Raw genomic sequence first — 112,516 nt, forward strand, 5'->3', positions numbered from 1 at the left:
AGGTAATCCACGGTGACCAGTGGCAGCCAGTGCTCGGCGGTACCGGGCACTGCAGTCAACTTTCCCTGCACAAGGTTGCGTATCAGCTCCACCAGCGGCTGACCGTCAAGGATATGCCCCGTGCGGCTGTGACCACAGACAGTCGCAGGGTGGACAACGGTAATCTCCCCGCCCTTGGCGGACATGACCTCCAGGGTCGCAAAATGCGCCTCCAGCTTACTTCCCTCGTAACCACCGACATGTCGGTAGACGGCAGGCCAATTCGTCAACTCCGGATGACGAGGATCAATTCCGATGCGTTGCAGATGTTCATGATTTTTCAGCATGTAGCCGCCGATCATCACTAAACGGCTTTTTTGCTCAGCCGCCAACAGCGCCACGCGCTTTGCCCCTTCCACATTCACCGCACGAGAATGCTCCACTGAAAGTCCCCATGCGAAGTGGGCGCCTAGGTGGAATATGACTCTGGCGTGCCTTAGCACTTCTCGGTCAGCAAGACTCAGCCCGAGGTTGTCCCGTTCCAGATCGCCAGCTACGGCAAATACCCGGGTTGCGCACCCTCCCAAATTATCGACTTGCTCCCGCAGTACAGCTAGTCGCTCTGGGCGACGCATTAACACCCGAATGGTGTGACCTTTTGCACTCAGGTACGCCACCAAATGTTGACCGACGAAGCCGGTACCCCCCGTGACAAAGCACTCCACGCTCATTTCCCTGCTCCTTGTTTAAGGTGAGAAATCAAGCGTAAACTATCGACCCAGCTCTATAGTCAAGCGGTGTTTTCATGAAAATCGGCGAACTCGAGGCCCGCAGCGGCGCCAGCCGCCATACGCTGCGTTACTACGAGCAAATCGGCCTGATCTCACCGCTGCGGCAAACTAACAACTATCGCGTTTACACAGTGCAAACTCTGCAGGATCTGGACTTTATCCAGCGCGCGCAAAGCATGGGGTTTTCCCTGGGGGAAATAGGCGAGATTCTGGATGCGCAGCGGAACAAGCTGATCGATTGTGCTGACGGCGCGAAGCTAATTGAAAAGAAGATGGCAGAAATCAAACAGAAAATCGCCAACCTCCAAAGCATTTATCGGTATCTGGATGAAGAGCGTGCAACCCTCGAAGCCAGTGCTGCCAAGCAACTTGAGCTTCAGCAGTTGAGCAACTCTTCTAACTGAACTGTCAGCACCTGGGAAACGGAAGCTGCAGCCTGCCTCCAGTTTCAAGCCCATCGCTTACGCATTTTCTAAAACCTTGTAGCCAAGCCCTGGACGGTAAGCGTCCGCCCAAAAGACCTTGCGTGGTTAAACGGGCGGCAGTAGTGGTGATGCGGATTCTGTTTTCTATAATGATTGACCGGCCATGTTTAGGGTGCTTGTTATGCCAGCCTCCGCTGATCAAAACTCCGCTGTCGTTTTATGCGCAGCTTCCAATAACGACCTGGAAGATCTGGTAGCCATCAGGATTGAGGCCATGCGCGAGAGCCTTGAACGGCTTGGACGATTTAACCCGGATCGTGCGCGCGAACGATTTCTTGGTGGGTTCGACGCTAACAGCACACGCCGCATAGAAGTATCAGGTGTTCTGGTCGGTTTTGTCGTTATCAAAGACCATCAGAGCGAGCTTCTGCTTGACCACTTGTATGTGATACCCAGTGCTCAAGGAGCAGGAATCGGTTCTGAAGTTCTTACTCAGATTTTCAGAGAGGCTGATGAGATCGGGCGTCCCATCAAGGTTGGTGCTCTCAAGGAAAGCGCTTCAAATCGTTTTTACACTCGCCATGGCTTTGTGTTCGTCGAAAGCGGTGAATTCGATAATTATTATGTCCGGATTAACGGTAATGCCGTTAATTTGGGCGACTAGGCAAATCTTGATACAGATTTGATTTTCACATCAGTGAATTGCTCCGGATTTGCTAGACACATGATGTCTGCTTTGGGTTTTCGGCCAGTCGCAACAGGCAGAAAACGGCCAGAATCGGTCGATCGACAGCCGCACACTCATCGTCGAGAATGAGCCGGGCACTCAGCGCCCAATGGCGATCAGCAATACTAAGGGATGGTTCCGTCCACAGGACTCGCGAGGAAGCACATGATCGATGGTTCCGCCGTTTTGACAGTTTTTTTGGTCTACTTGGCCGGTGTCGTTATCCCTGGACCAAATTTCGTCGCAGTGGTCCATAAAGCGGTGGCTGCTACACGGTCAGAAGCTCTGGCCTTGGTAGCGGGTATCGTACTGGTCAACTTGTTCTGGTCCACCTGTGCAATTGCAGGTCTCGGGGTTGTATTTGCTGCGCTCCCTTGGGCTGCGCTTGCTGTAAAGGTTCTAGGGGCCGCCTACCTGATGTGGTTCGGATTCCGACTGTTGATCAATGCGGGGAAGAATGCGCTTGGGCCGCTAAATGATGCCGTCGCCGGTAGTTGCAGGCAGTCTTTTATTCAGGGGGTGATTACCAACATTGGCAACCCCAAGTCCATGGCCTTCTATGCCGCTGTTTTTTCAGCCGCAGCCCCCTCCCACGTTTCATTAGGCACGTTTTCATCGATGCTGGCAGTTGTAGTGGTGGTTTCAATGACCTGGTATGGAATGGTCGCAATCGCTCTATCGCAGCCTAAGATTGCTTCCGCGTATCAAGGTCGGAAAAAAGCAATCGATCGACTGTGCGGTGGTTTGATTTTGTCTCTGGGGATCCGCCAGCTGGTTTAGAACTTGTTCTGTGATACAAGAACTGCCCTTATGGACAGGGAGCAATCGGCCAACAGCAGTCCTTCAAATATGCCGAGGCGCGCGTTGCTGACCGCGGCACCTCGCATCAACCGGGTTAATCGACGACTTTTATCTGCGTCAGCCCTACCCGCTCAGCCTGCTCTAAAATCTCCGCCGGCGTCGCGTCCGCAGTGGGCATGATCAGGCTGTTCTCACCATCCCCATAGTGCAGCTGTAGCAGGTGCATCGCCGCCTCATGGACAGGCAGTTGAAGCTGCTCGAATTCGAACATGTGTGTGCGAGGTTCGCCGTTGAACAGGTATTCCAGGGTGTAGTTGCGCATGGTGGGATCCTCGTAGAAGGTGGTGGCCGTTTTTACACACTCTGGGCCAAAAGCAGACTTCAACTCTACCGCACGGCTATGATCCGGATAACGAGGCCCATTGGACCCATGTTTATGCCAGCATCCCAAATTCGACCCTCACCCCCGCCGTTGCTCAAGCAAGGCGAGACGGTGCTCTTGTTCGACGGCGTATGTAAGCTGTGCAATGGCTGGGCGAGGTTCTTGATCCGCCATGACCGCCACCGGCGCGTCCGGTTGGCGGCAGTACAGTCGCCCGAGGGGCAGGCGCTGCTTGCTTGGGCAGGTTTGCCCTTGCATCAATTCGACACCATGGCCGTGATCCGCGACCGACACTACTGGGTGCGTTCGGATGCATTTTTCGAAGTCATCACCCAGTTGCCCGCCCCTTGGCGTCCAGTGAACCTTTTGCGCAGCCTCCCACGCAAGTTTCGAGATTGGGCATACGATCGCATTGCGTTGAATCGCTATTGGCTCTTCGGAAAATACGACACGTGCCTTTTGCCTGATCCTGATCATGAGCAACGTTTTTTGAAAGCGCCACTGTGAACGCCTTGGTACGCATCAACTGGATCGCCCGAGCCCCATCCAGAACCATTTTTTGACTTTTTTGTGGTTCAGTGCCCCGCCACCGCAGGCCTGCCAGCCGCACGCGGGCCCGATTTGAAGCCGTGGGCCTGAGCGCCCCAGACAATCACAAACCCCACCGCAACCAACACCACCATTGCCCACGGAAAAGAGGCGACGCCCCACCTGTCCAGCAACACCCCACCCACCACTCCACTCCCCGCAATCGCACTATTCCAAGCCACCACATTCAACGACAACGCCACGTCCGCCCCATCTCCCGCCGCATCCGCCAGCGCCGTTTGCAGCAACGTCGCAGCCCCGCCGAAGCTCAACCCCCAAACCAGCATGCCGATGTAGATCACCTCAGGCACGCTACTCAAAAAGCCAAACACCACGGAAACCGCCGCAAACGCCGCCAAGCTCACCAACACAGTCTTGCGCAACAACGGCTCAACCAGTTTGGCAGTCACCCAAATCCCCACCAACGCCGCAATGCCAAACACCAACAACACCAAATCCACCCGATCCCCCAACCCCGCCGGTGCCACGAACGGTGCGATGTAGGTGTAGAGAACGTTGTGTGCAAGCATCCAGCTGATCACCACCGCCAGCACAGGGCGCACGCCCGGCGTGGTCAGCACTGTGCGCAGCGACTTGCGCTGGTGCGCGGCTTGGGGTGGGTAGTCAGGGACTTTCACCAATACCCAGGCGATCAGCACCAGGGTCAGGGCCGACATGATGCCGAAGGTGGTGCGCCAACCCACCAGGCCGCCCAACCAAGTGCCAAGAGGCACGCCCAGAGACAGGGCAATCGGTGTGCCGACCATGGCCAGCGCCAGCGCCTTGCCCTGTTGATGAGGCGCGACCATGCGTCGGGCGTAACCGGCCAGCAGGCTCCAGGCCAGCCCCGCCGCGACGCCGGCGAAGAAGCGCGCCACCAGGATCACGCCGTAGTGGGATGACAGCGCGGTAATGGAGTTGAACAGCAGGAAACCGATGATGGTCAGTAGCAGCACGTTACGACGGCGCCAGCCGCGGGTGGCGATGGTCATGGGGATGACCGCCAGCACCGAACCCAGGGCGTAGGCGGTGACCATCTGGCCAGCCATGGAGGGGGAAATCTTCAGCCCTTCGCTGATCAGCGGCAACAGGCCCGCGGGCAGGGTTTCGGTGACGATGCAGATAAAACCGGTCATGGCCAAGGCGAGCAAGGCTCCGATGGGAAGGCGGTCCGGCGCTGCCGATAAGGTGATTGAGGGTGTCACGGGAAACTCCTTGAGTGAGGATTTCAGACTTAAATACCGATCGATATAAATGTTGAGGGCTGCCGGCGCTCGTTGTCAACGACTTATGTATCGACTAGTATCTATATCGTCATCCAGAGGAGTTTTGAAATGGCGCAAATGGGCCGCCCTCGCACTTTCGACCGCGACCACGCGGTGGAGCAGGCCTTGCACCTGTTCTGGCAACACGGCTACGACGCGACCTCCCTCGCTCAGTTGAAAGCCAGACTGGGTGGCGGAATTTCCGCACCGAGTTTTTACGCGGCGTTCGGTTCCAAGGAAGCGTTGTTTGATGAGTGTGTGCAACGTTACCTGGCGACGTTCGCCCAAGTCACCGAATGCCTGTGGGACGAGAGCCTGCCGCCCCGCCAAGCCATAGAGACCGCGCTGCGCCAGTCAGCGCGCATGCAGTGTGAAGATGGCCATCCCAAGGGCTGCATGGTGTCCCTCAGCGTAATGAGCGCGCCCAGCCCGGAGAATGCGCGGGTAGTCGATGCCCTGACCCAATCTCGCGCCCACACTCGCGCGGGGATTTTTGCGTGTGTTGAGCGAGGTGTCAGTGCCGGTCAGTTGCCGGGCAATATTCACGCGCCCGCGATGGCTACGATGTTCGACAGTTTCCTGCAGGGCATTTCCATCCTCGCTCGGGATAACACGCCGCATGAGGTCATTGATGCGGCCATCACCCAGATACTGCTGACGTGGGACAATGCGGCCACTACCGTGCTGCCCACAGATCGCAATGACGAAAAGGGACTGATTGATTCAACCAGTGAGTGATGTGCGTAAAGCCCAGGCTTGTGCCGCGAGGCGATTGCGAAACTGCCAAAAACGCTCATTGGTGACTCAGCCTAAGGTCGCCTCACACTGATTGAGGATCAACGTCCAGCCGCCTAAAGCGTCACCGCATACTTTCGCCCAAGGCTGTCGCCAAAGCCACGGATCACTTCCAACAACGACTTCACCCGCAGCGGCAGATTCCCGGCAGGGTACACCGCGTGCATCTGTGGGCTTTCACCGCTGCTGGAGGTGAGCTTGTACTCGGGACAGACCCGCAGCAGGCGCCCCGCTTCCACTTCGGGCTCCGCCATCCAGTCCGCCAGGCGGGCAATCCCGACGCCCGCCAGGGCCGCGTGGAATACCGCTAAACCGGAGCTGAAACGAAACTTTGGATGAACCCGAAAGCTGATGGCCTGCTCTTCACTGCGAAAATTCCACTCCTTGAGAATCCGCGGCGCCGTATGCAGGATCAGCGAGTGCGATTCCAGCGCCTCAATGGAGTCGGGCATCCCGCGCCGCTCCAGATACCCGGGGCTGGCATACAGGTAACGTGAATAATTCCAGAGCGGATAGCCGATCAGGTCACTGGATTGCGCAAACGCGCCGCGAATCGAGAAGTCCAGCTTGCTCTTGGCCGGGTCGATGGTCTCATCGGTGAAAATCACATCGACATTCACGTCTGGATAACGCTCGCTGTACTGCGCGATCAACCGGGGCAATACCCCATGTCCGAGAAACTCGGGGGCGGAAAAGCGGATCCAGCCGTAGGCCAGGCCGCTGAGGCCGGCCAAGTCTTCATCCGCCTCACGTTGCAGATCCAGCATTTTGTAAGCGTGAGGCATCAAGCGCTCGCCCGCCTCGGTCAAACTCACGGCATTGGACGAGCGATTGAACAACTTGACCCCGACACTTTCCTCCAGGGCTTGAACGGCACGGGTCAGCGCGCTGGGGGAGCGCCCCAGAGTACGTGCCGCCGCGACGAAACTGCGCTTGCGAGCCACCGTCGCGAAGGCTTCAAGTTCCCCCAACATATTCAATGCCACTGGCCACCTCATTGCACTTTTCACAACGTAACATTGCAACACAAAAAAGACCCTTCCGTTAACCTTCCCGCTCAACTCACAAGGATGTAGGCAACAGGAGCAGAAGGACGTGTCGAAGCTGGATGAAATAGTCGGGAAATCCGCAGCCCGTATCGGTGAAGAAATTCCTGAATGGCTGGAAAAAAGATCAGCGACTTCGACCCGACAGGAGATACCGCAAATTCATCTGTCGTTCGAAGAACAGCGCACGCTTCAAGCCAGCCTGGCATCCCTGGCCGTGACCGACAGCGCCTCGGGTATCCGCCACATGCCGGCCTTGGGGCAGTTGCTGGAGAGTGTCCTGTGCACCGAGAAAATCCAGCAGTTGCGTAACTTTCCCAAGGCCCGTGAAGTGGCGATGATCGTCAGGGGGCTGCCGCTGGACCCGCAACTGCCCGCCACGCCCTACGACAGGGAGCCGGGTATCGAGAATCTGTCGGTTCTGGCCGGGGCTATCCTGTCCGTGCTGCAAACCCTGCAAACCCGTCCGCTGGCGTACGAGGGTGAAAGCGACAACACGGTGTTCCGCCACGTATCGCCCAAGCGCAAGCGAGAGACCGAAAAGAGCTCCTATGGCTCGCGCGCGGACTTGGACATGCATGTCGACAACCCTCACCTGCCCTTGACCTGCGAACCCGTCTCGCAGTTGTCGGCCTGTCCGGAGTACCTGTCCCTGACTGGCCTGCGCTGCGAGCTCGACGTGCCGACGCGCATCGTCGCCATTGACGAGGTGCTGGCCATGCTGCCGGCCTCCGTCGAAGAAGAATTGTCACAACCGAACTTCGCTATTCGCCGACCAGCCTCCTTCGGCAAGCAGGGTAATGTGTTGGAAAACGCCCCCCTACTGTACAGAAACGCAACCGGTGGTCTGTATTGCCGCTACAACAAGGCGAGTGTCGAAGCGACCTGTGCCAACGCGAAGTTTGCCCTGCAACTGTTCTCCGCCGCCGCCAATCATCCCGATGTCGTGCACCACATACTGCTACAACCGGGGGACATGCTGATTTTCAAGAACCAGCAAACCCTGCATGCCCGGGACGGTTTTACCCCCCGCTACGACGGCCGGGACCGCTGGATGCTGCGCGTCTTCGGGGTCAATGACCCGGCACGTATGGTGCCGCTGAACCCTCACCAACCCTTCATCGTCAGAGCCTGATTTCATGGTCGATATTGTCATCCTTTGCGTGTTCGCCTTCGCCGCCGGCCTGATCGATGCGGCGGTGGGCGGCGGCGGACTGATCCAGATACCCGCGCTATTCAACGTACTGCCCACGGCACAACCGGCGGCGCTGCTGGGTACCAACAAAGTCGCAGCGGCCTGCGGTACCGCATTCGCGGCCCGGTCCTTCGTGCGCAAGGTGGTGATCGACTGGGGTCTGGTCATCCCCGCCGCCTGTGCGGCCTTTGTCATGGCCTTCTTCGGAGCAGCCACGGTGTCGTTCGTACCCCAGTCGATGATCCGGCCGGCGGTGCTGGTGTTGATCGTGCTGATGGCGATCTACACCTTCTGGAAAAAGGACTTCGGCGCCCTGCACAAACCCATGCACATCGGTACCAAGGAAAAACTGCTGGCGATCGTCATCGGCGGTGCCATCGGCTTCTACGACGGACTGTTCGGTCCCGGTACTGGCAGCTTTCTGATCTTCCTGTTTATCCGCTGCTTCGCCTTCGACTTCCTTCATGCCTCGGCGTCGGCCAAGCTGGTGAACATCGCGACCAATGTGGCGGCGCTGATATTCTTCATTCCGACGGGTAACGTGCTCTACCTGATCGCAATCCCCATGGCGGCATTCAACATCCTGGGTGCGCTGACCGGCACCTGGCTGGCGGTTCATAAAGGCGTGCCCTTTGTCCGGGCTCTGTTCCTGGTGTTGCTGGTAATCCTGATCAGCAAACTGTCTTACGACCTGTTCCTGTAAAAACCTGAGGAAAACTACATGCATCCCATGTTCGATCGTCTGGTGGCGCTACTCGATGCCCGCGCAGCCTCTTACCGGGTATTGATGCACGATGCCGAGGGCCAGTCGGCGCGGGTCGCCGAAATCCGTGGCACCGAACCCGGCCAGGGCGCGAAGGCCATGCTCTGCTCGCTCAAGGGTCAGGCCGAACCGTATGCCCTGGTGATACTGCCGGGAGACCAGAAGCTCGACATGAAGAAGGTCGGAGCGGCGCTGGGCGGGAAAAAAGCCGAACTGGTGAAGGCCGAAACCGCCATGGAATTGACCGGGTGCCGGATCGGCGCCATCCCTCCTTTCGTCTTCGATGAACGGATTCAATTGATCGTTGACCCGGCCCTGACCACCGGCTATAGCGAAATAGCCTTCAACGCTGGCCGGCTGGATGCGTCGATGGTGCTCGATACGCAGGATTATCTGGCGATTGCAAAGCCTCGGTTGCTGGATATCAGCCAGACCTGAGTACACCGCTACTGCGTGGGGAGAATGCCGCTCAAGCAAGGGGGCGCTCATGGCGCCGGCCGGTCTCGGCGAGAACGCGGCACTTGCTCACTACCTTTCAACCATTGCTGGCATCGATAGTCACCATCACGTCAATGAAGTTCTCATAAAAAATCCTCGGCGTAACATCCGCTCCATACCCAACCAATAACACCCCGGAGCACACCATCATGAAACGCCAAATCCTCCTCAGCATCGCTTTCTCGGTTTTTGCAGTTAACGCTTTCGCCGCTTCCTCTACTCACCCGGTCGTCGCTGAAGGCGGCTCGGATCGTCTGATCGAAAACCGCGTCGCTGAAGGTGGTTCGGATCGTCTGATCGAGAACCGTGTCGCTGAAGGTGGTTCGGATCGTCTGATCGAGAATCGCGTTGCTGAAGGTGGTTCGGATCGTCTGATCGAGAACCGCGTCGCTGAAGGTGGTTCGGATCGTCTGATCGAGAACCGCGTCGCTGAAGGTGGTTCGGATCGTCTGATCGAGAATCGCGTCGCTGAAGGTGGTTCGGATCGTCTGATTCAGAATCGTGCAGCATGAATGAGTGGCTTTACCGCAATACTCAACCAAAAAACCCGGCCTCATCAGCCGGGTTTTTTCATGCGTTTTTAGTGCCCGACTGGATCGTCAAAGGGATCAGCGGTGATACTCAAGCGTCACTGCCAGATCTTCACAGTGATGATTACAACAACGTTTTGCCAATAACGTGATTGACAGCAGCGGCGTCATTTAGTGTTTGGACATCAAACCATGTAGAACGCCCAACCTTAAACCCGGCTCGGAAGGACTCATGTGCGAGATGCCGAATACCTTGAACGCCGCCAGCATGAGCACCAGGCCACCGGGCAAAATATTCAGGCGATGGGGTGGTAAGCCCGCCAATTTGAGTTGTTTAACATGCCCCACTTCCAGCAGACGCAACGACAAGCGCAACAGACCACCGTAGGTGATACCGCTTTGACCATCGTCATTCAAACCATTGGCCTTGAGCACTTTGGCCAGCATCCGTGCAGTACCTGAAGAGCCAATAGTTTGCTGCCAACCCAGCGCGCGATAACGGCGGGTAACTTTTTCAAACTGCAGAGTGGCCACGCGCTCGGCCTCCAGGAGCGCCTTCGCCGATATACAGCCGCCCTGAAAGTAACGCGCGCCAAAAGTGCCGCTGCCAATGGCAATGCTCTCGGTCAAGAGAGGCTGAGCGCCCTGCCCCAGAATCAATTCAGTAGAGCCGCCGCCGATATCCACGACCAGGCGCATATTTTCTGTACTGGGTATCGCATGGGCAACACCGGCGTACACCAGTTGCGCCTCTTCATGCCCAGAGATGACATCGATACGAAAGCCCAGGTGCCGCTCCGCACTGGCCAGAAACAGTTGGGCATTATCGGCTTCGCGGACCGCACTGGTCGCCACTGCCCGCACGCGACCGGCCTCAAAGCCGCGCAGTTTTTTGCCAAATCGCGCGAGCGCTTGCCACCCCCGATCCAGCGCCAACTCGTCCAGCGCCCCTCCCTGAAACCCCTCCGCCAGACGGACAGGCTCTCGCAAGGTTTTCACTTCCTGGATCATGAACCCCTGATTGCGCCTGACTGACTGGCCGATCATCATGCGAAACGCATTGGACCCCAAGTCAATGGCCGCAAACAGGGAGGCGTCTCCTTTCATAAGGGGGATTCCTGGCAAATTCATCAGCCCGCAGACGGAGTTCCGTCTGAGCGCTCAAGACGGTTTGCGAGGAGCTTGCCATTCGTTCGATGACACCGTGATGACACCCTTTAGCCTTTTCAAAAGAACAGGCACAGGGTAAACCTGCCTGGGTAACCGTGATTTGCCACTCAATTAACACGACAAGGAATGCCCGTTCATGAAATTTGGCTACATGATCATCTACGTCCCGGACGTCGTTGCCTCACTCCAGTTCTTTTCGTCAGCCTTCGGGTTTAGCGTTCGCTTCCTCCATGAGTCCAACACCTACGGCGAACTCGAAACCGGGGAAACCGCGCTGGCATTCGCCGCCGATGAACTGGCCGCGATGAACTTCAGCACGGGCCATGTCTCGGCACATTCCTCCTCCAAACCACTCGGAATCGAAGTAGGCCTGGTGACCGAGGACGTTCCGGCGGCGCACGCCAGAGCGTTGAAGGCGGGAGCCACCGAAATTTCCGCACCAAGCGCCAAGCCCTGGGGACAAATCGTCTCTTACGTTCGATGCCCTGACGGAACGTTGGTAGAACTCTGCACGCCGGTACAGCAGTAATCGGGGATCGGTGAGTCGGCATCGCCTGTATAGGCGATGCTGGCATGTCTCTCTTCGAACGCTCAAAGCCACGTTGCATAAAACTGCTTTCATCACATAACTGCATAACTTCAGCCAACAAGCCCTTCGCCTCGCCGCCGATTCATCAAGAATGACCGTCCGTAACTCTGCCCCGGCAGCCTCTCACCCTTCGCTATTCTTAACCACACACCACCGCTGGCACGGCTGAACGCACGGCTTGCGGCATCATCGTCAGGAGTAAGGATCCGGGTAAGGAGCACGCCACCTCAACAGAGTATCGAATAATGAAAATGCTACTGATGGTCGAGTTTCCCCATGAGCCTTTCAACGCGCATGTCAGGTCCGGGAAAATCGGCGAAATCATGAACCGCGTGCTGGAAACCATTAAGCCAGAGGCGACTTATTTCACTGAGCAGGATGGAATGCGAAGTGGGATTTTTCTGATCGATATTGAGGACCCTTCCGAAATTCCCGGATATGCGGAACCCTTCTTTCTCAACTTCCAGGCCAACTGCAAATTCCGAGTGGTCATGAGTGCGCAGAACCTGCAAGACGCGGGTCTGGAGGAGCTCGGAAAAGCCTGGGGGTGAGGTGCGATCAATGAGTGAACCTGTGGCGAGGGAGCTTGCTCCCGCTTGAATGCGTAGCACTCACAAAATCGGCAATTGCTGTCGGATTTTTGGGGCCGCTACGCAGCCCAGCGCGAGCAAGCTCGCTCGCCACACAGGCAGAGCCTGTCGCTTACTGAACGGTTTTCAGCTTGATCACATCACCGGAGATTGTGGTGGTGTAACCGGTCAGAGCCCAAGCCCAGAACCAGTTTTCCTGCACCTGGGTATTGATCATCGCGTCGCCGCCGCGGGCCTTGATCGCGGCGTTCTGAGCGCGGATGAAACGGTTGTTCTGCTGGATCGGGATGAGGCCAAACAGCAGGAGGCCAGTGGCAGTCGCTTCACTGTGGCCGACAACGGTGTACTGGTTGCTGTCGTACTGCTGAGTCTTCATCGGGGTGCCGGTGCAACCCGCCAGAACCAGACCGAACAGGGCTACGGCAACAACTTTGCTGAGATAATTCACTGAGTCACTCCATTAGAAATACCCGGGATCCGTCTCTCGGGCGGCGCATACTTTAACGGATGAAGTGGCTTATTGATATCACTTGTACAGCCTTTACGCGGCAAACATTTTGATAAGGCAAAGATTATTGCGGCTGAAAGGTCTGAAGGTAGGCCAGCAGGTTTTCGACCTTCTCCGGGTCGCTAAGGCCCCAGAAAATCATCCGGGTTCCGGGAACCACTTCTTTTGGCGCTTCGATGTAGGCGGTAAGTGTTTCGCGAGTCCAGATGAGGCCTGATGATTTCATCGCGCTTGAGTACTGATAGTCCGTCGTGCTTCCCGCAGGGCGCCCGAAGATCGCATTGAGTTGCGGACCAAAAGAACCCCGCGCCAAAGTCCCTACTTGATGGCAGCCGCCGCAGATACGGTTAAATAGTTTCTGACCGGCTTCAGCATCCCCCGCCGCTTCGGCTTGCAGGCTGAATAACCCGGTATTGAGCATCAAGGCGAAGGTAAGGATGGCGGCGTTTTTCATGTGGTGCTCCAAATCAGGTATTGCTGACAGCAAAAACGGGCGGCTATTTCATCATGACTGGCTGCTACACCGAAGCCTTGAAGTTAATCTATAACTCTCTTCGTCTCTTTAACGTCGTTGCAGGAGAGCCAGAATGAAACCCGTCGAACCCTTTTACCGGGACTCAGGCGTGGGACCGGGCGTTGTCTGCTTTCACGCCAATGCGAGTCACTCGGTGCAGTGGCGCGGACTGCAAGATCACCTGGCCGCAAAGTTTCGGGTTCTGGCGCTCGACTCGTTTGGCGCCGGCAAGAGCCCGGCATGGCCCACCGATCGAATCGTCACCCTCAGTGAAGAGGCGCGCTTCGCCGAACCGGTGCTCGCCCGCGCCGGCGAACCACTCATTCTGGTCGGTCACTCTTATGGCGGGGCAGTGGCGTTGATCGCGGCGCTGCAGAACCCCGGCCGGGTGCGCGCCATGGTTTTGTATGAGCCAACATTATTTGCCCTGCTCGACGCTGAATCGCCTCCACCCAATGAGGCGGATGCCATCCGTGAAGTCGTCGCAAACGCCGGGCTCGCGCTTGAGGCGGGCAACCTCGACGCAGCGGCCCAGCATTTCATTGACTACTGGATGGGTGCCGGGGCCTGGGAGCAAACCCCGGAACAACGCAAGCCCTCCATCGCCGCCGCGGTGGCCAATGTGCAGGGCTGGGCTCACGCATTGTTGAACGAGCCGACGCCATTACAGGCGTTCCGCTCGCTCAACCTGCCGGTACTTTTCATGGTCGGCAAGGACTCACCGGCATCGTCACGGGCAGTGGCGCGGCTGCTAACCGGCGCACTGCCGAACGTTGAAGTGGTGGAACTCGAGGGGCTCGGTCATATGGGGCCGATTACGCATCCTGAGGTCGTCAATCAGGTCATCGTGCAATTTATTGAGCGCAGTTGACCTGACTTCACACCGCTACAGCGCAGGACGCTGCAATTTGACCCACTCCTGCACCGTTGGCCGCTGCCATTGACGCTGCGCATACTTCACCAGTGCAAGTGGCACGGCGTCACCGTTGAGTATCAGCCGGTTGAGCATCAAGGCCAAATCCACATCGGCGATCGACCATTGCCCGAACAAGTTCTCGCGGCCGTCAGCCAGCAGCGCTTGTGCGGCACCGATCAGCTTGCGCGCGGCCGACTCGGCAGCGGGCGACAAGGGCGCTGATTTGAGGCCATAAAACACCACCAGTGTGGATCGCTCCTGCCGAATGGGCAGCAGATCACTGCGCAGCCACGCCTGGACTTGTCGTGCCTTCGCGCGTTGCATCAGCTCTTGCGGGTAGACCGGCGTTTGGGGGAACACATCTTCCAGGTATTCAGTGATCGCCGAGGATTCAGACAAGGCAAAGTCGCCATGCACGAGCGTCGGTACGCGCTGGGTCAGCGAGAGGCTGGCATAGTCTTCTGACTGGTTTTCGAATGCGTCGAGGTCCAGCGGGCTCAGTTCGAATTCGATGCCCTTTTCGCGAAGGACCACGAAAGCCGACATGGCATAGGGGCTGGTGAATTGAGCATCAACGTACAGGCGCAGGCGGGAATCATTCACGGGGTCATCTCCATATGGTGAGCAGACACGCTACGAGATCCAATGCCATAAAGAAAATTCATGATTTTTATGGGGGCATTCCTCTGCGGAATACCTGCGATTGACAGCCGCTCAGCTCGCACTCGGTTGAAACTTCTTCCGGTAGGCCGCTGGAAGCAGGCCCACTCGCTGCCGAAAAAGCCTGCGAAAGGAGTTGCCATCCTCGTACCCGACTTTATAGGTGATGCTGTCCAGCGTCATTCGTGTCGATTCAAGAAGCTGCTTTGCCCTCTCCACGCGTAGCGCTTGCAGATAGGTCAGCGGCGTATAACCAGTGGCTTCCTTGAAACGCCTTTTGAAGTTCCTGACGCCGAACCCGAATCGCTGGGCCACGTCATTGATCAACAGCGGCTGATGAAAGTGATCCTCCAGCCAATCTTGAACACGCAGGATATCGCCATCCCCATGGTTCTTCGGCAATGACCACATGACATAGACCGATTGCTCGCTGCGCACGTTGTCGACCAACAAATATTTACCACACTTCTGCGCCAGCTCCAGTGAAGCGAACCGGCGGATGAGGTGCAGCAAAAGATCCATAGCAGCACTCGCCCCCCCGCAGGTGATAACGCGATTGTCCTCGCAAAGGATTTGTTCCTCCTCCAGACAGACCGCGGAATACCGACGGCGAAAGAGGTCGGCAAAGGCCCAGTGCGTGGTGGCACGAATACCGTCCAGCATTCTCGCTTCGGCCAGCATGAACGTCGCTGTACACATTGAAGCCACAACAGCACCTTGCGCATGCTGTTGACGCAACCACGGCCCATAACCCGCAAATGCAGGCAAGGCGTCCTTCAGCGTGAAGAGGAATCCCGGGATCACCACCAGATCGGTTCGGCAGACTTCGTCGATGGATCGGTCCACGCGTAGCGTCTGCCCGCCCCACCCGGCGACGTCACCGCCATCCAATGAGGCGACGACCACATCAAACGGCGCGCTGGCAGTATCGGCGAACAAGTTGGCGGCACTGAGCACCTCCAGCGCCAAGGTGGCGCTGGCGGCGGAACATTGATCAGCCAGTAGCAGAGTAACGTGCATGAATGAATGATCCAGATTGCGCTTTTCGCATGAAAAAAGTCATTTGTGCACCTACCTTATCCGATTTCTCCGCCCTAAAGTGCACCGATCTACTCAACCCTCGGCATCCTTATGAATCTCTGGTTTCGACTGTTCCTCATGCTGTTTCGTCGCCCATGGCGCAAGCCGGTTGATGGGCTGGCCACTACCGTCATCCGCATGCGCGTCTGGCCGCTTGATCTTGACCTCAACCGGCACGTCACCAATGGCCGTTATTTCACTATGGCCGACATAGGCCGCATGGACTTCGTCCTGCGCAGCGGTGCCTATCGAGTGGCCCTGCGCCATAGAGCCGTGCCGATTGTTGGGGATACCTGGGGCAAGTTTCGGCGGGAGCTGAAGTTGTTCGAATCGTTCGAGATTCATACCCGCATACTCGGCTGGGACGATAAGTGGAGCTTTATGGAACACCGCTTCGTGAGCAAAGGACGGGTAATTGGCGTCGTCATCATGCGGGGCCTGTTCCGTGCGGCCAAAGGTACGGTCTCACCTGCCGAATTTGTCCGGGAACTGGGATTGGCGGAACAGTCACCCGAGATGTCGCCGTGGCTGACAACCTGGTCGCAGAGCTGCGACGACATGAGCCGCCAGCTCCGAGAGGAAGAAGGCCTGGCGCCTCAGCGTCATACTGTCTGCGAACCCTAACAGGCGGCCAAATAGAAGCTAATATTCCTCTGAATCCCCCTGCCAAGGACTGCAACCATGAGCCGGCTCGAGCTACTGACCAAATGGAATCGCATGATCGTTCGGTTGCAGATTGAACACGAAATCAGTGCCCGGGATTTCGAGAAGTTCAGCTGGAAACTGGGTATCCCCTGCGTTGTTCTGTCGGCGATCGTCAGCGCCAGCGTCTTTGGCTCAATCAGTGACTCCTCACCCGTATGGCTCCAATACGTAGCCGGCGTGCTGTCACTCCTGACCCTGGTGTTGAGTTCGGTTCAGACCTTCCTGAACTTTGACACCCGGGCTGCCGGGCACAAAGACACCGCCGAGAAACTCGGGGCGATATCTCGTGAGATTCAGGACGAAATCGCCAGCGGCAAGGACGAGGCTATCCTGGGCCCAATCGTTTTTGACATCCGCAAGCGCATTGATTCGATTCTTCTTGATGCGCCGACCTTGCCTAAGTCGACGATAAGAAAACTGGGTGAAGTTCGCGTCTACACAGAGACACCGCCAGCAGAGCAAGACACCGTCCCGGCTTGATTAGAGGCCAGACTCTGGTTCGCAGCATCGTGAAAGGAGGCGTTTGAAATGCAACTCATCACGTTGAAAATCGACAAGCCGGAAGCAACGAATTTCATTTTGGGCCAGACGCACTTCATCAAGTCCGTCGAGGACATCCACGAAGCGTTGGTCAACGCCGTGCCAGGCATCCAGTTTGGCGTGGCCTTTTGTGAAGCCTCCGGCAAATGCCTGGTGCGATGGTCCGGCACCGATACCGCCATGATCGAACTTGCACAGAAAAATGCGCAAACCATTGCCGCGGGCCATAGCTTCATCATTTTCCTGGGCGACGGTTTCTATCCGCTGAACGTGTTGAACGCCGTCAAAACGGTTCCAGAGGTGTGCCGTATTTTTTGTGCAACGGCCAATCCAACTGAGGTGATTGTTGCTGAGACGGAACAGGGGCGCGGGATTCTGGGCGTGGTGGATGGCTTCTGTGCCAAAGACATAGAAGGTGATGAAGATATTTTGTGGCGCAAGAACCTGTTGCGGCAGATCGGCTACAAGTTGTGATTTGAGTCTGTGTAAACGGAAAAGCCCGCACAAGGCAGGCTTTGCGCCTCACCTGCCCGAATTCTGCACAAGTTGCTCAACAAAAAACTCCACATGCCCTCTCGGATGAGTCGGCAATGGCCAGGAGTCCACGTTGTGAGCCAGGGCCTGGAAGGCTTGAGCGCATTTGGAGCGGGGAAAGGCTTCAAACACCGCACGCCCCTTCTGCACGGCTTTGTGCGCACATTCGTCGTTGGGTATCGCGCCGACGTATTGCAGCGAGACATCCAGGAACATGTCGGTAATCTTTTCCAGCTTGGCAAACAGATTGCGGCCTTCTGCCGGACTTCCCGTCATGTTGACCAATATGCGAAAACGATGCAGACCGTAGTTCAGGTTGAGCAGTTTGATCAGCCCATAGGCGCCGCTGATTGAGGTGGGTTCATCGCACACGACCACCATCACTTCCTGCGCCGCGCGGATGAAGTTGACCACTGAGCCACCGATACCGGCGGCCGTATCGATTACCAGCACATCCAGCTTATCGCCAATATCGCTAAAGGACTGGATCAGCGCACGGTATTGCGCCGGCTCCAGATGAATCATGCTCTGCAAGCCCGAAGAGGCCGGGACAACACGAATGCCTCCAGGCCCAGGCAATAGCGCGTCAGACAGCTCGCAGCGCCCTTCGATGACATCGGCCAGTGTGTAGCGCGGCGTCAGCCCCAAGAGAATATCGATATTCGCCAGGCCCAGATCGGCGTCCAGCAATACGACGCGCCGCCCCATTTTTGCCAGCGCCAACGAAAGGTTAACCGCCACCGTTGTCTTGCCCACGCCACCTTTACCGCCAGTTACAGCGATAACTTGCACGCAATGCACATCATCCATTTTGTTTTCCCTTCCTTGCGCATCGTGTGCCAGTACGTCATGGCCACCGTCCAGATGCCGCAAGAATAGCTGAAAAGCGCGAAATAGCCGCGTTGTCTTCCGACGAGAGGCACTTCGCCACCTGTCATCGACCTTTTTCAACGAAAACGCTGCTGATTCGTTGATTCAGAGAATGACACTGCGTTCCTGAATGCTTGCTGGCAGATGTACCGATAGAGTCTCAAAGCCCTCATACAAAAATGGAGAAAACACTGAAGCGTCTAAATCCAGACGTCATTGATTGCGGTTCTTTCCCCCTCCTGATCGCCGGTATTCAGCACGCCACGCGGCTCGATCAGTAACATCTTCACCTCTCGCTCAGCGTAAGGCTTGTGTTCGACGCCCTTGGGGACGACGTACATTTCTCCCTGCCTGACCACGACGGCGCCCTCTCGAAGATCAATGCGAAGCTCGCCTTCGAGGACGATGAAGGTTTCATCGGTGTCGGCGTGGGAATGCCAGACAAAGTCGCCTTCGATTTTCACCACCTTGAACTGGTAGTCGTTCATTTCGGCAACGACCTTGGGCGCCCATTGCTCGCTGAACAAAGCAAACTTTTCGGCAAAGTTAATCGCGGTGCAGGTTGTCACGCCGGGTTGGGAATGCATTTGAGTCGCCCTCACTAGCCAAGTTATCGAGGTCTGACTTTAGGAGAGGATCAGCACTGCGTATTGCATGATTGTGCAAGTCGAACGCCCTTAAACAAGGCCCAGCCTTTTCATCCATCGACCGGGTGAGACGCCGTAGGTCTGGACGAATTGACGCGTCATGTGGCTTTGATCGAAAAAGCCTGCGGAGACGGCCGCCTCCGCCATCGAGTAGCCCCCGAACATCAACGCTCTTGCCAGATCGAGGCGTCGTTGAGTCATGTATCGATAGGGGCTCGTGCCGTACAGCGCACGAAAATCACGGCTCAGGCTCCAGCGGTCTCGACCACTCGCCTGAGCTAACTCCTCCAGGGTAATGACTCGATCCAGCGACTCATGAATCAGCGCACGCGCGCGTTCGGCCGCTACAAAGTCAAACGACTTGCGCCGCCCGCGTTGCCCCGAGCTCACATCCAGCGCCTGCGCGAGATCGTAAATGGCATCGTCTTCTTCCAGGGGCTCGATGCAAGCGTCGAGGTTTTGCAGCAGCACCTGGGTCGCGGCATAAAGCCGTGGGTCGCTGGATATACCACCCTCGATGAAGGGCAAGGGTTTGCCGCCTAATACTTGCTGAATCAAAGCGGGCTCGATGTAGATCATCCGATAATGAAAACCCGCTTCGGTACCGGCTTCACCGTCATGTACCTCGTCCGGATGCAAAACGATGGTTTTCCCGGGCAGGCTGTGACGCTTGGTGTTGCGGTACTGGAAGCTTTGTACACCCGACAGCGTTCGCCCGATGGCGTACGTGTCGTGGCGATGCGGTGTAAACCCGTGGCCGCCAAAAAAAGCTTCGATGCGCTCCATCTTCAACGGCTGAGCCGAGCGCTTTACCCAGTCCTTGTCACCCCTGGCTTTCGTCATGTCCCTGTACCACCTGAATGATGTCAGTACGGTACCAGTCAGCGTGTCCGATGTCCCCGGCGGACTGACCAGTGCATGCCTGAATCGGCCCCCACGGCGGCGCCGCTAAATTTGTCTCTTCCCCTCGTGAACCAGTCTTCAGACCCGCAGTCTTAGCCGTGCCGTAAAAGAAGCTCACCCAACGAAGCGCTCCTACGGTCATTGCTCGTTCCTGTCCCCCTTTCGTCGTCATCTCATCAGAGCTGTCCGTTCATGCGCCCAACCGTCCGCTGCTGTCGCTTTATCTCTCTGTGCCTGATGCCTTTGCTCCCGCTACTCGCCAGCCCCGCCCATGCCAGTGGAGAGCGACAACTGGTGGAGGTCATCAACGACTATCGCGCCGATCCCGATCGCTGTGCGGGGCGTACGGTCAAGCCGTTGCGGCCGCTGTCGCTGAAATCGAACCTGGCGTTGCCGGTCGGCTATGGCGGCGGTTTGCGGAGCGCCTTGAAAGCTAAGGGCTATCAAGCGGTGACGGTGCGGACCATTCGCGTGGTCGGCGCGCAAGATGCCGATGAGGCGTTTGACATGCTTGAGAGCGACCATTGCGGGGCGCTGCTCGATACTCAGTTCGCCGACATCGGCGTCACTCGCTCCCGCAGCGAATGGCAGGTGGTGCTGGCGCAACCAGTGCTCGACGGACGTGTCGGCGATTCGCGAGAAGCGGGCAAGGCGTTGCTGGCACAGGTCAATGCGGCGCGGGCCAGGCCCCGCCTGTGCGGGCGCCAACGCTTTGCCGCCGCACGACCGTTGACCTGGAATGCCGCTCTGGGGGCCGCCGCGCAAGGGCACAGCAAGGCAATGGCCTACGGCAATTACTTCGCCCACCGCGATCCCGACGGTGATATGCCATTGGATCGGGCCAAAGCCGCCGGCTATCGAGGCCGTCAGATCGGCGAGAACATCGCCGCCGGGCAAAGCTCACCGAACAAAGCAATGGCCGGCTGGCTGGCCAGCCCCGGGCATTGCGCCAACTTGATGAACCCGATGTTTACCCAGGTCGGCGCAGCCTATGCCGCCGATTCGCGCAGCGATGAGGGTGTTTATTGGACGATGCTGTTTGGCGCGCCTTGAGTGAAGCGCACTCCATAACCCCAAAATCCCAGTCAATTAATCGCAAACTCTGTGGGAGCGGGCTTGCCCGCGATGAGGCCATATCAGCCGCCATCGCAGGCAAGCCCACTTCCACAAAGGGATTGGCGACGTACACCAATTTTGCAAACAACACCGACCACTGTGGGAGCGGGCTTGCCCGCGATGGCGGCGGCACAGTCGACATTGATGTCGCCTGACACACCGCTTTCGCGAGCAAGCCCGCTCCCACAGGTTGTGCACCTTAACTGACGGGTGTTTTTCAGACTCGGGTCATGATTCAAATACTCGACGGCGCTGCCACGCGTTGCCGCCCTTTGAAGGCCAGCGAAAAACAGAAAAATATCGCCAACGCAAACCCTGCCGGGAACAGCCAGATGTTTTTCCAGTCATGGCTCTCAGCCGACGCATAGTGATCGGTTACCTGCCCGGCCACCCAAAAGCCAATCAGCATGCCCAAACCGTACGTCGCGAGCGTGATCAACCCTTGCGCGGAGCTCCTGAAACGCTCCGACGCTTTGGCATCGGTGTAGATCTGCCCCGAAACAAAGAAGAAGTCGTAGCAGATGCCGTGTAAGGCGATGCCGGTGAACAACATGAAGGCGAGATCTCCGTTGTTGCCGTAGGCGAACAACAGGTAGCGCAACGCCCACGCCAGCATCCCCACCAACAACGCGATCTTGATGCCAAAACGCTGAATAAACAGCGGCAGGAGCAACATAAACAGCACTTCCGAGACTTGCCCGATCGCCATCTTGGCGGTTGGATTGGTCACGCCGATTTCCGCCAGAAACGGGTTGGCATTCTGGTAATAAAACGCCAATGGAATGCAGATCAAAATAGAGGCAATGAAGAACACTAGGTAACTGCGGTCCTTCAACAAACCCAAGGCGTCCAGCCCCAGCATTTGCTTTAAGCCGACACTGCCCGGCTCAGGTTTGAGTGGCGCGGTACGCGGCAGGCTGAAGCTGTAGATTCCGAGCACAAATGAGGCAATGGCCGACATCAGAAACGTGTTGCGCAAGCCACCGGATGAGATCGCTTGTTGCGAATCCCAGGCAAATACAAAGCTGATTACCACGCCCGCCACGATCCAGCCGATGGTGCCCCATACTCTGATCCGTGAGAACTCCAGGGCCGGGTCGCGCATCTGCCGGAACGCCACCGAATTCACCAATGCCAGCGTCGGCATGTAGATCATCATGTAGGCCAGCACGAACGGGTAAAACGCGCTGAAGTCAGGCGCTCGATAGAGTTGCAACAGCAGCACCGCGCCGATCAGATGCAACACCGCGAGGATGCGCTCGGCATTGAAGTAGCGGTCGGCAATCAGACCGATCACAAAAGGCGCGATGATCGCGCCCCAGGACTGCGTCGAGAACGCCATGCCGATCTGCCCGCCACTGGCCCCCAGATTACTGGAGAGGAAGGTGCCGAGGGTCACGAACCACCCGCCCCAGATAAAGAATTGCAAGAACATCATTACGCTTAATCGCGCAGTCATCGTGGTCATATCAGTCACCGTCTTATTGTTTTTTTTGGAGAGAGGGGCAAACAGATTTTTCAGGCGTCGGGCAAACCCAATAGCCGTCGATTGAAACGCTCGTCGGAGGTCACGCTGGCGAAATCGTCAAACGCCTTTCGGGTTTTGCTGATCATGTGCTGCTGGATAAAGGCCGCTCCTTCTGCGGCGCCCTGCTCCGAATCCTTCAGACAACACTCCCATTCCAGAACCGCCCAGCCGGCAAAGTCGTACTGCGTCAATTTGCTGAAAATCGATTTGAAATCGATCTGCCCATCACCCAAAGAACGGAAGCGGCCAGGCCGATCGACCCAACCTTGATAACCGCCGTAGACACCCGAGCGAGCATCGGGCCGGAACTCGGCGTCCTTGACGTGGAACATGCGGATGCGCTCGTGGTAGCGATCGATGAAGCCCAGATAGTCCATTTGCTGAAGCAGCAGATGACTCGGGTCGTAGAGAATCGCGGCGCGCGGATGGTGATCGACGGCCTCAAGGAAACGCTCGAACGAGGCGCCGTCGTGCAAGTCTTCGCCGGGATGGATCTCGTAGCAGAGGTCCACACCGGCTTGCTCGAAACAATCAAGGATCGGCAACCAGCGCCTGGCCAGTTCGGCAAACCCCTGCTCGACCAGACCGCTCGGGCGTTGCGGCCATGGGTAAACATACGGCCACAGCAGCGCACCGGAAAACGTCGCGTGCGCCTTCAGCCCCAAGCGTTGGCTGGCGCGCGCGGCGAGCTTCAACTGATCGATGGCCCACTCGGTTCGAGCCTGAGGCTGACCGCGCAAATGCGCGGGGGCAAAGTCATCGAACAACGTATCGAACGCCGGATGCACCGCCACCAGTTGGCCCTGCAGATGCGTCGACAGCTCGCTGATTTCGACACCTGCCTGGGCGCAAACGGCTTTCAATTCATCACAATAATCCTGACTGTCGGCGGCGCGCGCCAAGTCGATATATTGCGTGCCCAGGGTCGGCAATTGAATGGCTTTGTAACCCTGCGCTGCAGCCCAATGAGCAATGTTGGCGAGCGTGTCGAAGGGCGCTTCGGCGGACATGAACTGCGCGAGGAAGATACCCGGGCCGCGCAGGCCTGTCGGTGTTGGGGAGGTGTGGTTCACGGGAGGGTTCTCCGGATTCATGGGTTGCAGACCAGTTCGGTCCACTTCGCGTCGCCGCGATGATTGGCGACCACCGCTTCGATGAACGCCATGCCACGCAACCCGACGTCGATGCCCGGCACGCCGGGGGCATCGTTGCCTTCGACGTTGCTGCGGATCGCGGTGGCAAAATCACCATAGAGATTGGCCATGGCCTCGAGATAACCTTCGGGATGCCCGGCAGGCAAACGCATGCGCTGGCTGGCGGCCTCGCATAACCAGGGCTGACCGACACCGGAACGAAGGATGCTCAACGGTTGATCGAGGGAACGATGGATCAGGCTCGCGGGCTCTTCCTGACGCCACTCCAGCCCGCCCTTGTCGCCATAGACGCGAATCTTCAACGGGTTCTCTTCGCCGGCGCAGACCTGGCTGGCGATCAACACCCCGCTGGCCCCGGCGGCCATCTTGAACAGCATCGCCGCGTCATCGTCCAGTTGCCGCCCTGCAATGTGCGAACCCAAGGTTGCGCACACCTGTTCGATGGGTTGGTCCGCGACGAATTCGGCCAGTGAAAAGGCATGGGTGCCGATGTCGCCGATGCAGCCGCCCAGCCCGGACTGCTCGGGCTGATCGCGCCAACTCGCCTGCTTGTTGCCCTGCCCGGCCACATCCCGGCTCAGCCAGCCTTGCGGGTATTCGACGATGACCTTGCGCACAGCGCCGATCACGCCGGTACGCACCATCTTGCGCGCCTGCCAGACCATCGGATAACCCAGATACGTGTGGGCCAGTCCATAGAGGCGGTCGCTGCTTTTCACCACTGCCTTGAGCGCCAGCAGTTCGGAAAGATTCAGTGCCGCAGGCTTTTCGCTGAACACATGAAAACCCGCGCTCAGTGCCTGGCTAGCGATCGGCGCGTGCAAGTGATTGGGAGTGACGATGACCAACAGCTCCATGCGCTGGTCGGCAGGCAGTGCGTGCTCGCTGTCCAGCATCTGCTGCCAGTCGCTGTAGCAGCGTGAGGCGGACAATCCCAGCGCGGCGCCGGTGTCTTGATTGTTGCGGGCGTCTCGGCTGAATGCACCGCACACCAGTTCAAAACGACCATCGAGGCCGGCGGCCTGGCGGTGGGCTTTGCCGATGAAGGCGCCCTCGCCGCCCCCGACAAACCCCATTCTTATTTTTGCCGTTGCAACATTCATCGCGAATTTTCTCTTGTTCGGGGCGGATTAGCGCTCAGGTTTGACTATGATGTAACCGGTTACATCATGCCGGAAATTTAGGCTCAGTTACTTCAGGTGTCAAACCTTGGATTAAAAATGAAGGTCATTTCAGCGCACGGCCGGACTGCGGTAAGCTCGCCGGCCATGTTTACATCTGCCGGTTCGATAACGAGGTCGTCTTGTCCAATATCCGTGAAGTAGCCCGGCTGGCCGGCGTCTCGGTGGCCACCGTGTCCAGAACGCTGAAGTCGCCCGAGCGCGTACTCCCCGACACCCGGGACAAGGTCAACGCAGCCGTGGAACAGGCCGGCTACCGGCCGAACCTCATGGCCGTGCAGTTTCGTTCGCGCAGAACCGGCAACCTGGTGATTCTGGTCCCGGCCATCGCCAACACGTTTTTCGCCCGGGTGATCAGCGGTGCCCAACAGGCCGCGCAGGCGGCCGGATATCGACTGCTGCTGTGCGACACCCAGGGCCGCGAGGAAATCGAACGGGAATTTGCCGCGCTGGTATACGCCCACCAGGCCGACGGCGTGATTCAGTTGCGCGCCTACGACCCTTTTGAATCGCCCTCCCCCCACGGTGAGTCACTGCCCTTGGTCAACGCCTGCGAGGTGATTCAAGGTGGGCGGCATCCGACGATCAGCCTCGACAATCGGGCAGCGGCCAAGGCCATGACGGAGCATCTGATCGATCTGGGCCATCGCCGGATCGGCCTGATCAAAGGCCCGAAAAGCAGCCCGCTCACACGCGACCGTGTGGCCGGTTATCAAGATGCATTGCATCAGGCCGGTATCGAGTCGGATCCGCAATTGGTCTGCCACGGAGACTTCACGTTGCAGGCCGGTTTTGATGGCGCGGGAATACTTCTGGATTTGGCCGACCGTCCGACCGCGTTCTTTTGCGAAAACGATGAAATGGCAATCGGTGCATTGAAGCGCATCAAACAACAGGGTTTGCGGGTACCCGACGATATTTCGTTGGTCGGTTTCGATGACATTCCGTTCGCGGCCTACTGTGATCCAGCGTTGACGACCATTGCGCAACCCGCCGAAACCTTCGGCCAAAAGGCTGTTGAAATGCTGATCGCCCTCATTGAGAAAAGGCCCATCCCGGAGCGCCATGTGGTGCTGCCATTCACATTAACCGTGCGTAACAGTACGACCACCCGAAAGGGATGAGGGAGAAATCATGGACATCAAAACCGACCTGCAACGCATCGCGTTCCAGGAAGAAACCCTGAAGTTTGAGCGCTTCGACAAAGCGACGGCCTGGGACTTGGGCACCCGTTTGAAAACCGCCTGCGAAGAGCAAGGCGTGTCTGCCACGATTGAGGTCAGGCTGGCGCGGGACACCGTGTTTTTCTACTCGATGCCGGGAACCTCCGCCAGCAATGCCGACTGGGCACGACGCAAGCGAAATGTCGTGGAACTGATGGAACTCAGCTCATACCGCGTAGGCCTGTCCTTTAAGCTTCAGGGCGATTCACTCGAAGGTTTGATGGGGTTGCCGTTGCGTGATTACGCCGATCATGGCGGCAGCTTCCCGGTGTCGGTCAAGGGCGTGGGGTGCATTGGCGCCGTCACCGTTTCAGGGCTGCCCCAGCGTGAGGATCATGCCCTGGTGGTTCAGGTGTTGGCACAGATGTGTGGGGTCGACCTGAGCGAACTCGCGCTTGAGGGCGAGTAGCCTGCAGTCGCCACCGAGTCTTGCCCATCAATGCCCGCGCCGCAGGCGGGCATTGGGGTCTCCCAACGAATGGATTACTTCGGTTGCGCCACCGTGCGCAAATAAGGTTTCACCGTTTTGAAGCCATCCGGATATTTCTTCCTGGCGTCCTCATCCGAGACGGAAGTGGGAATGATCACGTCCTCGCCCGGACGCCAGTTCACCGGGGTGGCGACTGTGTGCTTGGCATTCAACTGCAAAGAATCGAGCAGACGCAGCACTTCATCGAAGTTGCGCCCCGCACTCATCGGGTAGATCAGCATCGCCTTGACCTTTTTGTCCGGGCCGATGATAAACACTGAACGCACCGTAGCGTTGTCCACGGCAGTCCGCGCGCCGCCACTGGCATTCGGATGGATCATGTCGTAGAGCTTCGCCACCACCAGGTTCTCGTCCCCGATCATCGGATAGTTGACCGCATGCCCCTGGGTCTCTTCGATGTCTTTAGCCCAGGTCTGATGGTTACTGACAGGGTCGACGCTGAGCCCGACGATCTTGGTGTTGCGCTTATCGAACTCTGGCTTGAGCCCCGCCATGTAGCCGAGCTCAGTGGTGCACACCGGGGTGAAGTCCTTGGGGTGCGAAAACAGGATCGCCCACTTGTCGCCGATCCACTCGTGGAAATGCAGCGGGCCTTCGGTGCTTTCGACGGTAAAGTCCGGTGCTTCGTCGCCAATACGGATTGCCATGTTCGTTCTCCTTACTGTTGAGTCGTAGGGAAGCCGCTGGCTGCTGCTCCAGCGGCATTCAGGATCTGCGTTGAACCTGTCAACGCGGATCAGTATAGGAGACGCTTGAACACAAGGCAGTTATCGCCGCGCCCACTCTGCAGCCCTTGATCGACGGGGCCTTCAAGCCTTCGAGCTACCTTCGACCGACACGGTAAGCCCGGATGTCCTGGCCACCCAGTAGTAGAGAATGCCCGGCACCACCAGCCCGACGATCCAGGAAATATCGACACCGCCAAGCTGCACGACCATCGGTCCGGAATAGAAGTGAGTGTCGACAAAAGGCAGCTGAACCAGCACACCGAAGACATACACGCTGATTCCCAACACATTCCAGCGGCCATAACGCCCCGCCGGGTCGGACAACGCGGGAATGTCATAACGCTCTTTGTTGATGAAGTAATAATCCACCAGGTTGATCGCGCTCCACGGCGTGAAGAAGGTCAACAAAAACAGAATGAAGTATTTGAACGTCGTGAGAAACGAGTGCTGCCCCAGCAATGCAAGCGCGGTGGACGCCCCGACAATCGCCAGCACAAACAGCATGCGTTTGCTGGCGGATATCTCGAAGCCACGACGGAAGCCACTGATAATGGTGGCCACGCACATGAAGCTGCCATAAGCGTTGAGGGTCGACACCGTGACCTTGCCGAACACCACGCTCAAATACAGCAGGGAGGCGATCACGCCGGTGCTGCCCAACCCAACGATGGTGGCGACTTCATGCCCGCGAAAACTCGTGCCCGCCAACGCAGCGGCGAACACTCCCAGCACCATGGACGCTTGAGCGCCCAGCACGGTCCCCAGGCCTACGGCGGTGAACGTCTTCCAGGACGAAGTCTTGCTCGGCAGGTAGCGTGAGTAGTCAGCCACATAAGGGCCAAACGCGATCTGCCAGGACGCGGAAAGGGATACCGCCAGCAGGAAAGTACTCCAGCCGAAATGGCGATTTTCCAGCAACAGACCGATGTCGTTGAGCGTCATCAATCGGGTAAACAGGTAGACGAAGGCAATGATGCCCAGCACGCTGGCCACCCGTCCAACCAAGTGGATGACCCGATAACCGAAGATCGTCAGAAACGCGATGCAGGAAGCGAAAATCAGGATGCCGGCGCTGTCGCTGACATCGATCAGCTGGGCAATGGCCTGCCCCGACAGTACCGCGCCGGTAGCGCTGAAGCCGAGGTACATCAGGCACACCAGCACAATCGGGATCGCCGCCCCATAGACGCCGAATTGCACGCGACTGGAGATCATCTGCGGCAATCCAAGCTTCGGTCCTTGTGCCGCATGCAGGGCAACCACCGCACCGCCGAGCAATTGACCGATCAGCAAGCCAATCAGCGACCAGAACACATCGCCACCCAGCACCACGGCCAGAGCGCCGGTGACGATCGCGGTGATCTGCAGGTTGGCGCCGAGCCACAGGGTGAACTGGCTGTAGAGGCTGCCATGGCGCTCGGCCTCGGGAATGTAATCGATCGAACGTGTCTCGATCAGGGGACTTCGCTGCTGACTATCGCTGACCTTGGTCATTGCGGTGTTTTTCCTGTGAAGAACAGTTTGTTGTTTTTATCGTGTGGGCTTGAATGCTTAAAAGGCCTTGCTGGCACTGGCTACCACGGTGGCAGTGCATAGATCGCCATAGCCGTACCAGCTCGCGCATTCGCTTTTCGACAGGTCGGTATCGATGTAGCTGAGGCCCCAGGTCACGCCCACGAAATCACGGGTCAGTTTGGCTTCCCACTCGGTGTAGGCATCACGGCTTTCGCCGCTGGCGGACCAGAACGCCGGGTCTTTGACATCGTTGCGACCCACGCGCAGGTCCAGGCCGATCTCGGCCGGCAATTCGATTTTGTAGCTGAGGTAGGTGTAAAGGGTGTCCTGGTCCTCGCCAAAGAAGTTCGGCGTATCGTTTGAGTAGTTGGCGCCGAGCTTCACGCCATAAACGTCAAGGATGGCGTAGAGCTCACTCATGTTGAATTGGCCTTCCTTTGGATAGTCGTACTTGAGGTACCCCAGATCCAGACTGATTGCCTCGGTCGCCTGCCAGTAGTAGCCCGCGTAGTACTCGAGTTCCTGCCGGGTCTTGTATGGGCCGCCGAAATCGACATTCGAGGTCCAGGCGCCAATGTACAAGCCGCTGCTGTGCACCAGCGTGGCGCCGGCCTGAACCGCCGGATCCCCCAGGGTTTGCGAAATTCCACGCGTGCGGTAGTCACTGACAACGCCCAAGGTCATGTCCAGGCTGAAGTTGTCGTTAAGTGTCAGTGCCTGGCTGGTCAGGGGAGCCAATACAAGGCTGGCAAGGGTTAATGCTGAGCGTACGTTCATACAAGTCTCTTATTTTTATGGATCAGCGGGTAATTTCGGGCATGGCGTTGCCCAGCCCCTCGCAATGCGAGGAGCAGGAGCATTTTTTTCGGTACTGCCGGCGGGTAGTCGTCAGGACGCGGGCGCGTAAACCTGCTTGCCTGCGAAGAAAGTCTTCAGGACCTTGGTGTCGAACAGCTCGTCGTCGCTGACCTTGAACACATCACGGTCGAGGATGATCAAATCGGCCTGTTTGCCGGGCGCCAGCGAGCCAATCTGTTGCTCCAGCCGCAGGACTTTGGCGGCATTGAGCGTGTAGGCGTAGAACATGGTCTGGCGATCAATGCTTTCATTGGCATTCAACACACCCAGCGGCCCTTTGCGAGTGCTGGCCTGAGCGATGGCATTCCACGGGTTGGGACTGGACACCGGCCAGTCACTGCCACCGGCGATGACCGCGCCGGCGTTATGCAGGGACCTGGCGGGATACTGATAACCGTAAGCGAACGCGCTGATATACGGTTTGACCAACTCCACCGTGTAAGACTCGCCGGTAGCCCACAGCAGCTGCATGGAAGCGATTACGCCAAGCTGCTTGAAGCGCGGGAATTCCTTTGGATTGACCAGTTGCAAGTGAGTGATGCTGTGGGCCATCGGTGTCGGGTTGAGCTTGCGCGCGTATTCAATGCCATTGAGTGACTCACGTACGGCACGGTCGCCGACCGCATGCATGTGCACAATCCAGTCACGCTTCTCCGCCGCGACTACCAATTCACCAAAGTGTGCCGGGTCGATCAGCAGCTGACCGTTTTTGTGACTGTTGGTGAACGGAACAATCACCGCTGCCGTCTGCCCCGGAAACTCCAGAACGCCGTCAGCGAAGACCTTGATACCCGGGAAGCTCAGGTTGGGCACGCCCTCGAATTTCTTCATCACCTTGGCCAGCACTTCCAGATCGGCCGGCCGGCTTTTTGGGTTGGCCAGCAGCAGCGCCGCGACGTGGGCGTTGAGCTCGCCCTTCTCTGCCAGTTCGCGGTAAAGCGGTAGAACACCGTAACTCTGCTCGGTGGCCTGGAAATCGAACAACGAATCACCACTTCCGGCATTCGCTGCCGCGTCCATCCAAGCGGTAACGCCATATTGATTATTGACCTTCACCGCCTCGCGGGCAGCCTTGAGCATGATCTCATTGCCGGGCGCGGGAATCTGACTGCGAACCTTGTCCCAGCGCGACTCAGCGAACAAACCATTGGGAGTGAAGTCCGCTGCGTGCCCCACGAAGCTGCGGTCCTGTTCCGACAGACCTTTTACCAATGCCGCGTCGATTTTCAGACGCTTGAGCATCGCGTTGTTGGCCCAGCCGGTATGCCCGTCAATCCCGCTGAGGACTACCGGTTGGTCCGTCCAGCGGCCCTGATTGAAATGCTGACCGAGCTCGCGGCTTTTCTCCCAATAAGCCGAACTCACCCCGGCAATGCTGATCACGTCACCGGCCCGTGCACGCCCCGCTTCATCCTGCTCGATCACCCATTGTTCGAGTTCCGGCAACGGCTTTACTTCATCCAGCAGGTTGGCCCCTTGGCTGTTGAAGGCCGCAACGACCGGGTGACTATGGGTATCAATCATTCCAGGCATCAGAACTTTGCCCGCCAGATCGATTCGTTGCGTCTGGGCATCGGCCAGGGCGTTGATCTCGGCATTGCTGCCCACTTTTAGAATCTTGCCGTCTTGCACCGCCACTGCCTGAACCAGTGCTTGACCGGGTTCGGCGGTAAAGACCTTGCCGTTGAACAGCACAAGATCAGCGGCGGCCATGGCCTGCACCGAGGAAAGGGCCAGGGCTGCGGCCAACAGGTTGGGAATGAATAGTTGCATCGGAACACTCTCTTGTTTTTATTGGGCGATTCGGGATGTGGACGCTTGTGACAACGCCTTCGGATCAAGTCCAACGAACGGCGCCTTGGCCCACACGACCTTGCCGCCGACCACCGTCAGCAGCACGTCGTTTCGGCCCAGCTCATCCTCCGGCACCTGCATGAAATTCTTGTCCAATACGATCAAGTCGGCGAACTTGCCCACTTCGACCGAACCGACAACAGCGTCCAGTTTCAGTTGCTCGGCGGCGTTCATGGTGATGGTGCGCAGCACGTCAGTGCGCGACAGCGCCGGGTCGGCATTCAACCTGCCCGCATACTTGGGGCCATAGCTGTGCGGGTTCAGCGGATCGCCTGAGCGGGTGACACCGATCTTCAACGCCAGGAATTCATCGAGCGGGTCGACAGGCCAGTCGCTGCCATAAGCAACCCGACCGCCAGCGCGGCTGATGCTGCCCGATGGTTCCATGCGGGCAAAACGCGCAGGCCCGAGATGATCGCTGGTGCCGTCAACCGTGGACGGTGCCTGCTGGGCCCACTGGAACGACATGTTGGCAGTCACGTCGAGCGCCTTGAAGCGCGCATAGTCGGCGGGGTCCACCGACTCGGCGTGAGTAATGGCTGGACGAAAACCGTTACCCGGCAATTGCTGGCGCACGTATTCGATACCGTTCAACGAGTCACGCACCGCTCGGTCTCCGGTGGCGTGAAGGTGCGGATCGAGGCCGGCCTGCACCGCTTGCAACAGCAGCGGATTGAGCACTTGCGGCGGGAAATACAGCTCACCGGCATTCTTGCCAGGCGTCCACTTGGGCGCGGCATCCGTGCCGGCATTGCGCAGGTACGGCGCCAACATTGCCCCGGTATCTGCTGGAGCGTTGATGATGCCGTCCATGAACAATTTGACGTGACGCATGCTCACACCCGGCTCGACTTTGGCTTCGCTCTGGTCATAGGTGTTGGCCAATGCTTTGGCCTCGGCAATGGTTTTCGCCGGGTCTGCAGCAGCGGCGGCAGGGTCGAGTTTGATTGCCAGCAAGGCCCGTGCAGTTAGTTCGCCAGACTGTTGCAGGGTGGTAAACGCTTTGCCATTTTCAGGCCCCGACAAGGCATCGAAGAAACTGGTGATGCCTTGCTGGCGCATGGCGTCGAGCGCCGCGCGGGTCTGCGTGAGTTTTTCTGCATCGCTGGCTGGCGGCACCACGGCGGCCATGGCATCGGCGGCACCGTCTTCGCAGATACCGGTCGGGTTGCCGGCACTGTCGCGCACGTACTTGCCATCCCCCGGATTGGCCGTGTGCTTGTTGATACCCGCGACCGACAGACCGCGAGAGTTTGTCAGCACGGTATGGAAGTCGGTGGAACGGACCTGAATCGGGCGAGTGGTCTTGAGTGCATCCAGCGTCGATTTGTCGGGATCGCCGTCGAGCCCGGTCATGCCCATGCGGTCCCAGCTGCCCACTTCAAGCCAGACATCCGGGCCCTTGCCCTTGTCGGCATCCAGACACGCCTGAATGGTTTCCTGGAAAACCTTGCGAGTCATCGTCTGGTATTTCAGGTCGCACAACGTCATGGCGCGACCACCGTCCCCCGGATGCATGTGCGCATCGACGAAGCCGGGCATCAACATGCGCCCCGCCAGATCGATCAGCTGTGTCTGCGTGCCGATGTACGAGGCAACGCCTTCATCGCTACCGACATAGACAATCTTCCCGCCAGTGACGGCGATCGCCTGCTGCACGGAGTTCTTGCCATCGACGGTATAGACATAGCCGTTGCGCATCACCATGTCAGCAGGTGTCGAACCCTGTGTCTGACACCCCACCAGCGCCATGCAGGAAAATGCCGTTGTCGACGCAACGGCGATAAACAGCCTGGAAAATTTCAACTGCCTCACCTCTATTTTTATAGTTTTGGAAGTGGCCCGAACAGACGGCCGCAAGCCTCTGATATGCAGGCATACCCTATAGGGCGCAGGCGTCGGATGGACCTCTACAAATGAGGAGGGGTGAGGCAATTAAATGACAGGGATCCGATCGGGTGTAGCGGCGGAACCTGTGGGAGCGGGCTTGCTCGCGAAGACGGCGGCATAGTCAACATTGATGTGGCCTGACACATCGCTGAACTCGATGACGCCTTGCTCGCCATCGGTCAGCTCGATCGGGCGTAAGCCTTTTACTGAGGGTGGTTGGGCGCCGAGAAGCCGACATGACGCAGGTCGTAGACGCCGAGCATGGGGTTGTTGGCGTGCCTCTAGGAGGTAGAACGAGGCGGAGATTTTTTGTAGTTGCCCTTGGCGACTTGCTCGGCGATGAGGCCTTGAGCGGATGCCGTGATGGATTTGATCCAGCCGGCAGCCGGGGCATCGTGTTGCGGACCCTTCTCGCCTGTACGAATCCCCAGAAACGAAAAAGCCCAGCGGATAGCTGGGCTTTTTAGTCAATGACACATTCGCCTTAGGCAGAAGCCTTCTCGGCTTTTCGCGCCATCTTGATAGCTTCCGCCTTATCCAGCACGTCACGCTGAGAGGCGATCGCCTTAGACATCGCCACTATAAATACGTCCCGCTTGGTCTCGGGGGAAGCCTTGCAGAAAAATTCAGCCAAAGGACTGGATTTTCCGGTCTTAGCTGCACTCATTTTTCTCTGCCTCGGTTAGGAGCTCGATAAGCTCAAGATGGTTCAACCTAACATTTAGATCGCCTCTAGACCATCAGCCTGCCTGTACGACTCGCGCACAAGAGAATTCAACATCGCCAGAGGTTCCTTGTTTAAGCGCCCTCAAAGTTACGTCCTGAAAGCTACAAACCCTTGCGCCATTGCCTACGGCTGCACCAGAATCCGCCGGCTTGTGCGCCAGGAGCCCCACCGGTAACTTGATTCGTGTCACTGCTCATCAGTGATCGGGTTTAGCAGCCCGTCGTGACGAAGCGCATTTGCATCCAGACAGTCAGGTCATTTCATGCCTGCACTTTATGGTAGCTGTGCGCAGGGCGCCCTCGGGCGCGCCGGATTCGTCTCCGCCGGTCTGCTAACCTGCACACAGCTGCCACCTTCGTTTAGCAGCGATTCGGTGATGGCTCCATATTGTTGGAGACGTAAATATGTTCAAGGTAACGCCAAACCCACCAGACACCGATCCGATATCCCCATACGAACCCGATTCAAAAAAGCTCAATGAGGCCGCCGAACGCGCCCTCAACTTCCATTTCCCGTCGAATGCCGACATCAAAGCCACTGCGCGAACACGCAGCACCCTGTTTTCCGTGGCCCCAGAAGCCACGGCCGAAACCCTGGCGGTTTTTTTGGTCGAGACGCTGGCCTCGGTCGATGTGATGGTCCATCAGTTGGTGGATCATCTGGAGGGTGAGTCGCGCTACGCCCTGCTGGGCATTTCAAACAGCATCATGGTGGCGGAGATCACGGCGAATCGGGTGCTGGATAAAATCGATACGCCTTAGAAATGTGAGTTCCATTCCCCTGTAGGAGCGAAGCTTGCCCGCGAAGGCGTCAGGTCTGGCACACCGCGTTATCGTTCTTCGCGGGCAAGCCTCGCTCCTACAAGGGACGTGTCGTTTCCGAGGCCGAGGTCGCGGAACGCAGCACCGATCCCAGTTCCACCTTGCTCTTCACACCCAGTTGCAGGTAGCAGTTGCGCAGATAGGTGCGGACTGTCGCAGGACTCAATTCAAGTATTTTGGCAATCTCCTTGTAGGAATGGCCGGCGGCGAACAGCATGGCTGCCGTCCGCTCGCGTGGCGCAAGCATCGCCCCGCGCGACTGGGCTTCGAGCGACAGGATGACGTGCTCGGCGTTTGGGCTCAGTGTCAGGGCGCAGCGGCCCAGGCGCATGACGCAAGGTGCCTTTTGCAGTTGCGCGATCACCTGCGCGGGAAGCGTTGAACCGTTCCAGCCGGGTAACTCACGTTCAATGGCTGCACACAGCGTTGCCCCCACGTACAGCAAGCTGCCGTCCATTCGCGCGACGCCAAAGTCCGACGCCCCGTTGCCCGTGTCAAAGCGGATCATGTCCTGCACCTGGAATCGCCACAGCTGCAACAGATGGTCGCAGAAGGCCGAAAACAGATCGGCCTCGCTGTCGTTGAAAGCCGAGGCCTCAAGGCCTCGGTAGAGACAGACGAAGAACATCAAACCGCTTTCGGGTAACTCGAAGGTTATGCACATCAGGTAGTAGAGGTCGTGGCGCCGAGCGAAAGCGTTCACTTCTTCATTGGGGTCGGTGAAGCCGCTGTCGCGCACGACCTCACCGGGTCGACTCATGGTGTCATGGGAGAATTTGTCGTTGCGCGCACACGTGTGCCACTCGGCGGCAAACGACTCGGGCAGATTGATTCGCCCATGCATCCAGTTTCTGGGCGAAACATCGACACCTGACCCGGACATCTCCCCCCACCAGGCCGAAGCGAAGGGCACCAGTTGGCTGAATGCCTGCAGACCGTCGGTGATGAACCGGGATGCACCGCGATCTCGGGCAAGACGCCCCAAGTGCAATACGCAAAGATTGAACGCTTGCAGCGTTGCCATCGACGCCCTGGCGCCGACCTCATCACCCTCCTCCATCGTTCTGATCCCGTTCGCTGCATGGCGTATTATTTTTTTGACCATGCCATAGGCGCAGCGATTGCGTCCAGCACCAGGCTCGCTCGCCACGGCGCTGACGGTGTTTTCAGACTTTGATTTCACTGGCCGGCGTAACATCGATCCGCGCCACGGAGCCGGTCAGATGAGCCAGATCCTTGTTGTGTTCGGCGATGATGTCTTCGGCGCTCATCGTGCCGTTGTCGATGGTGGAATGGGCGTCGGCCACCAGCACGACGTCGTAGCCCAATTGATGCGCCTGTCGAACGGTGGCGTTGATGCAGTAGTCGGTTTGCAGACCGCAGATGATCAGGCGGTCAGCGTCCAGTTCTTGCAGCCGTTCATGCAAGTGGGTCTGGTAGAACGAATCCGGGGTGGTTTTGCGCACGCGCAGGTCTTGGGGTGAAGTCTTCAGACCCTCGGCCAGTTGCCAGCCTTCGCTGCCGTATTGCAGCAGGTCGCCCTCTTCTTCGTGCTGGATCAGGATGACCGGGATGTCGGCGGCCCGGGCTTTGGTGCTGAGGTCGTTGATGGTGTCGATGACGCGCTTGATGTCGAAGCATTCATACTCGCCGGTGCACAGCGCGCGTTGGACATCGATGATCAGGAGTGCGGTGCTCATGGCTTCCTTCCTTAGATAGGTCGGTAAAACGATGGATTACAACTCCCTTTCTGTAGCAGCTGTCGAGCCTGCGAGGCCGCGTTCGAGCGCGAAGCGGTCGCGATTTCAGCGAATGCGGCTGCCTGACTGAACGCGGCTAGCCGATTTTACGACTGCTTCGCAGCCGAACGCAGCCTCGCGGGCTCGGCAGCTGCTACGGGGATCGGGGCCACCCGGGGAGTTCAGGTGGCCGGTGATCGCCTGTTTTAGTAACCGAGTGACAACCCGGTATTACGCCGTGGATCGTTCGCTCCATAGAAGCGGTTCTTGCCCACTGGCTTGCCTTCCAGTGAAGGCGCACCTACCAGAATAGCTGCGATATGGTTCGGGTCCTGCGGCCCGGCAAATTTGTGCCCCCAGCTTTCGAGCATCTTCTTGGTGTCCGGGCTGGTGGCGAAGTTCTCCAGGTTGGTTTCTTCCGGCAGCCATTGCTGGTGGAAACGCGGCGCATCCACCGCTTCCTGGATGTTCATGCCGTAGTCGATCACGTTGAGGATGGTCAGCAGGGTTGCAGTGATGATGCGACTGCCACCGGGAGTGCCGACAACCATGACGACTTTGCCGTCCTTGGTGACGATGGTCGGGCTCATGGACGACAGCGGTGCCTTGCCGGGGGCGATGGCGTTGGCTTCACCCTGCACCAGACCGTACATGTTCGGCACGCCGATTTTCGAGGTGAAGTCATCCATTTCATCGTTGAGGATGACCCCGGTTTTGCTCGCCATGACGCCGGCGCCGAACCAGTCGTTGAGGGTGTAGGTCACCGATACCGCGTTGCCCCATTTGTCGACGATCGAGTAATGGGTGGTATTGCTGCCTTCGTGGGGCGCTACGCCGGGTTTGATCTCGCGGGACACGCCGGCCTTCTGCGGGTCGATGACTTCGCGGATTTTGGTCGCGTAGTTTTTATCCAGCAGATGAGCGATCGGATTTTTCACGAAGTCCGGGTCGCCGAGGTAGCTGTTGCGGTCCACATACGCGTGGCGCATCGCTTCGATCTGGTAGTGCATCGCCTGAGCCGAGCGGAAGCCCAGGTCTTTCATCGGGTAGCCGTCGAGGATGTTCATGATCTCGCAGATCACCACGCCACCGGAGCTTGGCGGTGGCGCCGAGACCACATGATAGCCACGGTAATCGCACTCGATCGGCGCCAGTTCGCGGGTCTGGTACTTGTCGAGGTCGGCCTGGGTGATGATGCCCTTGTTGGCCTGACTGGAGGTGACGATGGCATCGGCCACCCAGCCTTTATAGAAACCGTCGGCGCCCTTCTCGGAAATTTCCCGCAGGGTTTTGCTCAAGTCTTTTTGTACCAGTTTCTGGCCAACCTGCATCGGCTCGCCATTGCTCAGGAAGATCGAGCCTGAGTCGCGCATGTCTTTCTTGAAGACGTCGGTGGCGTACTCCAGCAAGTCGACATCGCCCTGCTCCAGCACAAAACCGTCTTCGGCAAGTTTGATCGCGGGGGCGATCACTTCATTGCGGGGTTTGGTACCGTATTTTTTCAGGGCCAGTTCCATGCCCGAAACGGTGCCCGGCACGCCAACGGCAAGATGACCACGGGTGCTCAGGTCCGGGACAACGTTGCCCGCTTTGTCGAGGTACATGTCGGGGGTCGCGGCCAGCGGGGCTTTTTCACGGAAGTCGAGGAAGGTCTTGCGCCCGTCCGCCAATTGAATCGTCATGAAACCACCACCGCCCAGGTTGCCTGCCGCGGGGTACACCACCGCCAGCGCATAACCCACCGCAACGGCGGCATCGACGGCGTTGCCGCCATTCTTGAGCACATCGACGCCGACGTGGCTGGCCAGATGCTGGGCGGTGACAACCATGCCGTTTTCGGCTGCGACCGGGGCGACGGAGGCCGCGTGGGCCGTCAGGCAGCTCAGCGCCAATGCGGTTGCCACGAGCGATTTGGTAAAGGGTTCGAACTTCATGAGTCGGCCTCTTTTTGTTTTTAGGTTCTGTTCAAAAACAGGGGGAACGGTTCAAGAGCAGTAGGCAAGTATGGCTGGGATTGCGTATTGCGCCTCCCCGACGAGGCAGTATGCTGAGTCCCCTGTTCAGCACTTTTACGGAGTCCGCCGGCATGTCCTACACCTTCACCACCCTGGCGTCTCCGGTCGGCGAATTGAAACTGGTGGCGAAAGGCGCGCGACTGGCGGCCATCCTCTGGGAAAACGACAAACCGGGTCGGGTAAGGCTTGGGCCGATGACTGAAGCAGCGGACAACCCGATCCTGGTGCGCACCGCACAGCAACTGCAGGAATACTTCGCCGGCACGCGTAACTGTTTCGAGCTGGAACTGGATTTTGCCGGGACGGAATTTCAGCAGAAGGTGTGGCAGGCGCTACTGACGATTCCGTTTGGCGAGACTCGCAGCTACAGCGAGATTGCCCGGCAAATCGGCAATCCCAGTGCGGTTCGGGCGGTAGGTGCGGCTAATGGCAAGAATCCGATTTCGATTGTCGCGCCGTGTCATCGGGTGATCGGAGCGTCAGGGAAACTGACGGGGTTTGCCGGTGGGCTTGAGGCTAAGGAACGGCTACTGACACTGGAAGGGTACGAGTGCCACGGGGCTGGCAGGATGGATGATTTGTTTATCTAACGGACTCACACAAACTGCCTAAATCGCCGCCCGCAATTCCCGTGGCGACAGGCCATAGTGTGAACGAAAGCGCACTGCAAAACGTGAGGCCGAGGCATAACCGCTGGCACCGGCAATTTCACCGATGGGGCGAGAAGTGGTTTGCAACCATTGCAGCGCCGTAGCCAGACGAACACTTTCCAGAATATTCCTGAAACTGTCCCCTTCTTTGGCCAGTTGGCGACGCAAAGTCGACTCGCCAAGGTTCAAGTGTTGTGCAACGTGCGCAACAGTCCAGTCTCTCTCCGGGCTGCCCATTACCAACTGCTGCACCCGTTCGCACAGTGGATCGTTGCGGTCCATCAGCAGCGGCCCGGCCTGGCCGCCGAGGCACAAGCTGAGGAGAACCGCTTCCCCATAGTGGGTGCGTAATGCATCCGGCGCGTTCGCATTGATGGAGGCCAATAACTGATCCCATGCCTGTGTTGTATACCTGTCCAGAGGGACACATAGATCTGTCTGCGGGGCACGGCGATGGCTCATGATCTGCTGGCCATATCGGCTGCTGAAATTACGCAGTGTCGAACCGGGAAAGGTCACCACATCGGCGATGTAGTGACCGTGAAGGCCGGGAAAATTTGAGATGCCCAGCTCGCGCCCGGCCGGCATCAGAATCAGATGTTGCGGCCCTGCACGCATCTGCCGGTCATCCCATTGCAGCAGTTTTTCTCCCTGCCGCACTCGACACAAGGCCGTAGCGAATATCGGCACCCGTTGCAATGTATGAGGCTGTCGCGCCCGTATGACACACGCATCGATAATATTTTCCCGGTGCTGTATGCCGAAACAAGGGCGCATCGTTCTTAACGTCCGTAAGTTGAAGTAATGGTCGCTTTGGCCAAGGCGTTGGCATTGAGCATATAGCCCACCAAGGCTCCGCTGGCCTGATTGTCGAGTGGCAGCTTATCGACTTTCAATGCCCATACGGTGAATTGATAGCGATGCGGCTTATCCCCTACAGGAGGGCAAGCCCCGCCAAATCCCGGTTGGCCATAATCGGTTCGCCCTTGTACTGCGCCAGCAGGCAGGTTCGAACCGACCCCTCTTGGCAAACTGCTGGTTGAAGCGGGTAAGTTGACCACCGTCCAATGCCACCAGCCGCTGCCGGTCGGCGCATCAGGATCGTAGACGGTGATCGCGTAACTTTTGGTGCCCGCCGGGGCGTTGTGCCAGGAAAGTTCGGGGGAAGTATTCCCCCCTTCGCAACCAAAGCCCTGGAACACCTCGCGACTGGTCAGCGGGCGGTTCTCGGCAATATCCTGGCTCGTCAGCGAGAAGTCGGCAGCGTGTCCCGTGAGGACGACCCCCATGGACAATGCCGATAGGATTATTCTGATGTTCATCGTGACCTCATCTGAGTGTTGACGTGAGGCACGAGTTTAGAGAGAGCAAAGGCTGGTTACTGTGCCGAAATGCTCGACCATTGTGCCTGAACGCTCTTTCGCGTCAGGCGAGCCGGAACTGCAAAACCACCGCACCTGTTCAAACCGCTCCGAAGACATCCTTCATCGCTGCATACTGCAGCAGCATGATGGTCTTGGCATCGCAGATCTCCCCGCGATAGAACGCCGCCAGCGCCTCGTCGAACTTCCACTCCAGCACTTCCAGTTCTTCGGTTTCTTCCTCCAGCCCGCCGCCATCACTGACTTTCGAAGAGGCGTCGTACTCGGCCATGAAGAAATGCAGCTTTTCAGTCACCGAACCGGGGCTCATATAGGCCTCGAAAACCTTCTGCACATGGTGGACGCGATAGCCGGTTTCCTCTTCGGCTTCAGCGCGAATGCGCTCTTCAGGCGCAGCGCCTTCCAGAAGCCCCGCCGCCACTTCAATCAGCAAACCATCATGGCCGTTGACGAACACCGGCAGCCTGAACTGGCGGGTCAATACGACGGTTTTCTTCTCGCGATTGAACAGCAGAATCGCCGCGCCATTACCCCGGTCGTAGACCTCGCGAGTCTGACGCTGCCAGTCGCCGTTGTTGCGCAAGTAATCGAAGGTGATTTTTTTCAGCAGATACCAGTCGTGGGACAGCACCCGGGACTCGATGATGTTGACCCGCTCGGCTGTGTTCGACATGACAATCCATCCTTATGTTCGTCAGAAAGCGTCCATGGTAGGCGAAAACAGAAAAGCCCTGCGACTGCCGCAATGCTGTTCATTAAGAGAATCTTGAGCCAGAGAAACCTGTGGCGAGGGAGCTTGCTCCCGCTGGGCTGCGTAGCGGCCCCAAAAATCTGACAACCATTGCGATTTTTGTGAGCGCTACGCACTCAAGCGGGAGCAAGGTATCCGTCCGGTCAACACACCTTCCTGACCTTCAGCCAATCTGCTCGAACCGTCGCCTGGTCACGAACAGCCCCGCGCCCACCGGCACGGCAAGGACCGACATCAATCCCAAGTCAAAGCCCAGCAACTGGGTCTGGCTCACTGCAACGCAGCCGATTGCGCCTGCCACCACCAGCGTCACCCCTAGCCACTTGCGCAGCGGGTACGGCTTAAGAAACCGATCAAGTAGAAAGGCCAGCGCCACAACGATGACCGTCTGGGTAATTTCGGACATGTGCAGCCCCACTCAGGTCTTGATGATCAGGGATTCGGAAGAGCGCTGTGGGCCAATCCCACCATTGACCTGCGCCTGGATGCTGACGATTACGTCGCCAGCATGGTAGGTGGGCAGAGCGTCATTGACGTACGAGCGCACACCCGCCGTTACAACAGTACCTGCGGCGACACTGCCTGCAGGTCCGGCTAAACCGCCCACAGTACCGGCAGCGCCACCGAAGGCGGAGGCGGCAAGGTTGGCGACCTTGGTGCGTTGGACATTGAGGGCATCGCCCTGTTGCCGGGTCAGCGGCTTGGAGATGCCGATCATCATCACGCACGGCAGGCTCTTGGCCTGCATCTTGTCGTACACCTCGACGACCTTGCTGTTGACCTCATAGTGGGCGCTTTTCGCCTCGCCAAAATGCAGCTCGCGCAGGCGTCCGCGCTCGCTGTCGGTGAGGGTGATCTGCGAGACGTTGAAGACGATCCCGTGAGTGCCCATGTATTGGAAAGTCCCTTCGAACTTCATCGCACGCATCCCTTCGAGGCAAAGATGGCGATTCTCTACAAGGAGCGCATTGGATTCAAATCATTTCACCTTGCCGGCAAGGTGTGTTGGCTCCCTCGCCACAAGTTCTTACTGACTCAAGACTCTCTTGAGTGAACCGCATTGCGGCGCTTTCATCCTCAGGAAAGTTGCGCCTTGTATTCTTTCTGATACTCCCCGGCGAGGGTTTCTTTCTGTTGGTCGTCGAGTAACTTGCCGGCCATCTGAAAGAACTTCTGCTCCTCCTCTTTGAGGTGGTGATGGACCTTCTCCGAGAGTTTTTTCGCCGTTGCCAACCAGGACGGACTGGACATTTCGGTGGCATCCAGCGCTTCCATCATCTCGTCCATTTCGTGGTGTTCGGAGATAGCGTGGCGGCTAAGATCCACACCGTTGTCGAACTCCATCAGCGGCATGTAGAAATGGCGTTCTTCAGCGGTTGCGTGGGCCTGAAGCTCGGATTTGAGCCGTTTGTAAGCCTCGACCCGTTCCGGGGTGTCGCCACTGGTTTGAATCAGTGCATCGGCATAGCGGCGCTGACGGTCGTGGCTTTCGCGCAAGGCTTCAAAAATGTTCACGGGCTGCCCTCAATGACTGCTTTCAACAACGATGCTGTTCACGCTAGACATTCCCGGAGCCCCGGGGGTTCCTTGGGCTTCGGGGGGATAGAACAATCGCCGCAACCGGGATAGGCTCCGTGTTCACTGCCATAAGGATGTGTTGCCTATGACTCTGCGAATCGAATTGTCGAAAAATGCCACTCCGGAGGAGCGCGAGGCGATCCTCACACCGCTGCGCGCCTACAACGCCTCAAAGGCCGGGGCCACGGTGTCGGAGCAGATTGCTTTGCTGGTACGCAATGACAGCGACGAGATTCTCGGCGGGCTTTATGGCCGAGTGTTTTACCAGTGGTTTTTCATTGAGTTGTTGTCGGTGCCGGAGCTGGCCCGGGGACAAGGGATGGGCTCGAAGCTGATGCAGATGGCCGAAGACCTGGCGCGGGAAAAGGAATGCGTGGGGATCTGGCTGGACACCTTCGACTTCCAGGCACCGGAGTTTTACAAGAAGCACGGTTACAGCGAGTTGGGGCACATTGCCGACTACCCGCCGGGCCACAAGCGCTTCTTTTTTCAGAAGCGTTTGGGCTGATTAAAACGCAAAACCTTGTGGGAGCGAGCTTGCTCGCGATAGCGGCGGATCAGTCGATATCAATGTCGAATGACAAACCGCCATCGCGAGCAAGCTCGCTCCCACAGGAACCGCATCTGCCCAACAACCGGTGCACGAAGTGCCTGCTTACAAACAGGTCGCCAACGCCGCCAAACGGCGCTTGGCGACAAAATCGTCATGCTGCGCGTAGTAGCTCAACGCTGTACCGGAGGCATCAGTGGTCACGTCCACAAAGGACTCGGCCGAACGGGTGTAGACCGTCGAGCCACCCTTCTTGCCCGGCTGCAAATACGCGCCCGCATCGACGCCAAATACCGCTTCGTCCTGCCACGCAAACTGCACGCACTGGGCGACGACTTTTTCCGGTTTGTCCGAGGTCAGGGTTTTGTACGGGGTTTTGGTGCGGGCGTCATTCATCGCCGATCCGGCGCAGCCCGCCAGCAAGGTTGCGGCCAGCGCCACCATCAGAATTCGCATTGCGTTCGCTCATCAAGAAAAAGCGGACTGTATCACCGCGGCGCGGCGTATCGTTCTGCTTTACTTCATTTATACCGCGACACCGCGCAACGATTCGCGCACCCTGTCGCGCCATTAACGCCGCATCGCCCATTTTTCCGGGCGCATTTTTCTGGAAAGGTCATGACACCCAACGCCGAATACTACAAACCGACCGCTGAATACGCCGACAAGCTGATCAGCCAGATCGGTCAGACGCCTTCCTGGATCGCCAAGCGAATTGGCGTCACCGACAAGCGGATTCGCTACATTCTCGATGGCGAAAGAACCGTCAAAGGCGAAACCACGCCGATCCAGATGACCTACCCCGAGCAGTTTGCTCTGGAGTGTCTGGCCGCGGCCGCCAAGGCGAGCAAAAAGCAGTCTTCTAAGGAGTGACCATGGCGGCAACCGAACAGCAACACGAGCAGGCGCTGAAAAAGTTTCTCGATGAGCGTCCTGAGCTGCGCATCGAACTGGACAACCTGAATCCACTGTTGGCCCAGGCCAAGGGTGTGACAGTGGCGCAGTACCGCGACGAGCGCTTGCATGAAGCGTTCGAAGCCGAGGCGGAGCGCCTCGGTTTTTTTGCCTGGGAGCTGACGCTGCAACTGACTGCCGCCACGCCTGAGGATTACCAGGCCCAACGCCTGGAGGTGCACAAGGAAGTCGCGGAGATGGCCGGCATGGACTGGCTGGAGTATTGCGAGTTATATGGGTTAACCAAATAATCATCGCTGCTCAAGGAAGTCCTCTTCAATGCTGCCTTCTCCTTCAGGCACCCGGGCCACGCCGGGGCATCTGCATACTCATAAATGGCGCGGACGCATCGGCCTGTCGCTGGTCGCCGGTTTGTCGGTACTCGCGGGCATGACCGATGCCATCGGCTTCATGGCCAGCGGCGACTTCGTGTCCTTCATGAGCGGCAACACCACCCGTCTGGCCGTGGCGATCAGCGATGGCGATCTCGGGCTGACCCTGCGCCTGGTAATCCTCGTGGCCACATTTGTCGCCGGCAACGCCTTGGGTATTGTCGTCAGCCGTTTCGGTGGCCGGCGGGCGTTGCCGTTGCTGCTGTGCATCGCCACCCTGCTCTGCGGCGCTGCAGCCTGGCCCTACGAAACGCAATTGCCGGCGCTGCTGGCGACGATCATCGCCATGGGCATGCTCAATGCCGCCGTGGAAGAAGTGAACGGCCTGCCGGTCGGCCTGACCTACGTCACCGGCGCGTTGTCGCGGTTTGGCCGTGGGCTGGGGCGGTGGATGCTTGGCGAGCGGCGCAATGGCTGGCGGGTGCAATTGATACCGTGGGCCGGGATGTTTGCCGGTGCGGTGCTTGGCGCGCTGCTGGAACATCATCTTGGGCTCAAGGCCCTGTTTGTCAGCGGGCTGCTGGCGGGGGTGCTGGGGTTGCTGTCGTTGAAGATTCCGCGGCGTTGGCAGTTGGGTTATATGCCGCGCTGAATCTTGTATTGACTGTTCGGGCCTCATCGCGGGCAAGCACGCTCCCATAAGGACTTGTGTGATGCCAAAGATTGCAGCTTCGCTACATAACTTGTGGGAGCGGGCTTGCCCGCGATGACGGTCTACGAGTAAACGCCCTTCGCCGCCCCGCCGATAAAGCTTTATCATGGCCGCAGTTTTGCTGATCGAGTCCGTCATGAAGTTTGCCATTGCGCTGTTTTCCGCCGCCCATGCGCCCTCCTCGCGCCGGGCCTTGCTGTTCGCCCAGGCCGCGCTGGCTGGCGGGCATGAGATTGTCCGGCTGTTTTTCTATCAGGATGGCGTCTACAACGCATCCGGCAGCGTGGTCACGCCTCAGGATGAACAGGACTTACCCAAGCAATGGCGCAACTTTGTCACTGAGCATCAACTCGATGGCGTGGTCTGCATCGCCGCCGCCCTGCGCCGTGGGGTGTTGAACGAGGAAGAAGCCCAGCGCTATCAGCGTGAAGCGGTAGCAGTGGGCGCGCCATGGGAATTGTCCGGCCTCGGCCAGTTGCATGACGCGGTGCAGGACGCTGACCGCTTGATCTGTTTCGGAGGCGCGTGAAATGGCTAAATCCTTGCTGATTATCAGCCGTCAGGCACCGTGGTCCGGGCCGAATGCACGGGAAGCGTTGGACATCGTGCTGGCCGGCGGCGCCTTCGATCTGCCGATCGGCCTGCTGTTCCTCGATGACGGCGTGTTCCAGCTAGCCGCGAAACAGGACGCCAAGGCGTTGCAACAGAAAGACCTGAGCGCCAACCTGCAAGCCTTGCCGATGTTTGGTGTCGAAGACCTGTTCGTGTGCGGTGAAAGCGCTGCTGCCCGAGGTCTGGCCCCTAAAGGTCTGTCGCTTGAAGAAGCCCAGGTGCTGGACGCCCAGGAAATCACCGCCCTTATTGACCGTTACGACCAGGTGATCACCCTCTGATGTCGACTTTGCATGTGTTGTCTCATTCCCCTTTCGGCGACGATCGCCTGAGCAGTTGCCTGCGCGTGATCGGCGCGGACGATGCGTTGCTGCTGAGTGGCGATGCGGCTTATGCCTTGCAGCCAGGCACCGCACCATTCAGCACCCTGCATGCTCGCAGCCTGAAACTGTTCGTGCTGGCCGAAGATGCTCAAGCACGGGCTCTGGAAGTCCCGGATTGGGCCAAGGCCATCGATTACCCGGCCTTCGTCGAACTGTCGATTCACTACGACAAGGTCAACAGTTGGCTATGAAATCCCTGACGGTCGGCGCCCGCGCCATTGAACTGGACAAGGACGGTTTCCTGGTCGAACTGAGCGACTGGTCTGCCGAAGTCGCCGCCGCCCTCGCCGCCGCCGAAGACATCGAGTTGAGTCCGGAACACTGGGAGATCCTCGAACTGCTGCGCAGTTTCTACGACGAATTCCAGCTGTCCCCGGCGACTCGCCCGCTGATCAAGTACACCGCATTGAAACTCGGCCCCGACAAGGGCAACAGCCTGCACCTGAACCGACTGTTCAAAGGCACCCCTGCCAAACTCGCCGCGAAACTGGCGGGCCTGCCCAAACCGACGAATTGCTTATGACCGACTCTCCAGCATTGACCCTCGAAACGCCTGCCGAGCACCCGTTCGCCCAGTTCGTGCGGATCCTTGGCAAAGGCAAACGCGGCGCCCGCGACCTGACCCGAGAGGAAGCCCGCGAGGCCATGGGCATGGTGTTCGACGACAAGGTCGAGGACACCCAGCTCGGCGCGTTCCTGATGCTATTGCGGCATAAGGAAGAAAGCGCCGAGGAAATGGCCGGGTTCACCGAAGCCTTGCGTGAACGCCTGAATCCACCGGCGCTGGCGGTCGATCTGGACTGGCCGACGTATGCCGGCAAGAAGCGTCACCTGCCGTGGTATCTGCTGGCGGCCAAGTGCCTGGCCCAGAACGGCGTGCGCATCTTCATGCATGGCGGCGGCGCGCACACGGCCGGTCGGCTGTACAGCGAACAACTGCTCGAGACGCTGAACATTCCGCTGTGCCGCAACTGGCAGCAGGTCGACGCTGCGCTCGATCAGGGCGGCCTGGCGTTCATGCCATTGGTGGACTGGGCCCCGCAACTTCAGCGGATGATCGACCTGCGCAACACCTTGGGCCTGCGCTCGCCGATCCATTCCCTGGCGCGAATTCTCAATCCACTGGGCGCTCGCTGCGGTCTGCAAAGCATTTTCCACCCCGGCTATCAGGCCGTACATCGCGATGCCAGCGGCTTGCTGGGCGATACCGCCATCGTGATCAAGGGCGATGGTGGTGAAATCGAGATCAATCCAGACGCCGACAGCCACCTGTATGGCACCACCGGCGGCGAAAGCTGGGATGAAGAATGGCCACAGCTGTCGACCCAGCGCCACGTCAAACCGGCGAGCCTGGATCCCGAGCATTTGAAAGCCGTGTGGCGTGGCGATGTGGTCGACAGCTACCCGCAAATGGCGTTGATCTCGACCATGGCCCTGGCGTTGCGCGGCCTCGGCCAGACCCGCGAGCAAGCGTTCGAAACCGCCCAGCAATACTGGGACGCCCGGGACCGATCGATTTAACCGATCATAAACGCCCAACCTTTGCGCTTTTTGTTCGAACCTATGCGCATAGACTCCTCTCCAACGCTTATCGCTTGAGGAGTTTTGAACATGGGTTTGTTAGTCGAAGGTCGCTGGCAGGATCAGTGGTACGAAAGCAGCAAGGACGGCACGTTCCAGCGTGAACAGGCACAACGTCGCAACTGGCTGACCGCCGACGGCAAGCCAGGCCCGACCGGTGTCGGTGGTTTTGCCGCCGACGCTGGTCGTTATCACCTCTACGTATCCCTCGCCTGCCCGTGGGCCCATCGCACGTTGATCCTGCGTAAGCTCAAAGGGTTGGAAAACCTGATCGATGTGTCGGTGGTCAGTTGGTTGATGCTGGAAAACGGCTGGACCTTTGACAAGAGCCTGGGCTCGACCGGCGACAAGCTTGATCACTTCAATTTCATGCACCAGCGCTACACCGCCGATACCGCTAACTACACCGGCCGCGTCACTGTGCCGGTGCTCTGGGACAAACAGACAAATCGCATCGTCAACAATGAGTCGGCGGAGATCATCCGCATGTTCAACAGCGCTTTTGATGAATTGACCGGCAACGACCTGGACTTCTACCCGGCGCCATTGCGGGCCGAGATCGATGCGCTGAACGAGCGGATTTATCCAGCGGTGAATAACGGCGTCTATCGCGCCGGGTTTGCTACGTCGCAGCAGGCTTATGAAGAAGCGTTCGACGAACTGTTTGGTGAGCTGGATCGGCTGGAGCAATTGCTGGGCGCGAATCGGTACCTGACGGGTGAATACCTGACGGAAGCGGATATTCGGCTGTTCACTACGATGATTCGCTTCGATGCGGTGTACTTCGGGCACTTCAAGTGCAACCTGCGACGGATTGCCGATTATCCGAATCTGTCGAACTGGCTACGGGAGATTTATCAGTGGCCGGGGATTGCGGAGACGGTGAGTTTTGAGCACATCAAGAATCACTACTACGGTAGCCACAAGACCATCAATCCGACCGGGATCGTGCCTAAAGGGCCTGCGCAGGATTTCACTGCGGCTCATGATCGGGCGCGGTTGAATGGGAAAGGGGTTTGGCGCAAGGCCGAGCTCTGATCTGAAGCAAGGGGCCTCATCGCGGGCAAGCCCGCTCCCACAGGTTATATGGTGAAGCTGCAATCTTTTGCATCACACAAATCCCTGTGGGAGCGGGCTTGCCCGCGATGGAGGCGACTCGGTCTCTAGACCTGCGCCTGAGCCCCCTCAAACCACGCCAATTTCTCGCGCAGTTGCACCACTTCCCCAACAATGACCAGCGTCGGCGCATGCACTTCATGCTCCGCCACCAGCCGTGGAAGGTCGGCCAGGGTGCCGGTAAACACCCGCTGATTGACCGTGGTGCCCTGCTGGATCAACGCCGCCGGGGTATCGGCCGCGCGACCGTGCTTGATCAACTGCTCGCAGATGATCGGCAGGCCCACCAACCCCATGTAAAACACCAGGGTTTGCGCCGGCGCGACCAGGTCGGCCCACGGCAAATCGGTGGAACCGTCCTTGAGATGCCCGGTGACGAACCGCACCGACTGCGCGTAATCACGGTGAGTCAGCGGAATCCCGGCATACGCCGCGCAACCGCTGGCTGCAGTAATGCCCGGCACCACCTGAAACGGAATGCCATGGGCCGCCAGCTCTTCGATCTCTTCACCGCCACGCCCGAAGATAAACGGATCGCCGCCCTTCAAACGCACCACGCGCTTGCCGGCCTTGGCCAGATCCACCAGATGCTGGTTGATCTGTTCCTGAGGCACGGCGTGATCGGCGCGACGCTTGCCAACGTAGACCCGCTCGGCATCGCGACGGCACAAATCCAGAATCGCCGGCGCCACCAGGCGGTCATACAGCACCACGTCGGCTTGCTGCATCAGACGCAAGGCGCGGAAGGTCAACAGGTCGGGGTCACCCGGCCCGGCGCCCACCAGATAAACCTCGCCGGTAGCGACAGGGGCTTCGCCATTGATTTTCGCCAGCATCAAGCGCTCGGCCTCGGCGCCCTGCCCGGCCAGTTGCCGGTCGGCAATCGGGCCCTGGAATACATCCTCCCAGAACGCCCGGCGCTGCTGCACATCCGGAAACAGGCCTTTGACCTGAGTGCGGAAACGCGCTGCCAGACCGGCCAGTTGACCGTAGGTGGAAGGAATCCAGGTTTCCAGCTTGGCGCGAATCAACCGCGCCAGCACCGGCGCATCGCCGCCGCTGGACACCGCAATGATCAATGGGGAACGGTCGACGATCGCCGGGAAGATCACGCTACACAGGGCCGGCGCGTCCACCACGTTGACCGGCACGCAACGCCGATGGGCATCGGCGGAGACTTGCGCGTTCAGCGGTTCGTCGTCGGTGGCGGCGATAATCAGCCCGCAACCGTCCAGATCCGTTTCGGCGTAGCCACGCAACAGGCACTCGCCACCGCTGCCAACCACAAGCTCGCGCAGTTGCGGTTCGATTTCAGGTGCGACCACCCGCAGCAGCGCACCGGCTTCGGCCAGCAGGCGGGATTTGCGCAAGGCAATCTCCCCTCCGCCGACGACCAATACACGACTGCCGCGAAGGTTATGAAACAGCGGCAGATAGTCCATTTAGCCGATGACCTCAAGGCCACCCATGTACGGCTTAAGCACTTCAGGCACACGGATCGAACCGTCGGCCTGCTGGTAGTTCTCAAGCACCGCCACCAGGGTACGACCGACCGCCAGGCCGGAACCGTTCAGGGTGTGAACCAGCTCAGGCTTGCCGGTTTCCGGGTTGCGGAAACGCGCTTGCATGCGGCGGGCCTGGAAGTCGCCACAGTTGGAGCACGACGAAATTTCGCGGTATTTGTCCTGGCTCGGAATCCACACTTCCAGGTCGTAGGTCTTGACCGCGCTGAAGCCCATGTCGCCCGTGCACAGAGCCAGGGTGCGATACGGCAACTCCAGCAGTTGCAGGACTTTTTCGGCGTTGGCAGTCAGGCCTTCCAGCGCTTCCATCGAGGTCGATGGCTCAACGATCTGGACCATCTCGACCTTGTCGAACTGGTGCTGACGGATCATGCCGCGAGTGTCGCGACCCGATGCACCGGCCTCGCTGCGGAAGCACGGCGTGTGCGCCACGAACTTGATCGGCAGCAATTTCGAATCGACGATCTCGCCAGCAACGATGTTGGTCAGCGACACTTCAGCGGTCGGGATCAGGTACAGATCGGCTTCGCCTTCGCGGCTGATCTTGAACAGGTCTTCTTCGAACTTCGGCAACTGACCGGTGCCCTGCAACGCAGGCGCCTGCACCAGGTACGGGGTGTAAGCCTCTTCGTAACCGTGTTCGTTGATGTGCAGGTTGATCATGAACTGTGCCAGCGCACGGTGCAGACGGGCGATCGGGCCGCGCAGCAGGGCGAAACGGGCGCCGGACAACTTGGCGGCGGTTTCGAAGTCCAGCCAGCCGAACTTCTCGCCCAGGGCCACGTGGTCCTGAACCGGGAAATCGAAGGCTTTAGGCGTGCCCCAGCGGCGCACTTCAACGTTGCCTTCTTCGTCATCGCCGACCGGCACCGATTCGTGCGGCAGGTTTGGAATGCCCAGCAGGATCGAATCCAGCTCGGTCTGGATCGCGTCCAGCTCGACTTTACCGGCGCTCAACTCACCCGCCATGCGCTCGACGTCCGCCATCAACGGCGCGATGTCTTCGCCGCGCTGCTTGGCCTGACCGATGGACTTGGAGCGCGCGTTACGTTCAGCCTGCAGTGCCTCGGTACGGGTCTGGACGGTCTTGCGCTGTTCTTCCAGCGCTTCGATGCGCGCAACATCCAGCGTGTAGCCACGGGATGCCAGGCGGTCCGCTACGTCCTGAAGGTTGCTACGTAACAGTTTGGAATCGAGCATGTCGGTTTCTCGTTATCAAAGTTTGGTCAAGGACAGGCCAGCCCAGGTGGCGAGCAGCCCGCCGAATACGCTGATGGCCGCATAGCCCAGGGCCAGCGGCACTTGCCCGGTTTCCAGCAGGCGCACCGTATCCAGTGAAAAGGATGAAAAAGTCGTCAGCCCCCCGAGGAAGCCGATCATCAACCCGGCGCGCACCTCTATCGGTACTTCCGGGCGTGTCAAAAACAGACCGTATAGAACGCCGATCAGCAAACAGCCCACGATATTAACGGCCAGCGTCGCGGTATAGAAGTGCCGCGGCCAATTCGCGTTGATCCAGTTACCGGTGGCGAAGCGCAATAACGTACCGGCGACACCGCCGACAGAAACGGCAACGATCAATGGAATCACTATTTTCTCCGCTGCCGTGGGCTTAGACGATCAAGCTGCGCGAGGTGGTTAAGCTTTTCGCCGATCTTCAGCTCCAGGCCACGGGGCACTGGTTGATAAAACCGTTGCGGTTCGAGCTCGTCCGGGAAGTAGTCTTCGCCCGCAGCATAGGCATCTGGTTCATCGTGGGCATAACGGTACTCGTCACCATAGCCCAATTGCTTCATCAACTTCGTCGGCGCGTTGCGCAAGTGCAGCGGCACTTCGAGCGAACCGTGTTCGGTGGCGCTGCGCATCGCGGCTTTGAAGCCCATGTACACCGCATTGCTTTTCGGCGCGCAGGCCAGATAGGTAATTGCCTGGGCCACCGCCAATTCACCTTCGGGGCTGCCGAGGCGCTCCTGCACTTCCCACGCCGCCAGGCACAGGCTGAGAGCGCGAGGGTCGGCGTTGCCGATGTCTTCGCTGGCCATGCGCACCACGCGCCGGGCCAGGTACAGCGGGTCGCAACCGCCGTCGATCATCCGCGCAAACCAATACAGCGCGCCATCGGGATTGGAGCCGCGCACCGATTTATGCAGCGCGGAGATCTGGTCGTAGAAGGCTTCGCCGCCCTTGTCGAAGCGTCGACGGGTATCCCCGAGCAGACTTTGCAGCAGATCGACGCCGATTTCGCTGTTGTCTTCGGCCAGGTCCGAGGCATTTTCCAGCAGATTGAGCAGACGCCGGCCATCGCCATCGGCGGCGGACAACAGCATCTGGAAACCCTCATCGCTGAGGGTCAGTTGCCGCTTGCCCAATCCACGCTCTTCAGTCAGCGCGCGATGCACCAGCTTGCGCAGGGCTGCTTCGTCGAGGCTTTTGAGCACATAGACGCGCGCCCGGGACAGGAGTGCGTTATTGAGTTCGAACGAGGGGTTTTCGGTGGTCGCGCCGATGAAAATCAGCGTGCCGTCTTCAACGTACGGCAGGAACGCATCCTGCTGGGACTTGTTGAAGCGATGCACTTCATCGACGAACAGGATGGTGCGTTTACCGTACTGCCCGGCCTGTTGCTTGGCGACTTCCACCGCCTGGCGGATTTCCTTTACACCGGCCAGTACCGCCGAAACCGTTTCGAAGTGCGCATCAGAGACTTCCGCGAGCAGCCGCGCCAACGTGGTTTTACCCACCCCCGGCGGCCCCCAGAAAATCATCGAATGCAGGGCACCCTGCTCCAGCGCTTCGCGCAAAGGCTTGCCGCGAGCGAGCACGTGTTCCTGACCGACGTACTCGTCCAGATTGGCCGCACGCAAACGGGCGGCCAAGGGCTGAGCAATCGGGGCGCTGCGAAACAGGTCCATCACTACTTATGAAACCTCACTGGGTCCTGAATTGAACAGCGTAGTTCCTGTGGGAGCGGGCTTGCCCGCGATGGCGTCGGGTCAGTCAACATTGATATTGAATGCAATGCCGCCATCGCGGGCAAGCCCGCTCCCACAGGTTCTATGTTCTGCTCTTTATTCCTGGATCACATCGGCACCCTTGGGGATGTCGAACTTGAACTTGGACGCAGGAATCGGCTCATTGGCCTTCACGCCAGTAAACAGGATATTGGTGCGCTGACCGACGCTGTCAATCAGCTGCATGTCATTGACCAGTCCGTTGCGGAACGACAGACGCAGGCTGTCGAACAGGGTGTCTTTGGTTTTCGGCTTCAGAGTGAAGTCGATCACGCCGCCGGCTTCCTTGGCGCTGATGTCGAAGCTCTGGCTGATCTTGGACACGTCACCGGACAACAGCAGCGCAGGAGTCTGGGTCAGGCGCTGGTCGAGGGTCTTGATGGTCACCTGCTCCAGATCCGGGTCCCACAGGGAAACCTTCTTGCCATCGGACACCATCAGCTGCTCTTGCGGCGCATCGGTGTGCCAGTAGAACAGGCCCGGGCGCTGCAAGGACATTTGACCGGCGGTTTCCTGCAACTGGGTGCCACTGCCGTCGAGGGTCAGCTGGGAGAAACGCGCGGTCAGGGTCTGGGATTTTTCCAGCAGTTGAGTCAGGCGCGCCACGTCCTTGTCATCGGAGTGGGCCGAGAGCGTGGTCAAAGCCAGTACCGGCAGCAACAGCATGCGGATAAGACGCATGGGAGTCCTCATAAACATTCGTGGGAGTGCGGGCGGCATCTCAAGACACCGCCCCTTTCAAAACCGGATCAGTCGCGCACCGGTCCAGGGGCCAGGACTTCACGCGAACCGTTGGTGTTCATGGACGTCACGACCCCAGCCATCTCCATGGCTTCGATCATGCGCGCCGCGCGGTTGTAGCCGATTTTCAGCTTGCGCTGAACCGCGGAGATGGACGCGCGACGGCTTTCCAGTACGAACTGCACCGCTTCGTCGTAGAGCGCATCGGTTTCGGCATCATCGTCACCGCCACCGCCGCCGTTTTCAAAGCCGCTACCGGGCTCTTCGACACCGGCAAGGATGTCATCGTTGTATTCCGGCGCGCCGCGCAGTTTCCAGGCTTCAACCACCCGGTGAACCTCGTCATCGGACACGAACGCGCCGTGAACACGAATCGGCAGACTGGTGCCCGGCGGCATGTACAACATATCACCGTGGCCCAGCAGTTGTTCGGCGCCGCCCTGATCGATGATGGTCCGCGAATCGATCTTGCTCGATACCTGGAACGCCATACGGGTCGGAATGTTCGCCTTGATCAGACCGGTGATCACGTCCACCGACGGACGCTGGGTCGCTAGGATCAAGTGGATGCCCGCCGCACGAGCCTTCTGGGCGATACGGGCGATCAGTTCCTCAACCTTCTTGCCGACGATCATCATCATGTCGGCGAATTCGTCGACGACCACGACAATGGTCGGCAGTTTTTGCAGCAGTGGCGCTTCGTCGTGGATGCTTTCGCGCTTGTACAGCGGATCGCTCAACGGCTCGCCGGCGTCCTGGGCTTCCTTGACCTTGGCGTTGAAGCCCGACAGGTTACGCACGCCCATCTTCGCCATCAGCTTGTAGCGCCGTTCCATCTCGGCGACGCTCCAGCGCAAGGCGTTGGCGGCGTCCTTCATGTCAGTGACCACCGGGCACAGCAGGTGCGGAATGCCTTCGTAGATCGACAGTTCAAGCATTTTCGGGTCGATCATGATCAGTTTGGCGTCTTCCGGGCCAGACTTGAACAGAATCGACAGGATCATCGCGTTCACACCCACCGACTTACCGGAACCGGTCGTACCGGCCACCAGCAAGTGCGGCATTTTCGCCAGGTCGGTGATGACCGGCTTGCCGCCGATATCATGACCCAGGGCCAAGGTGACCGGGGACTTGAAGTTATCGTACTCGGGGGTCGACAAGACCTCGGAGAACCGCACGATCTGCCGGTCTTCGTTAGGGATCTCGATACCAACCGTGGTCTTGCCCGGAATCACTTCCACGACACGCACACTGGTCACGGCCAGGGAACGGGCCAGGTCTTTCGCCAGGTTGGAGATGCGGCTGACTTTGACGCCGGCTGCAGGCTGGATTTCGTAACGGGTAATTACCGGGCCCGGGTGAATCGAATCCACCGAGACTTCGACGCCGAATTCCTTAAGCTTGATTTCCAGCAAGTGGCCGACGGCCGCCAGGGATTCAGGCGAATAATTGAGTTGTTTCTTTTCCGCAGGGTCGAGAATCGAGATCGGCGGCAAGGTGCCTTCCACGGCGCTGTCGACGAACAACGGCGCCTGTTTCTCTTTTTCCACACGCTTGCTGGGCGCGGCAGGTTTGGGCGGAGCCGGGGCAATCACCGGCGGTACCTGTTTCTCGCGCTCGGACATGTGCTTGCTCAGGGCCTGCTCGCGCTCGATCAGGCGCTCCTTGACCTTGGCCTGCTCGCGTTTGTCGGTGACGGTCGGCGCGACCACGTCATGCACGCGATCGTCGACTTCACGCAGTTGGGCGACCAGTTGCTTGCGCTCCATACGGGCCGCCCACCAGCGATTGGCCGCGCCCTGGAACAGTTCGAACAGATCAAGGGTGATCTTGCCGGTGACGTCCATCACCTTGAACCACGACAGGTCGGTGAACACTGTCAGGCCGAACAGGAACAGCGCGATGAACAACAACGTGCTGCCCTGGATGTTCAGCGCGTTCCGGGCCAGATCGCCGAGGCTTTCGCCCAAAGCGCCGCCCGCGCCAGCCGGCAGACCGGTCGCCGCATGGAAATGGATGTGGGCCAGCGCTGCACCCGACAGGACCAGAAATACCAGGCCGATCAGGCGCCAGGAGAACAACCAGCCGCTCCACTGCCACGGCTCGTGGCGCTGGCGGAAGATCTGATACGCCTTGATCGCCAGCAGCAACGGGAAAATGTAGGCGAAGTAACCCAGGACCATGAACAGGATGTCGGCGCTGTAAGAGCCGGCAGGCCCGCCGAAGTTCTGCACATCGTCGATCTTGCTGTTATGGCTCCAGCCAGGATCGTCTTTGCCGTAGGTCAACAAAGCCATCATCAGGAACAGGCACAAGGCGCCGATGGCGATCAATGCACCTTCCTTGAGCCGGTAGTGCAATTGCTGGCGCCAGAGCGGGACGACTGTTTTAGGTGCTGCGGTGGATTTCTTCAAAACGCTTCTTTTCCTGCGCCCATGGCGCGTCCATCTGTTGAATGACTATAAAAACTGCCCAATCCAGGCAGGTAAAAAAGTTAACAGGCGCAACTGGGACTACTTTTAACACTGCGCCCCGGTTTTTCGAAATACGGCACGCACCGCTTTTTTGATACAAACACTGTTACAAGCGAGCATTGTACGGGTTTGTTCACCCGATGCCATGCTTGAGACCCTTGGGTGCAGCATAGCCAACAGCACAGTACGCGCGGTCCAATTTGAGCATGCATTCTCTTTTGTGACAAAGGCTTATGAGGTGTTTTTATGACTGAAGCGAAGCATTCCCGCCTGATCATTCTGGGTTCCGGCCCTGCCGGTTACAGCGCAGCCGTTTATGCCGCTCGCGCCAACCTCAAACCCGTGGTCATCACCGGCATACAGGCAGGTGGCCAGCTGACCACCACCGTCGAAGTCGACAACTGGCCCGGCGACGTCGAAGGCCTGACCGGCCCGGTACTGATGGAACGCATGCAAAAACACGCCGAACGCTTCGACACAGAGATCGTTTACGACCACATCCATACGGCCAAGTTGCAACAGCACCCGTTCGAGCTCATCGGCGACAGCGGCACCTACACCTGCGATGCGCTGATTATCGCCACCGGCGCTTCGGCCCAATACCTGGGGCTGCCATCGGAAGAAGCCTTCGCCGGCAAAGGGGTTTCGGCCTGTGCCACTTGCGATGGCTTCTTTTACCGCAACCAGGTGGTCGCGGTGGTCGGCGGAGGTAACACGGCCGTTGAAGAAGCACTGTACCTGTCGAACATCGCCAAGGAAGTCCACCTGATTCACCGTCGCGACAAACTGCGCTCGGAGAAGATCCTCCAGGACAAACTCTTCGAAAAAGCCGCCAACGGCAATATCCGCCTGCACTGGAACCAGAATCTGGACGAAGTGCTGGGCGACGCCAGCGGTGTGACCGGTGCCCGCCTGCGGCACAGCCATACGGGCGAAACCAATGAATTGCCGCTGGCCGGCGTATTCATCGCCATCGGCCACAAACCCAACACCGATCTGTTTCAGGGCCAGCTGAAAATGCGTGACGGCTACCTGCTGGTCAAGGGCGGTAGCGAAGGTGATGCCACCGCCACCGACATCGAAGGCGTGTTCGCCGCCGGTGATGTGGCCGATCATATTTACCGCCAGGCGGTGACGTCCGCCGGGGCCGGCTGCATGGCCGCGCTGGATGCCGAGAAGTATCTCGATGACATCCCCACCGTTTGACGGTTAACCTCCTACAAGGCGGGTTCAACGGCCCGCTACCGCCCTCCCCTTCTGCAAGCCCGGATGCCATGCTGACTTGGTTACAACGCAACACCCTGACCTTCCCGCCGCTGGAAAAAGCCATGCGCGACCCCAACGGGCTGCTGGCCGCGGGTGGCGATTTGTCCGCCGATCGCCTGATCCAGGCCTATCGTCACGGCTGCTTTCCGTGGTTTTCGGAGGGCCAGCCGATTCTCTGGTGGTCGCCGGATCCGCGCACGGTACTGTTTCCCGACGAACTGCATGTCTCCCGCAGCTTGAACAAACTGCTGCGCCAACAGCGCTATCAAGTGACCTTCGATCGGGATTTTGCCGCGGTCATCCGCGCCTGCGCCGCGCCGCGCGAGTACGCTGACGGCACCTGGATCACCCAAGCGATGCAGGACGCCTATGTCGAACTGCACAGGCGTGGTTACGCCCACTCGGTGGAGGTCTGGGACGATGGCGTGCTGGTCGGCGGGCTCTACGGCCTGGCTATGGGGCAGTTGTTTTTCGGCGAGTCGATGTTCAGCCGCGCCGACAACGCCTCCAAATATGGCTTCGCCACCCTGGTGCGACACCTGAAAGACTCAGGCTTTGTGCTGATCGACTGCCAGATGCCTACCGATCATCTGCACAGTTTGGGTGCTCGAGCGATTCCCCGCCGTGAATTTGCCGGCTACCTTGCGCGGCACCTGGATCACCCCAGCCGTGCCACTTGGGTTTGCTGAGCGACTTTTGCGCGCGTGGCTTACACTTAATGCGGGGAAACGAATTGAGAACGCCCCCTAATCAAAAAGCTTATCCCGAGGGTTGATCATGACCGAGTTGGCGCGTTTGAAGTTCTATGCCACTCAGCCCCACTCTTGCAGTTATCTGCCCGAGGAGCAGGCCACCACGCTGTTCCTCGACCCTAGTCAGCCCATGGATGTGCATGTCTATGCAGACCTGTCGGAAATGGGTTTTCGTCGCAGTGGCGATCATCTCTACCGGCCCCATTGCCAGCATTGCAATGCGTGCGTACCGGCGCGCATTCCTGTGGGGCAATTTACCCCCAACCGTCAGCAGAAACGCATCGTCAAACGCAATGCCGACTTGCAGGTGCGTCCGGCCAGGCCAAAGTTCAGCGAAGAGTACTTCGGCCTCTATCAGCGCTACATCGAACAACGTCACGCCGATGGCGATATGTATCCGCCAAGCCGCGACCAGTTTTCGACCTTCCTGGTGCGTGACCTGCCGTTCTCCCGCTTCTACGAGTTTCGTCTCGAAGGCCGACTGCTGGCAGTGGCCGTTACCGACTTGCTGCCCAACGGTTTATCGGCGGTCTACACCTTCTACGAGCCCGGCGAGGAGCGTCGCAGCCTGGGGCGTTACGCGATTCTCTGGCAGATCGCCGAAGCCCGGCGCCTGGGCCTGGAAGCGGTCTATCTCGGCTACTGGATCAAAAACTGCAAAAAAATGAGCTACAAGACCCAATATCGCCCTATCGAACTGCTGATTAATCAGCGTTGGGTCATCCTGAGCTAGAACCCCTTGGCTTAAACCCCATTTTTCGGGCACAATGCACGCCGCTTTTGCCTGGCGCAGTTGCACCGGGCCATTCATTGGACACCGAGGGCTTTACTGCATGTCGAAAGAAGACAGCTTCGAAATGGAAGGCACTGTCGTCGACACCCTGCCCAACACCATGTTTCGTGTGGAGTTGGAAAATGGGCACGTCGTAACCGCGCATATCTCCGGCAAGATGCGCAAGAACTACATCCGTATTCTTACCGGCGACAAAGTGCGCGTCGAGCTGACGCCCTATGACTTGAGCAAAGGGCGCATCACCTACCGCGCTCGCTAATCAAGTCAATACAAAACGCCCGGCTATGCCGGGCGTTTTTGTTTGTGTGGAAATTAGCTGCCACATTTCGAGCCGTTGCACAGATCCTGTGGGAGCGGGCTTGCCCGCGATAGCGGTGGGTCTGCTTGCCTGGATGCTGAATGTGCCGCCTTCGCGGGCAAGCCTGCTCCCACAGGGTTTTGTGTTTATCGCTTGAAATCGACCAGACAGCAAAAAGGCGCCAATCGGCGCCTTTTTACTTTGTTGCGGTTTAACGTCAGGCCATTTCAGCCGTGGTCTCGAACTCGAAGGTCAGCTCGCCGTCCTTGATGTCGATGTGTACCACACCGCCATGTTCGGCCAGTTCGCCAAAGAGGATCTCTTCGGCCAGTGGACGCTTGATCTTGTCCTGGATCAAACGCGCCATTGGACGAGCGCCCATTGCCGAGTCGTAACCACCGGCCGCCAGCCAGCTGCGAGCAGCGTCGGTGACTTCCAGCAGCACACGCTTGTCTTCCAGCTGCGCCTGAAGTTCGGTGAGGAACTTGTCCACCACGCTTTTGATGACCTCATGACTGAGGCGACCAAACTGGATAATGGTGTCCAGACGGTTGCGGAATTCCGGCGTGAAGCTCTTCTTGATCACTTCCATCGCATCGGACGAGTGGTCCTGATAGGTGAAACCGATCGAAGCACGCGCTGCAGTCTCGGCACCGGCGTTGGTCGTCATGATGACGATTACGTTACGGAAGTCCGCCTTGCGCCCGTTGTTATCGGTCAGCGTACCGTGGTCCATAACCTGCAACAGCAGGTTGAAGACTTCGGGATGCGCCTTCTCGATTTCATCGAGCAGCAGCACGCAATGAGGCTGCTTGGTGATGGCTTCGGTCAGCAGACCGCCCTGATCGAACCCGACATAGCCTGGAGGCGCACCGATCAGACGCGATACGGTGTGGCGCTCCATGTACTCGGACATGTCGAAGCGAACCAGCTCGACCCCCAACGCCTTGGCCAGTTGCCGCGCGGCCTCGGTTTTACCAACACCGGTCGGCCCTGCGAACAGGAACGAACCGACGGGCTTGTCAGGCGACTTGAGGCCGGCACGGGACAGTTTGATCGCGGTCGACAGCGAGTCGATCGCCGCATCCTGGCCAAATACCGTGAGTTTCAGGTCACGCTCAAGGTTACGTAGCAGCTCTTTGTCGGAACTGGTGACGTGCTTAGGCGGAATTCGCGCGATTTTCGCGACGATGTCCTCGACCTGAGCCACTTCGATGCGCTTCACCCGCTTCTCGATCGGTTGCAGACGCTGATAGGCGCCCGCCTCGTCGATAACGTCGATGGCCTTGTCCGGCATGTGCCGGTCATTGATGTAGCGCGAGGCCAGTTCAGCAGCGGCACGCAGGGCTTCATCGCTGTATTCGATGTTGTGGTGCGCTTCGAAACGCCCTTTCAGGCCACGCAGGATGCCAATGGTGTCTTCCACCGAAGGTTCCGACACATCGACCTTCTGGAAGCGCCGAGCCAGAGCACGGTCCTTCTCGAAGATCCCGCGGAACTCCTGGAACGTGGTCGAACCGATGCAGCGAATGTCGCCCGAAGACAACAATGGCTTGAGCAGGTTCGAAGCATCCATGACGCCACCGGACGCAGCGCCCGCACCAATGATGGTGTGGATCTCGTCGATGAACAGGATCGCCTGCGGACGTTTTTTCAGCTCATTGAGCAGCGCCTTGAAGCGCTTCTCGAAATCGCCGCGGTATTTGGTCCCGGCCAGCAAAGCCCCCAGATCGAGGGAATACACCACGCTGTTGGCCAGCAGATCCGGCACCTGGTTGTCGACAATGCGCTTGGCCAGGCCTTCGGCAATCGCGGTTTTACCCACGCCCGCCTCGCCCACCAGCAGCGGATTGTTTTTGCGACGACGCGCGAGGATCTGCGCGACGCGCTCGACTTCCAGCTCACGGCCTACCAACGGATCGATACGACCCTGGCGCGCGAGTTCGTTGAGGTTGCTGGCATAAGCATCCAGAGGATTGCCTGAAGAGGAAGACTCACCGCCCTCGTCGTCCTGCATATCTTGTTCACCTTCAGAGTGATCGCCATGCCCCGGCACTTTGGAAATGCCATGGGCGATGTAGTTGACGACATCGATGCGCGCAACGCTCTGCTGTTTCAGCAGAAACACTGCCTGACTCTCTTGCTCACTGAAGATTGCGACCAGCACGTTAGCGCCAGTCACTTCGCGTTTGCCCGAGCTCTGTACGTGAAAGACAGCACGTTGCAGTACACGCTGGAAGCCCAGGGTTGGCTGGGTTTCACGATCCTCGTCATGAAGAGGGATCAATGGCGTGGTGGAGTCGATGAACTCCTGCAGGTCATGCTTGAGTTTGTCGAGGTTTGCGCCGCAGGCACGCAAAACGGTGGCGGCAGCCTCATTATCCAATAGGGCCAGCAGAAGGTGCTCGACGGTCATGAATTCATGACGCTTCGAACGAGCCTCCTTGAAGGCAAGATTGAGGGTGACTTCGAGCTCGCGGTTTAACATAGCTTCACCTCATACCCAAGTGGTCGGCGATTAACCGTCCTTCTCGATTTCACAGAGTAGCGGATGCTGGCTTTCCCTGGCGTACTGGTTGACCTGCATGGCCTTGGTCTCGGCGATGTCGCGGGTAAACACTCCACATACTGCCCGTCCTTCTGTGTGGACGGCCAGCATGACCTTGGTCGCCAGCTCGCGATTCAGGTTAAAAAACACCTCGAGCACTTCGACGACGAAATCCATCGGTGTGTAGTCATCGTTGAACAAAACCACCTTGTACATCGGTGGCGCCTGTAAAGCAGGCTTAGCCTCCTGAACAGCAATGCCTGCGGAATCGTCGTCGTGTAAATCAGGGCGATCCTGATTGAATGTTAGTCGAATCTGGCTGATTGCATGCATGGAAAGAAAGGTTCGTCAGTTGTGCAAATACAGTGGTGGGGGCGGTTATGAACGTTTTCAACTCCGACTGCCCGGTCACCTTGACTATCGGAAAATCGGTGTTACAACCAATAGAGCCCACAGTGGGTAAAAAAGGTCCGCGGAGTCAATCTTATTTGCAGATTAGACTGCGGATTAACTGGATGATACTCCAGTGATGGAGTCTGTTGCAGAGGGATATGGGTATGGCTGTCGGTAAGGTGAAATGGTTCAACAATGCCAAGGGGTTCGGTTTCATTAACACCGACGCCAGAGAAGGTCGTGACGAGGATGGCAAGGATATCGATTTCTTTGCCCACTATTCGGCTATTGAAATGGATGGATACAAAACCCTCAAGGCTGGGCAAATTGTTAGCTTTGAGATCATCCAGGGCCCCAAAGGGCTGCATGCAGTAAAGATCGCATCTGCCACCTCCCCGAACGAACAGAGCGCCACTGCCACCCGGCAAGAAACAGTGTCGAGCTGACGCAGCTCGTCATCCAGTCATAAAAAAACCGCCCGAAGGCGGTTTTTTTATCAGCTGGTTTACATGTGCGAGATCAGCGCATCACCAAACGCGGAAGAGGACAGCAGTTTCGCGCCCTCCATCAGACGTTCGAAGTCATAGGTCACGGTTTTCGCGGAGATCGCGCCGTTGGTGCCTTTGATGATCAGGTCGGCCGCTTCGGTCCAGCCCATGTGACGCAGCATCATTTCGGCGGACAGGATCAACGAACCCGGGTTGACCTGGTCCTTGCCGGCGTATTTCGGCGCAGTCCCGTGGGTCGCTTCGAACATGGCCACGGTGTCGGACAGGTTGGCACCCGGCGCGATACCGATACCACCCACTTCGGCCGCCAGGGCATCGGAGAGGTAGTCGCCATTGAGGTTCAGGGTCGCAATCACATCGTACTCGGCCGGGCGCAGCAGGATCTGCTGGAGCATGGCGTCGGCGATGGCGTCCTTGACGATGACGTTCTTGCCGGTTTTCGGGTTCTTGAACTGCATCCACGGACCGCCGTCGAGCAGGGTCGCGCCGAATTCTTCAGCAGCCACTTCGTAGGCCCATTCCTTGAAGGCACCTTCGGTGAACTTCATGATGTTGCCTTTGTGCACGATGGTCAGCGAGTCGCGGTCGTTGTCGACCACATACTGCAGAGCCTTGCGCGCCAGACGCTTGGTGCCTTCCAGGGAAACCGGCTTGACGCCGATACCGCAGTTTTCGTCGAAACGGATCTTGGTGACGCCCATTTCTTCTTTAAGGAACTTGATGACCTTGGTCGCTTCCGGCGAACCGGCTTTCCATTCGATACCGGCATAAATGTCTTCCGAGTTTTCACGGAAGATGGTCATGTCGACATCGCCTGGCTTCTTGACCGGGCTAGGTACGCCTTCGAACCAGCGCACCGGGCGCAGGCACACATACAGGTCGAGTTGCTGACGCAGGGCCACGTTCAGCGAACGGATGCCACCGCCGACCGGCGTGGTCAGAGGGCCCTTGATGGAAACCACGTAATCCTTGACCGCGTCCAGGGTTTCCTGAGGCAGCCAGGTGTCCTGATCGTAAACCTGAGTCGCTTTCTCCCCGGCGTAGACTTCCATCCAGGAAATTTTGCGCTCGCCGCCGTAAGCCTTCTTAACAGCAGCATCGACAACCTTGATCATGACCGGGCTGATATCAACGCCAATACCATCGCCTTCAATGAAGGGGATGATCGGGTTGTTAGGAACATTGAGAGAATGGTCCGCGTTGACGGTGATTTTGTCGCCGACGGCTGGAACCTGAATCTTCTTGTATCCCATGCTGTACTCCATTGTTTGGATTGAACATCTGGCTGCGTTCGAGCGTACCCCAGTTAAATCGGCGCGCAAACCCTATGTTCTGACCATCTGCCGCAAAGCTGCGCAGTTCGCGACGTACAAGCCTGAAAGCAAAGGGAAAAGCGCCAAACTCAAGCACGGCGAACGACTCTACGCCCCACACCGGCCTGCGACCTTTAGACCAATGGACGAAAAACGTTGCATATGAACCATCGGCAGATTGCCAGCTACCTATGTATAATGCCGCCGCTGACCACAGAGTCACGACGGCCGACCGCTCTATCACAAGACGTTGGGCCCGAATAAGCCGGATTGCTACCGCAGTCCACCCGCTTGACGCTCGACTGATGCACCCAACATCACCGCGAAGAAACCTCGACATTCGGCTCATGGATGACTTTGAACGAACGCGCTTACCCGGCGCCCCTCGAGTTTCTGCGCACGCTTTAGCAAAGAAGAGAGAGTTAATCCGAATATGCCCACCCGCTCGAAGATCATCTATACCTTCACCGACGAAGCCCCAGCCCTCGCCACCTATTCACTGTTGCCTATCGTAGAGGCTTTCACCGCCTCGGCTGATATCGCCGTTGAAACCCGCGATATCTCTCTTGCAGGGCGCATTCTGGCCAGCTTCCCCGAGCAATTGGGTGACAAAGCCGTAGCCGACCACCTCGCCGAACTGGGCGACCTGGCCGTTACGCCTGAAGCCAACATCATCAAGCTGCCGAACATCAGCGCTTCGGTTCCACAACTGCAGGCCGCGATCAAAGAGCTGCAAGCCCAAGGCTTCGCACTGCCGGACTACCCGGAAACCGTGACCAGCGATGCCGACAAGCTCGCCAAGTCGCGTTACGACAAGATCAAGGGCAGCGCCGTGAACCCGGTTCTGCGCGAAGGTAACTCTGATCGTCGCGCACCGCTGTCGGTCAAGAACTACGCGCGCAAGCACCCGCACAAAATGGGCGCATGGGCCAAAGACTCCAAGTCCCACGTCGCTCACATGAGCACCGGCGATTTCTACGGCAGCGAAAAAGCCGCCCTGATCGACGCCGCTGACGCCGTCAAAATCGAACTGATCGCTCAAGACGGCACCACCACCGTCCTGAAAGAAAAAACCACCGTGCAAGCCGGTGAGATCCTCGATTGCGCCGTTCTGAGCAAAAAAGCGCTGCGCAGCTTCATCGCGGCCGAGATCGAAGACGCCAAAGCCAAAGGCGTGCTGCTGTCGGTTCACCTGAAAGCCACCATGATGAAGGTCTCCGACCCGATCATGTTCGGCCAGATCGTTGCCGAGTTCTATAAAGACGCACTGACCAAGCACGCTGACGTGCTGGCACAGATCGGCTTCAACCTGAACAACGGCATCGGCGACCTGTACGCTCGCATCAAAGCCCTGCCTAGCGATCAGCAAGCGCAGATCGAAGCGGACATCCAGGCGGTCTACGCCGTTCGCCCATCGCTGGCCATGGTCAACTCCGACAAAGGCATCACCAACCTGCACGTGCCGAGCGACGTCATCGTCGACGCCTCGATGCCGGCGATGATCCGTGACTCCGGCAAAATGTGGGGCACTGACGGCCAGCTGCACGACACCAAGGCTGTGATCCCGGATCGCTGCTACGCCACCATCTACCAGGCGGTGATCGAAGACTGCAAGCTGCACGGCGCTTTCGATCCAACCACCATGGGCAGCGTGCCAAACGTTGGCCTGATGGCGAAGAAAGCCGAAGAGTACGGCTCGCACGACAAGACCTTCCAGATCAAGGCAAACGGCGTGGTTCGGGTTTCCGACGGCGCTGGCCGCACTCTGCTGGAACAGTCGGTTGAAGCCGGCGACATCTTCCGCATGTGCCAGACCAAAGACGCGCCGATCCAGGACTGGGTCAAACTGGCCGTCAACCGTGCCCGTGCAAGCGCAACTCCAGCCATTTTCTGGCTGGACCCAATGCGCGCCCACGATGGCGTAGTGATCGAGAAAGTTCAGGCATACCTGAAGGATCACGATACCTCCGGCCTGGACATCCGCATCATGTCGCCTGTCGACGCGATGAAGCTCACCCTGGACCGCACCCGCGAAGGCAAGGACACCATTTCGGTGACCGGCAACGTATTGCGCGACTACCTGACCGACCTGTTCCCGATCATGGAGCTGGGCACCAGCGCCAAGATGCTGTCGATCGTTCCGCTGATGAACGGCGGTGGCCTGTTCGAAACCGGCGCTGGTGGTTCGGCACCGAAGCACGTTCAGCAACTGCTGGAAGAGAACTTCCTGCGCTGGGATTCCCTGGGCGAGTTCCTGGCCCTGGCCGCTTCCCTTGAGCACTTGGGTGTTACCTACAACAACCCTAAAGCACTGGTGCTGGCCAAGACCCTGGATCAGGCCACTGGCCAGTTCCTGGACAACAACAAGTCGCCATCGCGCAAAGTCGGCAACATCGACAACCGCGGCAGCCACTTCTACCTGGCGCTGTACTGGGCTCAAGCCCTGGCCGCCCAGACCGAAGACGCTGCACTGCAAGCGCAGTTCGGCGAACTGGCCAAAACCCTGACCGAGAACGAAGCGACCATCGTTGCCGAGCTCAACGCCGTTCAGGGCAAGCCAGTGGACATCGGCGGTTACTACCACGCCAATGCCGAGCTGATCAGCAAGGCCATGCGCCCGAGCAACACCTTCAACGCCGCGATCGCTGCGCTGGTTTAAGGTTGTAAGGATGCAAAGAAGCCCCGGCCCAGTGCCGGGGTTTCTGTTTCTGGCGTTCACACATATCTATTCTATCTGCCGAAACAAAACCCTGTGGGAGCTGGCTTGCCTGCGATGGCGGTTTATCATTCAACATTGCTTTCGACTGACCCACCGCCATCGCAGGCAAGCCAGCTCCCACAGGATCGGACTTCAACATTCAAAACGAGGAAGCTTCATGGATTGGCTACCCCACATCACCGTCGCCACCATCGTCGAAGACAATGGTCGCTTTCTGATGGTCGAAGAACTCAAGCACGGAAAAACGGTGCTCAACCAACCGGCCGGCCATCTGGACCCGGACGAAACCCTGATCGACGCCGCCGTGCGCGAAACCCTCGAGGAAACCGGCTGGGACGTCGAGCCGACGGGCGTGGTGGGCATTTATCTCTACACCGCCCCGAGCAACGGCGTGACTTACCAGCGGGTCTGCTTCACCGCAAAACCGCTCAAACACCACCCGGATTATCAGCTGGATGACGGTATCGTCGGCGCAAAATGGCTGACGCGTGACGAACTGCTGCAACAGCGCGCAAACTGGCGCAGTGAGCTGATCATCCGCTGTATCGATGATTATCTGGACGGCAAACACTTCGGTCTCGAACTGATCCGCCCTTCTCTTTAGCCTTGCGGGCTTCGGCCTGCTAGAATCGCGTCCTTTTTAAAGACACTCATTGAATCCCTATGCGTGATCCAGCCCCTTCTGACACACAAAAGAAGCGCGTCATTGTCGGTATGTCCGGCGGCGTGGACTCTTCCGTTTCCGCTCTCCTGCTGATCGAGCAGGGCTATGAGGTGGAAGGCCTGTTCATGAAGAACTGGGAAGAAGACGATGGAACGGAATACTGCACCGCCATGGATGACCTGGCGGATGCTCAGGCCGTGTGCGACAAGATTGGCATCAAGCTGCACACCGCCAACTTCGCCGCCGAGTACTGGGACAACGTGTTCGAACACTTCCTGGCCGAATACAAGGCCGGTCGCACGCCGAACCCGGACATCCTCTGCAACCGCGAAATCAAGTTCAAGGCGTTCCTCGACTACGCCATGATGCTCGGCGCCGACCTGATCGCCACCGGCCACTACGTGCGCCGCCGCGACATCGATGGCCGCACCGAACTGCTCAAGGGCCTGGACCCGAACAAGGACCAGAGCTACTTCCTGCACGCCGTCGGCGGTGAACAGATCGCCAAGACTCTGTTCCCGGTCGGCGAACTGGAAAAACCCGAAGTGCGCGCGATTGCCGAGAAACACGACCTGGCCACCGCAAAGAAAAAGGATTCCACAGGGATCTGCTTTATCGGCGAACGCCGCTTCAGCGACTTCCTCAAGCAATACCTGCCGGCCCAGCCAGGCGAGATCAAGACCACCGAAGGCGAAGTGATCGGCCGTCACCACGGCTTGATGTATCACACTATCGGCCAGCGTCAGGGCCTGGGCATCGGCGGCTTGAAAGACGCCGGTGACGAGCCGTGGTACGTGCTGATCAAGGACCTGGAACACAACGAACTGATCGTTGGCCAGGGCAATGATCACCCTTATTTGTTCTCCCGCGCCCTGCTCGCCTCGGACATCTATTGGGTCAATCCGATCGATTTGACCGAGCCGCGCAAGCTGACCGCCAAAGTGCGTTATCGCCAGAGCGACCAGCCTTGCACGCTGGAAAAGACTGCCACCGGCTACCGCGCGACCTTCGATGACCCGCAACGCGCGGTCACCCCAGGCCAATCCGTGGTGTTCTACGACGGCGAAATCTGCCTCGGTGGCGGCGTGATCGAAGTGGCCGAACCCTGGACCAGCAAGGGTCAGCGTTCATGAGCCCGACCCAGGAGCAACTGACGGCCCTGGGCGGCGTGTTTCTCGCCGCCGTACTGGTCGACAAAATCGCCAAAAGTGGCCAGACCAACGAAGCCGGCCTGACCTGCATGCTCGGCAGCCTGTTGATTCGCGACCCCAAGGACACGCTGGAAGTCTATGGCGGTGACGACATCAACTTGCGTGAAGGCTACCGCGCGTTGATCGGTGCCCTGGAGCGCGACCCCAGCACCCTTCAGCGCGAACCGCTGCGCTATGCCCTGTCAATGCTGGGGCTGGAGCGTCAATTGGCCAAGCGCGAAGACATGCTGGAAGTGATCGGCAAGCGTTTGCCACAGATCCAGTCGCAGGTCGAACACTTCGGCCCGGCTCATGAAAACGTAATCGCCGCCTGCGGTGCGCTGTATCAGGACACCCTGAGCACCCTGCGCCAACGGATTCAGGTGCATGGCGACATGCGCAACCTGCAACAACCGAGCAATGCTTCGAAAATTCGCGCGCTGCTGCTGGCCGGGATCCGTTCAGCACGCCTGTGGCGGCAGTTGGGCGGTCATCGCTGGCAGTTGGTGATCAGCCGGCGCAAGTTGCTTAAAGAGCTTTACCCGCTGATGCGCAGCAGCTGAACCGCGCCTGCAATACCGCTTTGTAGTCAGTAACGCGTAATACGCCGGTCAGTTGGCAACGGACCGGCGGATTTTTTCATGTATGATACGCGCCCCATTTCGTTGCCCGACTGTCCGAGAACACCCCATGCAGCTCTCTTCGCTCACTGCGGTTTCCCCTGTTGACGGCCGCTACGCCGGCAAAACCCAGGCCCTTCGCCCAATTTTCAGCGAATACGGTCTGATCCGTGCTCGCGTTCTGGTTGAAGTGCGTTGGCTCCAGCGCCTGGCCGCTCACCCTGCCATCAGCGAAGTGCCGGCGTTCTCCGCCGAAGCCAACGCTGTGTTGAACACCCTGGCGGAAAACTTCTCTCTGGAGCACGCCGAGCGTGTCAAAGAGATCGAGCGCACCACCAACCACGACGTCAAAGCCATTGAGTACCTGCTCAAAGAGCAAGCGGCCAAGCTGCCAGAACTGGCTGCCGTCAGCGAATTCATCCACTTTGCCTGCACCAGCGAGGACATCAACAACCTGTCCCACGCCTTGATGCTGCGCGAAGGCCGTGATGATGTGATGCTGCCGCTGATGCGCCAGACTAGCGACGCCATCCGCGAGCTGGCCATCCGTTTCGCTGACGTGCCGATGCTGTCGCGTACCCACGGTCAACCGGCCTCGCCGACCACCCTGGGCAAAGAGCTGGCGAACGTGGTTTACCGTCTGCAGCGTCAGATCGCTCAAGTCGCCGCCGTTCCGCTGCTGGGCAAAATCAACGGCGCTGTCGGCAACTACAACGCTCACCTGTCGGCCTACCCTGAGATCGACTGGGAAGCCAACGCCCGCGCCTTCATCGAAGACGAGCTGGGCCTGGGCTTCAACCCGTACACCACGCAGATCGAACCGCACGACTACATCGCCGAGCTGTTCGACGCGATCGCGCGCTTCAACACCATCCTGATCGACTTCGACCGCGACATCTGGGGCTACATCTCCCTGGGTTATTTCAAACAGCGCACCATCGCTGGCGAAATCGGTTCGTCGACCATGCCGCACAAGGTCAACCCGATCGACTTCGAAAACTCCGAAGGCAACCTGGGTATCGCCAACGCACTGTTCCAGCACCTGGCGAGCAAGCTGCCGATCTCCCGCTGGCAGCGTGACCTGACCGACTCAACCGTACTGCGCAACCTCGGTGTCGGCTTCGCCCACAGCGTGATCGCGTACGAAGCCAGCCTCAAAGGCATCAGCAAACTGGAGCTCAACGCTCAGAAAATCGCTGCTGACCTGGACGCGTGCTGGGAAGTATTGGCCGAGCCAATCCAGACAGTGATGCGTCGCTACAACATCGAAAACCCGTACGAAAAACTGAAAGAGTTGACCCGTGGCAAGGGCATCAGCCCTGAAGCACTGCAAACTTTCATCGACGGCCTGGACATGCCAGCCGCCGCCAAGGCCGAGCTGAAATTGCTCACCCCGGCGAACTACATCGGTAACGCTGTAGAGCAAGCCAAACGCATCTGATCGACCGCTTTACCCGTTTGAGACGCCCGGCAGCGCCGGGCGTTTTTATTCCCGTCTGAAAAGTGCTTTTTTTCAATAGGTTACACATGAATCCTGACATTCCTCTTCAACTTCTGGGCGGCATCACGGCGCGCGAATTCCTGCGTGACTACTGGCAGAAAAAACCCCTGCTGATCCGTCAGGCGATCCCTGATTTCGAAAGCCCGATCGATCCCGACGAACTGGCCGGACTGGCGCTGGAAGAAGAAGTTGAATCGCGCCTGGTGATCGAGCACGGCGAGCGCCCATGGGAATTGCGCCGCGGCCCGTTCGCTGAAGACGAGTTCAGCAAACTGCCGGAGACCGAGTGGACCCTGCTGGTTCAAGCAGTCGACCAGTTCGTGCCAGAAGTCGGCGAACTGCTGGAGAACTTCCGCTTCCTGCCGAGCTGGCGCGTCGACGACGTGATGATCAGCTTCGCTGCTCCGGGTGGCAGCGTCGGCCCGCACTTCGATAACTACGATGTGTTCCTGCTGCAAGGTCACGGCAAGCGCAACTGGAAAATCGGCCAGATGTGCGATTCCGAGAGCAAGCTGCTGCCCCACGCAGACCTGCGCATCCTCGCCGACTTCGAAGCCACCGAAGAGTGGGTTCTGGAACCGGGCGACATGCTCTACCTGCCGCCGCGCCTGGCCCATTGCGGCGTGGCTGTCGATGACTGCATGACCTATTCGGTTGGTTTCCGCGCCCCGAGCGCCTCTGAAGTGCTGACTCACTTCACCGACTTCCTCAGCCAGTTCCTGACTGACGAAGAGCGCTACACCGACGCCGACGCTCTGCCGGCAGTCGATCCACACCAGATTCAGCACGACGCCCTTGATCGCCTGAAAGCTTTGCTGGCTGAGCACATGAGCGACGAGCGCCTGCTGCTGACCTGGTTCGGCCAGTTCATGACCGAGCCGCGCTACCCGGAGCTGGTGGCTGGTCCGGAAGAGATCGAAGAAGAAGACCTGCTCGCCAGCCTCGAGCAAGGCGCGATCCTGATCCGCAACCCGAGCGCGCGCATGGCCTGGTCTGAAGTCGATGACGATCTTCTGCTGTTCGCCAGCGGCCAGAGCCGTTACCTGCCGGGCAAACTGCGCGAGCTGCTGAAAATGATCTGCGCCGCCGACGCCCTGCATACCGACAACCTTGGTGAGTGGCTGAACGACGAAGACGGTCGCGGTCTGCTGTGCGAGCTGGTCAAGCAAGGCAGCCTGGGGTTTGCTGATGAATAAAATTCACGTACGTGTCGCAGACTGGCAAAAGGACAACGCTGAGATCCGGCGCATTCGTGAGACGGTGTTCATCGCCGAGCAATCCGTTCCGCCTGAGCTGGAATGGGATGCTGATGACGCAACGGCAGTCCACTTTCTGGCCTTTGAAGGCGACTTCCCGATCGGCACCGCTCGACTGCTGCCCGATGGTCACATCGGCCGGGTGTCGGTACTGAAGGACTGGCGCGGCTTGAAAGTCGGCGATGCGCTGATGCAAGCGGTGATCGGTGAAGCCGAGGAACGCGGGTTGAAGCAGCAGATGCTGAGCGCGCAAGTGCAGGCCACGGCGTTCTATGAGCGCTTGGGTTTCAGCATGGTCAGTGAGGAATTCCTGGAAGCCGGGATTCCGCATGTGGACATGGTGCGGCACTCCGCCTGAGACCTGTGGCGAGGGAGCTTGCTCCCGCTGGGTCGCGAAGCGGCCCCAAATTTTCAGGGCCGCTGCGCAGCCCAACGGGAGCAAGCTCCCTCGCCACAAATGCACATCAGGAACACCACAAAACGCCCCGCCATCCTCGGATGCCGGGGCGTTTTGCTGTCTACGATTCAACTTGCCCCACCGCGGGCCGACAAACTGGCAATATCAAGACTTTAAAGGCCGGAGATAACGGATATGTCCCTACGCACCCTGCTCACCACGCTGCTGCTGACCTGCAGTTTTTCGGTCATGGCCGCCACCGAGATCGTGCCCCTGAACTATCGCACCAGCGCCGACCTGCTACCGGTGGCGCAGAATTTCATCGGCAAGGACGGCCAGGTCAGCGCCTATGGCAATCGGCTGATTGTCAACGCAGAACAGCGCAAGATCGACGAACTTAAGGCCTTGATCGGCCAGCTCGATGTGGCCGCCAAGCGCTTGCTGATCACCGTCGACACCAACGAGAACAACTTCCAGGGTGATCAGGGTTACTCGGTGAACGGTGCCAAGCCGAGCCAGACTCGCATCATCAACCGCAGCACCGACAGCCGCGACGGCGGTATCCAGCAGGTTCAGGCCAGCGAAGGCACACCGGCGCTGATCCAGGTCGGCCAGAGCGTGCCGCTCACCAGCACCCAGACCGACAGCTATGGCGACCTGCGCAGCCAGACCGAATACCGCAATGTCACCCAAGGTTTCTACGTCACCGCGAGCGTCACCGGCGACATCGTTCATCTGGCAATCAGTACCAACCGTGACCGGATGAGCCAGGAACGTCCCGATGTAGTGAACGTGCAAAGTACCGACACAACTGTCAGCGGTCGACTGGGCGAGTGGATCACCCTGGCCGGCGTAAATCGCCAGACTCAGGCCGACAAACAGGGTCTTACCCGCAGCTACTCGACTCAGGGCCGGGATGACATGACTCTGCGGGTGAAAGTCGATACGTTGGACTAAAGCACCAAAAACTGACTGATTAGTCGTATTAGACCAAAGATGTAGTGCTTGAAAAAAAGCACTACAAAACGTTTGACGAGCCAAAAAAGCAAAGGCATGATGGCCTCGCTCCCGCTAATCAGAGGCCCTGGCAAGGGCTTTCGAGTCGCTGTTCGCACCTACCCCGCGAGCCGATTCGTGTCTGTACCGCCCACAAGGTGTGTTTGACGAGGTTGCCGACTGGAACGAAGTTGTCCCGAGGGACGGAAGCGTAATAGGTAGCCCGGCTCCACACTGAAGTTCGCACCAAGGCCCACGACGCCCGAATGCGCTCGCCAGTTTCGCCCTTACCTGCTCACTTCCCCTCGAGCCCATCGTTCATCCCGTCGCCATCCCCGCCGAACCCGACTTGACCGCCTAAGCTTCTGGTCAGCGAGCAGCCTTTTACGCCCCTTTGAAATGCGTATTTGGCACGCAGGAATTGTCCACCCAGAACCACTTTCGATTAAAGACGCGACGAGGTTTATCCCCATGGCACTGACACGCGAACAGCAAATTGCAGCCCTCGAAAAAGATTGGGCTGAAAACCCGCGCTGGAAAGGCGTGACACGCAATTACTCCGCTGCTGACGTCGTCCGCCTGCGTGGCTCGGTTCAACCTGAGCACACCTTTGCAAAAATGGGCGCCGACAAGCTTTGGAACCTGGTAACCCAGGGTGCCAAGCCGTCCTTCCGTCCTGAGAAAGATTTCGTCAACTGCATGGGCGCCCTGACCGGCGGCCAGGCTGTGCAACAAGTCAAAGCCGGTATCCAGGCGATCTACCTGTCGGGCTGGCAAGTGGCTGCGGACAACAACTCCGCCGAATCGATGTACCCGGATCAGTCGCTGTACCCGGTGGATTCGGTTCCGACCGTGGTCAAGCGCATCAACAACTCGTTCCGTCGCGCTGACCAGATCCAGTGGAAAGCCGGCAAGAACCCGGGCGACGAAGGTTACATCGACTACTTCGCTCCGATCGTGGCTGACGCTGAAGCCGGTTTCGGTGGCGTACTGAACGCCTACGAGCTGATGAAGAGCATGATCGAAGCAGGCGCCGCCGGCGTTCACTTCGAAGACCAACTGGCTTCCGTGAAAAAATGCGGCCACATGGGCGGCAAGGTACTGGTTCCTACCCAGGAAGCAGTGCAGAAGCTGACCGCTGCTCGTCTGGCAGCTGACGTAGCCGGTACACCGACCATCATCCTGGCCCGTACCGACGCTAACGCAGCCGACTTGTTGACTTCCGATTGCGATCCGTACGACCAGCCATTCGTGACTGGCGAACGTACCCAGGAAGGCTTCTACAAAGTGCGCGCCGGTCTCGACCAGGCCATCGCTCGCGGCCTGGCCTATGCACCGTTCGCCGACCTGATCTGGTGCGAAACCGCCAAGCCGGATCTGGACGAGGCTCGTCGCTTCGCTGAAGCGATCAAAAAGGAATACCCGGACCAACTGCTGTCGTACAACTGCTCGCCTTCCTTCAACTGGAAGAAAAACCTGGACGATGCGACCATCGCCAAGTTCCAGCGCGAACTGTCCGCCATGGGTTACAAGCACCAGTTCATCACCCTGGCCGGCATTCACAACATGTGGCACAGCATGTTCAACCTGGCGCACGACTACGCCCGCAACGACATGACTGCCTACGTGAAGCTGCAAGAGCAAGAGTTCGCTGACGCTGCCAAGGGTTACACCTTCGTGGCTCACCAGCAGGAAGTGGGTACCGGCTACTTCGACGACATGACCACCGTGATTCAAGGTGGTACGTCCTCGGTGACTGCGCTGACCGGTTCGACCGAAGAAGAACAGTTCCACTGATCTGCTTCGCTTAAGCAAACGGCCCTTGCGGACCGAATAAAAAGCTAACCGCAAAGCCGCTCATCTGACGCCCCGACTGGTTCGGGGCGTTTTTTTGCCTGCGATTTTTCGATCACTGCAAAACCCTGTGGGAGCCGGGCTTGCCCGCGATGGCGACCTGTCAGTCAACATCTGCCGTGTCTGACACACTGCCATCGCGGGCAAGCCCGGCTCCCACAGGGAACGTGTTAACCCACAGAATTTTGCGAAACACATTGATCCAGAGCAGTTTCACGGCCCGGAAAATAAGGTAAAACGACCGAGCTCGCTACTTGCAGTAACACGCATATAAGACAACTTCCCAGCCACTCACCCGTTAAACAGTTTGAAAACTGCGTCAAATAATATTGATTATCATTTAGCGGCAAGTATGTTCGTTACATTCCCTACAAAACATATTTGACAAAACCCCCGCTAATGCCCGAGCGGCATGGGCTACAGGGCTTTGGAGGCACGCTATGTCCTTATTCTTGTAAATAATTTCGCTATCTGAATTTTACTTGCTCGGTGTTTAGCCATAAAATCACCGCGATTGATTGCTGCGACATATCGTCACTGCTTTGTTTCTTTTCAAGCTCAGAGACCTTTGCTCTCTGTTAAGGATTACCAGCATGCCCGAAGCGACCGGACTCATGGCCCACAACTGGGGCTTTGCCATTTTCCTTCTGGGTGTCGGCGGCCTTTGCGCCTTCATGCTCGGCGTATCCAGCCTCCTCGGGTCAAAAGCCTGGGGCCGCAGCAAAAACGAACCGTTCGAGTCCGGCATGCTACCTACCGGTGGCGCCCGCTTGCGGCTCTCAGCCAAATTCTATCTGGTCGCGATGCTCTTCGTGATCTTCGATATCGAAGCCCTTTTTCTCTTTGCCTGGTCTGTGTCCGTCCGCGAAAGCGGCTGGACCGGATTCGTCGAAGCTCTCGTTTTCATAGCAATTCTGTTGGCAGGTCTTGTCTACCTATTCCGAGTGGGCGCCCTTGACTGGGCTCCGGAAGCTCGTCGTAAGCGGCAAGCGAAGCTGAAACAATGAGGCTTTGGCAATGCAATACAATCTCACCAGGATCGACCCCGATGCTCCTAACGAGCAGTATCCGATTGGCAAACGGGAAACCGTTTCCGATCCGTTAGAAGATCAAGTCCACAAAAACATTTTCATGGGCAAGCTCGAAGACGTGCTCAACGGCACGATCAACTGGGGGCGCAAGAACTCCCTGTGGCCGTATAACTTCGGTCTTTCGTGCTGCTACGTGGAAATGACCACCGCCTTCACGGCGCCCCACGACATCGCGCGCTTTGGCGCCGAGGTTATCCGGGCATCGCCGCGTCAGGCGGATTTCATGGTTATCGCCGGTACCTGCTTCATCAAGATGGCGCCGATCATTCAGCGTCTCTACGAGCAAATGCTCGAGCCTAAATGGGTCATCTCCATGGGTTCGTGCGCCAACTCCGGTGGCATGTACGACATCTACTCCGTCGTTCAAGGGGTGGACAAGTTCCTGCCCGTGGACGTCTACGTGCCTGGCTGCCCACCCCGCCCTGAAGCTTTTCTGCAAGGCTTGATGCTGTTGCAGGAGTCGATTGGACAGGAGCGTCGTCCGCTTTCCTGGGTCGTTGGTGATCAAGGCGTGTACCGCGCCGAGATGCCTTCCGAGAAGGAAAAGCGCCGCGAACAGCGAATCGCAGTCACCAACCTGCGCAGCCCCGACGAAGTCTGATCCAGATCTACTTCTTTAATAGAACGAGAAACTGGCTTCATTCTTTACGTTGACCGAAAGCGATAAATAACCATGACTACAGGCAGTGCTCTGTACATCCCGCCTTATAAGGCAGACGACCAGGATGTGGTCGTCGAACTGAACAATCGTTTTGGCCCGGAGGCGTTCACCGCCCAGCCGACCCGCACCGGCATGCCGGTGCTTTGGGTTGCCCGCGCCAAACTCGTCGAAGTCCTGACCTTCCTGCGCAACCTGCCCAAGCCGTACGTCATGCTCTATGACCTGCACGGCGTGGACGAGCGTCTGCGCACCAAGCGTCAAGGGCTGCCAAGCGGCGCCGACTTCACTGTGTTCTATCACTTGATGTCGATCGAACGTAATAGTGACGTAATGATCAAGGTCGCCTTGTCCGAGAGCGACCTCAGCGTGCCGACCGTTACCGGTCTCTGGCCGAACGCCAACTGGTACGAGCGTGAAGTGTGGGACATGTACGGCATCAACTTTGCCGGTCACCCGCACCTGACCCGCATCATGATGCCGCCGACCTGGGAAGGTCACCCGCTGCGCAAGGACTTCCCGGCCCGCGCCACCGAGTTCGACCCGTTCAGCCTGACCCTGGCCAAGCAACAGCTTGAGGAAGAAGCCGCGCGCTTCAAGCCTGAAGATTGGGGCATGAAGCGTTCCGGGCCGAACGAGGACTACATGTTCCTCAACCTGGGCCCGAACCACCCTTCGGCGCACGGTGCATTCCGTATCATTTTGCAGCTGGACGGTGAAGAGATCGTCGACTGCGTGCCGGACGTCGGTTACCACCACCGTGGTGCCGAGAAGATGGCCGAGCGTCAGTCCTGGCACAGCTTCATTCCGTACACCGACCGTATCGACTACCTCGGCGGCGTGATGAACAACCTGCCGTACGTGCTCTCGGTCGAGAAGCTGGCCGGCATCAAGGTGCCCGAGAAGGTCGACGTCATCCGCATCATGATGGCCGAGTTCTTCCGGATCACCAGCCACCTGCTGTTCCTGGGGACTTACATCCAGGACGTCGGCGCCATGACCCCGGTGTTCTTCACCTTCACCGACCGCCAGAAGGCGTACACGGTGATCGAAGCCATCACCGGTTTCCGTCTGCACCCGGCCTGGTACCGCATCGGTGGCGTCGCTCACGACCTGCCGCGCGGCTGGGAAAAACTGGTCAAGGATTTCGTCGAGTGGATGCCAAAGCGTCTGGACGAATACCAGAAAGCCGCACTGGACAACAGCATCCTGCGTGGCCGGACCATCGGCGTCGCCGCCTACAACACCAAAGAAGCCCTGGAATGGGGCGTCACCGGTGCCGGCCTGCGTTCGACCGGTTGCGATTTCGACCTGCGTAAGGCTCGCCCTTACTCCGGCTACGAAAACTTCGAATTCGAAATCCCGCTGGCGGCCAATGGCGATGCCTACGACCGTTGCATCGTTCGCGTCGAAGAAATGCGCCAGAGCCTCAAGATCATCGAGCAGTGCATGCGCAACATGCCGGAAGGCCCGTACAAGGCGGATCACCCGCTGACCACGCCGCCACCAAAAGAGCGCACGCTGCAACACATCGAGACCCTGATCACGCACTTCCTGCAAGTTTCGTGGGGCCCGGTCATGCCGGCCAACGAATCCTTCCAGATGATCGAAGCGACCAAGGGCATCAACAGTTATTACCTGACGAGCGATGGCGGCACCATGAGCTACCGCACCCGGATTCGTACTCCAAGCTTCCCGCACCTGCAGCAGATCCCTTCGGTGATCAAAGGCAGCATGGTCGCGGACTTGATCGCGTACCTGGGTAGTATCGATTTCGTTATGGCCGACGTGGACCGCTAAGCATGAACAGCCCGCTTATCCAGACAGACCGTTTCGCCCTGAGCGAAACCGAGCGCTCGGCCATCGAGCATGAGCTGCATCACTACGAAGACCCGCGCGCGGCGTCGATCGAAGCCCTGAAGATCGTCCAGAAGGAACGTGGCTGGGTGCCTGACGGCGCGCTCTACGCCATCGGCGAGATCCTCGGCATCCCGGCCAGCGACGTTGAAGGGGTGGCGACGTTCTATAGCCAGATCTTCCGTCAGCCCGTGGGTCGTCACATCATTCGCGTCTGCGACAGCATGGTCTGCTACATCGGCGGCCACGAGTCGGTGGTCAGCGAAATCCAGAGCAAGCTGGGCATCGGCCTGGGTCAGACCACCGCCGACGGTCGTTTCACCCTGCTGCCAGTCTGCTGCCTCGGCAACTGTGACAAGGCGCCGGCGCTGATGATCGACGACGACACGTTCGGTGATGTGCAGCCTGCCGGCGTTGCCAAATTGCTCGAGGGCTACGTATGACCCTGACTTCCTTCGGTCCAGCCAACCGCATCAAGCGTTCGGCCGAGACTCACCCGCTCACCTGGCGTCTGCGTGACGACGGCGAAGCCGTATGGCTCGACGAATACCAGGCCAAGAACGGTTACGCCGCTGCGCGCAAAGCCTTCGCCGACATGGCCCAGGACGACATCGTCCAGACCGTGAAAGACTCCGGCCTCAAGGGCCGCGGCGGTGCAGGCTTCCCCACGGGCGTGAAGTGGGGCCTGATGCCCAAGGACGAATCCATCAACATCCGCTACCTGCTGTGCAACGCGGATGAGATGGAGCCGAACACCTGGAAAGACCGCATGCTGATGGAGCAACTGCCCCATCTGCTGATCGAAGGCATGCTGATCAGTGCTCGCGCGCTGAAAACCTACCGTGGCTACATCTTCCTGCGTGGCGAATACACCACCGCCGCCAAGCACCTGAACCGTGCCGTGGAAGAAGCCAAGGCAGCGGGCCTTTTGGGTAAAAACATCCTGGGCAGCGGCTTCGATTTCGAGCTGTTCGTCCACACCGGTGCCGGGCGTTACATCTGCGGTGAAGAAACCGCACTGATCAACTCCCTCGAAGGCCGCCGCGCCAACCCGCGCTCCAAGCCGCCCTTCCCTGCCGCCGTGGGCGTGTGGGGCAAGCCGACTTGCGTGAACAACGTTGAAACCCTGTGCAACGTACCGGCGATCATTGCCGACGGCGTGGACTGGTACAAATCGTTGGCCCGCGAAGGCAGTGAAGACATGGGCACCAAGCTCATGGGTTTCTCCGGCAAGGTCAAGAACCCTGGCCTGTGGGAATTGCCGTTCGGCGTCACCGGTCGCGAGTTGTTCGAAGACTACGCCGGCGGCATGCGCGACGGTTACAAGCTCAAGTGCTGGCAGCCAGGCGGCGCCGGTACCGGTTTCCTGTTGCCGGAACACCTGGACGCACAAATGTACGCCGGCGGCATCGCCAAAGTGGGCACCCGTATGGGTACCGGCCTGGCCATGGCGGTGGACGACAGCGTCAACATGGTTTCCCTGTTGCGCAACATGGAAGAGTTCTTCTCCCGCGAATCCTGCGGCTTCTGCACCCCGTGCCGTGACGGTTTGCCGTGGAGCGTCAAGCTGCTGCGCGCGATCGAGAACGGTGAAGGGCAAGCCGGCGATATCGAGACCCTGCTGGGTCTGGTCGGTTTCCTCGGCCCGGGCAAGACCTTCTGTGCACACGCACCGGGTGCCGTGGAGCCGTTGGGCAGCGCCATCAAATACTTCCGCCATGAGTTCGAAGCCGGCATCGCGCCTACCAGCGCCGTCGTCCCGCCTCTGGCAAAGCCGATCGTAGTCGGCGCGTAAACGCTTAAAAAGGCGAAGGGTCCGTGCCCTTCGTCTTCTCGTGTGATGACGCCGTAAACGGCTGTGTTGATCCACGCGAATAACAAGATTCCATTAGCCACGCCCGCTGACACCGGGCCAACGAAGAACTTTGAACCATGGCCACTATCCACGTAGACGGCAAAGAGCTCGAAGTCGATGGGGCAGACAACCTGTTACAGGCGTGTCTGTCGCTAGGCCTCGATATCCCTTATTTCTGCTGGCACCCAGCCCTTGGCAGCGTTGGCGCTTGCCGCCAGTGCGCGGTCAAGCAGTACACCGACGAGAACGACAAGCGTGGTCGGATCGTCATGTCCTGCATGACCCCCGCCACCGACGGCAGCTGGATTTCCATCGACGACGAAGAAGCGAAAGTGTTTCGCGCCAGCGTCGTTGAATGGCTGATGACCAACCACCCTCACGACTGCCCGGTCTGTGAGGAGGGCGGTCACTGCCACCTGCAAGACATGACGGTGATGACCGGCCACAACGAGCGCCGCTATCGCTTCACCAAGCGTACTCACCAGAACCAGCAACTGGGGCCGTTCATTTCCCACGAAATGAACCGCTGCATCGCTTGCTATCGCTGCGTGCGCTTCTATAAAGACTACGCCGGCGGCACCGACCTCGGTGTGTTCGGTGCTCACGACAACGTGTACTTCGGTCGCGTTGAAGACGGCACCCTCGAAAGCGAGTTCTCCGGCAACCTCACCGAGGTCTGCCCGACCGGTGTGTTCACCGACAAGACTCACTCCGAGCGCTACAACCGTAAGTGGGACATGCAGTTCTCGCCGAGCATCTGCCATGGCTGCTCCAGCGGTTGCAACATTTCCCCGGGCGAGCGTTACGGCGAACTGCGTCGCATCGAAAACCGTTTCAACGGTTCGGTGAACCAGTACTTCCTGTGCGACCGTGGCCGTTTCGGCTATGGCTACGTCAACCGCGAAGACCGCCCGCGTCAGCCACTGCTGGCCAACGGCGCCAAGCTGAGCCTCGACGAAGCGCTGGATAACGCCGCTGACCTGCTGCGCGGTCGCAACATCGTCGGTATCGGTTCGCCACGCGCCAGCCTCGAAAGCAACTACGCGTTGCTTGAACTGGTTGGCGCCGAGCACTTCTACTCCGGCATCGAAGCCGCTGAACTTGAGCGCATTCGTCTGGTTGTACAGGTGCTCAAAGACAGCCCGCTGCCGATCCCGAACATGCGCGACATCGAAGATCACGATGCGATTTTCGTCCTCGGCGAAGACCTGACCCAGACTGCTGCGCGCATGGCTCTGGCCCTGCGTCAATCGGTCAAGGGCAAGGCCGAAGACATGGCCGACGCCATGCGCGTTCAGCCATGGCTCGATGCCGCGGTGAAGAACATCGGTCAGAACGCGCTGAACCCGCTGTTCATCGCCAGCCTGGCTGAAACCAAACTCGACGACGTGGCTGAAGAATGCGTCCACGCAGCTCCTGACGACCTGGCCCGCATCGGTTTCGCCGTGGCTCACGCCCTCGATGCCAGCGCGCCGGCCGTTGAAGGCCTGGACGCTGAAGCCCTCGAACTGGCTCAGCGCATCGCCAACGCCCTGCTCGCTGCCAAGCGTCCATTGATCATTGCCGGTACCTCGCTGGGTTCCAAGGCGCTGATCGAAGCCGCGGCGAACATCGCCAAGGCTCTGAAGCTGCGCGAGAAGAACGGTTCCATCAGCCTGATCGTGCCAGAGGCCAACAGCCTTGGCCTGGCCATGCTCGGTGGTGACTCGGTCGATGCAGCCCTGCAAGCGGTGATCGACGGCAAGGCCGACGCCATCGTCGTGCTGGAAAACGATCTGTACACCCGTACCGACAAAGCCAAGGTCGATGCTGCCCTGAACGCCGCAAAAGTGGTGATCGTGGCGGACCATCAGAAGACCGCCACCAGCGATCGCGCGCACCTGGTTCTGCCAGCCGCCAGCTTCGCTGAAGGCGACGGTACGCTGGTCAGCCAGGAAGGCCGCGCCCAGCGTTTCTTCCAGGTCTTCGACCCGACTTACCTCGACGCGAGCATTCTGGTTCGCGAAGGCTGGCGCTGGCTGCATGCCCTGCGTTCGACCCTGCTGAACCAGCCGATCGACTGGACCCAACTGGACCACGTCACCGCTGCCGTTGCCGCGAGCAAACCGCAACTGGCGCGCATCGTCGATGCCGCACCGTCCGCTGCGTTCCGTATCAAAGGCCTGAAACTGGCTCGCGAACCGCTGCGTTACAGCGGCCGGACCGCCATGCGCGCCGACATCAGTGTGCATGAACCGCGTACTTCCCAGGACAACGACACCGCGTTCTCGTTCTCCATGGAAGGTTACTCGGGCTCGGTCGAACCGCGTCAGCAAGTACCATTCGCCTGGTCTCCGGGCTGGAACTCGCCGCAAGCCTGGAACAAGTTCCAGGACGAAGTCGGTGGTCACATCCGCGCTGGCGACCCGGGCACTCGCCTGATCGAAAGCACCGGTGATTCGCTGAACTGGTTCGCCAGTGTTCCGCGCGCGTTCAACCCGGCTCCGGGCACCTGGCAGGTCGTGCCGTTCTTCCACCTGTTCGGCAGCGAAGAGAACTCTTCCAAAGCCGCGCCGGTTCAAGAACGCATTCCAGCTGCATACCTGTCGCTGGCCAAGTCCGAAGCCGATCGCCTGGGCGTCAATGACGGTGCCCTGCTGAGTCTGAACGTGGCCGGCCAGACCCTGCGTCTGCCGCTGCGCATCAACGAAGAGCTGGGTGCCGGTCTGGTCGCATTGCCGGCCGGTATCGCTGGCATTCCGCCCGCGATCTTTGGCAAATCCGTTGACGGTCTGCAGGAGGCAGCGCTATGACCTTGTTCACTCCTGAAGTGATCGACGTAATCATCGCGGTCCTCAAGGCCATCGTGATTCTGCTCGCCGTGGTGGTGTGCGGCGCGCTGCTGAGCTGGGTCGAGCGTCGTCTGCTCGCCCTCTGGCAGGACCGTTACGGTCCGAACCGCGTCGGCCCGTTCGGCGCGTTCCAGATTGCGGCCGACATGATCAAGATGTTCTTCAAGGAAGACTGGACCCCGCCGTTCGCCGACAAAGTGATCTTCACGTTGGCACCGGTCGTGGCCATGAGCGCCTTGCTGATTGCCTTCGCGATCATCCCGATCACCCCGACCTGGGGCGTGGCGGACATCAACATCGGCATCCTGTTCTTCTTCGCCATGGCGGGTCTGTCGGTCTACGCGGTGCTGTTCGCCGGCTGGTCGAGTAACAACAAGTTCGCCCTGTTGGGCAGCTTGCGGGCCTCGGCACAAACCGTGTCGTACGAAGTGTTCATGGGCCTGTCGCTGATGGGCATCGTGATCCAGGTTGGCTCGTTCAACATGCGCGACATCGTTGAATACCAGGCGCAGAACCTGTGGTTCGTCATTCCGCAGATCTTCGGTTTCCTGACCTTCTTCATCGCTGGCGTCGCCGTGACTCACCGTCACCCGTTCGACCAGCCGGAAGCGGAACAGGAACTGGCCGACGGTTACCACATTGAATATGCCGGCATGAAATGGGGCATGTTCTTCGTCGGTGAATATATCGGCATCGTGCTGATTTCGGCGCTGCTGGTGACGTTGTTCTTCGGTGGCTGGCACGGTCCGTTCGGCATTCTGCCGCAGATCCCGTTCATCTGGTTTGCACTGAAAACCGCGTTCTTCATCATGTTCTTCATCCTGCTGCGCGCCTCGATTCCGCGCCCACGGTATGACCAAGTGATGGATTTCAGCTGGAAGTTCTGCCTGCCGCTGACCCTCGTCAACATGCTGGTGACCGCTGCGGTCGTGTTGCTCAACACGCCCGCCGTCGCGGCTCAGTGAGGATAGAGAATCATGAAGTACATTTTTGACATCGTGCATGGCTTCTTCACCCAGCTTCGCAGCCTGGTGATGATCTTCGGCCACGCCTTCCGCAAGCGCGACACGCTGCAGTACCCGGAAGAAGCCGTGTACCTGCCGCCGCGCTTCCGTGGACGTATCGTGCTGACCCGCGACCCCGACGGCGAAGAGCGTTGTGTAGCCTGCAACCTGTGCGCCGTGGCGTGCCCGGTCGGTTGCATCTCGCTGCAGAAAGCTGAAACCGACGACGGTCGCTGGTACCCGGAGTTTTTCCGTATCAACTTCTCGCGCTGCATTTTCTGCGGCCTCTGCGAGGAAGCCTGCCCGACCACCGCGATCCAGCTGACACCGGATTTCGAGATGGCCGAGTTCAAACGTCAGGACCTGGTGTACGAGAAAGAAGATCTGTTGATCTCCGGCCCCGGCAAAAACCCTGATTACAACTTCTATCGTGTTGCAGGTATGGCGATTGCCGGTAAGCCAAAAGGCTCCGCGCAGAATGAAGCCGAACCGATCAACGTGAAGAGCTTGCTGCCTTAAGGAAGAAAGATGGAATTCGCTTTCTATTTCGCATCGGGTATCGCTGTTGTGTCCACGCTTCGCGTGATCACCAACACCAACCCCGTGCACGCCCTGCTCTACCTGATCATTTCGCTGATCGCCGTGGCCATGACGTTCTTCGCCCTCGGCGCACCGTTTGCCGGTGTACTGGAAGTGATCGCCTACGCCGGCGCCATCATGGTGCTGTTCGTGTTCGTGGTGATGATGCTGAACCTGGGCCCCGCCTCGGTTCAGCAAGAGCGCGTCTGGCTCAAGCCCGGCATCTGGCTCGGCCCGGTCGCCCTCGGCACCCTGCTGCTGGTTGAACTGCTGTACGTGTTGTTCAGCGATGCCAGCGGTCAGGCCATCGGCCACACCACCGTAGACGCGAAGGCCGTGGGCATCAGCCTGTTCGGTCCTTACCTGCTGGTGGTCGAACTCGCCTCGATGCTGCTGCTCGCCGCAGCCGTCACGGCGTTCCACTTGGGCCGCAACGAAGCCAAGGAGCAATGACGATGCCTGCTATCCCTATGGAGCATGGTCTGGCGGTTGCCGGCATCCTGTTCTGCCTCGGTCTGGTCGGCCTGATGGTCCGGCGCAACATTCTTTTCGTGCTGATGAGCCTGGAGGTCATGATGAATGCCTCCGCGTTGGCGTTCATCGTTGCCGGTAGCCGTTGGGCGCAGCCGGATGGACAGATCATGTTCATTCTGGTGATCAGCCTGGCAGCCGCCGAGGCCAGTATTGGCCTGGCGATTCTGTTGCAGCTGTATCGCCGCTTCCACACTCTCGATATCGACGCTGCCAGCGAGATGCGCGGATGAACCTTCTCTATCTGACTTTCGTATTCCCTCTCATAGGTTTCCTGCTGCTGGCGTTCTCACGCGGTCGCTGGTCGGAAAACCTTTCGGCGCTGATCGGCGTCGGCTCCATTGGCCTGTCGGCAATCGTCACTGCTTACATAATCTGGCAGTTCAACGTTGCACCACCTGAAGGCGGTCACTACACCCACGTGTTGTGGCAGTGGATGGCGGTAGAAGGCTTCACGCCTAACTTCGCGCTGTACCTGGATGGTCTGTCCCTGACCATGCTCGGTGTGGTGGTCGGCGTCGGCTTCCTGATCCACCTGTTCGCGTCCTGGTACATGCGCGGTGAAGCCGGTTACTCGCGCTTCTTCGCCTACACCAACCTGTTTATCGCCAGCATGCTGTTCCTGGTCCTGGCCGATAACCTGCTGTTCGTGTACTTCGGCTGGGAAGGCGTGGGCCTGTGCTCGTACCTGTTGATCGGTTTCTACTACAGCAACCGCAACAACGGTAACGCGGCACTCAAAGCTTTCATCGTGACCCGCGTCGGCGACGTGTTCATGGCCATCGGCCTGTTCATCCTGTTCCAACAGTTGGGCACGCTGAACATTCAGGAACTGCTGGTCAAGGCGCCTGAGCACTTCAAGGCCGGCGACTTCTGGATCGTTCTGGCGACCCTGATGCTGCTGGGCGGCGCTGTCGGTAAATCCGCGCAACTGCCGCTGCAAACCTGGCTGGCGGATGCGATGGCTGGCCCTACTCCGGTTTCGGCACTGATTCACGCCGCGACCATGGTGACCGCCGGTGTCTACCTGATCGCCCGTACCCACGGTCTGTTCGCCCTGGCGCCGGATATCCTGCACCTGGTGGGTGTTGTCGGTGGCGTGACGCTGGTGCTGGCAGGTTTTGCCGCACTGGTTCAGACCGACATCAAACGTATCCTCGCCTACTCGACCATGAGCCAGATCGGCTACATGTTCCTGGCCCTGGGCGTAGGTGCGTGGGACGGCGCGATCTTCCACCTGATGACCCACGCCTTCTTCAAGGCGCTGTTGTTCCTTGCGTCCGGTGCGGTGATCGTTGCCTGCCACCACGAGCAGAACATCTTCAAGATGGGCGGCCTGTGGAAGAAACTGCCATTGGCCTACGCCAGCTTCATCGTCGGCGGCGCGGCCCTGGCGGCCTTGCCTCTGGTGACCGCGGGCTTCTACTCCAAGGATGAAATCCTCTGGGAAGCGTTCGCCAGCGGTAACCAGGGTCTGCTTTATGCAGGTCTGGTTGGCGCCTTCATGACCTCGCTGTACACCTTCCGCCTGATCTTCATCGCGTTCCACGGTGAAGCGAAGACCGAAGCGCATGCCGGTCACGGTATCGCTCACTGGCTGCCACTGTCGGTGCTGATCGTACTGTCGACGTTCGTCGGCGCGATGATCGTTCCGCCGCTGCACGGTGTACTGCCGGAAAGCGTCGGCCATGCCGGCGGCGAAGCCAAGCACAGTCTGGAAATCGCCTCGGGCGCCATCGCCCTGGCCGGTATCCTGCTGGCTGCGCTGCTGTTCCTCGGCAAGCGTCGCTTCGTCACCGCCGTCGCCAACAGCGGCGTCGGCCGCTTCCTTTCGGCCTGGTGGTTCGCTGCCTGGGGCTTCGACTGGATCTACGACAAACTGTTCGTCAAGCCTTACCTTGCGATCAGCCATGTACTGCGCAAAGACCCGCTCGACCAGACCATCGGTCTGATCCCGCGTATGGCCAAAGGCGGTCACACCGCCCTGAGCCGCACCGAGACCGGTCAATTGCGTTGGTATGCCGCCTCGATGGCTGCTGGTGCCGTGCTGGTAATCGGCGCCGTCGTGCTGGTAGCGGTCTGATATGAACCTTGCGAACTTGCGAAAGGAAACGAGCCCGTCATGATTCTGCCTTGGCTAATCCTGATCCCCTTCATCGGCGGCCTGCTGTGCTGGATGGGTGAGCGCTTCGGCGCTACCCTCCCCCGCTGGATTGCGCTGATCACCATGTCCCTGCTGCTCTCCCTCGGCCTCTGGCTGTGGGCCAACGGTGACTATTCATTTGCTCCGGCGCCTGGCGCCGATCCGACCTGGGCGCTTGAGTTCAAGCACGTCTGGATCCAGCGCTTCGGCATCAACGTGCACCTGGCCCTCGACGGCCTGTCGCTGTTGATGATCATGCTGACCGGTCTGCTGGGTGTCCTCTCGGTACTCTGCTCGTGGAAAGAGATCCAGCGTCACGTGGGCTTCTTCCACCTGAACCTGATGTGGATCCTGGGCGGTGTCGTCGGCGTGTTCCTCGCCCTCGACCTGTTCATGTTCTTCTTCTTCTGGGAAATGATGCTGGTGCCGATGTACTTCCTCATCGCGCTCTGGGGTCACAGTTCTTCGGACGGCAAGAAAACCCGGATCTACGCGGCGACCAAGTTCTTCATCTTCACTCAGGCTTCCGGCCTGATCATGTTGGTGGCGATCCTGGGTCTGGTACTGGTCAACTTCAACGACACCGGCGTGATTACCTTCAACTACGCCGACCTGTTGAAGACCAAGATGTCGATGACCACCGAGTACATCCTGATGCTCGGCTTCTTCATCGCCTTCGCGGTCAAGCTGCCAGTAGTGCCGTTCCACTCCTGGTTGCCTGACGCTCACGCCCAGGCACCGACCGCGGGTTCCGTGGACCTGGCCGGTATCTTGTTGAAGACTGCTGCGTATGGCCTGCTGCGTTTCGCCCTGCCACTGTTCCCGAATGCCTCGGCCGAGTTCGCGCCGTTCGCGATGACCCTGGGTCTGATCGGGATTTTCTACGGTGCGTTCCTGGCCTTTGCGCAAACCGACATCAAGCGTCTGATCGCCTTCTCGTCCGTTTCCCACATGGGCTTCGTGCTGATCGGCATCTACTCCGGCAGCCAACTGGCGCTGCAGGGCGCAGTGATGCAGATGCTGGCGCACGGTCTGTCGGCCGCGGCACTCTTTATCCTCTCCGGTCAGCTGTACGAGCGTACCCACACCCGCGATATGCGTGAGATGGGTGGCCTGTGGTCGAAGATTGCCTACCTGCCGGCTCTCAGCCTGTTCTTCGCCGCCGCGTCCCTGGGCTTGCCGGCGACTGGTAACTTTGTCGGAGAGTTCCTGATCCTGATCGGCACCTTCGCCAGCGCCCCATGGATCACTGTGATTGCGACGTCCGGCCTGGTGTTCGGTTCGGTCTACTCGCTGATCATGGTCCACCGTGCCTTCTTCGGCCCGTCGAAATCGGACGCGGTGTTGCATGGCATGGACGGTCGCGAACTGATCATGGTGGTTGGACTTGCGGCGCTGCTGATCTACATCGGCGTGTACCCGCAGCCGTTCCTCGATACCTCTGCCGCGACGATGCATGGCGTGCAGCAGTGGCTCGGCACCGCCTTCACTCAACTCGCTTCGGCCCGGTAAGAGCGCTATGGAATTCACGACTCAACACTTTATCGCGCTTGCGCCGTTGTTGATCACCAGCGCCACGATCATCGTGGTGATGCTGGCTATCGCATGGCGCCGCAACCACTCACAGACCTTCCTGCTGTCGGTGACAGGTCTGAACCTGGCTCTGCTGTCGATCCTGCCAGCCCTGAAAGTCGCGCCGCTGGCCGTGACGCCACTGCTGCAGATCGACACCTTCGCTTGCTTGTACATGGCGCTGATCCTGGTCGCCACCCTCGCTTGTGTCACCCTCGCCCACGCCTACCTCGGCGATGGCGGTTCGGGTTACCCGGGCAACCGTGAAGAACTTTACCTGCTGATCCTGATGGCCGCCGCCGGTGGCCTGGTACTGGTCAGCGCGCAGCACCTGGCCGGCTTGTTCGTCGGTCTGGAACTGCTCTCGGTACCGGTTTACGGTCTGGTGGCTTATGCCTTCTTCAACAAGCGCTCGCTGGAAGCCGGTATCAAGTACATGGTGCTGTCGGCTGCCGGTTCCGCGTTCCTGTTGTTCGGTATGGCCCTGCTCTACGCCGACGCTGGCAGCCTGAGCTTCAACGGCATCGGTCAGGCCCTGGCGGCCACCGGTCTGCCAAGCTCTCTGGCTCAATTGGGCCTGGGCATGATGCTGATCGGCCTGGCGTTCAAGTTGTCGCTGGTACCGTTCCACCTCTGGACCCCGGACGTTTACGAAGGTGCTCCGGCACCGGTGGCAGCGTTCCTGGCCACCGCGTCGAAAGTCGCGGTGTTCGCGGTGATGGTGCGTCTGTTCCAGATCTCGCCAGCGGCGAGCAGCGGTGTGCTGAGCGACGTGCTGACCATCATCGCCATCGCGTCGATCCTGTTCGGTAACCTGCTGGCACTGACCCAGAGCAACCTCAAGCGTCTGCTGGGTTACTCGTCCATCGCCCACTTCGGCTACCTGCTGATCGCCCTGGTGGCGAGCAAAGGCCTGGCCGTGGAAGCCATCGGCGTGTACCTGGTCACCTACGTGATCACCAGCCTCGGCGCGTTCGGTGTGATCACCCTGATGTCCTCGCCGTACAACGGCCGTGACGCGGATGCCCTGTATGAATACCGCGGCCTGTTCTGGCGCCGTCCGTACCTGACCGCCGTCCTGACCGTGATGATGCTGTCCCTGGCCGGTATCCCGCTGACCGCGGGCTTCATCGGCAAGTTCTACATCATCGCCACCGGTGTCGAATCGCACCAATGGTGGTTGGTTGGCTCCCTGGTACTGGGCAGCGCCATCGGCGTCTTCTACTACCTGCGCGTGATGGTCACCCTGTACCTGATGGAACCGAACCTGCGTCGCCACGATGCTCAACTGCACTGGGAACAACGTGCAGGCGGCGTGATGCTGCTGGCGATTGCCGTACTGGCATTCTTCCTCGGCCTGTATCCACAGCCGCTGCTGAACCTGGTTCAGCAATCGGGGTTGGCGGGTTGATCGCTTAAGCGATACTCGGTAACAAACAAAAACGGCACCTTCGGGTGCCGTTTTTGCGTTTTGGGGACAAGATCAAAAGATCGCAGCCTTCGGCGACTCCTACAGGGTATTGCGTACGCTTTTGAACCTTATCGCCCCTCTCCTCCCCAATATCCAGAATCGCCTCGCGGGTGAATCAGCCGCGTCCTACATCCCGATCCTGCCTTCGACTTTAACGTAATGACTTGACCGAATTGGGCAGGAACAGAAGCCTTGACCTATTCGATTCTTGCGATAGAAATATACGCAGGTAACGTACAGAACATGGACGCTCTTTTTATCGAATTACCCGTATTTCAAAAGCATCGAAGTGACTACCTGGATGATGATCTGTTTCACCGATTCCAACAGGAGCTGCTGCAAAACCCGGAAGCGGGAGATGTCGTCGAAGGCACCGGAGGTCTGCGCAAAATTCGAGTGGTGGATGAGCGGCGAAACAAGGGCAAGCGCGGTGGGCTGAGGGTGATTTATTACTGGTGGTCCGGTTTCGACCAATTCTGGCTCTTTACCTTGTATGGCAAGAACGAGCAGGACGATCTGACGCCACAACAGAAAAAACTGCTTAAAGAAATGCTTTATCGAGAAATCAAAGCGAGAACGAGCGATGAAACGTGACATTTTTTCCGAGCTGGTAGAGGGGTTTGAAGCCTTGGCCGATGAGCGCCAAGGTAAAGTCACTCTACGCACGCACAAAGTAAAACTGGCCAAACTGGCTCCGATTACGGCAGAGGAAGTGGTTGGCATCCGCCAGCAACTGAATCTCTCCCGGCCGGTGTTTGCGATGTACTTGCGCACCAACACCCGGACGCTGGAGAACTGGGAGCAAGGACGGGCGAAACCTAATGCTCAGGCGACAACGCTGATCCGGCTGGTTGAGCGCTTTCCGGAGACGGTTCAACAACTGGCGGCGCTAACCTGAATCCACTGTTGTGTCCGATGACGCCATCGCGGGCAAGCCCGCTCCCACAGGTTTCGCGCCAGTAGCTGATTTTATGACCATCCCTTATCCACTGTGGGAGCGGGCTTGCTCGCGAAGGCGGCCCATCAGGCACAAAGCAAAACGGCACCTTACGGTGCCGTTGGCGTTTCACATTACAGACGATTGCTTACGCGCCGCCTCCCACGATTTCAGCAGTTCGGCATAGCTCACGGTTTCGCCTTTAGGCTTCTCGTTCGCCAGTTTCGCTTTCGGCGCACCCGGCTGATCGAACCAGTACTGCGCATCCCGCTCAGGATTCATTTTCGGCCCGCAGGTCGGTTGTACCTTGGAGCGTTCCAGGCGGGTCATGATCGCATCCTGATCCTTGGCCAGACCGTCCAGTGCCTGTTGTGGCGTTTTCTCGCCACTGGCCGCTTCCGCGATGTGGCTCCACCACAGTTGCGCCAAACGAGGATAGTCCGGCACGTTGGTCCCGGTCGGGGTCCATTGCACGCGGGCCGGGCTGCGATAGAACTCCACCAGACCACCGAGCTTCGGTGCCAGGTCGGTCATGGCTTGCGAGTTGATATCCGATTCGCGGATCGGGGTCAGGCCGACAATGGTTTTCTTCAAGGATACGGTTTTCGACGTCACGAACTGAGCGTACAGCCAGGCCGCGAGTTTTTGCTTTTCAGGCGTGGACTTGAGGAAGGTCCAGGAACCGGCGTCCTGATAACCGAGCTTCATGCCCTCCTCCCAGTACGGACCTTTCGGCGACGGTGCCATGCGCCATTTCGGCGTGCCGTCGGCGTTCATTACCGGCAGACCCGGTTTGGTCATGTCGGCGGTAAACGCGGTGTACCAGAAGATCTGCTGGGCGATGTTGCCCTGGGACGGTACCGGGCCAGACTCGGAGAAGGTCATGCCCGCCGCTTCCGGTGGCGCGTATTTTTTCATCCAGTCAACGTACTTGGTGGTCGCATAGACCGCCGCCGGGCCGTTAGTGTCGCCGCCGCGGGTCACGCTGGAACCGACTGGATGGCAGTCTTCGACACGGATGCCCCATTCGTCCACCGGCAAGCCGTTGGGAATGCCCTTGTCGCCAGCGCCGGCCATGGAGAACCAGGCGTCGGTAAAGCGCCAGCCGAGGGATGGGTCTTTCTTGCCGTAGTCCATGTGCCCGTAGATGCGCTTGCCGTCGATTTCCTTGACGTCTTCGCTGAAGAACTTGGTGATGTCTTCATAGGCCGACCAGTTCACCGGCACGCCCAGTTCATAACCGTATTTTTCTTTGAATTTCGCTTTCAGATCCGCTCGTTCGAACCAGTCGGCGCGGAACCAATAGAGGTTGGCGAACTGCTGGTCGGGCAGTTGATAGACTTTGCCGTCTGGCGCTGTGGTGAACGAGATGCCGATGAAGTCTTTGATGTCCAGCGTCGGCGAGGTGTAGGCCTTGCCTTCGTTGGCCATCAGATCGGTGATCGATTCGGTCTTGCCGTAGCGAAAGTGCGTACCGATCAGGTCCGAGTCGTTGACCCAGCCGTCATAGATGTTCTTGTCCGATTGCATCTGGGTCTGCAGCTTTTCCACCACGTCGCCTTCCTGCAGCAAGTCGTGGGTCAGCTTGATCCCGGTGATTTCGGTGAAGGCCTTGGCCAGCGTTTTGGATTCATATTCGTGAGTCGCAATGGTTTCCGAGACCACTTTGATGCTCATCCCGCGAAACGGCTCGGATGCCTTGATGAACCACTTCAGCTCTTCGAGCTGCTGGGCTTCGGTCAGGGTGGACGGTTTGAACTCGCTGCCAATCCATTTCTTGGCGGCGTCTTCATAGGCATCGGCCCAGGCCGCAGCGCTCAACCCGCTGAGTGCCAGCATGGCTGCCAATGAAACGCTATGTCGCAGCTTATTGTTTTTGTCGAACATAGAGACCTCCTGTTTAGGTTTCGGAGCAACATTGCCGAGCGATTCGACTAGCCCCAACGCATCACAGCCAACAGCCACACCAGGGACAACGCGAACGCTACCCAGATGCTCCAGTCGGTGACGCCGATTACCAGCAAATGCAGGTAGGCGCTGCCGAGAAGACCGATAAACAGCCGATCACCACGAGTAGTAGCAATCGGCAAAAAACCACGCCGAGGGACACTCGGCGAACGCAACTCCCAGGTCGTCATACCCGCCAGGATCAAGGCAATGACGCTAAAGAATGCCGCCGTGGGGCCGGTCCAACTCATCCATTCCATCATCAGTTCCTCATACCCGACCCAGGGCAAAGCCTTTGGCCACGTGGTTGCGAACAAACCAGATCACCAGCATGCCCGGCAGGATGGTCAACACCCCCGCCGCCGCCAGCACACCCCAGTCGATGCCGGACGCCGAGACCGTGCGGGTCATCACCGCCGCGATGGGTTTGGCGTTCACCGAAGTCAGGGTTCGCGCCAGCAGCAACTCGACCCAGGAAAACATGAAGCAGAAAAACGCCGTGACGCCGATCCCGGAGCCGATCAGCGGGACGAAGATCTTCACGAAGAACTTGGGGAAACTGTAGCCGTCGATGTAGGCGGTTTCGTCAATTTCCTTGGGAACGCCGGACATGAAGCCTTCAAGAATCCACACCGCCAACGGCACGTTGAACAGACAGTGAGCCAACGCCACCGCGATATGGGTATCGAACAACCCGATCGAGGAATACAGCTGAAAGAACGGCAGCAGAAACACCGCCGGTGGCGCCATGCGGTTGGTCAGCAGCCAGAAGAACAGGTGCTTATCGCCAAGAAAACGATAGCGCGAAAACGCATACGCCGCCGGCAGCGCCACACTCAGAGAAATCACCGTATTCAGGCTCACGTAGTACAGCGAGTTGAGGTAACCGGTGTACCAGCTCGGATCAGTGAAGATCACTTTGTAGTTGGCGAAGGTGAAATCCTGCGGAAATAGGGTCAGACCGCCGAGGATTTCAGTGTTGCTCTTGAAGGACATGTTCAGCAGCCAGTAGATCGGCACCAGCAGGAACAGGATGTAGATCAGCAGTGGAATAAGCTTTCTCTTGCTCATGGCGGGCCTCACCGATTGGCGTCAGAGTGAGTCATGGCGGTGTAGAACAGCCACGACACCAACAGGATGATCAGGAAGTACACCAGCGAGAAAGCCGCCGCCGGGCCGAGGTCGAATTGCCCGATCGCCATTTGGGTCAGCGTCTGACTCAAGAAGGTCGTGGCATTGCCCGGACCGCCACCGGTCAGTACGAACGGTTCGGTATAGATCATGAAACTGTCCATGAACCGCAGCATCACCGCGATCAGCAGCACACTCTTGAGCTTGGGCAACTGGATGTGTCGGAAAACCGCCCAGGCCGATGCCCGATCAATCCGCGCCGCCTGGTAATACACGTCCGGAATCGCCCGCAAGCCGGAGAAACACAACAGCGCCACCAGCGACGTCCAGTGCCACACGTCCATCACCAACACCGTGACCCAGGCGTCCATGGTGTTGGACGCATAGTTGTAGTTGATGCCCATGGCATTGAGGCTCGAACCAAGCAACCCGATGTCGGCCCGGCCGAAAATCTGCCAGATGGTGCCGACTACGTTCCACGGAATCAGCAGCGGAATCGCCAGAATAATCAGCACCAGCGACGACCAGCGGCCCTTGATCGGCATGGTCAGGGCGATGGCGATGCCCAACGGGATTTCGATCAGCAACACGCAGCCGGAGTAGATGAACTGGCGCAGCAGCGAGTCATGCAACCGTGGGTCGAGCAGCACCTGCCTGTACCAGTCGGCACCGACGAAGTAGCGGCTCGACTGGTCGAAGATGTCCTGCACCGAGTAGTTGACCACGGTCATCATCGGGATCACCGCACTGAATGCCACCAGCAGGAACACCGGCAACACCAGCCACCAGGCCTTGTTGTTCTGCACCTTGTTCATGGCAGCACCTCCAGCAGGTAATCATCGGCATAGACCATCAGCCATTGCGCCGGAAAACTGATGTACGCCGTGCCTTCAGGCACTGGTTTGTCTTCGGCCAGACGTACTTTCAGCGGCGCGCCGTCGAGGTTCAGGGTCATGATCTTGTAGGTACCCAGGTCTTCGACGTGTACGACCTGTGCCTGCATCGCGTCATCGAAGGGCTCGTCCCACACATGGACGAACTCCGGACGAATGCCGACCTTCAGGGTTGTCCATTCGGATTCGGCGATTCGTTTCTGCATCGCGTCGGACAACGGCAAGTGGGTCCCGGCAAAACCGACACCGCCGGCTTGTGGCTGGACCTCGATCAGGTTCATCCCCGGGCTGCCGATGAAATAGCCGACAAAGGTATGGCTCGGCCGCTCAAACAATTCCCGTGGCGTACCGAACTGCACGATTTGGCCGCCATACATCACCGCGATCTTGTCAGCGAAAGTCGAAGCTTCGAGCTGATCGTGGGTGACGTAGACCATGGTGATGTTGAACTGCTCGTGGATCTGCTTGAGCTTGCGTCGCAGCTTCCACTTCAGGTGCGGGTCGATCACCGTCAGCGGTTCATCGAAGAGGATCGCCGACACGTCATCGCGCACCAGCCCACGGCCCATGGAGACTTTCTGTTTTTCATCGGCGGTGAGGTTGCGCGCCTTCTTGGACAGCAATGCCTGGAGGTCGAGGACTTCAGCGATTTCGTGCACTTTGGTGTGAATTTTCGCCTCGTCCATGCCCTGATTGCGCAATGGAAAGGCCAGGTTATCGAAGACCGTCATGGTGTCGTAGACCACCGGGAACTGGAAAACCTGGGCGATGTTGCGCTTTTCCGGGGTCAGTTCGTTGACCACTTTACTGTCGAACAGCACCTGGCCCTGGGACGGACTGAGCAACCCGGAAATGATGTTGAGCAAGGTTGACTTGCCGCACCCCGAAGGCCCGAGCAGCGCATAAGCACCGCCCTGCTCCCAGACATGGTCCATCTCGCGGATCGCGTAATCCTCAGGGCCGGTCGGCGTTGGGGTGTAGCTGTGGGCAAGGTTCTGCAAACGGATTTCGGCCATCAGGCAACCCTCGCAATACGGCGACCGGGCGCCTGAACCAGCTGCCCCTGCATATCGAACACAAACAGTTTATGGGTCGGGATATAGATGCGAATCGGCGCATCGACGTCGTATTCGTGAACACCCGGCAAGTGCAGCACCAGCAGGAAATACTCATTGCGCACGTGCAGGAAGGTTTCCGAACCGCTGATCTCGGCCACCTCGACGGTCACCGCCAGCTCCAGGTCATCGTCGTTGCTCGGCACTAGGGAAATGTGGCTGGGGCGCACGCCGAAACGGAACTCGCCCTCGCCCACCGGTCGCAGATCGACGTTCAACGGGAAGTGCACAAAATTGGCGAAACTGACTTCGTTGCCGGCGATACGCCCCGGCATCAGGTTGATCGGCGGTTCGGAGAACAATTCCGCCGCCAGCACGGTTTGCGGCTGGTGATAAACCTCGGAGGACTTGCCGCTCTGAATCACCCGACCTTCGTGAAGAATCGTGGTGGTGCCGCCCAGCGCCAGGGCTTCGTTGGGTTCTGTGGTGGCGTAAATCGCGATGGTGTGCCGGGCCTTGAACAGCTCGCGCATTTCCTGACGCAGCTCTTCGCGCAGCTTGTAGTCGAGGTTGACCAGCGGCTCGTCGAACAGAATCAGCTCGGCGTCCTTGACCAGCGCCCGGGCCATCGCCGTGCGCTGTTGCTGGCCGCCGGAGAGTTCCAAAGGATAACGCTGGAGGAATTTCTCGATGCGCAGCATCTTCGCGGTTTCCAGCACTTTGCTCTGGATCAGCTCACTGGAAACGCCGGACTGACGCAGCGGCGAGGCGATGTTCTCGAACACCGTCATGGTCGGGTAATTGATGAACTGCTGATAAACCATCGACACATTGCGCAGACGCACCGGGCGCTGGGTGACGTCGACGCCGTTCATCAGGATGCGGCCGCTGTCGGGCTTGTCCAGACCAGCCATCAGGCGCATGAGGCTGGTTTTACCCGACAGCGTTCGACCGAGCAAAACATTGAACGATCCGGGTTCGAAGTTAAGGCACGCATCGTCGATCCAGGTCTGGCCTTCGACGGTACGGCTGACGTGCTCCAGGATTAGTGACATGGCTCGGCCTTTTTATTATTGGAGTCAAGCGACCGGAGCACTACAGCGACATTCGTGCCAGAAATTCCAAGCAATTGATCTGGCTTGAAAAACACGAAAAAGAAGGGAAAACCGCGTTCGTTGCTGAACAGAAATGAACAACCGCGACTGAACAATTGAACAGTTCAAAGATTGACAATGAACAAATGTGAACAACACTCTACGGATGCTTTTTGCTCATTTGGTGATGTACACGGTCATTGTAGGAGCTGCCGAAGGCTGCGATCTTTTGATCTTCAGCGTATGTTCAGATGCTAAAAATCAAAAGATCGCAGCCTTCGGCAGCTCCTACAGGTATTGTTTTCGGCGCGATATCGCGGCGGCCCAAAGAGGCTCTGTGGCGTGCTGAACGTTTTGCAAAACCCATAAAAACAATAAAAGCTTGCTCAGAGATCGACTGCCATGGCCGCACCTGCCCCGCCGCTCTCCCACGACGCCATCATCCAGGATTCCTGGTCTCGCTGCCGCGCATTCGGGCTCGATCATCAGAGCGCGCCAGCGTTCGATCAGCTACCCGCCGATGGCATCGCCCAGTTGCTGGAGAGCCAGCATTCACTGGTGCAGACCACCCATCAGGAAGTCCTGCCGTATTACGAGAACATCCTCAGCAACTCCAATTGCCTGATCATGCTCGCCGACAATCAGGGTCAGGTGCTGACGTCCTGGGGTACCCAGCGTTTCATCGAGCCGAGCCTGACTCGCGGTTTCAGCGCCGGCGCCAGCTGGATGGAGCGTTGCAGCGGCACCAATGCGATCGGCACGGCGTTGGCCTGCGAGCAGGCGGTGCACATCGAACACGACGAACATTTTCTCAAGGCCAACCGCTTCATGACCGGTTCCGCCGCACCGATTTTCGATGCCGAGCGCAAAGTGATCGCGGTACTGGATGTGTCCAGCGACAGCTATCTGCCGCCGTCGCACACGCTTGGCATGGTCAAGATGATGAGCCAGACCGTGGAGAACCGGTTGATCCTCAACCTGTTCCATGGCCAGCATTTCCAACTGACCTTCAATACCGGGCTGAACAACCTCGACAGCCAATGGGCCGGGTTGCTGATCTTCGATGAAACCGGTCAGGTGCTGTCCGCCAATCGCCGGGCCGACAACCTGCTGGGCATCAGCCTGTCGCGGGTCAGCGTCGAAAGCCTGTTCAAAGTCTCATTGCTGGAACTGCTGAACCAGCCGGACGGCCTGCCGTTTGCCCTGCAAGCCTCGGGGCGCAACCGTTTTCAGTGCCTGTTGAAACGGCCAAAACAAGCGCCGATTCAAGCCAGGGTGTTTTCGGAACCTAAGAGCGCTGAACCTTCGGCGCCAACGCCCGCCGCGATCAGCCTCAACACCCTGCATTTTGGCGACAGCCGCGTGGAAAAAGCCGTGCGCCAGGCCGAGCGCTTGCTGGAAAAGGACATTCCGCTGTTAATCCACGGGGAAACCGGGGTCGGCAAGGAAGTCTTCGTCAAAGCCCTGCATCAGGCCAGTTCACGCAGCAAACAGTCGTTCATTGCCGTCAACTGTGCAGCGATCCCCGCCGAACTGGTGGAATCCGAGCTGTTTGGCTATGAGAAAGGCGCATTCACCGGCGCCAACCAGAAAGGCAGCATCGGGCTGATCCGCAAGGCCGACAAAGGCACCCTGTTCCTCGATGAAATCGGCGACATGCCGCTGCCAACCCAGGCCCGGCTACTTCGAGTGTTGCAAGAACGTTGCGTGCAACCGGTGGGCAGCAGCGAGTTGTTCCCGGTGGACATTCGGATCATTTCGGCGACTAACCGCTCGTTGCGCGAGCAGGTTCAGCTGGGGCGATTTCGTGAGGATTTGTATTACCGGATCGGTGGCTTGACCCTGGAACTGCCGCCGCTACGAGAACGCAGCGATAAAGAAGCGCTGTTCAAACGGCTGTGGGAACAGCACCGCGAACCGAGCCAATGGGCTGGCTTGAGCCGCGAAGTGATGGAGCTGTTCAGCCGCCATCCGTGGCCAGGGAATTTGCGTCAGGTCAGCAGCGTGATGCAGGTGGCGCTGGCCATGGCCGAGGAACAACCCGTACGGCCGGAGCATTTGCCGGATGATTTTTTTGTCGATCTGGAGATGGAGCCGGTGGATTCGCCGGAGCCGATAGCGGTGGATTTGAATGATGCCGAGGAATTGAATCGGCAGTTGCAGGCGGCTGGGGGGAATATTTCGCATTTGGCCCGCAGGCTCGGGGTTAGTCGCAACACCCTTTACAAGCGATTGCGTCAGGTTGAGTGACGAGTGAGCCGCACTGGCGGCGTTCGGCTTGAGACCATCGCGGGCAAGCCCGCTCCCACAGGGATTTTTGTCGTACACAAAATCGGAATCTACCTCGGTCATTGTGGGAGCGGGCTTGCCCGCGATGGCGCCAGCATGGGCACCGCCGCACTTACGCCCTGCACATAAACAAAAACCCGCACAAGGCGGGTTTCTGTTTTTGTGAAAGGCGTAGCCAATCAAGCAATCAGTCAGCCAGACGCCAGGTCGTCCCGCCCTTGCCGTCTTCCAGCACCACGCCCATGGCGGTGAGCTGGTCGCGGATGCGGTCGGATTCGGCCCAGTCTTTAGCAGCCCGAGCCGCCAGACGCGCGGCAATCATTGCATCGACCTCAGCCGCATCGACCCGCCCTTCGGCACCGGCCTGCAGGAAGTCATCGGCTTCGAGTTGCAACACACCCAACACGCTGGCCAATTCTTTCAAGCGCGCCGCCAGACCGGCCGCCGCATCGAGATCACTCTCGCGCAGACGGTTGATCTCGCGAACCATCTCGAACAGTACCGCACAAGCTTCCGGGGTACCGAAGTCGTCGTTCATCACCTGAGTGAAACGCTCGACGAAGGCTTCGCCACCGGCCGGCGCCACGTTCGGCAGGCCTTTCAACGCGTGGTAGAAACGCTCGAGTGCGCCCTTGGCGTCCTTGAGGTTATCTTCCGAATAGTTGATCGCGCTGCGGTAGTGGCTCGATACCAGCAGGTAACGCACGACTTCCGGGTGGTACTTTTCCAGCACGTCGCGAATGGTGAAGAAGTTGTTCAAGGACTTGGACATCTTCTCGCCATTGATGCGAATCATGCCGCAATGCATCCACGCGTTGGCGTAGGTCTTGCCGGTGGCCGCTTCGCTCTGGGCGATTTCGTTTTCATGGTGCGGGAACTCGAGGTCGCTGCCGCCGCCATGAATGTCGAAGGTCTCGCCGAGGCAGCAGGTCGACATCACCGAGCACTCGATGTGCCAGCCCGGACGTCCGTCGCCCCACGGCGAAGGCCAGCTAGGCTCGCCCGGCTTGGCGCCTTTCCACAGCACGAAGTCCAGCGGGTCCTGCTTGGACTCATCGACTTCGATCCGGGCGCCGATGCGCAGGTCTTCGATCTTCTTGCGCGACAGCTTGCCGTAGCCCATGAACTTGGCGACGCGGTAGTACACGTCGCCATTGCCCGGTGCGTAGGCGTAACCCTTGTCGATCAGGGTCTGGATCATGCTCTGCATGCCAGCGATGTGATCGGTGGCCCGCGGCTCCATGTCCGGCTTGAGGATGTTGAGGCGCGCCTCGTCCTCGTGCATCGCGGTGATCATGCGCTCGGTCAGCGCGTCGAACGGCTCGCCGTTCTCCTTCGCCCGATTGATGATCTTGTCTTCGATGTCGGTGATGTTGCGCACATAGGTCAGGTTATAACCGCTGAACCGCAACCAGCGGGTCACCAGGTCGAACGCAACCATGCTGCGGCCATGGCCAATGTGGCAGTAGTCGTACACGGTCATCCCGCAGACGTACATGCGTACATTGTTGCCATCCAGAGGCTTGAAGACTTCTTTGCTCTTGGTGAGCGTGTTGTAGATCGTAAGCACGAATGCTCCTTCCTTAACGCTGAATCACTGGCCCCACGAATCGCGCAGGGTCACGGTACGGTTGAACACCGGATGACCGGGTTTCGAGTCCTTGATATCTGCGACGAAGTAACCTTCGCGCTCGAACTGAAAACGGTCTTCCGGCTGTGCATTGCCAAGCGAAGGCTCGGCACGACAACCGGTGAGGACTTGCAGCGAGTCAGGGTTGATGTTGTCCAGGAAACTGGCGCTGTCTTCGGCCTTTTCAGGGTTGGCCGAACGGAACAGGCGATCGTACAGACGCACTTCGCATTCGACGCTGGCCGCGGCCGGTACCCAATGCACAACGCCTTTGACCTTGCGGCCTTCCGGGTTCTTGCCCAGGGTTTCCGGATCGTAAGAGCAACGCAGTTCGACGATGTTGCCATCGGCGTCCTTGATCGCTTCGTCGGCACGGATCACGTAGCTGCCGCGCAGACGCACTTCGCCGTTCGGTTCCAGGCGTTTGTAGCCTTTTGGCGGCTCTTCCATGAAGTCTTCACGGTCGATGTAGAGCTCACGGGCGAACGGCAGAACGCGCACGCCCATGTCTTCTTTCGGGTGGCACGCCAATTCGAGGTTTTCAACCTGGCCTTCCGGGTAGTTGGTGATCACGACTTTCAGCGGACGCAGCACGCACATGGCACGCGGGGCGCTGTGGTCGAGGTCGTCACGGATGCTGAATTCGAGCATGCCGAAATCGACGACGCCATCGGAACGGTTGGTGCCGATCATTTCGCAGAAGTTGCGGATCGATTTCGGCGTGTAGCCACGGCGGCGGAAGCCCGACAGCGTGGACATGCGCGGATCGTCCCAGCCATGAACGTGCTTTTCATCGACCAGTTGCTTGAGCTTGCGCTTGCTGGTGATGGTGTAGTTCAGGTTCAGGCGGCTGAACTCATACTGACGCGGCTTCGCCGGTACTGGCAGGTTCTCGAGGAACCACTCGTACAGCGGACGATGGCTTTCGAACTCCAGGGTGCAGATCGAGTGGGTGATGCCTTCTATGGCGTCCGACTGACCGTGGGTGAAGTCGTAGTTCGGGTAGATGCACCACTTGTCACCGGTCTGGTGGTGATGCGCGTGACGGATGCGATACATGATCGGGTCGCGCAGGTTCATGTTCGGCGAGGCCATGTCGATCTTGGCCCGCAGCACGCGTGCGCCGTCCGGGAATTCGCCGGCGCGCATGCGGGCGAACCAGTCGAGGTTTTCTTCCACGGAGCGGTCACGGAACGGGCTGTTCTTGCCCGGCTCGGTCAGGCTGCCACGGTATTCCTTGGCTTGCTCAGGGCTCAGGTCGTCGACATAGGCCTTGCCGGCCTTGATCAGTTCTACTGCCCAGTCGTGCAACTGGTCGAAATACTGCGAGGCATAGCGCACTTCACCGGACCATTCGAAGCCCAGCCATTTGACGTCGCTTTCGATCGCGTCGATGTATTCCTGGTCTTCCTTGGCCGGGTTGGTGTCGTCGAAACGCAGGTGCGTGACGCCGCCGAATTCCTGGGCCAGACCGAAATTCACACAGATCGACTTGGCGTGACCGATGTGCAGGTAGCCGTTGGGCTCAGGCGGGAAACGGGTGACGATCTGCGTGTGCTTACCCGAGTCCAGGTCCGCCTGGATGATCGGGCGCAGGAAATTGACCGGCACGGCAGGGCCAGTCTTGGAATTCGAGGTAGGGTCGACAGTGGGCTTGCTCATAGGATCCTTGAACGTACAAGTGCGCGGCCAGTTGGCCAAATCAAAGCGGCTGTTATAAATCAAAGGGGCTTATCATAGCCGATGCTGTCAAGTGGCTGACAGAGCAGGCCGGCAATCGGCTGCATTTAATCGGTTGCCAATGAAAAACAGCCTCGAAATTCGCGCCCGGCACGCTAAACTGCCTGCCTTGGCCGACACTGGCCGGACTGGTTGAGGGCCTGAACGCCCCGAAACCCACGAATTCATAGAAAAAAGAGTACCGATCATGACCCAAGTCAAACTGACCACCAACCATGGCGACATCGTCCTGGAGCTGAACGCTGAGAAAGCCCCGATCACCGTGGCTAACTTCATCGAGTACGTTAAAGCCGGTCACTACGAAAACACTGTTTTCCACCGTGTCATCGGTAACTTCATGATCCAGGGCGGCGGTTTCGAGCCAGGCATGAAAGAAAAGAAAGACAAGCGCCCAAGCATCCAGAACGAAGCCGACAACGGCCTGCCGAACGTGAAGTACAGCGTAGCCATGGCCCGCACCATGGAGCCGCATTCGGCATCCGCCCAGTTCTTCATCAACGTGGCTGACAACAGCTTCCTGAACCACAGCGGCAAAACCGCTCAGGGTTGGGGCTACGCCGTATTCGCCAAAGTAGTCGAAGGCACCGACGTGGTCGACAAGATCAAAGGCGTGGCCACGACTTCCAAAGCCGGCCACCAGGACGTACCAGCAGAAGACGTGATCATCGAGAAAGCCGAGATCATTGAGTGATACTGCTGATTTCAGACTTGCATCTGGAAGAGGAGCGCCCGGACATTACCCGGGCGTTTCTGGATTTGCTCGCTAGACGTGCCCGCTCAGCGAGTGCGTTGTACATTCTGGGCGATTTTTTCGAGGCGTGGATTGGCGACGATGCCATGACGCCGTTCCAGCGTTCCATCTGCCAGGCCCTGCGCGAACTTAGCGACAGCGGCACGGCCATTTTTCTGATGCACGGTAATCGCGACTTCATGCTTGGCCAGGCCTTCTGCAAACAGGCCGGCTGCACGTTGTTGAAAGACCCGAGTGTCGTGCAGTTTTACGGCGAGCCAGTGCTATTGATGCACGGGGACAGCCTCTGCACCCGCGACGAAGCTTATATGAAGCTGCGGCGCTACCTGCGCAACCCGATCACCCTGTTCATCCTGCGGCATCTGCCCTTGCGTACTCGCCATAAACTGGCGCGCAAGCTGCGCAGCGAAAGCCGTGCACAGACGCGGATGAAGGCCAATGACATTGTTGATGTCACGCCGGAAGAAGTGCCGCGGGTCATGCAGCAATATGGCGTGAAAACCTTGATCCACGGGCACACCCATCGTCCCGCCATCCACAAATTGCAGATTGGCGAGCAGGCGGCCAAACGCATTGTGTTGGGGGATTGGGATCGTCAGGGCTGGGCGTTGCAGGTGGATGAGCAAGGGTTTGCGTTGGCGCCGTTTGATTTCACTCCGCCGCCACAACTGGCAGCACCCGCAAACTAACGGCCAAACACAAAAACCTGTGGGAGCGGGCTTGCCCGCGATGACGGTGGATCAGTCAACAACGTTGTTGAATGTGATTCCGCTATCGCGGGCAAGCCCGCTCCCACAGGGGTTGTGTTTATCTCAATGACCGGTAGCAGCAGGTCCCGCCTTCGCCGCAAACGGCGGTTTCGCCAGCCACACCAGCAGAATCAACCCCATGAACGCCCACCCCAGCAACGTGAAGTAATCAACGGTGGAGAGCATGTACGCCTGGCTGGTCAGCACATGATCCAGCTGCGCGTAAGCCGGGTTACCCGCCCCGCCCAACGCATTCAAGGCATCCCGGGTCGCCGGCTCATACGTGGTGATGCTTTCACTCAAATACGCATGGTGCTGATCGGCGCGACGAATCCAGATCCAGGTGGTCAACGATGCCGCAAAACTACCGCCCAAGGTCCGCAGGAAGGTCGCAAGGCCCGCACCATCGGCAATCTGGCTCGGTGGCAAATCCGACATCAAAATGCTCAAGGTCGGCATGAAGAACAGCGCCACGCCAATGCCCATGAACAGCTGCACCAAAGCGATGTGCTGGAAGTCCACTTCATTGGTAAACCCGGCACGCATGAAGCAACTCAAACCGATGCAAAGGAACGCGCCACCGGCCAGCAGTCGCAGGTCGAACCTGTGCGCGTACTTGCCGACAAACGGCGACAGCAACACCGGCAGAATGCCGATCGGTGCCACTGCCAATCCGGCCCAGGTGGCGGTGTAGCCCATCTGGGTTTGCAGCCATTGCGGCAGTATCAGGTTGATCCCGAAGAACCCGGCGTAACCCAACACCAACACAATGGTGCCGATGCGGAAATTGCGGTAAGCGAACAGCCGCAGGTTGACCACCGGGTGTTTGTCGGTCATTTCCCAGATCACGAACACCGCCAGTGCTATCACCGAAATAGCCGCGCCGATCAGGATGAAATTCGATTCGAACCAGTCCAGGTCATTGCCTTTGTCGAGGATCACCTGCAGCGCGCCGACGCCAATAATCAAAGTGATCAACCCCACGTAATCCATCGGCTGGTAACTGGTCACCACCGGCCGCGTCTTGAGCTGCGAGCGCACGACCATGACCGCAAAAACACCGATCGGCACGTTGATAAAGAAAATCCACGGCCAGCTGTAGCTGTCAGTGATCCAACCGCCGAGGATCGGACCGGCAATCGGCGCCACCACCGTGACCATCGCCAGCAACGCCAGGGCCATGCCTCGCCTGGCGGGCGGATAGACGGCAATCAACAGCGTCTGTGTCATCGGATACAAAGGCCCGGCCACCAGGCCTTGAAGCACCCGAAAGCCGATCAGCTCCGGCATCGAGGTCGAGATACCGCAGAGAAACGAGGCCAGCACGAACAGCATCGTTGCCCAGAGAAACAGCTTCACCTCACCAAAGCGCCGGCTGAGCCAACCGGTCAGCGGCAGCGCAATGGCGTTGCTTACGGCAAACGAGGTGATGACCCAGGTCCCCTGCTCCGAACTCACGCCCAGGTTGCCGGAAATCGTCGGCAAGGCCACGTTGGCGATGGTGGTGTCGAGCACCTGCATGAAGGTTGCCAGCGACAGGCCGATAGTGCTGAGCAGCAGGCTGGGCGGCGTGAAAGACGCTTTATTGCTCATCGCAAATCCTTTGAAACCTGATTGGTGCAGCGCCTGTTACTGACGCAGCTGACCTTGTGGGAGCGAGCTGTGGCGAGGGGGCTTTCCCCCGTTGGGTCGCGAAGCGGCCCCAAAAGCTTTGCGACTGCTTCGCAGCCGAGCGGGAGCAAGCTCCCTCGCCACAAAGGCTCGCTCCCAGGGTCGGTGTCAGCGTTGCGCGGTTTTACTGACCGCTGCGCTGTTGTCGTGGATCAGCTGGGTGATCATCGCATCGGCCTCGGCCAACTGACGGTCGTAGATGCCGGTGCTGAACGAAGCCTTTTGCGGCGGCTGTTGCGCCAGCACTGGACCGCTCTGGTCACGCAGGTTCACATCGACCTGAGTCGACAGGCCGACCCGCAATGGGTGCTTGGCCAGCTCTTCGGCATTGATGTGAATCCGCACCGGCACCCGCTGGACGATCTTGATCCAGTTACCGGTGGCGTTCTGCGCCGGCAGCAAGGCAAACGCGCTGCCCGTCCCGGCGCCGAGGCTGTCGATGGTGCCGCTGTATTTGACGTCGCTGCCGTAGAGGTCGGCCTCGATGTCCACCGGCTGACCGATGCGCATGTCACGCAGTTGGGTTTCCTTGAAGTTGGCGTCGATCCACAGCTGATCCAGCGGAATCACCGCCATCAGCGCGGTGCCCGGCTGGACCCGCTGGCCCAGTTGCACGCTGCGTTTGGCAACGTAACCGGTGACCGGCGCGATCAAAGTGCTGCGGGCATGGGTGAGGTACGCCTGACGCAATTGCGCGGCGGCGGACATCACGTCCGGGTGCGACGACACCACGGTGTCATCCACCAGCGCGCTGGTGGTCATGAGCTGTTGTTTGGCGTTGGCCAAGGCGTTTTGCGCCGAGGTCAGGTCGTCGCGAGCGTGGGACAGTTCTTCCTGGGAAATCGCCCCGCCAGCGGCGAGGTTTCTCCGGCGATTGAAGTTGTCCTGAGCCTTTTGCACTTCGGCCTGCTGCGCATTGACCTGGGCTTTCATGCCATCGACGTTGCTGTACAAGCCACGAACCTGGCGCACGGTGCGAGCCAGATTGGCCTGGGCACTTTGCAGACCGACTTCGGCGTCGTTCGGGTCAAAGTTAATCAGCACCTGGCCTTCGTGGACCAGATCGCCATCATCGGCGCCAATGCTGACCACGGTCCCGGTGACCAGCGGAGTGATTTCCACCACGTTGCCGTTCACATAGGCGTCGTCGGTGCTTTCATTCCAGCGACCGAAGAATTCGTGATAACCCCAGACGCCGAGCCCGGCGAGGATCACCACGATGGTTAGTACAAACAGCATCACTTTGCGTTTGCGTGGATTGCTCGTGTCTTGAGCGTTGTCAGGGGCTTGGGATGTATCGACAGTGGCCATGACGGGTACCTTGAATTAGTTGTGCTGCGTGGCTGGGGTTGCGTTGGCTGCGGTCAGGGTTTCGCCCTGGAAGCCGCCGCCCAGCGCTTGCATCAGTTGAATCGACAGGTCGATCTGCTCGGCATTCAGGTTGGCCAGCTGACGCTGGGCCTGGAGCAATTGCTGCTCGATGCTGAGCACGTCCAGGTAATTACCGATGCCGGAACCGTAGCGCTGGACCACGGTGTTGTAAGAATCCTGGGCAATGTCGGTGGCGTGCTGCTGGGCGCCGATTTGCCGGCCGATATCGCGCAATTGGTTGATGGTGTCGCTGACATCGCCCAGGGCTTTCACCAGGCTTTTGTTGTACTGCGCCACCGCGAGGTCGTAATCGGCGTCGCGGGAATCGAGGTCAGCCCGCAGGCGGCCGCCGTCGAAAATCGGCACCGAGATCGTCGGCGCGACGTTGAAGAAGCGACTGGCGGAACCGAACATCGCATCACCCAGCAACGACTCCACGCCAGCCGCGGCGCTCAGGTTGAGGTTGGGGTAGAACTGAGTCTTGCCCGCCGCGATGTTTTTGCTCGCGGCTTCAACCCGCCAGCGTGCCGCCACCAGGTCCGGACGACGCCCAAGCAGTTCCGCCGGCAGCACCGACGGCAAAGCCACGGCGCTGGCCTGAAGAACTTTCGGTCGGGCGATTTCATTGCCGCGATCCGGACCTTTGCCCAACAGCACCGCCAAGGCAATTTTCGCGCTTTGCAGGCGCTTCTCGGCGTCGATCAGGCTGGCTTGGGCGCTGGCTTCCAGGCTTTCGGTCTGCTGGAATTGGTACTGGCTGTCGATCCCCGAGCTCAGGCGACGCTGGCTGAGGTCGAGCATTTGCTGGGTGCGCTTGAGGTCTTCGCTGGCCAGGTCATGGATGATGTGCGCCTGCCCCAAATCGCTGTAAGCGCGGGCGACGTCGGCGGACAAGGTCAGCTGCGCGGCTTGCTGATCGACTTCGGCGGCACGGGCCTGGCCCAATGCGGCTTCCCAGGCATCGCGCTGGCCGCCCCAAAGGTCGAAGTTGTAATTAAAACTCGCACCGAGATTACGCACGGTGGAATAGGTGCCGCCCTGCCCGCTCGGGTCTTGATCGCGGGCCAGACGCGAACGGCTGACGCCGGCGCTGGCATCGAGGGTCGGCATCCGCGCGGCGTCGGCGGCATAGGCAGCGGCGCTGGCCTGATGGGCCCGGGCGTCAGCGATTTGCATGTCGGGGCTGTCGTGCAGGGCTTCGCGGATCAGACCATCGAGCTGCGGATCGCCGAGGCTTTTCCACCAGTCGCTTTTCGGCCATGCCGCGGGCGACAGGGTCACGCCGTTGAGGGATTGCCCGGCCTTGAGATTTTTCGCATCGAGGCTGACGCCTTCGGTGGTCAGGCCGCTGTAACTGGCGCAGCCGGCGAGGCTCATGGCCAACAGCACCAGGCTCAGGCCGCTACGCAGGCTTTTACTGTTCATTGCCACCTACCCGCAGCAGCGTGATCGAGTCACCCGCGGCTACCAGAATTTTCTTCAGGATTTGTTCCAGGGTTTTCAATTCTTCCGGGGTAATGGCGCCGGCCAGCTCATTCATGGCATCGGCGCCGATCTGCGGCAGCTGATCGGTCAGCTGCTGGCCCTGTTCGGTCAGCACCAACTGAACCTGACGCCGGTCTGCCTCGGAGCGTTGGCGGGCGAGGAAACCTTTCTGTTCCAGACGATCGAGCATGCGGGTCATCGAACCGCTGTCCAGCGACAGATGACGGCACAGCTCGGCCGGGGTATCTACACCGAACTGGGCCATGATGATCAGCACTTTGAACTGCGCGGCGGTGATGCCGTGGGGTTCCATGTGCGTGTCGATGATCCGGTCCTTGAGCAGCGCGGCGCGCCCGAGCAAAAGGCCGAGATGGCAATTATGGAAATCGTATGAGCTGAAATGTTTCATCTGACCACCAATTAGCTGCCTAGGCAGAGAATGTATGTCGAGATGTTACTGCCTAGGCAGAGAATATCAACGCAATAGTTAGGTTGCTTTCTATTTAGTTGATAAATGGCGATGTTTTTGCGGTGAACACTCTGACGCCATCGCGGGCAAGCCCGCTCCCACAAGGATCTCGCTGAACCTGTGGGAGCGGGCTTGCCCGCGATTGGGGCGATGCGGTATCTGGAAGAAAACGCGGGCCTAGAAATCCCGCTTGTAGAAGATGTCCAGCGAACTGGCCACGCCGCTGGCGGCTTCGAGGTAGACCTTTTTGCTCAGTTTGTAGCGCAAGGCAATGGTGTTGGCCGGCTCGAACACGCCGACGCCATAACGCAGGCTGAGTTTTTCCGAGATGTTGCCGCTGGCCACCACGGCGGTGTTGGCGCCGCTGCCTTGGGTATCAAGCTGAAAATCCTGAATCCCCAAGTCCTTGGCCAACCCGCTGGTCACCCCCGAACTGCCCATCAAACCCAACCCGAGGGCGGCCTGGGCGAGCATGTTGTTGTCTTCACCGGTGGTGCTCAGCGGACGCCCCAGCACCAGATACGACAAAGCCTGCTCCTGACTCATGGCCGGTTCGGAAAAGATCTGCGTGGTCGGCTGCTCGGCGCTGCCACTCAGGCGAATGCCGGCGATGATGTCGTCGGTCTGGCGAATCGCTTCAATATCGAGGTACGGCTGATCAATGGGACCTGCAAACAACAGGCGCGCCCGGCGCACCGTCAGTCGCTGACCGTAGGCGCGATAACGCCCGTCGTTGAGCCACAGCTCGCCACGGGTGTCCATGTTGTCGCCGATGTGCACCTGACCTTGCAGGTTGGCGGTCAGGCCAAACCCGGCAAAGCTGAGTTTGTCCTGCCCGACCACTACATCGATGTCCATCGCCATGGCCATCGGCGGTTTGCCCTCTTCGGTCTGCTGACCGACGATCACCGTGTCATCGGAGACCTTGACCGTCGACGGCGGCAGCTCGCGCACGGTGATTTCACCCTTGGGCACCAGCACTTTGCCGACGATTGCCAGTCTGTCGTCCTTCATGGAGATCTTCAGGTCCGGCGCGACTTCCAGCGCGGCGTAGGGTTCGACAGTGACCGGTAAGTGCGAGCCCTTGAGCGCCAGATCCACGACCAGCGCCTGACCCCAGGCGATGTTGCCATTGAGGCTGCCCTGCCCGGTCTTGCCGCTTTTCCAACCGCCGTTCAGTTGCACGGTTTCGCCGGCAATCACGGCTTGAAGTTGCAAGGCTTCGAGCGCCATCGGCAGTTCAGGCCCGGAGATTTCACCGTCGCGCAGCTCGAGGTTGCCATTGACCAGCGGCGCCAGCAGTCCGCCGGATAATGTGCCGCTGCCGCTCAAATGCCCGGTGAGTTTCTCGACCATCGGAACAAACGGCCGCGCCACCGACAAGTCCAGACCACTGAGGCGGAATGAACCGGTCAGCGGTTTGTTCTTCGGCAGCGGGTTGAT

Annotated in this window: 116 protein-coding genes (2 of these 116 only partly in view); 63 read left to right on the forward strand and 53 right to left on the reverse strand. The window is 58.9% G+C overall.

What is annotated here, in order from left to right; translation table 11 throughout:
- A protein-coding gene (locus tag JFU11_RS13580) for an SDR family oxidoreductase (RefSeq protein ID WP_201060893.1) crosses the window boundary here: on the reverse strand, nt 1-710 show its 5' portion. The gene continues 361 nt to the left of window position 1, outside the view; the window shows 710 of its 1,071 coding nt (coding positions 1-710); the start codon lies at nt 708-710; the stop codon falls past the left edge of the window.
- A gap of 74 nt (nt 711-784) precedes the next feature.
- Between JFU11_RS13580 and JFU11_RS13585 the strand changes: the two genes are divergently transcribed.
- The 3 genes from JFU11_RS13585 to JFU11_RS13595 all read left to right on the forward strand — a co-directional run bounded on the left by JFU11_RS13585 (nt 785) and on the right by JFU11_RS13595 (nt 2,702).
- Nucleotides 785-1,174: a MerR family transcriptional regulator gene (locus JFU11_RS13585; protein ID WP_056725146.1), complete on the forward strand. Its 390-nt coding sequence runs from the start codon at nt 785-787 to the stop codon at nt 1,172-1,174.
- A 202-nt stretch (nt 1,175-1,376) separates the two neighbouring features.
- Nucleotides 1,377-1,859, forward strand: coding sequence for a GNAT family N-acetyltransferase (locus tag JFU11_RS13590; RefSeq protein ID WP_123722447.1), 483 nt, complete (start codon nt 1,377-1,379; stop codon nt 1,857-1,859).
- Nucleotides 1,860-2,087: 228 nt separating this feature from the next.
- On the forward strand, nt 2,088-2,702 hold the full coding sequence (locus JFU11_RS13595; protein ID WP_201060894.1) for a LysE family translocator: 615 nt from the start codon (nt 2,088-2,090) through the stop codon (nt 2,700-2,702).
- A 115-nt stretch (nt 2,703-2,817) separates the two neighbouring features.
- Here the strand turns inward: JFU11_RS13595 and JFU11_RS13600 are convergent, their stop codons facing one another.
- Nucleotides 2,818-3,045: a hypothetical protein gene (locus tag JFU11_RS13600; RefSeq protein ID WP_123722083.1), complete on the reverse strand. Its 228-nt coding sequence runs from the start codon at nt 3,043-3,045 to the stop codon at nt 2,818-2,820.
- 114 nt (nt 3,046-3,159) lie between these two features.
- On the opposite strand from JFU11_RS13600, the gene JFU11_RS13605 reads away from it, so the two are divergent.
- Nucleotides 3,160-3,612 carry a thiol-disulfide oxidoreductase DCC family protein gene (locus tag JFU11_RS13605; protein WP_201060895.1) on the forward strand — a complete coding sequence of 151 codons (453 nt, stop codon included), beginning with the start codon at nt 3,160-3,162 and terminating at the stop codon, nt 3,610-3,612.
- A 68-nt stretch (nt 3,613-3,680) separates the two neighbouring features.
- Here the strand turns inward: JFU11_RS13605 and JFU11_RS13610 are convergent, their stop codons facing one another.
- Complete coding sequence (locus tag JFU11_RS13610) at nt 3,681-4,898, reverse strand: MFS transporter (protein ID WP_201121308.1); 1,218 nt, start codon at nt 4,896-4,898, stop codon at nt 3,681-3,683.
- Nucleotides 4,899-5,027: 129 nt separating this feature from the next.
- Between JFU11_RS13610 and JFU11_RS13615 the strand changes: the two genes are divergently transcribed.
- Nucleotides 5,028-5,696, forward strand: coding sequence for a TetR/AcrR family transcriptional regulator (locus JFU11_RS13615; protein ID WP_201060896.1), 669 nt, complete (start codon nt 5,028-5,030; stop codon nt 5,694-5,696).
- A gap of 113 nt (nt 5,697-5,809) precedes the next feature.
- Here the strand turns inward: JFU11_RS13615 and JFU11_RS13620 are convergent, their stop codons facing one another.
- Entirely contained in the window at nt 5,810-6,739 is a 930-nt protein-coding gene (locus JFU11_RS13620; RefSeq protein ID WP_201060897.1) for a LysR family transcriptional regulator, read from the reverse strand.
- 109 nt (nt 6,740-6,848) lie between these two features.
- Between JFU11_RS13620 and JFU11_RS13625 the strand changes: the two genes are divergently transcribed.
- From JFU11_RS13625 to JFU11_RS13645, 5 genes are all read left to right on the forward strand, one after another.
- Nucleotides 6,849-7,934 carry a TauD/TfdA family dioxygenase gene (locus tag JFU11_RS13625; protein WP_201060898.1) on the forward strand — a complete coding sequence of 362 codons (1,086 nt, stop codon included), beginning with the start codon at nt 6,849-6,851 and terminating at the stop codon, nt 7,932-7,934.
- 4 nt (nt 7,935-7,938) lie between these two features.
- Nucleotides 7,939-8,697: a TSUP family transporter gene (locus JFU11_RS13630; protein WP_123722077.1), complete on the forward strand. Its 759-nt coding sequence runs from the start codon at nt 7,939-7,941 to the stop codon at nt 8,695-8,697.
- A gap of 18 nt (nt 8,698-8,715) precedes the next feature.
- The gene (locus JFU11_RS13635) at nt 8,716-9,195 is read left to right on the forward strand and encodes a YbaK/prolyl-tRNA synthetase associated domain-containing protein (RefSeq protein ID WP_123722076.1); all 480 of its coding nucleotides are present in this window, start codon (nt 8,716-8,718) and stop codon (nt 9,193-9,195) included.
- A gap of 209 nt (nt 9,196-9,404) precedes the next feature.
- Nucleotides 9,405-9,767, forward strand: coding sequence for a hypothetical protein (locus JFU11_RS13640; RefSeq protein ID WP_201060899.1), 363 nt, complete (start codon nt 9,405-9,407; stop codon nt 9,765-9,767).
- Complete coding sequence (locus JFU11_RS13645) at nt 9,764-9,937, forward strand: hypothetical protein (protein ID WP_187326467.1); 174 nt, start codon at nt 9,764-9,766, stop codon at nt 9,935-9,937. Before JFU11_RS13640 ends, JFU11_RS13645 begins: the two co-directional genes overlap by 4 nt.
- Nucleotides 9,938-9,956: 19 nt before the next feature.
- Here JFU11_RS13645 and JFU11_RS13650 read toward each other — a convergent pair whose 3' ends face one another.
- Entirely contained in the window at nt 9,957-10,892 is a 936-nt protein-coding gene (locus JFU11_RS13650) for a Ppx/GppA family phosphatase (protein WP_201060900.1), read from the reverse strand.
- 199 nt (nt 10,893-11,091) lie between these two features.
- Between JFU11_RS13650 and JFU11_RS13655 the strand changes: the two genes are divergently transcribed.
- Together JFU11_RS13655 and JFU11_RS13660 are read left to right on the forward strand one after the other, a co-directional pair.
- On the forward strand, nt 11,092-11,484 hold the full coding sequence (locus tag JFU11_RS13655; RefSeq protein WP_123722073.1) for a VOC family protein: 393 nt from the start codon (nt 11,092-11,094) through the stop codon (nt 11,482-11,484).
- Between the two features lie 305 nt (nt 11,485-11,789).
- Nucleotides 11,790-12,095, forward strand: a complete 306-nt coding sequence (locus JFU11_RS13660; protein WP_038982729.1) for a hypothetical protein — start codon at nt 11,790-11,792, stop codon at nt 12,093-12,095.
- A 151-nt stretch (nt 12,096-12,246) separates the two neighbouring features.
- Here the strand turns inward: JFU11_RS13660 and JFU11_RS13665 are convergent, their stop codons facing one another.
- Both JFU11_RS13665 and JFU11_RS13670 read right to left on the reverse strand, forming a co-directional pair.
- Nucleotides 12,247-12,582 carry a hypothetical protein gene (locus tag JFU11_RS13665; RefSeq protein WP_123722072.1) on the reverse strand — a complete coding sequence of 112 codons (336 nt, stop codon included), beginning with the start codon at nt 12,580-12,582 and terminating at the stop codon, nt 12,247-12,249.
- A 124-nt stretch (nt 12,583-12,706) separates the two neighbouring features.
- On the reverse strand, nt 12,707-13,096 hold the full coding sequence (locus JFU11_RS13670) for a c-type cytochrome (protein WP_201060901.1): 390 nt from the start codon (nt 13,094-13,096) through the stop codon (nt 12,707-12,709).
- A 133-nt stretch (nt 13,097-13,229) separates the two neighbouring features.
- Between JFU11_RS13670 and JFU11_RS13675 the strand changes: the two genes are divergently transcribed.
- Nucleotides 13,230-14,027, forward strand: a complete 798-nt coding sequence (locus JFU11_RS13675) for an alpha/beta hydrolase (protein WP_123722070.1) — start codon at nt 13,230-13,232, stop codon at nt 14,025-14,027.
- 15 nt (nt 14,028-14,042) lie between these two features.
- On the opposite strand, the gene yfcF is transcribed toward JFU11_RS13675, so the two are convergent.
- Together yfcF and JFU11_RS13685 are read right to left on the reverse strand one after the other, a co-directional pair.
- A complete protein-coding gene (yfcF, locus tag JFU11_RS13680; protein ID WP_123722069.1) occupies nt 14,043-14,675 on the reverse strand; it encodes a glutathione transferase in 633 nt (210 codons plus the stop codon).
- 111 nt (nt 14,676-14,786) lie between these two features.
- The gene (locus JFU11_RS13685; protein ID WP_201060902.1) at nt 14,787-15,752 is read right to left on the reverse strand and encodes a helix-turn-helix domain-containing protein; all 966 of its coding nucleotides are present in this window, start codon (nt 15,750-15,752) and stop codon (nt 14,787-14,789) included.
- Between the two features lie 111 nt (nt 15,753-15,863).
- Between JFU11_RS13685 and JFU11_RS13690 the strand changes: the two genes are divergently transcribed.
- From JFU11_RS13690 to JFU11_RS13700, 3 genes are read left to right on the forward strand one after another with little or no spacing between them, the layout of a single operon-like run.
- Complete coding sequence (locus tag JFU11_RS13690; RefSeq protein WP_123722067.1) at nt 15,864-16,436, forward strand: thioesterase family protein; 573 nt, start codon at nt 15,864-15,866, stop codon at nt 16,434-16,436.
- A gap of 57 nt (nt 16,437-16,493) precedes the next feature.
- Nucleotides 16,494-16,997, forward strand: coding sequence for an SLATT domain-containing protein (locus JFU11_RS13695; RefSeq protein ID WP_123722066.1), 504 nt, complete (start codon nt 16,494-16,496; stop codon nt 16,995-16,997).
- A gap of 48 nt (nt 16,998-17,045) precedes the next feature.
- Complete coding sequence (locus tag JFU11_RS13700) at nt 17,046-17,531, forward strand: adenosine-specific kinase (protein WP_123722065.1); 486 nt, start codon at nt 17,046-17,048, stop codon at nt 17,529-17,531.
- A gap of 48 nt (nt 17,532-17,579) precedes the next feature.
- Here the strand turns inward: JFU11_RS13700 and JFU11_RS13705 are convergent, their stop codons facing one another.
- The 3 genes from JFU11_RS13705 to JFU11_RS13715 form a co-directional block, all read right to left on the reverse strand.
- Entirely contained in the window at nt 17,580-18,401 is an 822-nt protein-coding gene (locus JFU11_RS13705; RefSeq protein ID WP_123722064.1) for a MinD/ParA family protein, read from the reverse strand.
- 260 nt (nt 18,402-18,661) lie between these two features.
- Nucleotides 18,662-19,048, reverse strand: a complete 387-nt coding sequence (locus JFU11_RS13710) for a cupin domain-containing protein (RefSeq protein ID WP_201060903.1) — start codon at nt 19,046-19,048, stop codon at nt 18,662-18,664.
- Nucleotides 19,049-19,138: 90 nt separating this feature from the next.
- Nucleotides 19,139-19,951, reverse strand: a complete 813-nt coding sequence (locus JFU11_RS13715; RefSeq protein WP_201060904.1) for an AraC family transcriptional regulator — start codon at nt 19,949-19,951, stop codon at nt 19,139-19,141.
- A gap of 252 nt (nt 19,952-20,203) precedes the next feature.
- On the opposite strand from JFU11_RS13715, the gene JFU11_RS13720 reads away from it, so the two are divergent.
- Complete coding sequence (locus tag JFU11_RS13720) at nt 20,204-21,064, forward strand: CAP domain-containing protein (protein WP_201060905.1); 861 nt, start codon at nt 20,204-20,206, stop codon at nt 21,062-21,064.
- A gap of 298 nt (nt 21,065-21,362) precedes the next feature.
- On the opposite strand, the gene JFU11_RS13725 is transcribed toward JFU11_RS13720, so the two are convergent.
- From JFU11_RS13725 to JFU11_RS13735, 3 genes are read right to left on the reverse strand one after another with little or no spacing between them, the layout of a single operon-like run.
- A complete protein-coding gene (locus tag JFU11_RS13725; protein ID WP_201060906.1) occupies nt 21,363-22,595 on the reverse strand; it encodes a nucleoside permease in 1,233 nt (410 codons plus the stop codon).
- Between the two features lie 50 nt (nt 22,596-22,645).
- On the reverse strand, nt 22,646-23,749 hold the full coding sequence (locus tag JFU11_RS13730) for a sugar phosphate isomerase/epimerase family protein (RefSeq protein ID WP_201087406.1): 1,104 nt from the start codon (nt 23,747-23,749) through the stop codon (nt 22,646-22,648).
- Nucleotides 23,746-24,885 (reverse strand): Gfo/Idh/MocA family oxidoreductase, encoded by a 1,140-nt coding sequence (locus tag JFU11_RS13735; protein ID WP_123722057.1) that lies wholly within the window; start codon nt 24,883-24,885, stop codon nt 23,746-23,748. The genes JFU11_RS13730 and JFU11_RS13735 overlap by 4 nt, the downstream gene beginning before the upstream one ends.
- A gap of 227 nt (nt 24,886-25,112) precedes the next feature.
- On the opposite strand from JFU11_RS13735, the gene JFU11_RS13740 reads away from it, so the two are divergent.
- Both JFU11_RS13740 and JFU11_RS13745 read left to right on the forward strand, forming a co-directional pair.
- A complete protein-coding gene (locus JFU11_RS13740) occupies nt 25,113-26,114 on the forward strand; it encodes a LacI family DNA-binding transcriptional regulator (RefSeq protein ID WP_123722056.1) in 1,002 nt (333 codons plus the stop codon).
- A 10-nt stretch (nt 26,115-26,124) separates the two neighbouring features.
- On the forward strand, nt 26,125-26,622 hold the full coding sequence (locus JFU11_RS13745; RefSeq protein ID WP_201060909.1) for a heme-degrading domain-containing protein: 498 nt from the start codon (nt 26,125-26,127) through the stop codon (nt 26,620-26,622).
- A 74-nt stretch (nt 26,623-26,696) separates the two neighbouring features.
- Here the strand turns inward: JFU11_RS13745 and JFU11_RS13750 are convergent, their stop codons facing one another.
- From JFU11_RS13750 to JFU11_RS13775, 6 genes are all read right to left on the reverse strand, one after another.
- Nucleotides 26,697-27,350, reverse strand: coding sequence for a peroxiredoxin (locus JFU11_RS13750; RefSeq protein ID WP_038982589.1), 654 nt, complete (start codon nt 27,348-27,350; stop codon nt 26,697-26,699).
- Between the two features lie 162 nt (nt 27,351-27,512).
- On the reverse strand, nt 27,513-28,925 hold the full coding sequence (locus tag JFU11_RS13755) for a cytosine permease (protein WP_201060910.1): 1,413 nt from the start codon (nt 28,923-28,925) through the stop codon (nt 27,513-27,515).
- A 57-nt stretch (nt 28,926-28,982) separates the two neighbouring features.
- Nucleotides 28,983-29,723, reverse strand: a complete 741-nt coding sequence (locus tag JFU11_RS13760; RefSeq protein ID WP_123722053.1) for a TorF family putative porin — start codon at nt 29,721-29,723, stop codon at nt 28,983-28,985.
- 111 nt (nt 29,724-29,834) lie between these two features.
- A complete protein-coding gene (locus tag JFU11_RS13765; protein ID WP_201060911.1) occupies nt 29,835-31,577 on the reverse strand; it encodes an amidohydrolase in 1,743 nt (580 codons plus the stop codon).
- 18 nt (nt 31,578-31,595) lie between these two features.
- On the reverse strand, nt 31,596-33,464 hold the full coding sequence (locus JFU11_RS13770; RefSeq protein ID WP_201060912.1) for an amidohydrolase: 1,869 nt from the start codon (nt 33,462-33,464) through the stop codon (nt 31,596-31,598).
- A gap of 568 nt (nt 33,465-34,032) precedes the next feature.
- Nucleotides 34,033-34,215: a hypothetical protein gene (locus JFU11_RS13775; RefSeq protein WP_123722050.1), complete on the reverse strand. Its 183-nt coding sequence runs from the start codon at nt 34,213-34,215 to the stop codon at nt 34,033-34,035.
- A gap of 464 nt (nt 34,216-34,679) precedes the next feature.
- On the opposite strand from JFU11_RS13775, the gene JFU11_RS13780 reads away from it, so the two are divergent.
- A complete protein-coding gene (locus JFU11_RS13780; protein WP_123722049.1) occupies nt 34,680-35,036 on the forward strand; it encodes a DUF6124 family protein in 357 nt (118 codons plus the stop codon).
- Between the two features lie 97 nt (nt 35,037-35,133).
- On the opposite strand, the gene JFU11_RS13785 is transcribed toward JFU11_RS13780, so the two are convergent.
- The 3 genes from JFU11_RS13785 to ggt all read right to left on the reverse strand — a co-directional run bounded on the left by JFU11_RS13785 (nt 35,134) and on the right by ggt (nt 38,769).
- The gene (locus tag JFU11_RS13785; protein WP_123722048.1) at nt 35,134-36,156 is read right to left on the reverse strand and encodes a helix-turn-helix transcriptional regulator; all 1,023 of its coding nucleotides are present in this window, start codon (nt 36,154-36,156) and stop codon (nt 35,134-35,136) included.
- Between the two features lie 106 nt (nt 36,157-36,262).
- Nucleotides 36,263-36,796 carry a cysteine hydrolase family protein gene (locus JFU11_RS13790; RefSeq protein ID WP_123722047.1) on the reverse strand — a complete coding sequence of 178 codons (534 nt, stop codon included), beginning with the start codon at nt 36,794-36,796 and terminating at the stop codon, nt 36,263-36,265.
- Nucleotides 36,797-37,041: 245 nt separating this feature from the next.
- Nucleotides 37,042-38,769 carry a gamma-glutamyltransferase gene (gene ggt / locus JFU11_RS13795; protein WP_201060914.1) on the reverse strand — a complete coding sequence of 576 codons (1,728 nt, stop codon included), beginning with the start codon at nt 38,767-38,769 and terminating at the stop codon, nt 37,042-37,044.
- 152 nt (nt 38,770-38,921) lie between these two features.
- On the opposite strand from ggt, the gene JFU11_RS13800 reads away from it, so the two are divergent.
- A complete protein-coding gene (locus tag JFU11_RS13800; RefSeq protein ID WP_201087418.1) occupies nt 38,922-39,440 on the forward strand; it encodes a methylated-DNA--[protein]-cysteine S-methyltransferase in 519 nt (172 codons plus the stop codon).
- Nucleotides 39,441-39,458: 18 nt separating this feature from the next.
- Here JFU11_RS13800 and JFU11_RS13805 read toward each other — a convergent pair whose 3' ends face one another.
- The 6 genes from JFU11_RS13805 to JFU11_RS13830 all read right to left on the reverse strand — a co-directional run bounded on the left by JFU11_RS13805 (nt 39,459) and on the right by JFU11_RS13830 (nt 43,148).
- The gene (locus JFU11_RS13805; protein WP_201087407.1) at nt 39,459-40,277 is read right to left on the reverse strand and encodes a helix-turn-helix domain-containing protein; all 819 of its coding nucleotides are present in this window, start codon (nt 40,275-40,277) and stop codon (nt 39,459-39,461) included.
- A 5-nt stretch (nt 40,278-40,282) separates the two neighbouring features.
- Nucleotides 40,283-40,822: a kinase inhibitor gene (locus tag JFU11_RS13810; RefSeq protein ID WP_201060916.1), complete on the reverse strand. Its 540-nt coding sequence runs from the start codon at nt 40,820-40,822 to the stop codon at nt 40,283-40,285.
- 139 nt (nt 40,823-40,961) lie between these two features.
- Nucleotides 40,962-41,555 carry an NUDIX domain-containing protein gene (locus JFU11_RS13815; RefSeq protein WP_201060917.1) on the reverse strand — a complete coding sequence of 198 codons (594 nt, stop codon included), beginning with the start codon at nt 41,553-41,555 and terminating at the stop codon, nt 40,962-40,964.
- A 241-nt stretch (nt 41,556-41,796) separates the two neighbouring features.
- Nucleotides 41,797-42,039 carry a hypothetical protein gene (locus JFU11_RS13820; protein ID WP_019580101.1) on the reverse strand — a complete coding sequence of 81 codons (243 nt, stop codon included), beginning with the start codon at nt 42,037-42,039 and terminating at the stop codon, nt 41,797-41,799.
- A 12-nt stretch (nt 42,040-42,051) separates the two neighbouring features.
- Nucleotides 42,052-42,552, reverse strand: coding sequence for a hypothetical protein (locus JFU11_RS13825; protein ID WP_123722042.1), 501 nt, complete (start codon nt 42,550-42,552; stop codon nt 42,052-42,054).
- Between the two features lie 158 nt (nt 42,553-42,710).
- Nucleotides 42,711-43,148: a hemerythrin domain-containing protein gene (locus JFU11_RS13830; RefSeq protein WP_123722041.1), complete on the reverse strand. Its 438-nt coding sequence runs from the start codon at nt 43,146-43,148 to the stop codon at nt 42,711-42,713.
- 148 nt (nt 43,149-43,296) lie between these two features.
- Between JFU11_RS13830 and JFU11_RS13835 the strand changes: the two genes are divergently transcribed.
- Nucleotides 43,297-43,719, forward strand: a complete 423-nt coding sequence (locus JFU11_RS13835; RefSeq protein ID WP_123722040.1) for a GNAT family N-acetyltransferase — start codon at nt 43,297-43,299, stop codon at nt 43,717-43,719.
- A 147-nt stretch (nt 43,720-43,866) separates the two neighbouring features.
- Here the strand turns inward: JFU11_RS13835 and JFU11_RS13840 are convergent, their stop codons facing one another.
- Complete coding sequence (locus tag JFU11_RS13840) at nt 43,867-44,217, reverse strand: hypothetical protein (protein WP_007904889.1); 351 nt, start codon at nt 44,215-44,217, stop codon at nt 43,867-43,869.
- A 162-nt stretch (nt 44,218-44,379) separates the two neighbouring features.
- On the opposite strand from JFU11_RS13840, the gene JFU11_RS13845 reads away from it, so the two are divergent.
- From JFU11_RS13845 to JFU11_RS13885, 9 genes are all read left to right on the forward strand, one after another.
- Complete coding sequence (locus JFU11_RS13845; RefSeq protein ID WP_008008546.1) at nt 44,380-44,634, forward strand: hypothetical protein; 255 nt, start codon at nt 44,380-44,382, stop codon at nt 44,632-44,634.
- Nucleotides 44,635-44,636: 2 nt separating this feature from the next.
- Nucleotides 44,637-44,966: a DUF6388 family protein gene (locus tag JFU11_RS13850; protein ID WP_123722039.1), complete on the forward strand. Its 330-nt coding sequence runs from the start codon at nt 44,637-44,639 to the stop codon at nt 44,964-44,966.
- A gap of 28 nt (nt 44,967-44,994) precedes the next feature.
- Nucleotides 44,995-45,699, forward strand: coding sequence for a YoaK family protein (locus JFU11_RS13855; protein WP_123722038.1), 705 nt, complete (start codon nt 44,995-44,997; stop codon nt 45,697-45,699).
- A gap of 196 nt (nt 45,700-45,895) precedes the next feature.
- Nucleotides 45,896-46,288 carry a sulfurtransferase complex subunit TusD gene (gene tusD / locus JFU11_RS13860; RefSeq protein WP_048396957.1) on the forward strand — a complete coding sequence of 131 codons (393 nt, stop codon included), beginning with the start codon at nt 45,896-45,898 and terminating at the stop codon, nt 46,286-46,288.
- 1 nt (nt 46,289) lies between these two features.
- Nucleotides 46,290-46,652 carry a sulfurtransferase complex subunit TusC gene (gene tusC, locus JFU11_RS13865; RefSeq protein WP_123722037.1) on the forward strand — a complete coding sequence of 121 codons (363 nt, stop codon included), beginning with the start codon at nt 46,290-46,292 and terminating at the stop codon, nt 46,650-46,652.
- Nucleotides 46,652-46,945: a sulfurtransferase complex subunit TusB gene (gene tusB / locus JFU11_RS13870; RefSeq protein WP_123722036.1), complete on the forward strand. Its 294-nt coding sequence runs from the start codon at nt 46,652-46,654 to the stop codon at nt 46,943-46,945. Before tusC ends, tusB begins: the two co-directional genes overlap by 1 nt.
- Nucleotides 46,942-47,277, forward strand: coding sequence for a TusE/DsrC/DsvC family sulfur relay protein (locus tag JFU11_RS13875; RefSeq protein ID WP_048396941.1), 336 nt, complete (start codon nt 46,942-46,944; stop codon nt 47,275-47,277). Before tusB ends, JFU11_RS13875 begins: the two co-directional genes overlap by 4 nt.
- A complete protein-coding gene (locus JFU11_RS13880) occupies nt 47,274-48,275 on the forward strand; it encodes a glycosyl transferase family protein (RefSeq protein ID WP_201060918.1) in 1,002 nt (333 codons plus the stop codon). The genes JFU11_RS13875 and JFU11_RS13880 overlap by 4 nt, the downstream gene beginning before the upstream one ends.
- 90 nt (nt 48,276-48,365) lie before the next feature.
- Nucleotides 48,366-49,373: a glutathione S-transferase family protein gene (locus JFU11_RS13885; protein WP_201060919.1), complete on the forward strand. Its 1,008-nt coding sequence runs from the start codon at nt 48,366-48,368 to the stop codon at nt 49,371-49,373.
- 125 nt (nt 49,374-49,498) lie between these two features.
- Here the strand turns inward: JFU11_RS13885 and cysG are convergent, their stop codons facing one another.
- From cysG to JFU11_RS13915, 6 genes are all read right to left on the reverse strand, one after another.
- Nucleotides 49,499-50,893: a siroheme synthase CysG gene (gene cysG, locus JFU11_RS13890; protein ID WP_052967901.1), complete on the reverse strand. Its 1,395-nt coding sequence runs from the start codon at nt 50,891-50,893 to the stop codon at nt 49,499-49,501.
- Entirely contained in the window at nt 50,894-52,174 is a 1,281-nt protein-coding gene (gene serS / locus JFU11_RS13895; protein WP_050682726.1) for a serine--tRNA ligase, read from the reverse strand.
- A 15-nt stretch (nt 52,175-52,189) separates the two neighbouring features.
- Entirely contained in the window at nt 52,190-52,564 is a 375-nt protein-coding gene (crcB, locus tag JFU11_RS13900) for a fluoride efflux transporter CrcB (protein WP_052967900.1), read from the reverse strand.
- Nucleotides 52,564-53,886 (reverse strand): replication-associated recombination protein A, encoded by a 1,323-nt coding sequence (locus JFU11_RS13905; protein WP_123722032.1) that lies wholly within the window; start codon nt 53,884-53,886, stop codon nt 52,564-52,566. Before JFU11_RS13905 ends, crcB begins: the two co-directional genes overlap by 1 nt.
- Before the next feature lie 156 nt (nt 53,887-54,042).
- Nucleotides 54,043-54,666 carry an outer membrane lipoprotein chaperone LolA gene (lolA, locus tag JFU11_RS13910; RefSeq protein ID WP_201060920.1) on the reverse strand — a complete coding sequence of 208 codons (624 nt, stop codon included), beginning with the start codon at nt 54,664-54,666 and terminating at the stop codon, nt 54,043-54,045.
- A gap of 68 nt (nt 54,667-54,734) precedes the next feature.
- Nucleotides 54,735-57,140 (reverse strand): DNA translocase FtsK, encoded by a 2,406-nt coding sequence (locus JFU11_RS13915; protein WP_123722031.1) that lies wholly within the window; start codon nt 57,138-57,140, stop codon nt 54,735-54,737.
- Between the two features lie 306 nt (nt 57,141-57,446).
- On the opposite strand from JFU11_RS13915, the gene trxB reads away from it, so the two are divergent.
- From trxB to infA, 4 genes are all read left to right on the forward strand, one after another.
- On the forward strand, nt 57,447-58,406 hold the full coding sequence (gene trxB / locus JFU11_RS13920; RefSeq protein ID WP_123722030.1) for a thioredoxin-disulfide reductase: 960 nt from the start codon (nt 57,447-57,449) through the stop codon (nt 58,404-58,406).
- Nucleotides 58,407-58,474: 68 nt separating this feature from the next.
- Nucleotides 58,475-59,155 carry a leucyl/phenylalanyl-tRNA--protein transferase gene (gene aat / locus JFU11_RS13925; RefSeq protein ID WP_201060921.1) on the forward strand — a complete coding sequence of 227 codons (681 nt, stop codon included), beginning with the start codon at nt 58,475-58,477 and terminating at the stop codon, nt 59,153-59,155.
- Nucleotides 59,156-59,243: 88 nt separating this feature from the next.
- Nucleotides 59,244-59,951, forward strand: coding sequence for an arginyltransferase (locus tag JFU11_RS13930; RefSeq protein ID WP_201060922.1), 708 nt, complete (start codon nt 59,244-59,246; stop codon nt 59,949-59,951).
- Nucleotides 59,952-60,051: 100 nt separating this feature from the next.
- A complete protein-coding gene (gene infA, locus JFU11_RS13935) occupies nt 60,052-60,270 on the forward strand; it encodes a translation initiation factor IF-1 (protein WP_002553999.1) in 219 nt (72 codons plus the stop codon).
- A 256-nt stretch (nt 60,271-60,526) separates the two neighbouring features.
- Here infA and clpA read toward each other — a convergent pair whose 3' ends face one another.
- The gene (gene clpA, locus JFU11_RS13940) at nt 60,527-62,797 is read right to left on the reverse strand and encodes an ATP-dependent Clp protease ATP-binding subunit ClpA (protein ID WP_052967012.1); all 2,271 of its coding nucleotides are present in this window, start codon (nt 62,795-62,797) and stop codon (nt 60,527-60,529) included.
- Between the two features lie 30 nt (nt 62,798-62,827).
- Nucleotides 62,828-63,190: an ATP-dependent Clp protease adapter ClpS gene (gene clpS / locus JFU11_RS13945; protein WP_015094394.1), complete on the reverse strand. Its 363-nt coding sequence runs from the start codon at nt 63,188-63,190 to the stop codon at nt 62,828-62,830.
- Between the two features lie 224 nt (nt 63,191-63,414).
- Here clpS and JFU11_RS13950 point away from each other — a divergent pair, with 224 nt between their 5' ends.
- Complete coding sequence (locus JFU11_RS13950) at nt 63,415-63,696, forward strand: cold shock domain-containing protein (protein WP_123358425.1); 282 nt, start codon at nt 63,415-63,417, stop codon at nt 63,694-63,696.
- Nucleotides 63,697-63,755: 59 nt separating this feature from the next.
- Here JFU11_RS13950 and icd read toward each other — a convergent pair whose 3' ends face one another.
- Nucleotides 63,756-65,012 carry an NADP-dependent isocitrate dehydrogenase gene (gene icd / locus JFU11_RS13955; protein WP_007905029.1) on the reverse strand — a complete coding sequence of 419 codons (1,257 nt, stop codon included), beginning with the start codon at nt 65,010-65,012 and terminating at the stop codon, nt 63,756-63,758.
- Between the two features lie 493 nt (nt 65,013-65,505).
- Here icd and JFU11_RS13960 point away from each other — a divergent pair, with 493 nt between their 5' ends.
- From JFU11_RS13960 to JFU11_RS14075, 24 genes are all read left to right on the forward strand, one after another.
- A complete protein-coding gene (locus JFU11_RS13960) occupies nt 65,506-67,731 on the forward strand; it encodes an NADP-dependent isocitrate dehydrogenase (RefSeq protein WP_201060923.1) in 2,226 nt (741 codons plus the stop codon).
- 217 nt (nt 67,732-67,948) lie between these two features.
- Complete coding sequence (locus JFU11_RS13965) at nt 67,949-68,395, forward strand: NUDIX hydrolase (RefSeq protein WP_123722026.1); 447 nt, start codon at nt 67,949-67,951, stop codon at nt 68,393-68,395.
- A 59-nt stretch (nt 68,396-68,454) separates the two neighbouring features.
- On the forward strand, nt 68,455-69,588 hold the full coding sequence (mnmA, locus tag JFU11_RS13970; protein ID WP_201060924.1) for a tRNA 2-thiouridine(34) synthase MnmA: 1,134 nt from the start codon (nt 68,455-68,457) through the stop codon (nt 69,586-69,588).
- Nucleotides 69,585-70,208 carry a high frequency lysogenization protein HflD gene (gene hflD / locus JFU11_RS13975; RefSeq protein ID WP_048396927.1) on the forward strand — a complete coding sequence of 208 codons (624 nt, stop codon included), beginning with the start codon at nt 69,585-69,587 and terminating at the stop codon, nt 70,206-70,208. The genes mnmA and hflD overlap by 4 nt, the downstream gene beginning before the upstream one ends.
- Nucleotides 70,209-70,335: 127 nt before the next feature.
- On the forward strand, nt 70,336-71,706 hold the full coding sequence (gene purB / locus JFU11_RS13980; RefSeq protein WP_201060925.1) for an adenylosuccinate lyase: 1,371 nt from the start codon (nt 70,336-70,338) through the stop codon (nt 71,704-71,706).
- Nucleotides 71,707-71,792: 86 nt separating this feature from the next.
- On the forward strand, nt 71,793-72,962 hold the full coding sequence (locus tag JFU11_RS13985) for a cupin domain-containing protein (protein WP_201060926.1): 1,170 nt from the start codon (nt 71,793-71,795) through the stop codon (nt 72,960-72,962).
- Entirely contained in the window at nt 72,955-73,380 is a 426-nt protein-coding gene (locus tag JFU11_RS13990) for a GNAT family N-acetyltransferase (RefSeq protein ID WP_007905044.1), read from the forward strand. The genes JFU11_RS13985 and JFU11_RS13990 overlap by 8 nt, the downstream gene beginning before the upstream one ends.
- Before the next feature lie 234 nt (nt 73,381-73,614).
- Nucleotides 73,615-74,376, forward strand: a complete 762-nt coding sequence (locus tag JFU11_RS13995; protein ID WP_201060927.1) for a secretin N-terminal domain-containing protein — start codon at nt 73,615-73,617, stop codon at nt 74,374-74,376.
- Nucleotides 74,377-74,886: 510 nt separating this feature from the next.
- Complete coding sequence (aceA, locus tag JFU11_RS14000; protein ID WP_007905048.1) at nt 74,887-76,212, forward strand: isocitrate lyase; 1,326 nt, start codon at nt 74,887-74,889, stop codon at nt 76,210-76,212.
- A gap of 650 nt (nt 76,213-76,862) precedes the next feature.
- Complete coding sequence (locus JFU11_RS14005; protein WP_007905050.1) at nt 76,863-77,276, forward strand: NADH-quinone oxidoreductase subunit A; 414 nt, start codon at nt 76,863-76,865, stop codon at nt 77,274-77,276.
- Between the two features lie 10 nt (nt 77,277-77,286).
- Nucleotides 77,287-77,961 carry an NADH-quinone oxidoreductase subunit B gene (locus tag JFU11_RS14010; RefSeq protein ID WP_123722023.1) on the forward strand — a complete coding sequence of 225 codons (675 nt, stop codon included), beginning with the start codon at nt 77,287-77,289 and terminating at the stop codon, nt 77,959-77,961.
- 72 nt (nt 77,962-78,033) lie between these two features.
- Nucleotides 78,034-79,818 (forward strand): NADH-quinone oxidoreductase subunit C/D, encoded by a 1,785-nt coding sequence (gene nuoC, locus JFU11_RS14015; RefSeq protein WP_123722022.1) that lies wholly within the window; start codon nt 78,034-78,036, stop codon nt 79,816-79,818.
- A gap of 2 nt (nt 79,819-79,820) precedes the next feature.
- Nucleotides 79,821-80,318 carry an NADH-quinone oxidoreductase subunit NuoE gene (gene nuoE / locus JFU11_RS14020; protein WP_007940871.1) on the forward strand — a complete coding sequence of 166 codons (498 nt, stop codon included), beginning with the start codon at nt 79,821-79,823 and terminating at the stop codon, nt 80,316-80,318.
- Nucleotides 80,315-81,670 carry an NADH-quinone oxidoreductase subunit NuoF gene (gene nuoF, locus JFU11_RS14025; protein WP_008014896.1) on the forward strand — a complete coding sequence of 452 codons (1,356 nt, stop codon included), beginning with the start codon at nt 80,315-80,317 and terminating at the stop codon, nt 81,668-81,670. Before nuoE ends, nuoF begins: the two co-directional genes overlap by 4 nt.
- Nucleotides 81,671-81,807: 137 nt before the next feature.
- Nucleotides 81,808-84,522, forward strand: a complete 2,715-nt coding sequence (gene nuoG, locus JFU11_RS14030; RefSeq protein ID WP_201060928.1) for an NADH-quinone oxidoreductase subunit NuoG — start codon at nt 81,808-81,810, stop codon at nt 84,520-84,522.
- Nucleotides 84,519-85,526, forward strand: coding sequence for an NADH-quinone oxidoreductase subunit NuoH (gene nuoH / locus JFU11_RS14035; RefSeq protein ID WP_007905066.1), 1,008 nt, complete (start codon nt 84,519-84,521; stop codon nt 85,524-85,526). The genes nuoG and nuoH overlap by 4 nt, the downstream gene beginning before the upstream one ends.
- 9 nt (nt 85,527-85,535) lie before the next feature.
- Nucleotides 85,536-86,084, forward strand: a complete 549-nt coding sequence (gene nuoI, locus JFU11_RS14040) for an NADH-quinone oxidoreductase subunit NuoI (RefSeq protein WP_038982507.1) — start codon at nt 85,536-85,538, stop codon at nt 86,082-86,084.
- Nucleotides 86,085-86,093: 9 nt separating this feature from the next.
- Complete coding sequence (gene nuoJ / locus JFU11_RS14045) at nt 86,094-86,597, forward strand: NADH-quinone oxidoreductase subunit J (protein ID WP_007905076.1); 504 nt, start codon at nt 86,094-86,096, stop codon at nt 86,595-86,597.
- A gap of 2 nt (nt 86,598-86,599) precedes the next feature.
- Entirely contained in the window at nt 86,600-86,908 is a 309-nt protein-coding gene (gene nuoK, locus JFU11_RS14050) for an NADH-quinone oxidoreductase subunit NuoK (protein ID WP_007946416.1), read from the forward strand.
- Complete coding sequence (gene nuoL / locus JFU11_RS14055) at nt 86,905-88,758, forward strand: NADH-quinone oxidoreductase subunit L (protein ID WP_123722020.1); 1,854 nt, start codon at nt 86,905-86,907, stop codon at nt 88,756-88,758. Before nuoK ends, nuoL begins: the two co-directional genes overlap by 4 nt.
- Nucleotides 88,759-88,797: 39 nt before the next feature.
- Nucleotides 88,798-90,330 (forward strand): NADH-quinone oxidoreductase subunit M, encoded by a 1,533-nt coding sequence (nuoM, locus tag JFU11_RS14060; protein WP_123722019.1) that lies wholly within the window; start codon nt 88,798-88,800, stop codon nt 90,328-90,330.
- A 7-nt stretch (nt 90,331-90,337) separates the two neighbouring features.
- Nucleotides 90,338-91,801 (forward strand): NADH-quinone oxidoreductase subunit NuoN, encoded by a 1,464-nt coding sequence (nuoN, locus tag JFU11_RS14065; protein WP_201060929.1) that lies wholly within the window; start codon nt 90,338-90,340, stop codon nt 91,799-91,801.
- A 303-nt stretch (nt 91,802-92,104) separates the two neighbouring features.
- The gene (locus JFU11_RS14070; RefSeq protein ID WP_052967031.1) at nt 92,105-92,455 is read left to right on the forward strand and encodes a toxin; all 351 of its coding nucleotides are present in this window, start codon (nt 92,105-92,107) and stop codon (nt 92,453-92,455) included.
- On the forward strand, nt 92,445-92,759 hold the full coding sequence (locus JFU11_RS14075) for an XRE family transcriptional regulator (protein ID WP_030130910.1): 315 nt from the start codon (nt 92,445-92,447) through the stop codon (nt 92,757-92,759). Before JFU11_RS14070 ends, JFU11_RS14075 begins: the two co-directional genes overlap by 11 nt.
- Nucleotides 92,760-92,927: 168 nt before the next feature.
- Here JFU11_RS14075 and JFU11_RS14080 read toward each other — a convergent pair whose 3' ends face one another.
- Genes JFU11_RS14080 through JFU11_RS14105 form a run of 6 tightly spaced genes read right to left on the reverse strand, consistent with a single transcriptional unit; the run spans nt 92,928 to nt 98,879 of the window.
- Entirely contained in the window at nt 92,928-94,685 is a 1,758-nt protein-coding gene (locus JFU11_RS14080; protein WP_201060931.1) for an ABC transporter substrate-binding protein, read from the reverse strand.
- Between the two features lie 47 nt (nt 94,686-94,732).
- A complete protein-coding gene (locus tag JFU11_RS14085; protein WP_052967033.1) occupies nt 94,733-95,005 on the reverse strand; it encodes a DUF2160 domain-containing protein in 273 nt (90 codons plus the stop codon).
- Between the two features lie 10 nt (nt 95,006-95,015).
- Complete coding sequence (locus tag JFU11_RS14090; protein WP_007896138.1) at nt 95,016-95,816, reverse strand: carbohydrate ABC transporter permease; 801 nt, start codon at nt 95,814-95,816, stop codon at nt 95,016-95,018.
- Between the two features lie 8 nt (nt 95,817-95,824).
- Nucleotides 95,825-96,691, reverse strand: a complete 867-nt coding sequence (locus JFU11_RS14095; protein WP_052967034.1) for a sugar ABC transporter permease — start codon at nt 96,689-96,691, stop codon at nt 95,825-95,827.
- On the reverse strand, nt 96,688-97,785 hold the full coding sequence (locus JFU11_RS14100) for an ABC transporter ATP-binding protein (protein WP_201060932.1): 1,098 nt from the start codon (nt 97,783-97,785) through the stop codon (nt 96,688-96,690). Before JFU11_RS14100 ends, JFU11_RS14095 begins: the two co-directional genes overlap by 4 nt.
- Nucleotides 97,785-98,879 carry an ABC transporter ATP-binding protein gene (locus JFU11_RS14105; RefSeq protein WP_052967036.1) on the reverse strand — a complete coding sequence of 365 codons (1,095 nt, stop codon included), beginning with the start codon at nt 98,877-98,879 and terminating at the stop codon, nt 97,785-97,787. Before JFU11_RS14105 ends, JFU11_RS14100 begins: the two co-directional genes overlap by 1 nt.
- Nucleotides 98,880-99,320: 441 nt before the next feature.
- On the opposite strand from JFU11_RS14105, the gene JFU11_RS14110 reads away from it, so the two are divergent.
- A complete protein-coding gene (locus JFU11_RS14110; protein WP_123722008.1) occupies nt 99,321-101,168 on the forward strand; it encodes a sigma-54-dependent Fis family transcriptional regulator in 1,848 nt (615 codons plus the stop codon).
- A 226-nt stretch (nt 101,169-101,394) separates the two neighbouring features.
- On the opposite strand, the gene cysS is transcribed toward JFU11_RS14110, so the two are convergent.
- Nucleotides 101,395-102,777 (reverse strand): cysteine--tRNA ligase, encoded by a 1,383-nt coding sequence (cysS, locus tag JFU11_RS14115; protein ID WP_201060933.1) that lies wholly within the window; start codon nt 102,775-102,777, stop codon nt 101,395-101,397.
- 24 nt (nt 102,778-102,801) lie between these two features.
- The gene (locus JFU11_RS14120) at nt 102,802-104,499 is read right to left on the reverse strand and encodes a glutamine--tRNA ligase/YqeY domain fusion protein (RefSeq protein ID WP_201060934.1); all 1,698 of its coding nucleotides are present in this window, start codon (nt 104,497-104,499) and stop codon (nt 102,802-102,804) included.
- Between the two features lie 265 nt (nt 104,500-104,764).
- On the opposite strand from JFU11_RS14120, the gene JFU11_RS14125 reads away from it, so the two are divergent.
- Entirely contained in the window at nt 104,765-105,268 is a 504-nt protein-coding gene (locus JFU11_RS14125) for a peptidylprolyl isomerase (protein WP_052967714.1), read from the forward strand.
- On the forward strand, nt 105,265-106,017 hold the full coding sequence (lpxH, locus tag JFU11_RS14130; RefSeq protein WP_123722005.1) for a UDP-2,3-diacylglucosamine diphosphatase: 753 nt from the start codon (nt 105,265-105,267) through the stop codon (nt 106,015-106,017). Before JFU11_RS14125 ends, lpxH begins: the two co-directional genes overlap by 4 nt.
- A 123-nt stretch (nt 106,018-106,140) precedes the next feature.
- On the opposite strand, the gene JFU11_RS14135 is transcribed toward lpxH, so the two are convergent.
- The 5 genes from JFU11_RS14135 to JFU11_RS14155 all read right to left on the reverse strand — a co-directional run.
- Nucleotides 106,141-107,670, reverse strand: coding sequence for a DHA2 family efflux MFS transporter permease subunit (locus JFU11_RS14135; RefSeq protein ID WP_201060935.1), 1,530 nt, complete (start codon nt 107,668-107,670; stop codon nt 106,141-106,143).
- 186 nt (nt 107,671-107,856) lie between these two features.
- Entirely contained in the window at nt 107,857-109,059 is a 1,203-nt protein-coding gene (locus JFU11_RS14140) for an HlyD family efflux transporter periplasmic adaptor subunit (RefSeq protein ID WP_201060936.1), read from the reverse strand.
- 15 nt (nt 109,060-109,074) lie between these two features.
- The gene (locus tag JFU11_RS14145) at nt 109,075-110,544 is read right to left on the reverse strand and encodes an efflux transporter outer membrane subunit (RefSeq protein WP_201060937.1); all 1,470 of its coding nucleotides are present in this window, start codon (nt 110,542-110,544) and stop codon (nt 109,075-109,077) included.
- Complete coding sequence (locus tag JFU11_RS14150) at nt 110,534-111,013, reverse strand: MarR family transcriptional regulator (RefSeq protein WP_038982469.1); 480 nt, start codon at nt 111,011-111,013, stop codon at nt 110,534-110,536. The genes JFU11_RS14145 and JFU11_RS14150 overlap by 11 nt, the downstream gene beginning before the upstream one ends.
- A gap of 237 nt (nt 111,014-111,250) precedes the next feature.
- Nucleotides 111,251-112,516, reverse strand: partial view of a translocation/assembly module TamB domain-containing protein gene (locus JFU11_RS14155; protein ID WP_201121309.1) — the 3' end only. The gene runs 2,409 nt beyond the window's last position; the window shows 1,266 of its 3,675 coding nt (coding positions 2,410-3,675); the start codon falls outside the window, past its right edge; the stop codon is at nt 111,251-111,253.

The sequence above is a fragment of the Pseudomonas sp. TH37 genome (genome assembly GCF_016650735.1).
GTDB lineage: Bacteria > Pseudomonadota > Gammaproteobacteria > Pseudomonadales > Pseudomonadaceae > Aquipseudomonas > Aquipseudomonas farris.

Excerpts from the sequence above, each read along its gene's own strand:
- JFU11_RS13585 (WP_056725146.1), top strand. The coding sequence starts at position 785 with ATGAAAATCGGCGAACTCGAGGCCCGCAGCGGCGCCAGCCGCCATACG.
- JFU11_RS13590 (WP_123722447.1), top strand. The coding sequence starts at position 1,377 with ATGCCAGCCTCCGCTGATCAAAACTCCGCTGTCGTTTTATGCGCAGCT.
- JFU11_RS13595 (WP_201060894.1), top strand. The coding sequence starts at position 2,088 with ATGATCGATGGTTCCGCCGTTTTGACAGTTTTTTTGGTCTACTTGGCC.
- JFU11_RS13600 (WP_123722083.1), bottom strand. The coding sequence starts at position 3,045 with ATGCGCAACTACACCCTGGAATACCTGTTCAACGGCGAACCTCGCACA.
- JFU11_RS13605 (WP_201060895.1), top strand. The coding sequence starts at position 3,160 with ATGCCAGCATCCCAAATTCGACCCTCACCCCCGCCGTTGCTCAAGCAA.
- JFU11_RS13615 (WP_201060896.1), top strand. The coding sequence starts at position 5,028 with ATGGCGCAAATGGGCCGCCCTCGCACTTTCGACCGCGACCACGCGGTG.
- JFU11_RS13630 (WP_123722077.1), top strand. The coding sequence starts at position 7,939 with ATGGTCGATATTGTCATCCTTTGCGTGTTCGCCTTCGCCGCCGGCCTG.
- JFU11_RS13635 (WP_123722076.1), top strand. The coding sequence starts at position 8,716 with ATGCATCCCATGTTCGATCGTCTGGTGGCGCTACTCGATGCCCGCGCA.
- JFU11_RS13640 (WP_201060899.1), top strand. The coding sequence starts at position 9,405 with ATGAAACGCCAAATCCTCCTCAGCATCGCTTTCTCGGTTTTTGCAGTT.
- JFU11_RS13645 (WP_187326467.1), top strand. The coding sequence starts at position 9,764 with ATGAATGAGTGGCTTTACCGCAATACTCAACCAAAAAACCCGGCCTCA.
- JFU11_RS13650 (WP_201060900.1), bottom strand. The coding sequence starts at position 10,892 with ATGAAAGGAGACGCCTCCCTGTTTGCGGCCATTGACTTGGGGTCCAAT.
- JFU11_RS13655 (WP_123722073.1), top strand. The coding sequence starts at position 11,092 with ATGAAATTTGGCTACATGATCATCTACGTCCCGGACGTCGTTGCCTCA.
- JFU11_RS13660 (WP_038982729.1), top strand. The coding sequence starts at position 11,790 with ATGAAAATGCTACTGATGGTCGAGTTTCCCCATGAGCCTTTCAACGCG.
- JFU11_RS13670 (WP_201060901.1), bottom strand. The coding sequence starts at position 13,096 with ATGAAAAACGCCGCCATCCTTACCTTCGCCTTGATGCTCAATACCGGG.
- JFU11_RS13675 (WP_123722070.1), top strand. The coding sequence starts at position 13,230 with ATGAAACCCGTCGAACCCTTTTACCGGGACTCAGGCGTGGGACCGGGC.
- JFU11_RS13685 (WP_201060902.1), bottom strand. The coding sequence starts at position 15,752 with ATGCACGTTACTCTGCTACTGGCTGATCAATGTTCCGCCGCCAGCGCC.
- JFU11_RS13690 (WP_123722067.1), top strand. The coding sequence starts at position 15,864 with ATGAATCTCTGGTTTCGACTGTTCCTCATGCTGTTTCGTCGCCCATGG.
- JFU11_RS13695 (WP_123722066.1), top strand. The coding sequence starts at position 16,494 with ATGAGCCGGCTCGAGCTACTGACCAAATGGAATCGCATGATCGTTCGG.
- JFU11_RS13700 (WP_123722065.1), top strand. The coding sequence starts at position 17,046 with ATGCAACTCATCACGTTGAAAATCGACAAGCCGGAAGCAACGAATTTC.
- JFU11_RS13705 (WP_123722064.1), bottom strand. The coding sequence starts at position 18,401 with ATGGATGATGTGCATTGCGTGCAAGTTATCGCTGTAACTGGCGGTAAA.
- JFU11_RS13710 (WP_201060903.1), bottom strand. The coding sequence starts at position 19,048 with ATGCATTCCCAACCCGGCGTGACAACCTGCACCGCGATTAACTTTGCC.
- JFU11_RS13715 (WP_201060904.1), bottom strand. The coding sequence starts at position 19,951 with ATGACGAAAGCCAGGGGTGACAAGGACTGGGTAAAGCGCTCGGCTCAG.
- JFU11_RS13720 (WP_201060905.1), top strand. The coding sequence starts at position 20,204 with ATGCGCCCAACCGTCCGCTGCTGTCGCTTTATCTCTCTGTGCCTGATG.
- JFU11_RS13725 (WP_201060906.1), bottom strand. The coding sequence starts at position 22,595 with ATGACCACGATGACTGCGCGATTAAGCGTAATGATGTTCTTGCAATTC.
- JFU11_RS13730 (WP_201087406.1), bottom strand. The coding sequence starts at position 23,749 with ATGAATCCGGAGAACCCTCCCGTGAACCACACCTCCCCAACACCGACA.
- JFU11_RS13735 (WP_123722057.1), bottom strand. The coding sequence starts at position 24,885 with ATGGGGTTTGTCGGGGGCGGCGAGGGCGCCTTCATCGGCAAAGCCCAC.
- JFU11_RS13745 (WP_201060909.1), top strand. The coding sequence starts at position 26,125 with ATGGACATCAAAACCGACCTGCAACGCATCGCGTTCCAGGAAGAAACC.
- JFU11_RS13750 (WP_038982589.1), bottom strand. The coding sequence starts at position 27,350 with ATGGCAATCCGTATTGGCGACGAAGCACCGGACTTTACCGTCGAAAGC.
- JFU11_RS13755 (WP_201060910.1), bottom strand. The coding sequence starts at position 28,925 with ATGACCAAGGTCAGCGATAGTCAGCAGCGAAGTCCCCTGATCGAGACA.
- JFU11_RS13760 (WP_123722053.1), bottom strand. The coding sequence starts at position 29,723 with ATGAACGTACGCTCAGCATTAACCCTTGCCAGCCTTGTATTGGCTCCC.
- JFU11_RS13765 (WP_201060911.1), bottom strand. The coding sequence starts at position 31,577 with ATGCAACTATTCATTCCCAACCTGTTGGCCGCAGCCCTGGCCCTTTCC.
- JFU11_RS13775 (WP_123722050.1), bottom strand. The coding sequence starts at position 34,215 with ATGAGTGCAGCTAAGACCGGAAAATCCAGTCCTTTGGCTGAATTTTTC.
- JFU11_RS13780 (WP_123722049.1), top strand. The coding sequence starts at position 34,680 with ATGTTCAAGGTAACGCCAAACCCACCAGACACCGATCCGATATCCCCA.
- JFU11_RS13785 (WP_123722048.1), bottom strand. The coding sequence starts at position 36,156 with ATGGAGGAGGGTGATGAGGTCGGCGCCAGGGCGTCGATGGCAACGCTG.
- JFU11_RS13790 (WP_123722047.1), bottom strand. The coding sequence starts at position 36,796 with ATGAGCACCGCACTCCTGATCATCGATGTCCAACGCGCGCTGTGCACC.
- ggt (WP_201060914.1), bottom strand. The coding sequence starts at position 38,769 with ATGAAGTTCGAACCCTTTACCAAATCGCTCGTGGCAACCGCATTGGCG.
- JFU11_RS13800 (WP_201087418.1), top strand. The coding sequence starts at position 38,922 with ATGTCCTACACCTTCACCACCCTGGCGTCTCCGGTCGGCGAATTGAAA.
- JFU11_RS13805 (WP_201087407.1), bottom strand. The coding sequence starts at position 40,277 with ATGCGCCCTTGTTTCGGCATACAGCACCGGGAAAATATTATCGATGCG.
- JFU11_RS13810 (WP_201060916.1), bottom strand. The coding sequence starts at position 40,822 with ATGAACATCAGAATAATCCTATCGGCATTGTCCATGGGGGTCGTCCTC.
- JFU11_RS13815 (WP_201060917.1), bottom strand. The coding sequence starts at position 41,555 with ATGTCGAACACAGCCGAGCGGGTCAACATCATCGAGTCCCGGGTGCTG.
- JFU11_RS13820 (WP_019580101.1), bottom strand. The coding sequence starts at position 42,039 with ATGTCCGAAATTACCCAGACGGTCATCGTTGTGGCGCTGGCCTTTCTA.
- JFU11_RS13825 (WP_123722042.1), bottom strand. The coding sequence starts at position 42,552 with ATGAAGTTCGAAGGGACTTTCCAATACATGGGCACTCACGGGATCGTC.
- JFU11_RS13835 (WP_123722040.1), top strand. The coding sequence starts at position 43,297 with ATGACTCTGCGAATCGAATTGTCGAAAAATGCCACTCCGGAGGAGCGC.
- JFU11_RS13840 (WP_007904889.1), bottom strand. The coding sequence starts at position 44,217 with ATGCGAATTCTGATGGTGGCGCTGGCCGCAACCTTGCTGGCGGGCTGC.
- JFU11_RS13845 (WP_008008546.1), top strand. The coding sequence starts at position 44,380 with ATGACACCCAACGCCGAATACTACAAACCGACCGCTGAATACGCCGAC.
- JFU11_RS13850 (WP_123722039.1), top strand. The coding sequence starts at position 44,637 with ATGGCGGCAACCGAACAGCAACACGAGCAGGCGCTGAAAAAGTTTCTC.
- JFU11_RS13855 (WP_123722038.1), top strand. The coding sequence starts at position 44,995 with ATGCTGCCTTCTCCTTCAGGCACCCGGGCCACGCCGGGGCATCTGCAT.
- tusD (WP_048396957.1), top strand. The coding sequence starts at position 45,896 with ATGAAGTTTGCCATTGCGCTGTTTTCCGCCGCCCATGCGCCCTCCTCG.
- tusC (WP_123722037.1), top strand. The coding sequence starts at position 46,290 with ATGGCTAAATCCTTGCTGATTATCAGCCGTCAGGCACCGTGGTCCGGG.
- tusB (WP_123722036.1), top strand. The coding sequence starts at position 46,652 with ATGTCGACTTTGCATGTGTTGTCTCATTCCCCTTTCGGCGACGATCGC.
- JFU11_RS13875 (WP_048396941.1), top strand. The coding sequence starts at position 46,942 with ATGAAATCCCTGACGGTCGGCGCCCGCGCCATTGAACTGGACAAGGAC.
- JFU11_RS13880 (WP_201060918.1), top strand. The coding sequence starts at position 47,274 with ATGACCGACTCTCCAGCATTGACCCTCGAAACGCCTGCCGAGCACCCG.
- JFU11_RS13885 (WP_201060919.1), top strand. The coding sequence starts at position 48,366 with ATGGGTTTGTTAGTCGAAGGTCGCTGGCAGGATCAGTGGTACGAAAGC.
- cysG (WP_052967901.1), bottom strand. The coding sequence starts at position 50,893 with ATGGACTATCTGCCGCTGTTTCATAACCTTCGCGGCAGTCGTGTATTG.
- serS (WP_050682726.1), bottom strand. The coding sequence starts at position 52,174 with ATGCTCGATTCCAAACTGTTACGTAGCAACCTTCAGGACGTAGCGGAC.
- JFU11_RS13905 (WP_123722032.1), bottom strand. The coding sequence starts at position 53,886 with ATGGACCTGTTTCGCAGCGCCCCGATTGCTCAGCCCTTGGCCGCCCGT.
- lolA (WP_201060920.1), bottom strand. The coding sequence starts at position 54,666 with ATGCGTCTTATCCGCATGCTGTTGCTGCCGGTACTGGCTTTGACCACG.
- trxB (WP_123722030.1), top strand. The coding sequence starts at position 57,447 with ATGACTGAAGCGAAGCATTCCCGCCTGATCATTCTGGGTTCCGGCCCT.
- aat (WP_201060921.1), top strand. The coding sequence starts at position 58,475 with ATGCTGACTTGGTTACAACGCAACACCCTGACCTTCCCGCCGCTGGAA.
- JFU11_RS13930 (WP_201060922.1), top strand. The coding sequence starts at position 59,244 with ATGACCGAGTTGGCGCGTTTGAAGTTCTATGCCACTCAGCCCCACTCT.
- infA (WP_002553999.1), top strand. The coding sequence starts at position 60,052 with ATGTCGAAAGAAGACAGCTTCGAAATGGAAGGCACTGTCGTCGACACC.
- clpA (WP_052967012.1), bottom strand. The coding sequence starts at position 62,797 with ATGTTAAACCGCGAGCTCGAAGTCACCCTCAATCTTGCCTTCAAGGAG.
- clpS (WP_015094394.1), bottom strand. The coding sequence starts at position 63,190 with ATGCATGCAATCAGCCAGATTCGACTAACATTCAATCAGGATCGCCCT.
- JFU11_RS13950 (WP_123358425.1), top strand. The coding sequence starts at position 63,415 with ATGGCTGTCGGTAAGGTGAAATGGTTCAACAATGCCAAGGGGTTCGGT.
- icd (WP_007905029.1), bottom strand. The coding sequence starts at position 65,012 with ATGGGATACAAGAAGATTCAGGTTCCAGCCGTCGGCGACAAAATCACC.
- JFU11_RS13960 (WP_201060923.1), top strand. The coding sequence starts at position 65,506 with ATGCCCACCCGCTCGAAGATCATCTATACCTTCACCGACGAAGCCCCA.
- JFU11_RS13965 (WP_123722026.1), top strand. The coding sequence starts at position 67,949 with ATGGATTGGCTACCCCACATCACCGTCGCCACCATCGTCGAAGACAAT.
- mnmA (WP_201060924.1), top strand. The coding sequence starts at position 68,455 with ATGCGTGATCCAGCCCCTTCTGACACACAAAAGAAGCGCGTCATTGTC.
- hflD (WP_048396927.1), top strand. The coding sequence starts at position 69,585 with ATGAGCCCGACCCAGGAGCAACTGACGGCCCTGGGCGGCGTGTTTCTC.
- purB (WP_201060925.1), top strand. The coding sequence starts at position 70,336 with ATGCAGCTCTCTTCGCTCACTGCGGTTTCCCCTGTTGACGGCCGCTAC.
- JFU11_RS13985 (WP_201060926.1), top strand. The coding sequence starts at position 71,793 with ATGAATCCTGACATTCCTCTTCAACTTCTGGGCGGCATCACGGCGCGC.
- JFU11_RS13990 (WP_007905044.1), top strand. The coding sequence starts at position 72,955 with ATGAATAAAATTCACGTACGTGTCGCAGACTGGCAAAAGGACAACGCT.
- JFU11_RS13995 (WP_201060927.1), top strand. The coding sequence starts at position 73,615 with ATGTCCCTACGCACCCTGCTCACCACGCTGCTGCTGACCTGCAGTTTT.
- aceA (WP_007905048.1), top strand. The coding sequence starts at position 74,887 with ATGGCACTGACACGCGAACAGCAAATTGCAGCCCTCGAAAAAGATTGG.
- JFU11_RS14005 (WP_007905050.1), top strand. The coding sequence starts at position 76,863 with ATGCCCGAAGCGACCGGACTCATGGCCCACAACTGGGGCTTTGCCATT.
- JFU11_RS14010 (WP_123722023.1), top strand. The coding sequence starts at position 77,287 with ATGCAATACAATCTCACCAGGATCGACCCCGATGCTCCTAACGAGCAG.
- nuoC (WP_123722022.1), top strand. The coding sequence starts at position 78,034 with ATGACTACAGGCAGTGCTCTGTACATCCCGCCTTATAAGGCAGACGAC.
- nuoE (WP_007940871.1), top strand. The coding sequence starts at position 79,821 with ATGAACAGCCCGCTTATCCAGACAGACCGTTTCGCCCTGAGCGAAACC.
- nuoF (WP_008014896.1), top strand. The coding sequence starts at position 80,315 with ATGACCCTGACTTCCTTCGGTCCAGCCAACCGCATCAAGCGTTCGGCC.
- nuoG (WP_201060928.1), top strand. The coding sequence starts at position 81,808 with ATGGCCACTATCCACGTAGACGGCAAAGAGCTCGAAGTCGATGGGGCA.
- nuoH (WP_007905066.1), top strand. The coding sequence starts at position 84,519 with ATGACCTTGTTCACTCCTGAAGTGATCGACGTAATCATCGCGGTCCTC.
- nuoJ (WP_007905076.1), top strand. The coding sequence starts at position 86,094 with ATGGAATTCGCTTTCTATTTCGCATCGGGTATCGCTGTTGTGTCCACG.
- nuoK (WP_007946416.1), top strand. The coding sequence starts at position 86,600 with ATGCCTGCTATCCCTATGGAGCATGGTCTGGCGGTTGCCGGCATCCTG.
- nuoL (WP_123722020.1), top strand. The coding sequence starts at position 86,905 with ATGAACCTTCTCTATCTGACTTTCGTATTCCCTCTCATAGGTTTCCTG.
- nuoM (WP_123722019.1), top strand. The coding sequence starts at position 88,798 with ATGATTCTGCCTTGGCTAATCCTGATCCCCTTCATCGGCGGCCTGCTG.
- nuoN (WP_201060929.1), top strand. The coding sequence starts at position 90,338 with ATGGAATTCACGACTCAACACTTTATCGCGCTTGCGCCGTTGTTGATC.
- JFU11_RS14070 (WP_052967031.1), top strand. The coding sequence starts at position 92,105 with ATGGACGCTCTTTTTATCGAATTACCCGTATTTCAAAAGCATCGAAGT.
- JFU11_RS14075 (WP_030130910.1), top strand. The coding sequence starts at position 92,445 with ATGAAACGTGACATTTTTTCCGAGCTGGTAGAGGGGTTTGAAGCCTTG.
- JFU11_RS14080 (WP_201060931.1), bottom strand. The coding sequence starts at position 94,685 with ATGTTCGACAAAAACAATAAGCTGCGACATAGCGTTTCATTGGCAGCC.
- JFU11_RS14085 (WP_052967033.1), bottom strand. The coding sequence starts at position 95,005 with ATGGAATGGATGAGTTGGACCGGCCCCACGGCGGCATTCTTTAGCGTC.
- JFU11_RS14090 (WP_007896138.1), bottom strand. The coding sequence starts at position 95,816 with ATGAGCAAGAGAAAGCTTATTCCACTGCTGATCTACATCCTGTTCCTG.
- JFU11_RS14095 (WP_052967034.1), bottom strand. The coding sequence starts at position 96,691 with ATGAACAAGGTGCAGAACAACAAGGCCTGGTGGCTGGTGTTGCCGGTG.
- JFU11_RS14100 (WP_201060932.1), bottom strand. The coding sequence starts at position 97,785 with ATGGCCGAAATCCGTTTGCAGAACCTTGCCCACAGCTACACCCCAACG.
- JFU11_RS14105 (WP_052967036.1), bottom strand. The coding sequence starts at position 98,879 with ATGTCACTAATCCTGGAGCACGTCAGCCGTACCGTCGAAGGCCAGACC.
- JFU11_RS14110 (WP_123722008.1), top strand. The coding sequence starts at position 99,321 with ATGGCCGCACCTGCCCCGCCGCTCTCCCACGACGCCATCATCCAGGAT.
- JFU11_RS14120 (WP_201060934.1), bottom strand. The coding sequence starts at position 104,499 with ATGAGCAAGCCCACTGTCGACCCTACCTCGAATTCCAAGACTGGCCCT.
- JFU11_RS14125 (WP_052967714.1), top strand. The coding sequence starts at position 104,765 with ATGACCCAAGTCAAACTGACCACCAACCATGGCGACATCGTCCTGGAG.
- JFU11_RS14135 (WP_201060935.1), bottom strand. The coding sequence starts at position 107,670 with ATGAGCAATAAAGCGTCTTTCACGCCGCCCAGCCTGCTGCTCAGCACT.
- JFU11_RS14140 (WP_201060936.1), bottom strand. The coding sequence starts at position 109,059 with ATGGCCACTGTCGATACATCCCAAGCCCCTGACAACGCTCAAGACACG.
- JFU11_RS14145 (WP_201060937.1), bottom strand. The coding sequence starts at position 110,544 with ATGAACAGTAAAAGCCTGCGTAGCGGCCTGAGCCTGGTGCTGTTGGCC.
- JFU11_RS14150 (WP_038982469.1), bottom strand. The coding sequence starts at position 111,013 with ATGAAACATTTCAGCTCATACGATTTCCATAATTGCCATCTCGGCCTT.